This window comes from Massilia sp. 9I, from assembly GCF_902506415.1.
Taxonomy (GTDB): domain Bacteria; phylum Pseudomonadota; class Gammaproteobacteria; order Burkholderiales; family Burkholderiaceae_D; genus Telluria.
Genome location: NZ_LR733275.1, coordinates 3,882,902 through 3,996,962, shown reverse-complemented (window position 1 = coordinate 3,996,962; position 114,061 = coordinate 3,882,902). Strand labels below are relative to the sequence as shown.

At 65.6% G+C, this 114,061-nt stretch carries 104 protein-coding genes, 1 tRNA gene and 1 riboswitch (2 of these 106 cut by a window edge); of the genes, 42 read left to right on the top strand and 63 right to left on the bottom strand.

From position 1 onward, the window contains the following. The 3 genes in view from GV068_RS17890 to garD are tightly spaced (at most 18 nt apart) and all read right to left on the bottom strand, a layout consistent with a single transcriptional unit that may run on beyond the window. Nucleotides 1-254: the 5' end (the start) of an aldose 1-epimerase gene (locus GV068_RS17890; RefSeq protein WP_159700777.1), read on the bottom strand. Its footprint begins 628 nt before the window's first position; only the first 254 of its 882 coding nucleotides appear in the window; the start codon lies at nt 252-254; the stop codon falls past the left edge of the window. Nucleotides 255-264: 10 nt separating this feature from the next. Then, nucleotides 265-1,098: an NAD(P)-dependent oxidoreductase gene (locus GV068_RS17885; protein WP_159700774.1), complete on the bottom strand. Its 834-nt coding sequence runs from the start codon at nt 1,096-1,098 to the stop codon at nt 265-267. Between the two features lie 18 nt (nt 1,099-1,116). Then, a complete protein-coding gene (gene garD / locus GV068_RS17880) occupies nt 1,117-2,658 on the bottom strand; it encodes a galactarate dehydratase (RefSeq protein ID WP_159700771.1) in 1,542 nt (513 codons plus the stop codon). A gap of 154 nt (nt 2,659-2,812) precedes the next feature. Between garD and GV068_RS17875 the strand changes: the two genes are divergently transcribed. The 3 genes from GV068_RS17875 (at nt 2,813) to GV068_RS17865 (ending at nt 8,610) form a co-directional block, all read left to right on the top strand. Further along, complete coding sequence (locus GV068_RS17875; protein WP_159700768.1) at nt 2,813-4,225, top strand: glycoside hydrolase family 105 protein; 1,413 nt, start codon at nt 2,813-2,815, stop codon at nt 4,223-4,225. Between the two features lie 10 nt (nt 4,226-4,235). Then, a complete protein-coding gene (locus GV068_RS17870; protein ID WP_159700764.1) occupies nt 4,236-5,438 on the top strand; it encodes a DUF4861 family protein in 1,203 nt (400 codons plus the stop codon). Nucleotides 5,439-5,688: 250 nt separating this feature from the next. Continuing rightward, complete coding sequence (locus GV068_RS17865; RefSeq protein WP_159700761.1) at nt 5,689-8,610, top strand: TonB-dependent receptor; 2,922 nt, start codon at nt 5,689-5,691, stop codon at nt 8,608-8,610. Between the two features lie 268 nt (nt 8,611-8,878). On the opposite strand, the gene GV068_RS17860 is transcribed toward GV068_RS17865, so the two are convergent. The 11 genes from GV068_RS17860 to GV068_RS17810 all read right to left on the bottom strand — a co-directional run bounded on the left by GV068_RS17860 (nt 8,879) and on the right by GV068_RS17810 (nt 20,196). Further along, nucleotides 8,879-9,562: an OmpW family protein gene (locus GV068_RS17860; RefSeq protein ID WP_159700758.1), complete on the bottom strand. Its 684-nt coding sequence runs from the start codon at nt 9,560-9,562 to the stop codon at nt 8,879-8,881. A 58-nt stretch (nt 9,563-9,620) separates the two neighbouring features. After that, the gene (locus GV068_RS17855; RefSeq protein WP_159700755.1) at nt 9,621-10,988 is read right to left on the bottom strand and encodes an SGNH/GDSL hydrolase family protein; all 1,368 of its coding nucleotides are present in this window, start codon (nt 10,986-10,988) and stop codon (nt 9,621-9,623) included. A 241-nt stretch (nt 10,989-11,229) separates the two neighbouring features. After that, nucleotides 11,230-12,261: an L-threonylcarbamoyladenylate synthase gene (locus GV068_RS17850; RefSeq protein ID WP_159700752.1), complete on the bottom strand. Its 1,032-nt coding sequence runs from the start codon at nt 12,259-12,261 to the stop codon at nt 11,230-11,232. A 2-nt stretch (nt 12,262-12,263) separates the two neighbouring features. Next, a complete protein-coding gene (locus GV068_RS17845) occupies nt 12,264-13,448 on the bottom strand; it encodes a 5-(carboxyamino)imidazole ribonucleotide synthase (RefSeq protein ID WP_159700749.1) in 1,185 nt (394 codons plus the stop codon). A 5-nt stretch (nt 13,449-13,453) separates the two neighbouring features. Further along, nucleotides 13,454-13,951 carry a 5-(carboxyamino)imidazole ribonucleotide mutase gene (purE, locus tag GV068_RS17840; RefSeq protein WP_159700746.1) on the bottom strand — a complete coding sequence of 166 codons (498 nt, stop codon included), beginning with the start codon at nt 13,949-13,951 and terminating at the stop codon, nt 13,454-13,456. 4 nt (nt 13,952-13,955) lie between these two features. Beyond that, the gene (locus tag GV068_RS17835) at nt 13,956-14,852 is read right to left on the bottom strand and encodes a phosphoribosylaminoimidazolesuccinocarboxamide synthase (RefSeq protein ID WP_159700743.1); all 897 of its coding nucleotides are present in this window, start codon (nt 14,850-14,852) and stop codon (nt 13,956-13,958) included. A gap of 365 nt (nt 14,853-15,217) precedes the next feature. Next, nucleotides 15,218-16,282 (bottom strand): class II fructose-bisphosphate aldolase, encoded by a 1,065-nt coding sequence (fba, locus tag GV068_RS17830; protein ID WP_159700740.1) that lies wholly within the window; start codon nt 16,280-16,282, stop codon nt 15,218-15,220. A gap of 19 nt (nt 16,283-16,301) precedes the next feature. Beyond that, nucleotides 16,302-17,762 (bottom strand): pyruvate kinase, encoded by a 1,461-nt coding sequence (pyk, locus tag GV068_RS17825; RefSeq protein WP_159705196.1) that lies wholly within the window; start codon nt 17,760-17,762, stop codon nt 16,302-16,304. An 81-nt stretch (nt 17,763-17,843) separates the two neighbouring features. Then, nucleotides 17,844-19,049: a phosphoglycerate kinase gene (locus tag GV068_RS17820; RefSeq protein WP_229464300.1), complete on the bottom strand. Its 1,206-nt coding sequence runs from the start codon at nt 19,047-19,049 to the stop codon at nt 17,844-17,846. A 51-nt stretch (nt 19,050-19,100) separates the two neighbouring features. Next, entirely contained in the window at nt 19,101-19,436 is a 336-nt protein-coding gene (locus GV068_RS17815; protein ID WP_159700737.1) for an AzlD domain-containing protein, read from the bottom strand. Further along, entirely contained in the window at nt 19,429-20,196 is a 768-nt protein-coding gene (locus tag GV068_RS17810; protein ID WP_373888418.1) for an AzlC family ABC transporter permease, read from the bottom strand. Before GV068_RS17810 ends, GV068_RS17815 begins: the two co-directional genes overlap by 8 nt. 234 nt (nt 20,197-20,430) lie before the next feature. On the opposite strand from GV068_RS17810, the gene GV068_RS17805 reads away from it, so the two are divergent. The 3 genes from GV068_RS17805 to GV068_RS17795 are packed head-to-tail and all read left to right on the top strand — an operon-like array spanning nt 20,431 to nt 22,237. Then, nucleotides 20,431-20,625 carry a zinc-finger domain-containing protein gene (locus tag GV068_RS17805; protein WP_159700734.1) on the top strand — a complete coding sequence of 65 codons (195 nt, stop codon included), beginning with the start codon at nt 20,431-20,433 and terminating at the stop codon, nt 20,623-20,625. A 33-nt stretch (nt 20,626-20,658) separates the two neighbouring features. Next, a complete protein-coding gene (locus GV068_RS17800; protein WP_159700731.1) occupies nt 20,659-21,645 on the top strand; it encodes a YheT family hydrolase in 987 nt (328 codons plus the stop codon). Nucleotides 21,646-21,649: 4 nt separating this feature from the next. Continuing rightward, on the top strand, nt 21,650-22,237 hold the full coding sequence (locus GV068_RS17795; protein ID WP_159700728.1) for a DUF2946 family protein: 588 nt from the start codon (nt 21,650-21,652) through the stop codon (nt 22,235-22,237). On the opposite strand, the gene GV068_RS17790 is transcribed toward GV068_RS17795, so the two are convergent. Continuing rightward, nucleotides 22,213-23,829, bottom strand: coding sequence for a M48 family metalloprotease (locus tag GV068_RS17790; RefSeq protein ID WP_229464298.1), 1,617 nt, complete (start codon nt 23,827-23,829; stop codon nt 22,213-22,215). The two genes, GV068_RS17795 and GV068_RS17790, sit on opposite strands and share 25 nt — an antisense overlap. A 125-nt stretch (nt 23,830-23,954) precedes the next feature. On the opposite strand from GV068_RS17790, the gene moaC reads away from it, so the two are divergent. The 3 genes from moaC (at nt 23,955) to GV068_RS17775 (ending at nt 27,683) form a co-directional block, all read left to right on the top strand. Then, complete coding sequence (moaC, locus tag GV068_RS17785) at nt 23,955-24,488, top strand: cyclic pyranopterin monophosphate synthase MoaC (protein ID WP_159700723.1); 534 nt, start codon at nt 23,955-23,957, stop codon at nt 24,486-24,488. 201 nt (nt 24,489-24,689) lie between these two features. Further along, nucleotides 24,690-25,403 (top strand): flagellar brake protein, encoded by a 714-nt coding sequence (locus GV068_RS17780; RefSeq protein ID WP_159700721.1) that lies wholly within the window; start codon nt 24,690-24,692, stop codon nt 25,401-25,403. 207 nt (nt 25,404-25,610) lie between these two features. After that, complete coding sequence (locus tag GV068_RS17775) at nt 25,611-27,683, top strand: S9 family peptidase (protein ID WP_159700719.1); 2,073 nt, start codon at nt 25,611-25,613, stop codon at nt 27,681-27,683. A 55-nt stretch (nt 27,684-27,738) separates the two neighbouring features. Here the strand turns inward: GV068_RS17775 and GV068_RS17770 are convergent, their stop codons facing one another. The 6 genes from GV068_RS17770 to recA all read right to left on the bottom strand — a co-directional run bounded on the left by GV068_RS17770 (nt 27,739) and on the right by recA (nt 33,380). Next, nucleotides 27,739-28,200: a pilin gene (locus GV068_RS17770; protein WP_159700717.1), complete on the bottom strand. Its 462-nt coding sequence runs from the start codon at nt 28,198-28,200 to the stop codon at nt 27,739-27,741. Nucleotides 28,201-28,530: 330 nt separating this feature from the next. Beyond that, nucleotides 28,531-29,412, bottom strand: coding sequence for a succinate--CoA ligase subunit alpha (gene sucD / locus GV068_RS17765; RefSeq protein WP_159700715.1), 882 nt, complete (start codon nt 29,410-29,412; stop codon nt 28,531-28,533). A 17-nt stretch (nt 29,413-29,429) separates the two neighbouring features. Continuing rightward, nucleotides 29,430-30,599, bottom strand: a complete 1,170-nt coding sequence (sucC, locus tag GV068_RS17760; protein ID WP_159700713.1) for an ADP-forming succinate--CoA ligase subunit beta — start codon at nt 30,597-30,599, stop codon at nt 29,430-29,432. A gap of 71 nt (nt 30,600-30,670) precedes the next feature. Further along, nucleotides 30,671-31,240 carry a DUF2889 domain-containing protein gene (locus tag GV068_RS17755; protein ID WP_159700711.1) on the bottom strand — a complete coding sequence of 190 codons (570 nt, stop codon included), beginning with the start codon at nt 31,238-31,240 and terminating at the stop codon, nt 30,671-30,673. A 594-nt stretch (nt 31,241-31,834) separates the two neighbouring features. Then, a complete protein-coding gene (gene recX, locus GV068_RS17750) occupies nt 31,835-32,293 on the bottom strand; it encodes a recombination regulator RecX (RefSeq protein WP_159700708.1) in 459 nt (152 codons plus the stop codon). 7 nt (nt 32,294-32,300) lie between these two features. Further along, nucleotides 32,301-33,380, bottom strand: a complete 1,080-nt coding sequence (gene recA, locus GV068_RS17745) for a recombinase RecA (protein WP_159700706.1) — start codon at nt 33,378-33,380, stop codon at nt 32,301-32,303. A 247-nt stretch (nt 33,381-33,627) separates the two neighbouring features. On the opposite strand from recA, the gene GV068_RS17740 reads away from it, so the two are divergent. The 9 genes from GV068_RS17740 (at nt 33,628) to GV068_RS17700 (ending at nt 48,756) form a co-directional block, all read left to right on the top strand. After that, nucleotides 33,628-34,329, top strand: a complete 702-nt coding sequence (locus GV068_RS17740) for a response regulator transcription factor (protein ID WP_159700704.1) — start codon at nt 33,628-33,630, stop codon at nt 34,327-34,329. Beyond that, entirely contained in the window at nt 34,326-35,888 is a 1,563-nt protein-coding gene (locus tag GV068_RS17735) for a sensor histidine kinase (protein WP_229464296.1), read from the top strand. Before GV068_RS17740 ends, GV068_RS17735 begins: the two co-directional genes overlap by 4 nt. After that, nucleotides 35,878-36,168 (top strand): DUF4212 domain-containing protein, encoded by a 291-nt coding sequence (locus GV068_RS17730; RefSeq protein WP_159700702.1) that lies wholly within the window; start codon nt 35,878-35,880, stop codon nt 36,166-36,168. Before GV068_RS17735 ends, GV068_RS17730 begins: the two co-directional genes overlap by 11 nt. Next, complete coding sequence (locus GV068_RS17725) at nt 36,165-38,225, top strand: sodium:solute symporter family protein (protein WP_159700701.1); 2,061 nt, start codon at nt 36,165-36,167, stop codon at nt 38,223-38,225. Before GV068_RS17730 ends, GV068_RS17725 begins: the two co-directional genes overlap by 4 nt. A gap of 132 nt (nt 38,226-38,357) precedes the next feature. Continuing rightward, nucleotides 38,358-40,382 (top strand): S9 family peptidase, encoded by a 2,025-nt coding sequence (locus GV068_RS17720; RefSeq protein WP_159700699.1) that lies wholly within the window; start codon nt 38,358-38,360, stop codon nt 40,380-40,382. 12 nt (nt 40,383-40,394) lie between these two features. Continuing rightward, nucleotides 40,395-42,422, top strand: coding sequence for an alpha/beta fold hydrolase (locus GV068_RS17715; protein ID WP_159700697.1), 2,028 nt, complete (start codon nt 40,395-40,397; stop codon nt 42,420-42,422). 110 nt (nt 42,423-42,532) lie between these two features. After that, nucleotides 42,533-44,557 carry a S9 family peptidase gene (locus GV068_RS17710; protein ID WP_159700695.1) on the top strand — a complete coding sequence of 675 codons (2,025 nt, stop codon included), beginning with the start codon at nt 42,533-42,535 and terminating at the stop codon, nt 44,555-44,557. 107 nt (nt 44,558-44,664) lie between these two features. After that, nucleotides 44,665-46,704, top strand: coding sequence for a S9 family peptidase (locus tag GV068_RS17705; RefSeq protein WP_159700693.1), 2,040 nt, complete (start codon nt 44,665-44,667; stop codon nt 46,702-46,704). A 36-nt stretch (nt 46,705-46,740) separates the two neighbouring features. Beyond that, on the top strand, nt 46,741-48,756 hold the full coding sequence (locus GV068_RS17700) for an alpha/beta fold hydrolase (RefSeq protein ID WP_159700691.1): 2,016 nt from the start codon (nt 46,741-46,743) through the stop codon (nt 48,754-48,756). Nucleotides 48,757-48,806: 50 nt separating this feature from the next. On the opposite strand, the gene purM is transcribed toward GV068_RS17700, so the two are convergent. Further along, entirely contained in the window at nt 48,807-49,850 is a 1,044-nt protein-coding gene (gene purM, locus GV068_RS17695; RefSeq protein WP_159700689.1) for a phosphoribosylformylglycinamidine cyclo-ligase, read from the bottom strand. Nucleotides 49,851-49,999: 149 nt separating this feature from the next. On the opposite strand from purM, the gene GV068_RS17690 reads away from it, so the two are divergent. The 8 genes from GV068_RS17690 (at nt 50,000) to thpR (ending at nt 56,129) form a co-directional block, all read left to right on the top strand. Continuing rightward, entirely contained in the window at nt 50,000-51,097 is a 1,098-nt protein-coding gene (locus GV068_RS17690; RefSeq protein ID WP_159700687.1) for an AI-2E family transporter, read from the top strand. Nucleotides 51,098-51,128: 31 nt separating this feature from the next. Beyond that, nucleotides 51,129-51,812 carry a DnaA regulatory inactivator Hda gene (hda, locus tag GV068_RS17685; protein WP_159700685.1) on the top strand — a complete coding sequence of 228 codons (684 nt, stop codon included), beginning with the start codon at nt 51,129-51,131 and terminating at the stop codon, nt 51,810-51,812. After that, nucleotides 51,809-52,483 (top strand): HAD family phosphatase, encoded by a 675-nt coding sequence (locus tag GV068_RS17680; protein WP_159700683.1) that lies wholly within the window; start codon nt 51,809-51,811, stop codon nt 52,481-52,483. Before hda ends, GV068_RS17680 begins: the two co-directional genes overlap by 4 nt. Continuing rightward, entirely contained in the window at nt 52,476-53,867 is a 1,392-nt protein-coding gene (pcnB, locus tag GV068_RS17675) for a polynucleotide adenylyltransferase PcnB (protein ID WP_159700681.1), read from the top strand. The genes GV068_RS17680 and pcnB overlap by 8 nt, the downstream gene beginning before the upstream one ends. Beyond that, nucleotides 53,864-54,337, top strand: a complete 474-nt coding sequence (folK, locus tag GV068_RS17670; protein WP_159700679.1) for a 2-amino-4-hydroxy-6-hydroxymethyldihydropteridine diphosphokinase — start codon at nt 53,864-53,866, stop codon at nt 54,335-54,337. Before pcnB ends, folK begins: the two co-directional genes overlap by 4 nt. Nucleotide 54,338: 1 nt before the next feature. After that, nucleotides 54,339-54,686, top strand: coding sequence for a DMT family protein (locus tag GV068_RS17665; protein ID WP_159700677.1), 348 nt, complete (start codon nt 54,339-54,341; stop codon nt 54,684-54,686). 73 nt (nt 54,687-54,759) lie between these two features. After that, nucleotides 54,760-55,608: a 3-methyl-2-oxobutanoate hydroxymethyltransferase gene (gene panB, locus GV068_RS17660; RefSeq protein WP_159700675.1), complete on the top strand. Its 849-nt coding sequence runs from the start codon at nt 54,760-54,762 to the stop codon at nt 55,606-55,608. Between the two features lie 11 nt (nt 55,609-55,619). Next, nucleotides 55,620-56,129: an RNA 2',3'-cyclic phosphodiesterase gene (thpR, locus tag GV068_RS17655; protein ID WP_159700673.1), complete on the top strand. Its 510-nt coding sequence runs from the start codon at nt 55,620-55,622 to the stop codon at nt 56,127-56,129. Nucleotides 56,130-56,135: 6 nt separating this feature from the next. On the opposite strand, the gene GV068_RS17650 is transcribed toward thpR, so the two are convergent. Genes GV068_RS17650 through GV068_RS17630 form a run of 5 tightly spaced genes read right to left on the bottom strand, consistent with a single transcriptional unit; the run spans nt 56,136 to nt 59,815 of the window. After that, on the bottom strand, nt 56,136-56,645 hold the full coding sequence (locus tag GV068_RS17650) for a dihydrofolate reductase family protein (protein WP_201303307.1): 510 nt from the start codon (nt 56,643-56,645) through the stop codon (nt 56,136-56,138). 44 nt (nt 56,646-56,689) lie between these two features. Further along, entirely contained in the window at nt 56,690-56,956 is a 267-nt protein-coding gene (locus GV068_RS17645) for a hypothetical protein (protein WP_159700668.1), read from the bottom strand. Nucleotides 56,957-57,002: 46 nt separating this feature from the next. Beyond that, nucleotides 57,003-57,839 (bottom strand): transporter substrate-binding domain-containing protein, encoded by an 837-nt coding sequence (locus GV068_RS17640; RefSeq protein WP_229464294.1) that lies wholly within the window; start codon nt 57,837-57,839, stop codon nt 57,003-57,005. Between the two features lie 54 nt (nt 57,840-57,893). Beyond that, a complete protein-coding gene (locus tag GV068_RS17635) occupies nt 57,894-59,042 on the bottom strand; it encodes an MFS transporter (RefSeq protein ID WP_159700664.1) in 1,149 nt (382 codons plus the stop codon). Beyond that, the gene (locus GV068_RS17630) at nt 59,039-59,815 is read right to left on the bottom strand and encodes a DeoR/GlpR family DNA-binding transcription regulator (protein ID WP_159700661.1); all 777 of its coding nucleotides are present in this window, start codon (nt 59,813-59,815) and stop codon (nt 59,039-59,041) included. The genes GV068_RS17635 and GV068_RS17630 overlap by 4 nt, the downstream gene beginning before the upstream one ends. Nucleotides 59,816-59,995: 180 nt before the next feature. Here GV068_RS17630 and GV068_RS17625 point away from each other — a divergent pair, with 180 nt between their 5' ends. The 4 genes from GV068_RS17625 to arr all read left to right on the top strand — a co-directional run bounded on the left by GV068_RS17625 (nt 59,996) and on the right by arr (nt 64,051). Beyond that, the gene (locus GV068_RS17625; RefSeq protein WP_159700658.1) at nt 59,996-61,630 is read left to right on the top strand and encodes a response regulator; all 1,635 of its coding nucleotides are present in this window, start codon (nt 59,996-59,998) and stop codon (nt 61,628-61,630) included. A gap of 96 nt (nt 61,631-61,726) precedes the next feature. After that, a complete protein-coding gene (locus GV068_RS17620) occupies nt 61,727-62,806 on the top strand; it encodes a sensor histidine kinase (RefSeq protein WP_229464292.1) in 1,080 nt (359 codons plus the stop codon). Continuing rightward, a complete protein-coding gene (locus tag GV068_RS17615; protein WP_159700655.1) occupies nt 62,803-63,543 on the top strand; it encodes a LytTR family DNA-binding domain-containing protein in 741 nt (246 codons plus the stop codon). Before GV068_RS17620 ends, GV068_RS17615 begins: the two co-directional genes overlap by 4 nt. Before the next feature lie 79 nt (nt 63,544-63,622). After that, nucleotides 63,623-64,051, top strand: coding sequence for an NAD(+)--rifampin ADP-ribosyltransferase (gene arr, locus GV068_RS17610; protein ID WP_159700652.1), 429 nt, complete (start codon nt 63,623-63,625; stop codon nt 64,049-64,051). Between the two features lie 12 nt (nt 64,052-64,063). Here the strand turns inward: arr and GV068_RS17605 are convergent, their stop codons facing one another. The 4 genes from GV068_RS17605 to GV068_RS17590 are packed head-to-tail and all read right to left on the bottom strand — an operon-like array spanning nt 64,064 to nt 70,540. Continuing rightward, nucleotides 64,064-66,394: a response regulator gene (locus GV068_RS17605; RefSeq protein WP_159700649.1), complete on the bottom strand. Its 2,331-nt coding sequence runs from the start codon at nt 66,392-66,394 to the stop codon at nt 64,064-64,066. Beyond that, nucleotides 66,387-67,874: an ATP-binding protein gene (locus tag GV068_RS17600; RefSeq protein WP_159700646.1), complete on the bottom strand. Its 1,488-nt coding sequence runs from the start codon at nt 67,872-67,874 to the stop codon at nt 66,387-66,389. The genes GV068_RS17605 and GV068_RS17600 overlap by 8 nt, the downstream gene beginning before the upstream one ends. A 10-nt stretch (nt 67,875-67,884) precedes the next feature. Then, a complete protein-coding gene (locus GV068_RS17595) occupies nt 67,885-68,373 on the bottom strand; it encodes a response regulator (RefSeq protein ID WP_229464290.1) in 489 nt (162 codons plus the stop codon). Between the two features lie 16 nt (nt 68,374-68,389). Further along, nucleotides 68,390-70,540, bottom strand: a complete 2,151-nt coding sequence (locus GV068_RS17590) for a CHASE3 domain-containing protein (RefSeq protein WP_159700643.1) — start codon at nt 70,538-70,540, stop codon at nt 68,390-68,392. Between the two features lie 256 nt (nt 70,541-70,796). Here GV068_RS17590 and GV068_RS17585 point away from each other — a divergent pair, with 256 nt between their 5' ends. Then, complete coding sequence (locus GV068_RS17585) at nt 70,797-72,257, top strand: sodium:solute symporter family protein (RefSeq protein WP_159700640.1); 1,461 nt, start codon at nt 70,797-70,799, stop codon at nt 72,255-72,257. A 152-nt stretch (nt 72,258-72,409) separates the two neighbouring features. On the opposite strand, the gene GV068_RS17580 is transcribed toward GV068_RS17585, so the two are convergent. The 13 genes from GV068_RS17580 to GV068_RS17520 all read right to left on the bottom strand — a co-directional run bounded on the left by GV068_RS17580 (nt 72,410) and on the right by GV068_RS17520 (nt 87,448). Next, nucleotides 72,410-73,852 (bottom strand): aspartate aminotransferase family protein, encoded by a 1,443-nt coding sequence (locus tag GV068_RS17580; protein ID WP_159700637.1) that lies wholly within the window; start codon nt 73,850-73,852, stop codon nt 72,410-72,412. A gap of 26 nt (nt 73,853-73,878) precedes the next feature. Then, the gene (locus tag GV068_RS17575; RefSeq protein WP_159700634.1) at nt 73,879-75,249 is read right to left on the bottom strand and encodes a glutamine synthetase family protein; all 1,371 of its coding nucleotides are present in this window, start codon (nt 75,247-75,249) and stop codon (nt 73,879-73,881) included. A 133-nt stretch (nt 75,250-75,382) separates the two neighbouring features. After that, complete coding sequence (locus GV068_RS17570) at nt 75,383-76,153, bottom strand: gamma-glutamyl-gamma-aminobutyrate hydrolase family protein (protein WP_159700631.1); 771 nt, start codon at nt 76,151-76,153, stop codon at nt 75,383-75,385. A gap of 284 nt (nt 76,154-76,437) precedes the next feature. Next, nucleotides 76,438-76,806 (bottom strand): nucleotide pyrophosphohydrolase, encoded by a 369-nt coding sequence (locus tag GV068_RS17565; RefSeq protein WP_159700628.1) that lies wholly within the window; start codon nt 76,804-76,806, stop codon nt 76,438-76,440. Then, nucleotides 76,784-77,479: a carbonate dehydratase gene (gene can, locus GV068_RS17560; RefSeq protein ID WP_159700625.1), complete on the bottom strand. Its 696-nt coding sequence runs from the start codon at nt 77,477-77,479 to the stop codon at nt 76,784-76,786. Before can ends, GV068_RS17565 begins: the two co-directional genes overlap by 23 nt. 99 nt (nt 77,480-77,578) lie before the next feature. Next, nucleotides 77,579-78,703 (bottom strand): molecular chaperone DnaJ, encoded by a 1,125-nt coding sequence (gene dnaJ, locus GV068_RS17555; protein WP_159700622.1) that lies wholly within the window; start codon nt 78,701-78,703, stop codon nt 77,579-77,581. A gap of 125 nt (nt 78,704-78,828) precedes the next feature. Further along, nucleotides 78,829-80,775, bottom strand: coding sequence for a molecular chaperone DnaK (gene dnaK / locus GV068_RS17550; RefSeq protein WP_159700619.1), 1,947 nt, complete (start codon nt 80,773-80,775; stop codon nt 78,829-78,831). A gap of 104 nt (nt 80,776-80,879) precedes the next feature. Continuing rightward, on the bottom strand, nt 80,880-81,479 hold the full coding sequence (grpE, locus tag GV068_RS17545) for a nucleotide exchange factor GrpE (protein ID WP_159700616.1): 600 nt from the start codon (nt 81,477-81,479) through the stop codon (nt 80,880-80,882). Between the two features lie 387 nt (nt 81,480-81,866). Further along, the gene (gene hemH, locus GV068_RS17540; protein WP_159700613.1) at nt 81,867-82,982 is read right to left on the bottom strand and encodes a ferrochelatase; all 1,116 of its coding nucleotides are present in this window, start codon (nt 82,980-82,982) and stop codon (nt 81,867-81,869) included. Between the two features lie 80 nt (nt 82,983-83,062). Next, entirely contained in the window at nt 83,063-83,491 is a 429-nt protein-coding gene (locus tag GV068_RS17535; RefSeq protein WP_159700610.1) for an organic hydroperoxide resistance protein, read from the bottom strand. A 300-nt stretch (nt 83,492-83,791) separates the two neighbouring features. Next, nucleotides 83,792-85,456 (bottom strand): DNA repair protein RecN, encoded by a 1,665-nt coding sequence (recN, locus tag GV068_RS17530; protein ID WP_159700607.1) that lies wholly within the window; start codon nt 85,454-85,456, stop codon nt 83,792-83,794. A 50-nt stretch (nt 85,457-85,506) separates the two neighbouring features. Then, on the bottom strand, nt 85,507-86,409 hold the full coding sequence (locus tag GV068_RS17525; protein ID WP_159700604.1) for an NAD kinase: 903 nt from the start codon (nt 86,407-86,409) through the stop codon (nt 85,507-85,509). Between the two features lie 133 nt (nt 86,410-86,542). After that, nucleotides 86,543-87,448: a DUF3667 domain-containing protein gene (locus tag GV068_RS17520; protein ID WP_229464287.1), complete on the bottom strand. Its 906-nt coding sequence runs from the start codon at nt 87,446-87,448 to the stop codon at nt 86,543-86,545. Between the two features lie 142 nt (nt 87,449-87,590). Between GV068_RS17520 and GV068_RS17515 the strand changes: the two genes are divergently transcribed. The 4 genes from GV068_RS17515 to ribB all read left to right on the top strand — a co-directional run bounded on the left by GV068_RS17515 (nt 87,591) and on the right by ribB (nt 89,825). Beyond that, entirely contained in the window at nt 87,591-87,911 is a 321-nt protein-coding gene (locus GV068_RS17515; protein ID WP_159700601.1) for a hypothetical protein, read from the top strand. Between the two features lie 11 nt (nt 87,912-87,922). Further along, nucleotides 87,923-88,354, top strand: coding sequence for an OsmC family protein (locus GV068_RS17510; protein WP_159700598.1), 432 nt, complete (start codon nt 87,923-87,925; stop codon nt 88,352-88,354). A 97-nt stretch (nt 88,355-88,451) separates the two neighbouring features. Beyond that, nucleotides 88,452-88,865, top strand: a complete 414-nt coding sequence (gene gloA, locus GV068_RS17505; RefSeq protein WP_159700595.1) for a lactoylglutathione lyase — start codon at nt 88,452-88,454, stop codon at nt 88,863-88,865. A gap of 72 nt (nt 88,866-88,937) precedes the next feature. Then, nucleotides 88,938-89,080, top strand: a riboswitch (FMN riboswitch). Between the two features lie 100 nt (nt 89,081-89,180). Next, complete coding sequence (gene ribB / locus GV068_RS17500) at nt 89,181-89,825, top strand: 3,4-dihydroxy-2-butanone-4-phosphate synthase (protein WP_159700592.1); 645 nt, start codon at nt 89,181-89,183, stop codon at nt 89,823-89,825. Between the two features lie 36 nt (nt 89,826-89,861). On the opposite strand, the gene glf is transcribed toward ribB, so the two are convergent. The 6 genes from glf to GV068_RS17470 all read right to left on the bottom strand — a co-directional run bounded on the left by glf (nt 89,862) and on the right by GV068_RS17470 (nt 95,471). After that, nucleotides 89,862-91,016, bottom strand: coding sequence for a UDP-galactopyranose mutase (gene glf, locus GV068_RS17495; RefSeq protein WP_159700589.1), 1,155 nt, complete (start codon nt 91,014-91,016; stop codon nt 89,862-89,864). A 256-nt stretch (nt 91,017-91,272) separates the two neighbouring features. Further along, nucleotides 91,273-92,634 (bottom strand): TolC family outer membrane protein, encoded by a 1,362-nt coding sequence (locus tag GV068_RS17490; protein WP_159700586.1) that lies wholly within the window; start codon nt 92,632-92,634, stop codon nt 91,273-91,275. A 39-nt stretch (nt 92,635-92,673) separates the two neighbouring features. Continuing rightward, nucleotides 92,674-92,997, bottom strand: coding sequence for a rhodanese-like domain-containing protein (locus tag GV068_RS17485; RefSeq protein ID WP_159700583.1), 324 nt, complete (start codon nt 92,995-92,997; stop codon nt 92,674-92,676). Nucleotides 92,998-93,004: 7 nt separating this feature from the next. Continuing rightward, on the bottom strand, nt 93,005-93,658 hold the full coding sequence (locus GV068_RS17480; protein ID WP_159700580.1) for a protein-L-isoaspartate O-methyltransferase: 654 nt from the start codon (nt 93,656-93,658) through the stop codon (nt 93,005-93,007). Nucleotides 93,659-93,820: 162 nt separating this feature from the next. After that, nucleotides 93,821-94,465, bottom strand: coding sequence for a TetR/AcrR family transcriptional regulator (locus tag GV068_RS17475; RefSeq protein ID WP_159700577.1), 645 nt, complete (start codon nt 94,463-94,465; stop codon nt 93,821-93,823). Between the two features lie 115 nt (nt 94,466-94,580). After that, a complete protein-coding gene (locus GV068_RS17470) occupies nt 94,581-95,471 on the bottom strand; it encodes an SDR family oxidoreductase (protein WP_159700574.1) in 891 nt (296 codons plus the stop codon). Nucleotides 95,472-95,592: 121 nt separating this feature from the next. Between GV068_RS17470 and GV068_RS17465 the strand changes: the two genes are divergently transcribed. Further along, on the top strand, nt 95,593-95,847 hold the full coding sequence (locus GV068_RS17465; RefSeq protein ID WP_159700571.1) for a YkgJ family cysteine cluster protein: 255 nt from the start codon (nt 95,593-95,595) through the stop codon (nt 95,845-95,847). Here GV068_RS17465 and GV068_RS17460 read toward each other — a convergent pair. Continuing rightward, complete coding sequence (locus GV068_RS17460; RefSeq protein WP_159700568.1) at nt 95,844-96,053, bottom strand: hypothetical protein; 210 nt, start codon at nt 96,051-96,053, stop codon at nt 95,844-95,846. The two genes, GV068_RS17465 and GV068_RS17460, sit on opposite strands and share 4 nt — an antisense overlap. A gap of 205 nt (nt 96,054-96,258) precedes the next feature. Here GV068_RS17460 and GV068_RS17455 point away from each other — a divergent pair, with 205 nt between their 5' ends. Further along, nucleotides 96,259-96,876, top strand: coding sequence for a PEP-CTERM sorting domain-containing protein (locus GV068_RS17455; protein WP_159700565.1), 618 nt, complete (start codon nt 96,259-96,261; stop codon nt 96,874-96,876). Nucleotides 96,877-96,929: 53 nt separating this feature from the next. Here GV068_RS17455 and GV068_RS17450 read toward each other — a convergent pair whose 3' ends face one another. Then, nucleotides 96,930-97,340: a hypothetical protein gene (locus GV068_RS17450; protein WP_159700562.1), complete on the bottom strand. Its 411-nt coding sequence runs from the start codon at nt 97,338-97,340 to the stop codon at nt 96,930-96,932. A 231-nt stretch (nt 97,341-97,571) separates the two neighbouring features. On the opposite strand from GV068_RS17450, the gene GV068_RS17445 reads away from it, so the two are divergent. The 3 genes from GV068_RS17445 to GV068_RS17435 are packed head-to-tail and all read left to right on the top strand — an operon-like array spanning nt 97,572 to nt 101,601. Further along, nucleotides 97,572-98,405, top strand: a complete 834-nt coding sequence (locus tag GV068_RS17445) for an undecaprenyl-diphosphate phosphatase (RefSeq protein WP_159700559.1) — start codon at nt 97,572-97,574, stop codon at nt 98,403-98,405. A 36-nt stretch (nt 98,406-98,441) separates the two neighbouring features. Further along, nucleotides 98,442-100,265: a DNA helicase RecQ gene (gene recQ / locus GV068_RS17440; RefSeq protein ID WP_159700556.1), complete on the top strand. Its 1,824-nt coding sequence runs from the start codon at nt 98,442-98,444 to the stop codon at nt 100,263-100,265. Between the two features lie 37 nt (nt 100,266-100,302). Then, on the top strand, nt 100,303-101,601 hold the full coding sequence (locus GV068_RS17435; RefSeq protein ID WP_159700553.1) for a sugar MFS transporter: 1,299 nt from the start codon (nt 100,303-100,305) through the stop codon (nt 101,599-101,601). Nucleotides 101,602-101,629: 28 nt separating this feature from the next. On the opposite strand, the gene trmB is transcribed toward GV068_RS17435, so the two are convergent. Then, nucleotides 101,630-102,310: a tRNA (guanosine(46)-N7)-methyltransferase TrmB gene (gene trmB / locus GV068_RS17430; RefSeq protein ID WP_159705175.1), complete on the bottom strand. Its 681-nt coding sequence runs from the start codon at nt 102,308-102,310 to the stop codon at nt 101,630-101,632. A 158-nt stretch (nt 102,311-102,468) separates the two neighbouring features. Between trmB and GV068_RS17425 the strand changes: the two genes are divergently transcribed. Then, the gene (locus GV068_RS17425) at nt 102,469-103,584 is read left to right on the top strand and encodes a succinylglutamate desuccinylase/aspartoacylase family protein (RefSeq protein WP_159700550.1); all 1,116 of its coding nucleotides are present in this window, start codon (nt 102,469-102,471) and stop codon (nt 103,582-103,584) included. Here the strand turns inward: GV068_RS17425 and GV068_RS17420 are convergent. From GV068_RS17420 to GV068_RS17410, 3 genes are read right to left on the bottom strand one after another with little or no spacing between them, the layout of a single operon-like run. Then, nucleotides 103,574-104,200, bottom strand: coding sequence for a DUF6064 family protein (locus tag GV068_RS17420; protein WP_159700547.1), 627 nt, complete (start codon nt 104,198-104,200; stop codon nt 103,574-103,576). The two genes, GV068_RS17425 and GV068_RS17420, sit on opposite strands and share 11 nt — an antisense overlap. Further along, the gene (locus GV068_RS17415; RefSeq protein ID WP_159700544.1) at nt 104,197-105,108 is read right to left on the bottom strand and encodes an aldo/keto reductase; all 912 of its coding nucleotides are present in this window, start codon (nt 105,106-105,108) and stop codon (nt 104,197-104,199) included. The genes GV068_RS17420 and GV068_RS17415 overlap by 4 nt, the downstream gene beginning before the upstream one ends. 51 nt (nt 105,109-105,159) lie before the next feature. Continuing rightward, nucleotides 105,160-105,681, bottom strand: a complete 522-nt coding sequence (locus GV068_RS17410) for an SgcJ/EcaC family oxidoreductase (protein WP_159700541.1) — start codon at nt 105,679-105,681, stop codon at nt 105,160-105,162. Nucleotides 105,682-105,851: 170 nt separating this feature from the next. On the opposite strand from GV068_RS17410, the gene GV068_RS17405 reads away from it, so the two are divergent. Continuing rightward, nucleotides 105,852-106,649, top strand: coding sequence for a LytTR family DNA-binding domain-containing protein (locus GV068_RS17405; protein WP_159700538.1), 798 nt, complete (start codon nt 105,852-105,854; stop codon nt 106,647-106,649). A gap of 4 nt (nt 106,650-106,653) precedes the next feature. On the opposite strand, the gene GV068_RS17400 is transcribed toward GV068_RS17405, so the two are convergent. The 7 genes from GV068_RS17400 to GV068_RS17370 all read right to left on the bottom strand — a co-directional run. Continuing rightward, nucleotides 106,654-106,727 (bottom strand) — tRNA-Gly (locus GV068_RS17400). 52 nt (nt 106,728-106,779) lie between these two features. Next, a complete protein-coding gene (locus GV068_RS17395; protein WP_159700535.1) occupies nt 106,780-107,520 on the bottom strand; it encodes a PEP-CTERM sorting domain-containing protein in 741 nt (246 codons plus the stop codon). A gap of 160 nt (nt 107,521-107,680) precedes the next feature. Further along, the gene (locus GV068_RS17390; protein WP_159700532.1) at nt 107,681-108,703 is read right to left on the bottom strand and encodes a TraB/GumN family protein; all 1,023 of its coding nucleotides are present in this window, start codon (nt 108,701-108,703) and stop codon (nt 107,681-107,683) included. 83 nt (nt 108,704-108,786) lie between these two features. Beyond that, nucleotides 108,787-110,832, bottom strand: coding sequence for a methyl-accepting chemotaxis protein (locus GV068_RS17385; protein WP_229464284.1), 2,046 nt, complete (start codon nt 110,830-110,832; stop codon nt 108,787-108,789). 17 nt (nt 110,833-110,849) lie between these two features. Next, a complete protein-coding gene (locus GV068_RS17380) occupies nt 110,850-111,635 on the bottom strand; it encodes a TorF family putative porin (protein ID WP_159700529.1) in 786 nt (261 codons plus the stop codon). A 167-nt stretch (nt 111,636-111,802) separates the two neighbouring features. Then, the gene (locus GV068_RS17375; RefSeq protein WP_159700526.1) at nt 111,803-113,320 is read right to left on the bottom strand and encodes a UdgX family uracil-DNA binding protein; all 1,518 of its coding nucleotides are present in this window, start codon (nt 113,318-113,320) and stop codon (nt 111,803-111,805) included. Continuing rightward, nucleotides 113,317-114,061: the 3' portion of a putative DNA modification/repair radical SAM protein gene (locus tag GV068_RS17370; protein WP_159700523.1), read on the bottom strand. Its footprint extends 485 nt past the window's final position; only the last 745 of its 1,230 coding nucleotides appear in the window; its start codon lies beyond the right edge, outside the window; it ends in the stop codon at nt 113,317-113,319. The genes GV068_RS17375 and GV068_RS17370 overlap by 4 nt, the downstream gene beginning before the upstream one ends.

The following is a 114,061-nucleotide window of genomic DNA, read 5'->3' as shown; positions in this document are numbered from 1 at the left end:
GGGTGCGGCACGTGGCGCACGCCCTCGAAGGCAAAGCCCGAAGGCGCCATCCGGTTCGACCAGGGCAGCAGGGGGAAGCAGGCCAGTTGGCCGGGAAGCGGCGTGCCGTCGAACTCAGGCGGCAGGCCGCGCAGGAGCTGCTGGGGCTGAGCGTCGCCGCTGCCCAGCCAGTCGAGCCGTGCCAGTCCGCCTCCGATCTGTGGAACGATTTCCGCCAGCAGGCGCTCGTTACGCAGGGTAAGACGTTCCAGCACCGGCATGTGCTCAGTATTGCGGGCCGTCGAGCAGGAACTTGCCGCCCTGGTAGGTCGTGGTGACGTCGTCCTTGTCCGGGAACTCGGCGGAGTCCGGGAACAGGTGCGCGAACTTGGACGAGCTGTCCTTCGGCTTGTAGCCCAGGTGCGAGGCCAGGCGGTTGTCCCACCAGACGCTGTCGTTGTCCGACACGCCGTAGACGATGGTGTGGCCGACGCGTGGGGCGAACAGCGAACAGCGCAGCATCTCGGTCAGGTCGTCGTACGAGAAATAGGTGCTCATCATGCGCTTGTTGGCCGGCTCCGGGAAGCTCGAACCGATGCGAATGCAGACGGTCTCGATGCCGAAGCGGTCGTAGTAGTAGCGCGCGATCTGCTCGCCGAAGACCTTCGACAGGCCGTAGTAGCTGTCCGGGCGGGTCGGCGAGTTCGCATCCAGCACCGTGTTGACGTGGTGGTAGCCGATGGCATGGTTCGAGCTGGCGAAGATCACGCGCTTGGTGCCGGCTTTGTGCAGCGCCTCGTACAGGTTGGCCACGCCGAGGATGTTGGCCTGCATGATCGGCTCGAACGGCTTCTCGGTCGAGATGCCGCCGAAGTGCAGCACCGCGTCCACGCCTTCCAACAGTTTCAGGACGGCTTCCTTGTCGGCCAGGTCGCACTGGACGATTTCCTCGCCCTCGCGCGCTTCGCCCATGTCGGCCACGTCGGACAGGCGCACGACCTCGGCCCAGGGCTTGATACGGTCACGCAGCACCTTGCCGAGGCCGCCGGCGGCGCCGGTCAGCAGGATGCGTTTGAAGGGTTTGCCCTGAGGTACAGCTTTACTACCGGCTTCGGTCATTACAACACTCCTAATTCGTCAGGTCACCGGCGCAGGATTGAACAGCGCCAGCGCATTATGCAGTTTCCAGTGTTCGGCCCAGGTCTTGCGCCCGCTGGCCACGTCGAGGATCAGGCGGAACAGCTCCCAGCCCACATCCTCAATAGTAGCCTCTCCGCTGGCGATGCGCCCGGCATTCACGTCCATCAGGTCGTGCCAGCGGTTCGCCAGTTCGGTGCGGGTAGCAACCTTGATGACCGGGACCGCGGCCAGGCCGTAGGGGGTGCCGCGGCCGGTGGTGAAGATGTGCACGTTCATCCCGGCGGCCATCTGCAGGGTGCCGCAGATGAAATCGCTGGCCGGGGTGGCGGCGTAGATCAGGCCTTTCTGCTGCAGCTTCTCGCCCGGCGACAGCACGCCGGTAATCGCCGTGGTGCCCGACTTGACGATCGAACCCATGGCCTTTTCCACGATGTTCGACAGGCCGCCCTTCTTGTTGCCGGGCGTGGTGTTGGCGCTGCGGTCGACGCCGCCGCGCACCAGGTAATCGTCGTACCACTGCATCTCGCGCACCATCGCCGCCGCCACTTCCGGCGTCGCGGCGCGCGCGGTCAGCTGGTCGATACCGTCGCGCACTTCGGTAATCTCGGAGAACATCACGGCGCCGCCGGCACGCACGATCAGGTCGGTGGCGAAGCCGACCGCCGGATTGGCGGTCACGCCCGAGAAGGCGTCGCTGCCGCCGCACTGCACGCCGACCACCAGGTCGGAGGCCGGGCAGGTGACGCGCTGGCGCGCGTTCAGTTCCTGCAGATGCCTTTCGGCGGTCTGCATCAGGTTGTCGATCATCGACATGAAGCCGACGTGCTGCTGGTCCTGCAGGGTCACGACCGAAGGCTCGCCGTTACCGATCGGGATCGCCCCGGCCGGGAACAGGCGCGCCGGCGGCAGCTTCTCGCAGCCCAGGCTCACCACCATCACGCTGTCGCCGAAGTTCGGGTTGCGCGAGAGGTTGCGGATGGTCTTGATCGGGATGTCGGCGCCCGGCGCGTCGATCGCGACGCCGCAGCCGTACACGTGTTCCAGCGCCACCACGTCTTCGACGTTCGGGTAGCGCGGCAGCAGCTCTTCCTTGATGCGCTTGACCGCATAGTCGATCACGCCCGAGACGCACTGCACGGTGCTGGTGATCGCCATGATGTTGCGGGTGCCGACCGAGCCGTCCTTGTTGCGGTAACCTTCGAAGGTATAGCCTTCAAGCAGAGGGCCGGCCTGCACTGCGTGGGTACCGATCGGCAGGTCTTCCAGCGAGCGCGCGGCGGGCATGCGCAGCACGCGCTCCGAGACCCAGCTGCCGCGCGGGATCGCGCCGTTGGCATAGCCGATCGTCACGCCGTAGCGGATCACGGGGTCACCGTCGGCGAGGTCGACCAGGTTCACCTTGTGGCCCTGCGGGACGCCTTCGAGCAGGGTCAGACCGTCCGGAAAGACGGTCCCCGCAGGCAGTCCGCCGTCGTTGACGACGATCGCGACGTTGTCGCTGGCCTGCATGCGGATGGTGCGCGGAACTTGGGTGCTCATGGTGTGGTGCCTTGTCGGTAGGTTCTTTTTCAGTATGCCATACAAATTCAAGCAGTGGCTAGTCCACCTTGTAGTTTTGGTCCGACCAAATTAGAATGGCCTGACCAAAAAAGTGATCATGTAGTAGTAAACACACAACGCCGACTGGAGACACATGAAGACGACCTTGCTGGCAGCCACCGTTGCCACCCTTTTGGGCTGCGCCCTCGCCTGCGGTCCCGCCCTCGCCCAGGGTGGCCAATACCGCAATACCGACAACAAGAACCTCAAGGATGCGGCGGAAGGCACCTACCCGGTGCCTTACAAGATGCCGGTAGCAGCCGAGGTGAATGCCCAGCTGAAGTCGATCCGCGCCTATATGGACGAAGCGACGCCGACCCGGATCATCAGCAAGAAGACCGGCGACCAGATCACCGACCTCAAGACGCCGAATGCCGACGCGATCTTCGAACCCAGTGCCGGCGACTACGGCATCCAGGTCTATGAAATGGGCGTGGTCCATTCGGGCCTCCTGAAAGCGGCGGAAGCCACCGGCGACCAGGGCTTCACGGCGATGACCCAGCGCCACTTCAACTTCTTCAACCAGACCCTCCCCTACTTCCGCGCCCAGGAACAGAAGTTCAAACTGGAGCGCAACAACAGCTTCTCGCGCTTCCTGGATCCGCGCTCGCTGGATGATTCCGGCTCGATGTGCGCCGCCCTGATCCGCGCGCGCCTGGCCAAGGTCGGCCCGGACCTGAAGCCCATGATCGACACCTGCAGCGACTGGGTCGTCAACAAGCAGTTCCGTTTAGAGGACGGCACCATGGCGCGCAAGCGTCCGCAGGAAGTCTCGCTGTGGGCCGACGACATGTACATGAGCATCCCGGCGCTGGCCGAGATGGGCCGCCTGACGGGCGAGCGCAAGTACTTCGACGACGCGGTCAACAATGTGATGGGCATGACCACCCGCATGTTCAACAAGGACCTGGGCCTGTACACCCACGGCTGGCACGCCAATCACCCGGACGCACCGCGCTTCTACTGGGCGCGCGCCAACGGCTGGGCGGTGCTGGCGATGTCGGACCTGCTCGACGTGCTGCCGAAGGACCATCCGGGTTACCCGAAGGTGCTGAACCAGCTGCGCGCCTCGATCAAGGGCATCGCCGAACTGCAGTCGGGCACCGGCCTGTGGCACCAGATGCTGGACCGGAACGACTCCTATCTCGAGACCTCTGCCAGCGCCATCTTCACCTATGTGATCGCGCACGCCGTGAACCAGGGCTGGGTCAGCCCGACCACCTACGGCTCGATCGCGCAGGCCGGCTGGGCGGGCCTGTCGACCCGCATCACCGCCAAGGGTGAAGTCGAGGGCACCTGCGTCGGCACCACCCTGGCCGGCGACATGGTCTATTACTACAACCGCCCGACCAGCGTGCACGCGCTGCACGGCTACGGTCCGATGCTGCTGGCCGGCGCCGAGATCATCAAGCTGATCAAGAATCCGGCGTTCGAGGTACAGTACAAGGTCCGCACGTATCACTTCATGCCCAAGGGCGGCAAGACCGACTACCGCGAACATCACTGAGGCGACTTACATGAAACGATTGATCTTAGCTGCAGCTCTGACTGCATCGCTGAACGCTTGGGCCGCAGAGAAGCTGGCCATCACCGTCCAGCACGACCTGTCCATCGCCCGTCCTTCCGAGACGATCACGATCCCCTGGAGCGACGTCAATGCCGCCCTGCCGGGCGCCCTGATCCAGAAGATCGCGGTCAAGGATGGCAAGGGCAATGTGCTGCCCTACCAGGTGACCAACGTCGCGCCCCTGTCCAAGGACCCGAAGGGCGTCGGCGTCGCCTACGGCGAACTGCTGTTCCAGCACAGCTTCGCCCCGGGCGAAAAGAGCGCCAGCTTCACGGTCGAGAAGATCGACACCGTGGCGCCGGTGTTCCCGACCAAGGCCTTTGCCCGCTACGTGCCTGAGCGGCTCGACGACTTCGGCTGGGAGAACGACAAGATCGCCCACCGTACCTACGGCCCGGCGCTGGCAGCGCCGTCGCCGGCCGGCGCGAACAAGGAAGTGCTGGTCACCAGTGGCCTGGACCTGTGGTTCAAGCGCGTGCCCTATCCGATCGTCGACCGCTGGTACAACAAGGGCCATGACCATTACCACAAGGACGAGGGTGAGGGCATGGACATGTACAACGTCGGCAAGTCGCGCGGCGCCGGCGGCACCGGCGTCTGGGACGGCAAGCAGCTCTACACCGGCGTGAACTACGCCTCGTGGAAGGTACTGGCCAACGGCCCGGTGCGCGCGATCTTCGAGCTGCATTACGCCGCCTGGGACGCCGCCGGAAAACAGGTCAGCGAGATCAAGCGCTTCACCGTGGACGCCGGCCAGCAGCTGGACCGCATCGACTCCACCTTCCAGTACGAAGGCGCCGAGCCGATTACCGTGGCGCTTGGCCTGAACAAGAACCCGAGCGACAAGAACCAGGAGCCGTCGATCACGGTCAAGCGCGAAGGTCCGGTGCTGCTGCAATGGGTCGAGCAGAAGAGCAACGACGCCTTCGGCACCGCGGTCGTGGTTCCAGGCGCGGAAGGCTTCACCCAGGACCAGCTCAATGAGCTGATCCTGGCCAAGGCCAGCTCCGGCAAACCGCTGCGCTACTACGCCGGCGGCGCCTGGAGCCGCGCCGGCGAGATCACCTCGCTCGCGCAGTGGCAGAAGTACACGCAGGACGTTGCTGCCCGCGCCGGCAATCCGGTGCGCGTGACGCTCGCCCGCCAGCAGTAAGCCAGCCCTGGCTGCAAGCCGCGGCGCTCTTCACGGGGCCCCGCGGCTTTTTCATGCGCTCTACAGCACGCGCACTCCCCTTGCAATATCCCCTTTGGGTGAGGTCGGACCACTTTCTGTATTTATTTGAATTGGACTGACCAAAACGCCAAAAGTTGTCATAAAATCCGGAAACCGGCCTGACCAGATAAATACGCCGATGCGGTGGGCGCCTAGACGCGCACGCCAGGATAAAACGCATGGAGACAGCATGAAACAACACACGCAACGTGCAGCCTTACGTCAACTCACCCTGTGCCTGCTCGGCACCGCTACCGTATCGACGCTGTCGATCGGCGCCGCATTCGCGCAGAGCACCGACGCTTCCCAACCGATCCAGACGGTCCAGGTGACCGGCCTGCGCGCCTCGCTCGAAAGCGCGCTGAACGCCAAGCGCCAGGACAACGGCATCGTCGACGTCATCAAGTCCGAAGACATGGGCAAGTTCCCGGACACGAACCTGGCCGAATCGCTGCAGCGCGTGCCGGGCGTGGTGATCGATCGCGACGCCGGCGAGGGCCGCAACATCACGGTGCGCGGCCTGGGCCAGGACTTCACCCGCGTGCGCATCAACGGCATCGAAGGCCTCGCCACCACCGGCGGCACCGACAGCTCGGGCGGCACCAACCGCGGCCGTGGCTTCGACTTCAACGTGTTCGCTTCCGAGCTGTTCAGCTCCCTCACGGTGCGCAAGAGCTCCTCGGCCGACGTCGACGAAGGCTCGCTCGGCGCCACCGTCGACCTGCAGACCCTGCGTCCCTTCGACCTGAAAGGCTTCAACGCCACCATCGCGGCCAAGGCCAAGTACAACGACGGTTCCGAGAAGGTCGACCCGCGCGTCGCCTTCATGCTGTCGAATACCTTCATGGACCGCACCCTGGGCGTGCTGATCTCGGGCGCGTTCTCGAAACGCCGCGTGTTGGAAGACGGTTTCAGCACCGTGCGCTGGGATAACGGCCCCTCCTCGGGCGGCTGGTGCGCGCCGCAGGGTGTGACCGCCAACCCCTCGAATTCGACCGCCACCACCTGCGGCCCGGCGGCCCAGGGCGTGCCGCGCCTGCCCGCATCGGCAGCGGCCACCGAGGCCTACAACCTGGCCAGCAATCCGGCCAACTTTCACCCGCGCCTGCCGCGCTACGGCCGCCTGACCCACGACCAGGACCGCCTCGGCCTGACCGCATCGGTGCAATGGCGCCCGCAACGCGGCACCCTCTTGACCTTCGACATGCTGTACTCGAAGCTGGATGCGACGCGCCAGGAGGACTTCCTGGAAGCGATCTCCTTCAGCCGCAGCGCGACCCAGGGCGGCAAGCCGCAGATCAGCGTGGTGGAAGCCCAGTACGCACCAAACGGCGCCCTCCTGTACGGCAAGTACAACGGCGTCGACATCCGCTCGGAATCGCGTTTCGACGAACTGACCACCACCTTCACCCAGCCGACCCTGACCCTGGAGCACAAGTTCAACGACAGCTGGAGCATGAGCGCCAAGGTCGGCCGCGCCAACTCGAAGTTCCGCAACCCGGTGCAGACCACGGTCACGCTCGACGCGCTGAACGTCAACGGCTACACGCTCGACTTCCGCCAGGACGCGCGCTCCGCGATCATCGGCTACCCCTTCGATCCGATGGCGGCCAACGGGCCGCTCGGCATCATCGGCGTCCCGCAGGTGACCAGCGGCACCCAGCCGACCACGGTGGCCAACACCACCACCAGCGAGATCCGCATCCGTCCGCAGGGCGCGACCAACGTCAACGACGTGGCCCAGTTCGACCTGGCCTGGGAAGCCACCGACAACCTGACTTTCAAGGGTGGCGTCAACAAGAAGAAGTACGAGTCGGACACGTATGAATTCCGCCGCGTGAACCAGAACGACACGATCTTCGCGCCGCCTTCCGGCAGCGCGGGCCTGACCACGACCCTGACCGGCTTCGGCCAGGGCAACGTGAGCGGCTGGCTGATCCCGAACCTGAGCGCCATCGCCGCGGCCTACGACATCTACTGCAACTGCATCAAGGCCGGTCCGGCCGGCGGTCCCGGCGACTTCACCCTGTCCTCGATCACCAACGGCAACGCGCGCGGCAACAACCGCACCGTCACCGAACGCGACGACGGCTTCTACCTGATGGGCGAGTTCAAGTACGACCTGTGGAACATCCCGGTGCGCGGCAACTTCGGCGCGCGTTACGTGAAAACCGAACTGGAAGCGATCGGTTACCAGGCGGCCGGCGGCGGCACCGCGGTGAAGGTCAACCACGAGTACAAGGACACCCTGCCCTCGTTTAACATCGCGGCCAACCTGACGCGCGACTTCATTGTCCGCTTCGGCGCAGCCAAGGTGATGACCCGTCCGCAGCTGGGCTTCCTGTCGCCGGGCGGCACCATCGCCACCACCGGCACCCTGACCATCACCACCGGCAACCCGCTCCTGAAGCCGTTCCGCGCCAAGACCTTCGACTCGAGCTTCGAGTACTACTTCGGCAAGAACGCCTTCGTGGGCCTGGGCCTGTTCCAGAAGAACATCGACACCTACATCCAGTCGCTGCGCACCAACGTGCCCTTCCGCGAGACCGGCCTGCCGCTGTCGCTGCTGCCGTCGAACTTCAATGGCGAAGAGGTGTTCCAGGTGACCGCGCCGATCAACACCGATGGCGGCAAGCTGAAAGGCTTCGAGCTGAACTACCAGCAGCCGTTCACCTTCCTGCCGGGCTGGGGCAAGAACTTCGGCACCCTGCTGAACTACACCAAGGTCAGCTCGAAGATCGAGTACGCGGTTTCGCCGACCAGCAACGAGCGCATCGTCGACGACCTGCTGAACCTGTCGCCGAAGTCGTGGAACGCCACCGTGTACTACGACGACGGCAAGTTCAGCGCACGCGTCTCGGGCGCCAAGCGTTCCTCGTTCATCACCCGCGTGCCGGGCCAGAACAACAACGACGTCGAAGGCAAGAACGAAACCTTCAACGTGGACGTGTCGATCTCGTACAAGTGGAACGACAAGCTCGAGTTCACCCTGGAAGGCGTCAACCTGACCAACGAGCCGAACGACCAGTTCATCAGCCGCGCACGCAACAGCGTGGTGGTGAACAACGTCACCGGCCGCGAGTTCTTGGCGGGCCTGCGCTACAAGTTCTGATCCGTATCTCCTGCAGTGGTTTTCAGCCCGCGCTTGCGCGGGCTTTTTTCATGGCGCCAGGATTCGTAGGGTGGGCGGCTACACCCTGGTGCTTGAGGGGCGCGTTACCAAACGCCGCCCACGCGGCGATAGTTGGCTACGGGATCATCCGGCCCGAGATCGGAGCCGATACCTGTCACCGGGTGGGCGGACAAGCCACCCTACGACAATCCGCCGGCCATGAAAAAGGCCCGCACTAGGCGGGCCTTTTGACAGCGTGATTCGCTGCTTAGAACTTGTAGCCAACTGCCAGGATCACGGCCACCGGATCCAGCTTCATGTGCTGCGTCTGGCCGGTCGAGAATTGCACGTCGGTGCGCAGGCGGGCCTTGTTGACGGTCACGTCGGCGAACCACTTCTCGTTGAAGTTCACGATCGTGCCGAGCTGGACGGTGTAGGTGAACTTGTTGTCGATGCTGAAGGTGGTCGGCACGCCGCGGCCCGGGTTGGTGACGGCGGTCATGCGGGCCGATCCACGTTCCTTCATGAAGTAGGCATAGGTTGCACCGATGCCGACGAATGGGCGGAAGGTCGCGTTCGGCGCGCCGAAGCGGTATTGCGCAAACAGCGTTGCCGGCAAGGCTTCCACGGTGCCCAGCTGGCCGGTGCCGGCGATGGCGCCAGCGCCGTAGAGCTTGTGCTTGTACGGCGTACCCAGGGCGGTTTCCAGCGTGATGTTGTCGGTCAGACCGTAGTTGAGGATCAGCACCGGCTGGGTGTCACGGCCGACGTCCGCCTTGGTGCCCGGCAGGGCCGGCGCGCTGATGTCGCCACTCTCGACTTTCGGGGTCAGCTGGTTGACGCCGAGCGCGGCGGTGAACTGGCCGGCCGACTGGGCCGATGCGGTCGATGCGCATGCCAGTGCGGCAGCCACACCCAGCACTTTGACGACGCTATTGAATCGTACTTTCATTTTTTCTCCTGATTTTTTTATGAGGACCTGCCCTCTTCAGGACAGGTCCGCCGCATGCTTACAGCCAGCCTTTGACAGCCATTTCCTTGAGCACGTAGCGCGCCACCAGGTTGTTCTCGAACGGGGTCGGGTGGATCTCGTCGGCGAACATGTAATGGCTGACGTCACCGGCCACCGTGTTGTTGTTGGTGCAGATCAGGGAAGTGGTGCCCAGTGCGTTCGGGCCGCAGGCTGGGGTGCTGGTGTTGGTCAGGCCGTACGGCGCCGGGTTCTTCACCTGGTCATTGCTGACGGTGTAAAGGTCGACGTACAGGATGCGGTCGTCGGTGCCGAGGCCGGCCTTCAGCTGGGTGTTGAAGGCATTGACCATGGCGGCGGTCAGCTGCTGGACTTCGGCGGTCTTCGACTTGGCGGCCGGGGTGCTGGCCACGTCCGGCAGGTTGGCGACGACGACGTACTTGGCGCCCTTGCCGACGATTTCGTTCTTCACCAGGGTCGCCATCTGCGCGCCCGCGGTGCCCAGGTCCTGGACCAGCTTCGGACCGTTGGCGGTCAGGTAGTCCGCACCAGCCTTGTTGCCGGCGGCGGTAGCGTCGGTCTGGGCCTTGGTGACCATCGGGCCGTACACGCTTGCCTGGGCCACGGCGGCGTTACCCGGCTGGCGCGCGGCGGCGCCGACTGCTGCGGCGACGATGGTTTGCGAAGTATTGCCCGGACGTGCGCTTTCAGCAGCGATGGCCGCGCCGATCGCCTGTGCGGCGGTCTGCGGGTTGGTGGCGCCGGCGGCCAGCTGGGTGGTCAACGAAGTGGCGAAGGCCTGATTGCCAGCGGCAGTGCCGGCGGCGGTTGCCGAGGTCTGCAGGATGGTCAGCGACATCAGGACGTCGTTACCGCCCGACAGGACGGTGACCAGTTCGGTGCCGCTGAACTTGTTACCAGTGCGCGACAGATGGTTGGCGACCTGCGTCACCAGCGGCACCGTCATTTCGCCGATCGGCGAGCCGGTGGCGGCATTGCCCGGGCCGATCGGGTTGGTCACGCGCGAACCGCCCTGGGCGTAGTTGAAGCAGTTCAGGTTGTTCACGACGGGAACCGAGAAGCCCTGGGCGGCATTGCCCTGCAGGCCGGTCTGGGCGGCGCACGGCGCCGGCAGCTTCAGTTCGGCGGCCAGGAAATCGACCCAGATCTTGCCGTTCAGCTCGGGATTCTTGGAAGTGGCATCACCGTTGATGGTGAACTTGCCGCCGCCAGCCTGCTTGACCGCGCCGACGGCATAGGTGCCGACGTCGGACAGGCTGTCGCCGAAGGAGACTTGCTGGGTGAACGTGAGTTTTTGCGTTTGATCGCCGCCGGCCGGGCTGGTGCCGCCGCATGCCGTCAGCACCGCTGCCGTCAGCAGGGCAAACGCGAGTTTGGTTTGACGCATTGTGTCTCCTAAGATGGTTTTTTTGAAACGAACGGGCGTGCTATTCGCTTCTCAATAATATGCCAGTGTTCAACTTGCTTGTATAGGGAAATGCTTGCCGATACGTCAGTTTTTGGTGACAAGTGGCAAACATCACGGGAGGGCGATTATAGCCCCGCCCGCGGATGAGCACGAAGCGCTTTTTGAAGGGTGTGGTTTTGAAGAGCGCCCGTACGTACGGGCGTTCTTTCTGACGAGGCCATCAGGCCTGCGGGGTCTGGTTCAGCAGTCCGTGGACGATGCCGGTGGAGCCGTGGGCGGCGCGGCGCAGGCGGTCGTTGACGCCCAGCCAGTCCCCGCCCTGCGGCGGCGCCTCGACCAGGATCACGTCGGCGCCGTGGCCGTCCATCGCGCGCAGCGCCGCGTACAGGGCGTGGGCGAAGCCATCCGGGGTGGCCGGCAGGCGCAGGGCCGCGTGGGTCTGCGGCATGTCGGAGTAATGGATGAGCGCGACCTTGCGACCGGCGGCTGCCAGTTCGGACAGGGTTTGGCGCAGCTGGGCGCTGTCCTGCATCGCTACCGGGGTATGGGGTGCGTAATGCGACTCGAGCGTGCCGGAGGCGCGCGGCGCGGCAGCGTCCGGCGCGCTGGGCACCCGGTCGATCACCGCGGCGATCGCATCGGCACTGATGTGACCGGGGCGCAGCAGCACCGGACCGTGCGTGGCCAGGCGCGACAGGTCGACGATGGTCGATTCGATGCCGACCTGGGAGGCCCCGCCGTCCAGCACCATGGCAACCGCGCCGTCCTGCCCGAACTCGTCGCGCACGTGCTGGGCCAGGGTCGGGCTGACCGCGCCGAACTTGTTGGCCGACGGCGCCGCGACGCCGCCCTTGCCACCTTTAAAAGCGCGCAGCAGCGCGATCGCCACCGGGTGCGAAGGGCAGCGCAGGCCGACCGTGTCCTGGCCGCCGCTGACGGCATCCGGAATGTTCGCTGCGCGCTTGAGGATCATCGTCAGTGGGCCGGGCCAGAAGGCGTCGGCCAGCGCATGCGCCTCAGCCGGGATCTCGGCGGCCCAGTAGTCGAGCGGCGCATCCGGCGCCAGGTGCACGATCACCGGATGGTCCTGCGGGCGGCCCTTGGCGGCGTAGATGGCCGCGACGGCGGCCGGGTTCTCGGCATCCGCGCCGAGGCCGTACACCGTCTCGGTCGGGAAGGCGACCAGCGCGCCGGTTTCCAGCGCGCGTGCGGCAGCATCAATCGCGGCCTGGTCGAAGTTCTGCTGTTCCATCCTTACTCCGGAATCCCGAGGATGGCGCAGGCCTCGCGCAGGCTTTGCTGTGCTTCGGCCAGGGTCGGCGCAACGAAGGTCACGTGGCCCATCTTGCGCGCACGGCGCGGATCGTCCTTGCCGTACAGGTGCAGGTTGGCGCCGGGTAGCGCCAGCACACGGTCCCAGGCGGGTTCGCGGGGGTTGTCGCTGTCGCCCTCGAACCAGACATCGCCCAGGATGTTGAGCATGACGGCCGGCGAATGCTGGCGCACCTCGCCCAGCGGCAGGCGCGCCATCGCGCGCACCTGCTGCGCGAACTGGCTGGTGATGCAGGCGTCGATGGTGTAGTGGCCGCTGTTGTGCGGACGCGGCGCCATCTCGTTGACCACCAGGGTGCCGTCAGCAAGCACGAAGAACTCGATGCACAGCACGCCCACGTAGCCCAGCTGGGCGACGATCGCGCGCGCCGCATCCTGGGCCTGTTTGGCGCAGGCGGCGGACACGTTCGGTCCCGGCACGGTGGTGGTGAACAGGATGCCGTCGCGGTGCACGTTCTCGGCGATCGGGTAGACCACGGATGCACCGTCATGGCCACGCGCAGTCAGGACCGACACCTCGTAGGCCAGCGGCAGCATCTTCTCGAGCAGGCAGGTCACGCCGTTCATGGCGTCGAAGGCGGCGCGCACGTCCTCGCGGGTGCGCACGCGCACCTGGCCCTTGCCGTCGTAACCCATGCGCACGGTCTTCAGGATGCCCGGTAGCAGGTCGTCATCGATGGCGTCGATGTCGGCGTGCGAAGCGATGGTCTTGTGCGGCGCCGGCATCACGCCGGACGTCGGCGCGCATTCAACGAAGAAGCGTTTCTCCGCGATGCGATCCTGGGCGATCGACACGCAGGAAGCGCTTGGTGCGACAAACGTACGCTCGCCGAGCCAGGCCATGCTGTCGGCGGGGACGTTCTCGAATTCGGTGGTGATGGCGACGCATTGCTGCGCCAGTTCGGCCAGGCCTTCGGGATCGGTATAGGCCTTCGAAATCAGGCGCTCGGCGACCTGGCCCGCTGGACTGACCTTGCTCGGCTCGAGCACGGCCACCTGGTAGCCCATGGCCTGGGCGGCATGCGCGAACATGCGGCCGAGCTGACCGCCGCCCATCACGCCGAGTACGGCGGAAGGAGTGGCGGTAGGAAGAAACGATTCACTCATTTCGATCAAACTGGAAGGGTCATGGCCTGGGCGGCCGCGGTCTGCTCGAGGCGGAAGGCTTGCAGCTTCTCGGCCAGCGCATCGTCCGTGGCAGCCAGGATCGCCACGGCGGTCAGGGCCGCGTTGGCGGCGCCGGCTTCGCCGATGGCGAAGGTCGACACCGGCACGCCCTTCGGCATCTGCACGATCGACAGCAGCGAGTCTTCGCCGCGCAGGTACTTCGACGGCACCGGCACGCCCAGCACCGGCACGATGGTCTTGGCGGCCACCATGCCCGGCAGGTGGGCGGCGCCCCCTGCCCCGGCAATGATCGCGCGCAGGCCGCGGCTACGGGCGGTTTCGGCGTAAGTGAACATCTCGTCCGGCATGCGGTGCGCCGAAATCACCTGCGCTTCGAAAGGCACGCCGAACTGCTTGAGGATGTCCACGGCATTTTTCATCACGTCCCAGTCCGAGGACGAGCCCATGATGACGCCAACCAGAGGTTTTGCTTGCTCGGTCATCTGCTTAGGCCTTCAGCTTTTCGCCGGTGAGGCGTTCGATGGCTTCGAAATACTTGGCCTGGGTTTTCTCGATCACTTCCTGCGGCAGGGCCGGGGCTGGAGCGGTCTTGCCCCAGTCGGTCAGGGTTTCGAGGTAGTCGCGCACGAACTGCTTATCAAAAGAAGGCGGCGACATGCCCGGCGCGTACGAATCGGCCGGCCAGAAGCGCGAGGAATCGGCGGTGAGTACTTCGTCCATCAGGTGCAGCACGCCATTGTCGTCCAGGCCGAACTCGAACTTGGTGTCGGCGATGATGATGCCGCGCGTCGCGGCGTATTCAGCGGCGGCGGTGTAGAGCTGGATGCTGATGTCGCGCATCTTGGCGGCGAGTTCCTTGCCGATGCGCTGCTCCATCTCTTCGAACGAGATGTTCTCGTCGTGTTCGCCGATGTCGGCTTTCGCGGCCGGGGTGAACAGCGGCTGCGGCAGCTTGTCCGCCTGGCGCAGGCCTGCCGGCAGTTGGATGCCGCAGATGGCGCCGCCTTCCTGATAATCCTTCCAGCCCGAACCGATGATGTAGCCGCGCACGACGGCTTCGACCAGGATCGGCTTCAGGCGCTTGGCGACGACGGCGCGGCCGCGCACCTGCTCTACTTCATCCGGCGCAACGACCGATTCCGGCGCCACGCCGGTCAGGTGGTTCGGCACGATGTGGCCGAGCTTCTCGAACCAGAAGTCGCTCATCTGGTTCAGCACCATGCCCTTGCCGGGGATCGGTTCGTTCATGACCACGTCGAAGGCCGACAGGCGGTCGGTGGTGACGATCAGGATCTTGTCGTCGCCGACAGCGTAGTTGTCGCGCACCTTGCCGTGACCGAGCAATGGCAGGGACTTGATGGTGGATTTGTAGAGGCTGTTCATAGATGGGATATCAGGGAAACGGGACCGGATTCGGGGCCGGTCGAGTGGATCAGGGCTGGGGGGTGGCCTGGGCCGGTGCGTAATTTTACGTCAATTCCGCGAAGACCACCGCAGTAAGCTCCGTCGCTCCCGCGAAGGCGGGAGCCCAATTTAGTGTGACCACCGACTTCGAATGCACTTGCTACGACACCCAGAACCGTCGCACTGGCGCAGGCCGGTGCCAAGTTTCGCTGCGTTATGGCGAGTTCAAACGTAGTGGTGTGCGGGCAAAATTGGATCCCGGCCTACGCCGGGATGACCTTGGTAAAAGCTGAGGTAATGCCGGCTGCGCGAATCCTGCTGCGCAGCCATGCATCAAGACTTCATTACTGCACGATCTGCGCCAGCTCACCCGCCTTGTAGCGCTCGGCCATCTTCTCCAGCGGCACCGGCTTGATCTTGGCGGCCTGCCCTTCGCAGCCGAAGGACAGGAAGCGCGCCTTGCAGACTTCCATCGCGGCTTCGCGGGCCGGCTTCAGGTAGTCGCGCGGGTCGAACTTCGACGGGTTCTGGAACATGTACTTGCGGATCGCAGCGGTCATGGCCAGACGGATGTCGGTGTCGATGTTGATCTTGCGGACGCCGTGCTTGATGCCTTCCTGGATCTCTTCGACCGGCACGCCGTAAGTCTCTTTCATGTCGCCGCCGAATTCGCGGATGATGGCCAGCAGTTCCTGCGGCACCGACGAGGAGCCGTGCATCACCAGGTGGGTGTTCGGGATGCGGGCGTGGATTTCCTTGATGCGGTCGATCGCCAGGATGTCGCCGGTCGGCTTGCGGGTGAACTTGTAGGCGCCGTGCGAGGTGCCGATCGCGATCGCCAGCGCGTCGCACTGGGTTTTGGCGACGAAGTCGGCGGCTTGCGCGACGTCGGTCAGCAGCTGCTCGCGGGTCATGGTGCCGTCGGCGCCGTGGCCGTCTTCCTTGTCGCCCTTCATGGTTTCCAGCGAACCGAGCACGCCCAGTTCGGCTTCCACCGTCACGCCGATCGAGTGCGCGAACTTGACGACTTCGCGCGACACTTCGACGTTGTATTCATACGAAGCGACCGACTTGCCGTCGGCTTCCAGCGAACCGTCCATCATCACCGAGCTGAAGCCCGAACGGATCGCGGCCATGCAGACCGCCGGCGACTGGCCGTGGTCCTGGTGCATGACGACCGGGATGTGCGGGTAGGCTTCGACGGCGGCGTCGATCAGGTGACGCAGGAAAGCTTCGCCTGCGTACTTGCGGGCGCCGGCCGAGGCTTGCATGATCACCGGCGCGTTGACCGCGTCGGCGGCGGCCATGATGGCCTGCACCTGTTCCAGGTTGTTGACGTTAAATGCCGGCAAGCCGTAGCCGTTTTCGGCGGCATGGTCCAGCAGTTGGCGCAGCGATACGAGTGCCATGGTTGATTACTCCAAACAATTAAGAAACTATTTCGTCCAGCTCGCCCACGCGCACGATCTTGAGCGCATTGGTGCCGCCGGCCTGGCCCATCGGCGAGCCCCAGGTGACCACGATCATGTCGCCCTTGCGCACCATGCCTTCGTTGATCAGGACTTCTTCGGCCCGGCGCAGCACCGCGTGGCTGCCACCTTCCTGCAGGAGGTGGAATGCTCGCACGTTCCGGTACAGCGACGCCTTGCGCTGCGTCGTCTGCAGCGGGGTCAGGGCGAAGATCGGGGTGTCGATCGAGTGGCGGCTCATCCACAGTGCGGTCGAGCCCGATTCGGTCAGCGCCACGATCGCCTTCACCTTCAGGTGGTGCGCCGTGAACAGGGTGCCGTAGGCAATCGACTGGTCGATGCGGGTGAACTGGACATTCAGGAAATCTGCGTCCTGCTTGTTGTATTCGGATTGTTCTGCCTCGAGGCAGATCGCGGCCATCATCTCGACGGTTTCGACCGGGTACTTGCCCGATGCGGTTTCGGCTGAGGTCATCACGGCGTCGGTACCGTCCAACACGGCGTTCGCCACGTCCGACACTTCAGCGCGGGTCGGCACGGCGTTGACGATCATCGACTCCATCATCTGGGTTGCGGTGATCGCCAGCTTGTTCGAGGCACGCGCCATCTTGATCATGCGCTTCTGCAGCGCCGGCACCGCCGCGTTGCCCACCTCGACCGCCAGGTCGCCGCGGGCGACCATGATGCCGTCCGACGCATCGAGGATTTCCTGCAGCACGGGGATGGCTTCGGCGCGCTCGATCTTGGCGATCATCATCGGCTTGTGGCCGTAGGCTTCGCCGGCGATGTTGGCCAGCTGGCGCGCCATTTCCATGTCGGTGGCATTTTTCGGGAAGGAGATCGCCAGGTAGTCGGCCTGGAAGCTCATCGCGGTCTTGATGTCTTCCATGTCCTTCGAGGTCAGGGCCGGCGCGGTCAGGCCGCCGCCCTGGCGGTTGATGCCCTTGTTGTTCGACAGCTCGCCGCCGACCTTGACGGTGGTGCAGATTTCCTGGCCCACGACCTTGTCGACGATCAGCACGATCAGGCCGTCGTTCAGCAGCAGCTTGTCGCCCGGCCTGACGTCGCGCGGCAGTGCCTTGTAGTCGAGGCCGACGCGTTCCTGGTTGCCCAGCTCGCCGTTCTCGCCCCAGCGCGCGTCCAGGATGAACTTGTCGCCGTTGTTCAGAAAAATCTTGCCCTCTTCGAACTTGCCGACGCGGATCTTCGGACCCTGCATGTCGGCCATGATCGCCACTTCGACGCCGCATTCGGCGGCGGCGCGGCGCACCAGGGTGGCGCGGTCGATGTGATCCTGTGCCTTACCGTGCGAGAAGTTCAGGCGCACGACGTCGACGCCGGCCTTGATCATTTTGACGAGGATGTCGAAGTCGGTCGATGCCGGACCGATGGTGGCAACGATCTTGGTGGCGTTGTACAGAGGGCGCGCAGCTTGCATGGGTTGGCTTTCCTAGATTCTGAAAAGAGAAGCGCAGCCCCGGGGCTGCGCTGGTACTGTCATTTACTTGGCGTTACGCTGGAGCAGGATCTCGACTGCCGGCAGGGTCTTCCCTTCGAGGAATTCGAGGAAGGCGCCGCCGCCGGTCGAGATATAGCCGATCTGGTCGCCGATGTCGTACTTGGCGATCGCGGCCAGGGTGTCGCCGCCGCCGGCGATCGAGAAGCCTTGCGACTTGGCGATGGCCATGGCCAGGGTCTTGGTGCCTTCGGCGAACTGGTCGAACTCGAACACGCCGACCGGGCCGTTCCAGACGATGGTGCCGGCCTTGGCGACCTGCTCCGCCAGCATGGCGGCGGTCTTCGGGCCGATGTCCAGGATCATGTCGTCGTCCGCCACGTCCGCAACAATCTTCACGGTGGCGGCGGCGTTCGGACTGAATTCCTTGGCGCAGACCACGTCCACGGGAATCGGCACTTGCGCGCCGCGCGCGGCCATCATGTCGATGATCTGCTTGGCTTCGCCGACCAGGTCGTTCTCGACCAGCGACTTGCCAATGTTCAGGCCGACGGCCTTCATGAAGGTATTGGCGATGCCGCCGCCGACGATCAGGTTGTCGACCTTGCCGGCCAGGCTCTGCAGGATGGTCAGCTTGCTCGACACCTTCGAGCCGGCCACGATGGCCAGCAGCGGACGGGTCGGCTGGCCCAGGGCCTTGCCCAGGGCATCCAGTTCGGCGGCGAGCAGCGGGCCGGCCACGGCCACTGGCGCGTATTTCGCGATACCGTGGGTGGTGGCTTCGGCGCGGTGCGCGGTGCCGAAGGCGTCGTTGACGTAGACGTCGCACAGCTTGGCCATCTTCTCGGCCAGCTCGTCGGAATTCTTCTTTTCGCCCTTGTTGACGCGGCAGTTTTCCAGCAGCACAACCTGGCCCGGCGCGACATCCACGCCATCGACCCAGTTCTGCTTCAGTTCCACCGCTTGGCCGAGCAACTCGGACAGGCGCTTGGCGACCGGCGCCAGGCTGTCTTCCGGCTTGAACTCGCCCTCGGTCGGGCGGCCCAGGTGCGAGGTGACCATCACGGCGGCGCCGGCTTTCAGGGCAGCCTGGATCGCCGGCACGGAGGCGCGGATACGGGTGTCTTCGGTGATATTGCCAGCGTCATCCTGCGGTACGTTCAGGTCGGCGCGGATGAATACGCGCTTGTTCTTCAGCGCGTCGCGGTCGATCAGGTCTTGCAAACGGGTGAAACTGAGAACGTCGTCCATTGGCTAGTCAACAATGAAATAGTGAAAAAACGTCATTGTACATTAGGGCGCTTATGGAAAAACGTGTAACACGCGCAACAGTGTGAATACCACCATGCCGAAAATAATGGTCATCAGCATGCTGCGGCGCCACAGGTAAAACGCCAGCGCGGCGATGCCCGCCAGGAGCTTCGGATTGGCGATGGTCAGTTGCACCTGACCTTCCGAACCGACCAGCAAATCCGGCCCGATGATGGCCGCCAGCGCGCAGGCCGGCGCGTAGCGCAGCATTTCCTGCACGCGCGGCGGAATGCTGACGCGGTGGCCGATCAGCCAGAAGGAGCTGCGGGTGGCGGCGGTGGCCACGCACAGCACGGCGATGACCGCCCAGATTTCCCAGTCAGACATTGTTCGCCTTTCGTTTTGCCAGGGACTCTTCGACAAACATCGAAGTGACCATACCCACCACGACGGCAAGCAGCAGACCGAGCTTGTACGGCAGCCCGTAAGCCAGCACGGAAATCGCGCCCGCGACCACCACGCCGCACAGGGCGGCATTGTTGATGATCAGCGGGACGGTGATGCACAGGATGGCCAGGGTGCCGGCGAAACCCAGTCCCCATTCGGTCGGGATCGCGCTGCCCAGGAAGATGCCGACGAGCGAACCGATCTGCCAGGCAAACCAGTTCGGGTACATCAGGCCCTTCAGGTAGGACAGCTTGCCGGCGACGCGCTCGGCGCTTGGATAACGCTGCAGGAACATGGCGACGGTCAAGTCGCCGGAAATATAGCCGAGCAGGAAGCGCTGCTTCCAGGGCAGGTGGGCGAAGTGCGGCCCCAGCAGTGCCGAGAAGATCACGAAGCGCAGGTTGACGACCAGTGCGGTGGCGAAGATGACCCAGATCGGCGCGGCCGCGGCGATCAGGGGAAGCGAAGCGAGTTGGGCGGAGCCGGCGAAGACCAGCAGGGTCATGCCGACCGCCTGCCATACCGTGAGGCCCGTCTTGACCATGGCGATGCCGACCACCAGTCCCCAGGCGCCGATACCGAACAGGGTCGGCAGGCCGGTCTTGAAGCCTTCGCGCCAGGCAGCGGGGTCGTGGGCTTCGGCAGATTCCATCGGGGTAGCGCTAGCGTATTTCTGGCCCGGCGGCGCGGCCGGGTTCATGTGGTTATCCTGCAACGGCCATGCTGGGCGGGTGCGGCAAAGGGATCGAAACAGTCGGACATGAAGCGCATCTACAGTGCGGCGCCGGGCTGGCAGTGAGGTACTGCAGGGCGTCCCGGGCTCGATTATGGTCAATTTATTACTCAGCTTGCATTCTACCGATCATTTCGGTATGCCGGGTGAATCCGGTAGAATCGTGTTTTTGCCAAAATTGTCCTTGACGGAGAAAATTAAATGACTCAAAACACGATGCCCGTGGTGGAACTCGAGGCCAAAGACCTGCCGGCGCACTGCCCGAATCCGGCAATGCCGCTGTGGTCCTCGCACCCGCGCGTCTTCCTCGATTTCGACCACCACGGCGATGCCAAATGCCCGTACTGCGGCACCCAGTACCGCCTGGCCCCTGGCGTCGAGCTCAAGCACCACTGATTTTCCGGTGCGGCACCCGCCGCACCCATCCAGATGCACTACCGTGCGCCCGCGTGGCTGCCTGGCGGCCACCTCCAGACCATCTATCCGGCGATCTGCATCCCTAAGCCGCCCGTCGCCTACCGGCGCGAGCGCTGGACCAGCGAGGATGGCGACTTCATCGATGTCGATTTCGTCGACGGCCAGCCGGGCAAGCCGCTGGTCGTGCTGTTCCACGGCCTGGAAGGCTCCTCCGACAGCCATTACGCGCGCTCGCTGATGGCGGCGCTGCGCGAGCGCGGCTGGTCCGGCGCGGTGCCGCATTTCCGCGGCTGTTCCGGCGAAGCCAACTTGATGCCGCGCTTTTATCACTCCGGCGATGCGGGGGAAGTCGACTGGATCGTGCGCAAGCTGCATGCGCGTGCGCCTGGTGCCCTGCTAGTGGCGGGCGTCTCGCTGGGTGGAAATGCGCTGCTGCGCTGGCTGGGAGAATCGGGCCACGGCGCCGAGTTCGTGCAGGCCGCCTGCGCGATCTCCGCCCCGCTCGACCTGGCGCGCGGCGGCGAAGCGCTCTCCTCCGGCCTGAACCTGCTGTACACCCGCATGTTCCTGCAGACCCTGAAGCCCAAGGCGCTGGCCAAGCTGGAACGCTATCCCGGCCTGTTCGACCGCGCCACTTTGCTCCGCGCACGCGACCTCTACGCGTTCGACAACGTGGTGACCGCGCCGCTGCACGGCTACAAGGACACCGACGACTACTGGCACCGCGCCAGCGCCCGCCACGTGCTGCACGAGATCACGGTGCCGACCCTGGTCCTGAATGCCCGCAACGATCCCTTCCTGCCGGGGCAGCATTTGCCCCAGTCCGCCTCGCAGGCGGTGACGCTGGAGTATCCTGAGGAAGGTGGCCACGTCGGCTTCGCCGTGGGGCCCTTCCCCGGGCGCATTGACTGGCTGCCGCGGCGCATCCTGCACTTCTTCGACGGTGCGCTTTCTTCCGCAAGCCGCGCGCCCGGCGCGCACCAACCATGCGAAGCTTGAGACTATGGACGACATCGTAAAACAGGCAATGGCCAAGTGGCCGAACGTACCGCACTGCTACGGCTGGCTGGCCCTGGATGCACGCGGCAACTGGCGCATGCGCGACGAGGCGGCCCAGCGCGCCAACGCCCCCGGCGACAAGCTCGCGAATGCAGCGCTGGTCGGCTTCATCAACCGCAATTACGCGCAGGACGACAAGGGCCGCTGGTTCTTCCAGAACGGTCCGCAGCGCGTGTACGTGAACCTGGAAGCGACGCCCTACATCGCCCGCACCGATCCGGCGCAGGGCTTCGTGCTGCAGACCGGGCAGGCGCTGGACCAGGTGGAAGGGGTGTTCATGACCGACGCCGGCGCGCTGATCCTGCAGGCGGGCGACATCGTGGCCCAGCTCGACGACCGCGACGTGGCGCAGGTGCTGGCGCGCATGGAACTCGAGGGCCGGCCTGCTTCGGTCGAAGCGATCATGGCCTGGCTGGAAGACGATACCGAGGAGCTGGCGCTGGTGATCGGCGAGCGCCGCGTGAACGTGGAACGGCTGTCGGCGGAGGCGCTGACGCGCCGCTTCGGCTACGTGCAGACGCCGGGCACCTGACATCGGCCGGGGCGTGCCCGCGGCGCTAACCGGTCCTTGTCCTTCTCGTCGCCCTTCTCGCCGCGCTCTTCCCGCTCGGCCTTCTGGCGCGCCCGCAGCTCGCGCTCGCGCGCATCGATGACGGCCTGGTCGTAGAAGGACACATCCCCCGCCTTGCGCGCCAGGTCGAGCTGGGCCACCGCCGCCGGCAGCGCACCCGCCACCACGTAGGATTCGGCCAGCGCCATGTGCTGCAGCGCGATCTTGCCCTGCTTCGAATACGCGCGCGCCAGCATGTCGTGCAGCTTGGCGTCGTCGCGGTACATCTGGGTCTGCTCGCGCAGGTAGCGGGTCGCGTCGTCGTGCTTGCCGGCCGCCAGCAGCGCCTCGCCGTACTGGTGCGCGATCGCGCGCGACAGCGGGAAGCGCTGGCGCGCCGCATCCGCCTCTTTGACCGCCTGTTCGGCCACCGCCGCCGATTGTCCCGGCGCCAGCTTGATCTCGATGGACAGCCCGGCGAACATGGTCGCGCCGTCTCCCGCATGCGATTCCGCAGACAGCACGCCTTCCTTCGGCTTGACAGTGGCGCGCGCTTTGTCGAGCCAGCTCTGCGCCTCCGCCACGTTCCCCTGGCGCAGCGCCAGCACGGCCAGGCCGTACTGCGCGCCGGCCTGCAGCTGGCGGTGCGGATCCTTCAGCTGGGTTTCCAGCGCATTCTTGATGTCGCGGCGGCCGGTGACGCTCTCGTCCTGCAGCACGCGGGCGCGCGCACGCACCAGCTGGAAGTCGAGGTTGTCGACCCGCGACTTCTTCGGGATCTCGCGGATGCGCGCCTGCATGTCGACCAGGCGCTCGGCCGTCAGCGGGTGGCTGCTCAGGTGGGCCAGCTGGGCCGGGATGTCGCCCGACAGCTTGGTCGCGGTCTGCAGGCGCTTGAAGAAGCCCGCCATGCCGGTGACGTCGTAGCCGCCGGCGCCCATGATCTGGAAGCCGACGCGATCGGCCTCGCGCTCGGCGTCGCGGCTGAAGTCGAGCTGGCGCTGCACGGCCAGGCCTTGGCCGCCCATCAGCACGCCCATCGCGGCATCGGGACTGGCCTTGGACGCCAGCGCCGCCAGGATCATCGCGGCCAGAGGCAGCAGCACGTCCTGCTTCTGCTGCCCCAGCGCGCGCGCGATGTGGCGCTGCGACACGTGGCCGATCTCGTGCGCCATCACGCCCGCCAGTTCCGATTCGTTCTGCGCCGCGACGATCAGGCCCGTGTGCGCCGCGATGAAGCCGCCCGGCAGCGCGAACGCGTTCAGGTTCGGGTCGCGCATCGCGAAGAAGGAGAAATCGGTATTGGTCTCGCCACGCGTGCCCGGGACGGCCGCCACCAGGGCGTTGCCGAGGTTGTTCAGGTACTCGATGATCGGTTCGTCGTCGAGGTAGGCCGGATCGCGCCGGACGTCGCGCATGATCTCCTCGCCGAGCTTGCGTTCGACGATGGGCGACAAGTCCTGCCGCGCCGTGTCGCCGAGGGTCGGCAGGCGCGTATTGTCGGGCTTCTGGAGTGGCTCGGCGGGAGCGGCAATGGCGAAAGCGGCCGCCGTGCACAGGGCAATGGCGGACAACGCAGGGCGCCAGCGGCGCGCCGATGCTGGGCGGTGAGCGGATTTCACAATGCTATGATAACCCCATCCGCAGCCATCTTGCTGCCCAGCGAAACACTTTGTTCCACAAGCTTGTAGACCTTGCAATGAGCCCATCGAATCCGAACCCCGAGCACCTGACCCACTTCGACGCCACCGGCCAGGCCCACATGGTCGACGTCGGCGCCAAGCAGGACACCCACCGCATCGCCGTCGCAGCCGGCACCATCCGGATGAAGCCGGAGACGCTGGCGCTGATCCAGTCGGGTAATGCCAAGAAGGGGGATGTAATCGGGATCGCCCGCATCGCCGCCATCATGGCCTCGAAGCGCACCAGCGACCTGGTGCCGCTGTGCCACCCGCTGCCGATCACGCGCGTGGCGGTGGATTTCGAGGTGGATGCAGCGGCCAGCAGCGTGCATTGCCGGGCACAGGTCGAGACCATCGGCAAGACCGGGGTCGAGATGGAAGCGCTCACCAGCGTGCAGGTGGGCCTGCTGACCATCTACGACATGTGCAAGGCGGTCGATCGCGGGATGGTGATGACCAATGTGCGGGTGCTGGAGAAGCACGGCGGCAAGAGCGGGGATTGGACGGCCGACATCGACGTTGCGTACGACGACTCACGCAAAAATGGATAGTCAGGCCGCAGGTGCTGACATTTTAGATATGCGGCACGTAGGTCGCGTGAACCCTGCATGCGATAGTCTTTGAGCGTTTTCACTAGACCAAATCTCCCCAATATTCACCGCAATAATCAGGTGAAGCCGCGCACCTTGTAAGCTGATATGATGCCGCCTCCGCATGTCGCCACCGACCCGCCAGGCCCAGCACCACATCACATGACTACCGAACAAGCGCGCGAACTCAAACCCCAGGAATTCGAGTTCGAGACCATGAACTTGCAGGTGGGCGTACGCCTGCAGGTGATGACCCATCGCCACCTGAAACCCGCCCAGTATTTCTCGACCCTGATCGGCTTCGTGAAGGACGAGTACCTCATCATCAAGATCCCGACCGAGAACGGTGCGCCGATCGCGATGACGGAGGGCGATCCGCTGACGATTCGGGTGTTCTCGGGAGTGAACGTGTGCTCGTTCGCGTGTTCGGTCGAGCGCGTGTTCGCGCGTCCGCTCAATTACGTGCACCTGTCCTTCCCCACTGCGATCCAGGGCACCAGCCTGCGCGGTGCGATGCGGGTCAAGGCCGAGATCCCAGCGCAGGCTTCCAAGGTGGGCGGCAATGGCGCGCAGGTCGCCTGTAAGTTGACCAACGTCTCGGTGACAGGTGCGCGCATCGAAACCCAGTATCCGCTGCCGGCCGACAGCGAAGTCGTGACGCTGGCGTTTACGCTGGCGACGCCGCCCACCAATGAGGAATTGCCGGTGGAGACCCTGGCCGCGGTGCGCAACATGACGGTAGCGCGGCCAGCGCCGGACAAGCCGGACGTGTACAGCTATGGCGTCCAGTTCGTCGACCTGGATCCCGTGCATTACACGCTACTACAGAACATGACTTACGAGGCACTCCTGGCGGACCGGCTCAAGATCGTCTAGGCCTGTCCCATTGCCTTAGCCGCCCCGGGGCGTGTAGGTAATCCGGTAGAAGCGCGGTTCGACCGGCTACTTCCATAAGCGGTCAGATTCACAATGGCGAAGTCTCGCCAATACTCACCGTCCTGCCCATTGTTTTTGCGCGTGGTAAATTGCTGGCCTGCGTAGACGGCGCCCTGCCGCCTGCCGTGATGACAACAAGGATGGAGCATGAATTTTCGTTTGCTGACCCTGGCGCCGATCGCTGCGGCCGCCCTGGCCGCCACCGGCGCCATGGCCGCGCCGCGCGGCTTTACCGTCGAAGACCTGGTGAACATGGAACGGGTGGGCAGCCCGGCCGTGTCGCCTGACACGAGCCGCGTCGTCTACACCGTGCGCAGCACGGATTTGAGTAAGAACCGCGGCCACACCGAACTCTGGATGGTCGACCTGCGCGCCGCCAAGCCGGTGCCGCAGCGCCTGACCGAGCACGCTTCGAGCAGCACCGAACCGGAATGGTCGGCCTCCGGCGACGCCGTGTATTTCCTATCGACCCGCTCGGGCTCGTCGCAGGTGTGGCGTTTGCCGCTTGCCGGCGGCAAGGCAGGCGAGCCGGTCAAGGTCACCGACCTGCCGCTGGACGTCGAGAGCTTCCGCGTCTCGCCGCTGGGCGACCGCGTGGCGATGAGCGTGTCGGTGTTCCGCGACTGCGCCGACCTCGCCTGCACCAAGCAGCGCCTTGATGCCAAGGAAAAGGACAAGGCCAGTGGCAAGCTGTACAACCGCCTGTTCGTGCGCCACTGGGATACCTGGAACGACGGCCGCAACAACGTGCTGTTCTCGGCGCCGCTCGACGCGAGCGGCAAGACAAGCAGCCCGCCGGTCAGCCTGTCTGGCACGCTGGACGGCGACGTGCCGTCGAAGCCCTTCGGAGACCGCGAGGAATTCCGCTTCAGCCCGGACGGCAAGAGCATCGTGTTTGCGGCCCGCATCGCCGGCAAGACCGAAGCCTGGTCGACCAACTTCGACCTGTACACCGTCCCGGCCGCCGGCGGCGCACCGCGCAACCTGACGGCCGACAATCCGGCCTGGGACACCAAGGGTGTGTACTCGCCGGATGGCCGCACCCTCGCCTACCTGGCGATGGCGCGTCCGGGCTTCGAGGCCGACCGCTACCAGGTGATGCTGATGGACGTGGCCAGCGGCCAGAAGCGCAAGCTGGCGGCCGACTGGGACCGCTCGGTGGGCAGCCTGCAGTGGCGCGCCGACGGCAAGGCCTTGATCGTCGATGCCGAGGACGTGGGCCAGCATCGCCTGTTCTCCATTGATACGGGCAGCGGAAAGATTACAGCGCTGACTGACAAGGGCGCGATCGGCGCTTTCGATGTGCGCGGCGATACGGTCGCCTATACCCAGGCAAACCTGGCGTCCGGCGCGCAGCTGTTCGCCATGAAGCTGGGAGCCCAAGCTGCCCAGCTGACGAACCTGAACGCCGAACGCCTGGCCGACGTGCGCTGGGGCGAGTACGAGCAGTTCAGCTTCAAGGGCGCGAATGGCGACACCGTCTATGGCCACGTGATGAAGCCCTGGAATGCCGAGCCGGGCAAGAAGTACCCGATCGCCTTCCTGGTGCACGGGGGCCCGCAAGGCAGCTTCGGTAATGGCTGGAGCTACCGCTGGAATCCGCAGGTGTACGCGGGCTCCGGCTACGCCACCGTGTTCATCGACTTCCACGGCTCGACCGGCTACGGACAGAAGTTTACCGATTCGATCAGCGGCGACTGGGGCGGCAAGCCGCTCGAGGACCTCAAGAAGGGCCTGGATGCGGCGGTGAAGAAGTACCCATGGCTGGACCGCGAGCGCAGCTGCGCGCTGGGCGCGTCCTACGGCGGCTACATGATGAACTGGATCGCGGGGAACTGGAACGACGGCTTCCGCTGCCTGGTGAACCACGACGGCGTGTTCGACAGCCGCGGCATGGCCTACTCGACCGAGGAGCAGTGGTTCACGGACTGGGAAAACGGTGGCGCCTATTTCGCGGTGCCGAACAACCACGAGCGCTTCAATCCGGTCCACCACGTGAACAAGTGGAAGACGCCGATGCTGGTGGTCCAGGGCGACCTCGACTTCCGCATCCCGACGGCGCAGGCCCTGTCGACCTTTACCGCGCTGCAGCGCAAGGGCATCGACAGCCAGCTACTCGTGTTCCCGGACGAGAACCACTGGGTGCTCAAGCCGGCGAACTCGGTGCAGTGGCACCACACGGTGATGAACTGGCTGGATCGCCACCTGAAGCAGAAGTAAGGACGTAAACGAAGAAAGCCGCCCGAGGGCGGCTTTCTTGTTACTGCATCAAGAATTACGGGTTGTTCTTGAGGATCAGTTCCGATGCTGCAGCGTGGCCGACGGTGGTGGTGTTAGCCCAGGCCACGGTAGACTCGTTGACAGTCGGGGTCATGGTGATGGTTTCGCCGTCGACGTCGGTACCGATGCCGCTAGCCAAGGTAATGGTGATCACGCCAGCATCGACTGCTGCTTCCGAGATCTCTTTGGTTGCGGTGAAGGCAGGGATACCGGAACCATCGGTGCCGGTGGTGCAGTTGGTCAGCACGCCGCCGTTTTCTTGAGCGCAGACGCCGACTGCGGTCTTGAGCGAAGCAACCGAACCCAGGGCGGCGCCGATCTTGGCTTTCACGGTGTAGTTCTGGTAAGCCGGGATTGCGACAGCTGCCAGGATACCGATAATGGCGACGACGATCATCAGTTCGATCAGGGTGAAGCCGCCTTCAGCTTTTTTGGTTTGCATTTGTTTGAAGTTCATTTTCATCTCTCCAGGGTGTGATTCAGGGGTTGTTGGGTTACTGCTTCTTGCCACGCTTTCTTATATGCAAGCGGTGTGCCAGCCCGAAAAATACTGATTTTATTAGTGCCGAGCTAACAAAACGGCGTGCCAACGCAAGTTTTGGCTTGATGAGTGACAAAATTTGTCACCTGAGCCCAGCAATTTTTGTCACTTGGACAGTTTGCGTAACGCAATTTGTCATGTCTTGGAGAAATACTGTCGTGCCAGCCCATGCGTGGCACCTGGCACGGACGAAAAAAAAGCGGGGAGCCTGAGCTCCCCGCTTTCACTGACCGTGAAGTCCGTGGATTACAGCATCGCTTTCAGCAGGCGAGCCATTTCCGACGGGTTCTTGGTGACTTTGATACCGCAGGCTTCCATGATTTCCAGCTTGGCTTGCGCGGTGTCGGCGCCGCCCGAGATCAGCGCGCCGGCGTGGCCCATGCGCTTGCCCGGAGGCGCGGTGACGCCAGCGATGAAGCCGACGACCGGCTTCTTCATGTTGTCCTTGATCCACTGAGCAGCGTTCGCCTCGTCCGGGCCGCCGATCTCGCCGATCATGATGACCGCGTCGGTGTCAGGATCGTCGTTGAACATGCGCATCACGTCGATGTGCTTCAGACCGTTGATCGGGTCGCCGCCGATACCGACTGCCGACGACTGGCCCAGGCCCAGGGCGGTCAGCTGGCCGACTGCTTCATAGGTCAGGGTGCCCGAACGCGACACGACGCCAATACGGCCCTTGCGGTGGATGTGACCCGGCATGATGCCGATCTTGATTTCGTCCGGGGTGATCAGACCTGGGCAGTTCGGGCCCAGCAGCAGGGTCTTCGAACCGGCCTTCGCCATGCGGTCCTTGACTTCCATCATGTCACGGACCGGGATGCCTTCGGTGATGCAGATTGCCAGGTCGAGCTCGGCTTCGACGGCTTCCCAGATCGCGGCGGCAGCGCCTGCCGGCGGAACGTAGATCACCGAGACGGTGGCGCCGGTTTCCGACTTGGCTTCCTTGACGGATGCGTAGATCGGGATGCCTTCGAAATCTTCACCAGCTTTCTTCGGGTTCACACCTGCCACGAAGGCTTCACGGCCGTTCGCGTAGTCGCGGCACATGCGGGTGTGGAACTGGCCGGTCTTGCCGGTGATACCTTGGGTGATGACTTTGGTGTCTTTGTTAATCAGAATCGACATGTTATTTCCTTTGCGAATTAGGCTTGGCCAGCAGCAGCGGCGACGACCGACTTCGCTGCGTCTTCCATCGTGTCTGCGGCGATGATTGGCAGGCCCGAATCGGCCAGCATCTTCTTGCCCAGGTCTTCGTTGGTGCCCTTCATGCGGACGACCAGCGGCACCTTCAGCGAGACGGCCTTGGATGCGGTGATCACGCCTTCGGCGATCACGTCGCAGCGCATGATGCCGCCGAAGATGTTGACCAGGATGGCTTTCAGGCCAGGGTTCTTCAGCATGATCTTGAATGCTTCGGTGACCTTCTCGGCAGTTGCGCCGCCGCCCACGTCCAGGAAGTTGGCCGGCTCGCCGCCGAACAGCTTGATGGTGTCCATGGTGGCCATGGCCAGGCCGGCGCCGTTCACCAGGCAGCCGATGTTGCCGTCGAGCGAGATGTAGGCCAGATCGAATTTCGAGGCTTCGACTTCAGCCGGATCTTCTTCGTCCAGGTCGCGGTAGGCGACGATTTCCGGGTGACGGAACAGGGCGTTCGGGTCGAAGTTGAACTTGGCGTCCAGGGCGATGACCTTGCCGTCGCCAGTCACGATCAGCGGATTGATTTCGGCCAGCGAGCAGTCGGTTTCCCAGTAGGCTTTGTACAGGCCTTGCAGGTTGGCGCGGGCTGCGGCGATCGAGCCTTCCGGCACGCCGATCTTGCGGGCGACGTCGTCGGCTTGCTCATTGGTCAGGCCGATCGACGGTTCGATCACGACGTTGTGGATCTTTTCCGGGTTGCTGTGCGCGACTTCTTCGATGTCCATGCCGCCTTCCGACGAGGCCATCAGCACGATCTTCTGGGTGACGCGGTCGGTGACCAGCGAAACGTACAGTTCTTGCTTGATGTCGGCGCCTTCTTCGATCAGCAGGCGGCGGACTTTCTGGCCTTCCGGGCTGGTCTGGTGGGTGATCAGCTGCATGCCCATGATCTGGTCGGCGTATTCCTTGACCTGTTCCAGCGACTTGGCAACCTTGACGCCGCCGCCTTTACCACGGCCACCGGCGTGGATCTGCGCCTTGACGACCCAGACCGGGCCGCCCAGCTCTTCAGCGGCCTTGACCGCCTCTTCCACGTTCATGCACGGAATGCCGCGCGGAACGGTCACTCCGAACTTTCGGAGGATCTCTTTGCCTTGATACTCATGGATTTTCATGCTGGCTTCCCTTCTTCTATTACTGAATTAGAAATACGGTTGAAATTACAAAAAATGACAAACATCGAATCCTAACCCGACACGGCTTTGATGGACCAGCGGGGATAGTAGGTGGCCACGGCCGGTCCGTCGCTGCGCAGCGCATGGCAACGGTCGAGCTCGAAGGGCCGTTCGGCCGCGCCTTTGTTAGCGTCGGCGTCGCCACGTTCGTCGAAGACGTCGTCGGCAAAGGCCTGCAGCGCTGCGGTGGGCAGCACCTGGGCCAATTCGGTCAAGTGGGTGCAGCCGAGCACGCCGGTGAGGCGGTCTTTCAGGTGCAGCCGGAAATGGTTCATGAGCGAGAGGCCGACCAGCTTTTTGTAGGCTGGGACTATCGTCTCGCAGAAACCGGGATACGGAACGGCATCGGACGCAGCTTCCGCATCCACGATGGTCAGGTTGCGGTCGATGGTGACACGCAGTTTGAGGTCGTGCACCGGCTGGCCGCCCGGGCGAATGCCGGAGCCGAGCTCGATATCACGGGTTTTGACGTCGCGGATACTGGCGTCCAGATCCCACAGGCCATCGTCGCGCGCATAGGCTTCGACGGTGATGGCGCGCGTATGCCGGAGCGAGCGCGATACGGGAGGAGACAGGGGCATAAAAACCAATGCCGCTTGCGCGGCGGTTAGTGGTGCAGCCAGTGTGCTTCATGCACGTTGACGTAGCTTCTACGACAACAACCGCTCATGCGGCGCTGCTTAAACCGTGAAAGTTTAGCACAGGGAGTTCTGGGTTGCACTGCAACAGAGAGGTTTTTGCCTTACGGAAACTACATTAGTAAATTTTTTTGCCGAGTGAACAATGTTGCAGGTGGCTGGACGGGTTTCGGTGGCGGCCGGACCAATTGATGAGCTATTTTCGGGTGCAGGTGCAAGGGGTCGTCGCGTGGGCGGCGCAGATCTTGTTGGGTGATCGACGTTTTGGGATAAGCCCGGGGCCGCCCAGGCCACCCTACGAGCAGCAGCGGCTTTGTTGGAGGGGTAAACGGACAAGCGCCAGCGTGCAGCGCCATCGTCCGTTGAGGAATATGCCGGAGGCATATCGGAGATGACGCTCCACGCTGGCGCCGGAGCGATGCTTCTATATAGAAGCAGGGAATATTGGGGTGATATAGCAGGCCTGCGGCCAAGCCTGGCATATCGTCGGAGCAGCCTGGGGCCAGGCCGGCTCGTCGATGCAGCAGGCGTGGCCTGCTACAGCTCGTCGTCGTCGGGAGCGCCCTGCATGGCGATCCGCGCAGCGCGTTGGGAGAAACCACGCTGCAGCAGGAAGCGCATCTGCTTGGCACGCTCGGCCGCATCGGCGGCGACGGTACCGAACTTGCGTTGCCACACTTCGGAGGCACGCGCCATTTCGCTGTCGGCAAGCGAGGCTTTGATGTCGTCCAACGCTTCGCCTTTGATGCCGTGGCTTTGCAGCTCGGCCATCACGCGGCTATTACCGAAACGGCCCGCCTTCCTGTTGATCAGGGATTCGGCAAACCGTTCCTGCGACAGCCAGTTGTTCTTTTCAAGGAAATCCAGGAGGGCTTCCACGTCATCGCCCTCCTCGGCATAACGGGCCAGCTTGCGGCCCAGCTCGAGCCGGCTGTGTTCGCGCATCGACAGGAATCGAAGCGCGCGTCCTTTCAGGCTGAGCTGGGGTGCGGGCATGTGCTACTTACTCGCCAACTGCTTTCAGCGCCTTGCCGCTGTCTTCGACAGCCGCCAGCACCGGCGGCAGTTCGCGCACGCCCAGGGCCACACGGACCTTGTTCTCGATTTCGCGTGCCAGTGCCGGACGGTCTTTCAGGAACTGACGGGCGTTGTCCTTACCCTGGCCGATACGCTCACCGTTGTAGCTATACCAGGAGCCCGACTTCTCGACGACCTTGTTGTCGGCGCCCAGGTCCAGGATTTCGCCTTCGCGCGAGGTGCCTTCTCCGTACAGGATGTCGAAGTGGGCTTCCTTGAACGGCGGCGCAATCTTGTTCTTGACGACCTTGACCTTGGTTTCGTTACCGATCACTTCGTCACCCGACTTGATCGAGCCGGTACGGCGGATGTCCAGGCGCACGGAAGCGTAGAACTTCAGCGCGTTACCGCCGGTGGTGGTTTCCGGGCTGCCGAACATGACACCGATCTTCATACGGATCTGGTTGATGAAGATGACCAGGGTGTTGGTGCGGTTGATCGAGCCGGTCAGCTTGCGCAGCGCCTGGGACATCAGGCGTGCCTGCAGGCCCGGCAGCGAGTCGCCCATGTCGCCTTCGATCTCGGCGCGCGGGGTCAGTGCCGCCACCGAGTCGATGACCACGAGGTCGACCGAACCCGAACGCACCAGGGCGTCGGTGATTTCCAGGGCCTGCTCGCCGGTGTCCGGCTGCGAGATCAGCAGCTCGTCCAGCTTGATGCCCAGCTTCTGCGCATAGGTCACGTCGAGCGCGTGCTCGGCGTCGATGAAGGCGCAAGTGCCGCCCAGCTTCTGCATCTGGGCGATGGTCTGCAGCGTCAGGGTGGTTTTACCCGACGATTCCGGACCGTAGATCTCGACGATACGGCCGCGCGGCAGGCCACCGACGCCCAGCGCGATGTCCAGGCCCAGCGAGCCAGTGGAAACAGTCTGCACTTCCTCGACCGGCATGTTGGCATCCATGCGCATGACCGAGCCCTTGCCGAACTGCTTCTCAATTTGCGCCAGGGCGGCTGCCAGCGCCTTGCCCTTTTCAGCGGCGTTTACTGCGGTTTTTTTGTCGTCCATGGTGTACTTTCAGCTGTGGAGTAGGCAAGGTAGGGTCGCTACCGCGCAAATCAAGGTCTTCGTCGAAAAAATACTGTACAGACATCCAGTTGTTTAATCAGCGAAATCAAGGCACTACTGTATATAACTCCAGTAGTTTGTGCAAGCGAAAAAATCGCGGTGTTGTATGCTGCAAGACTCGCTTTGTTGCGGTAAATCAAACACAATGAGGCCTGTTTAGGGTTTAACGAAATACCAAGGTGGTCCCATGCGAATTCTGCTCGCCGAAGATGATAGCGTACTTGCCGATGGCCTAACGCGTTCCCTGCGCCAGTCCGGCTATGCCATCGATTGCGTCAAGAACGGCCAGGACGCCGATACGGCCCTGTCCACCCAGGAGTTCGACCTTCTGATCCTCGACCTCGGCCTGCCCAAGCTGTCCGGGCTGGAAGTGCTGCGCCGCCTGCGCGCCCGCTCCTCGCTGCTGCCGGTGCTGATCCTGACCGCCGCCGATTCGGTCGAGCAGCGCGTCGAGGGCCTCGACCTCGGCGCCGACGATTACATGGCCAAGCCCTTCGCGCTGTCCGAGCTGGAAGCGCGCGTGCGCGCCCTCACCCGCCGCGGCGCGGGCGGCGGCCCGGCCGTGGTGCGCCACGGCCCGCTGGTGTACGACCAGGTCGGCCGCAGCGCCTACATCAACGACCAGATGCTCGACCTGTCGGCGCGCGAGCTGGGCCTGCTGGAGGTGCTGCTGGCGCGCACCGGGCGCCTGGTTTCGAAGGAACAGCTGGTCGACCACCTGTGCGAATGGGGCGAGGAAGTCTCGAACAACGCCATCGAGGTCTACGTGCACCGGCTGCGCAAGAAGATCGAAGTCGGCGGCGTGCGCATTGCCACCGTGCGCGGCCTCGGCTACTGCCTCGAGAAATTCTCGGACGCCCCGCGCGCCCCCGCCCCCGAGAACAAGTGAACGAGCGCGAAGCCGGGCGCGCGGATCCGCCGCCATCCGCGGCGGACGGGCCCTTCCAGCCCGTGGGGCCGGCGCCCTACGTGCCGCCCAACCCCGAGCCCGACGAGAACATCCGGCACTCGCTGTTCGGCGAGATCCTCGACTGGATGCTGGCCCCGCTGCTGCTGCTGTGGCCGATGAGCATCGCGATCACCTACCTGGTCGCGAAGTCGATCGCCAACCAGCCCTTCGACGACGCGCTGGAAGACCGCGTGACCGTGCTGTCGCAGCAGATCCGCACGGTCGCCGGCCAGCCCGCGGTGCAGCTGCCGGGCAGCGCGCGCGACGTGCTGCGCGCCGACGACGTCGACAGCGTCTACTTCCAGATCAGCGGCCCGGACGGCGCCCACCTCGACGGCGACCGCGACCTGCCGCGCCCGAAGAACAACAACGCCGACGAGCGCGCCCGCAGCGGCGCGGTGGTGTTCCGCAACGACAGCATCCACGGCACCCCGGTGCGGGTCGCCTATTCCTGGGTCAGCCTGGATCCGCTGCGCGCGCGCGACGGCGGTCCGCCCGCCGGCCTGGCCCTGGTGCAGGTGGCCGAGACCCTGGACAAGCGCGCCCACCTGGCCAACGAGATCATCAAGGGCGTGATCCTGCCCCAGTTCATCATCCTGCCGGTGATCCTGGCCCTGGTCTGGTTCGCCCTGTCGCGCGGCCTGTCGCCGCTGGCCGAGCTGCAGGAGCGCATCCGCGCCCGTCCCCAGGACGACCTGTCGCCGATCGATCCGCGCCAGGTGCCGGAAGAGATCTCGCCGCTGGTCGGCTCCTTCAACGACATGCTCGAGCGCCTGGCGCAAACCGTCGAGATGCAGAAGCGCTTCATCGCCGACGCCGCGCACCAGATGAAGACGCCGCTGGCCGGCATGCGCATGCAGTCCGAGCTGGCGCTGCGCCAGGTCGATCCGGACGAGATCCACCGCTCGCTCGAGCAGCTGGCCAAGAGTTCGGAATCGGCCACGCGCCTGGTCAACCAGCTGCTGGCCCTGGCGCGCGCCGAGAACCAGCCGCACACCGGCCTCGCTTTCGAGGAGATTGACCTGGCCCAGCTGGCGCGCAGCACCGTGCAGGACTGGGTGCAGGCGTCGTTCGCGCACCAGATCGACCTCGGTTTCGAGCCGCCCGAAGATCTGCTGCTCATTGCCGGCAACGCCCTGATGCTGCGCGAACTGCTGTCGAACCTGATCGACAACGCGCTGCGCTACACGCCGCAGGGCGGCAGCGTCACGGTGCGGGTGCGGCGCGACGGCGAGCACGCCCTGCTGGAAGTCGAGGACACCGGTCCCGGCATCGCCCCGAGCGAGCGCGCCCACGTGTTCGAGCGCTTCTACCGCATCCTCGGCAGCAACGTGCAGGGCAGCGGCCTGGGGCTGGCGATCGTGCGCGAGATCGCGCAGCAGCACGGCGCCGAAATCGACATCTTCAACAACCCGCGCAGCCACTCGAACAAGTATCCGGGCAGCCTGTTCCGCCTGACCTTCCCGCCTCCCCTTCGCGAGTCCGACGATGCAGAATGAATCCCAGCCGATCGTCCCCGGCCTAGAGGCCGCGTGCCAGGCCCACTGGCGGGCCACCCGCCGCCTGACCGCGGTCCTGATGGTGCTGTGGCTGTGCACCGGCTTCGGCACCGTGTACTTCGCGCGCGAGCTGTCGCACTTCACCGTGTTCGGCTGGCCGCTCTCCTTCTACATGGCGGCCCAGGGCGCCTCGCTGGTATCGCTCGCGATCATCGCCTTCTACGCCTGGCGCATGCGGCGCATCGACCGGCGGTACGGCGCCACTGGAGAAAAGGCATGAGCGCGAAAAAACAGCCCTACTTCCGCAAGCTGTCGCGCTACTACCTCTGGTACACCGGCTGCTTCGCCCTGTTCCTGGTGTCGCTCGCCCTGCTCGAGCAGGAAGGCATGCCGCGCCTGTGGATCGGCTACATCTTCATGTTCGCGACCATCGCGCTGTACGCCACCATCGGCGTGGTGGCGCGCACCTCGAACGTCACCGAATACTACGTGGCCGGGCGGCGCGTGCCGGCCCTGTTCAACGGCATGGCCACCGCCGCCGACTGGATCTCGGCGGCCAGCTTCATCAGCCTGGCCGGCGGCCTGTACCTGTATGGTTTCGACGGTCTGGCCTACATCATGGGCTGGACCGGCGGCTTCGTGCTGGTGGCCCTGCTGATTGCGCCCTACCTGCGCAAGTTCGGCCAGTACACCATTCCCGACTTCCTGGCGGCGCGCTACGGCGGCGGCGCGGGCGGGCGCGGCGGCCCGGTGCGCGCCCTCGCCGTGGCCGCCACCATCCTGGTCTCCTTCACCTACGTGGTGGCGCAGATCTACGCCGTCGGCCTGATCGCCTCGCGCTTCACCGGGGTCGACTTCTCGGTCGGGATCTTCCTCGGCCTGGCGTCCATTCTCGTTTGCTCGTTCCTGGGCGGGATGCGCGGCATTACCTGGACCCAGGTGGCGCAGTACATCATCCTGCTGGTCGCCTTCCTGATTCCAACCATCTGGCTGGCGGCCAAGCATGCCGACAACCCGGTGCCGCAGGTGGCCTACGGTTCGCTGCTGCCCAAGCTGGCCGCGCGTGAGCACCAGCTCCAGAACGACCCGCGCGAGGAGCAGGTGCGGGCCGAGTTCCGCCGCCGCGCCGAGCAATACAGCGTGCGCCTGGCGGCCCTGCCGGCGTCCTGGGAAGCGGGCAAGCTGGAGGCCCAGCGCCAGCTGGCGGCGGTACGCTCGCGCAATGCCTCGCTGGTCGAGGTGCGCCAGGCCGAGCGCGCGCTCGCCACCTATCCCGGCTCGCCGGACGAGGCGCGTGCGCTATGGCTGGAAAAGCGCGACGCCAACCTGGCACGCGCCCGGCCGCCGGTGCCGCACACGGTGCCCTTCCCCGGCGCCACCGAAGCGGAATCGGACAAGCGCCGCAACAACTTCCTGGCCGTGGTGTTCTGCCTGATGTTCGGCACCGCCGCCCTGCCCCACATCCTGATGCGCGCCTACACCACGCCTTCGGTGGGCGAAACCCGGGTGTCGGTGTTCTGGACCCTGTTCTTCATCCTCCTGATCTACCTGACCATTCCGGCGCTGGCGGTGCTGGCCAAGTACGACATCTATACCTCGCTGGTGGGCAGCGATTTTTCTTCGCTGCCGACCTGGATCTCGTACTGGGCCAATGTCGACAAGGTCAATCCCCTGCTCAGCATCGCCGACATCAACGGCGACGGCGTGGTGCAGCTGGCCGAGATCGCGATCGACGCCGACGTGCTGGTGCTGGCCACGCCGGAGATCGCCGGCCTGCCCTACGTGATCTCGGGCCTGGTGGCGGCCGGCGGCCTGGCGGCGGCCCTGTCCACCGCCGACGGCCTGCTGCTGGCGATCTCGAATGCGCTGTCGCACGACGTCTACTACAAGATGGTCGACCCCGGCGCCTCGACCCAGAAGCGGGTGACGATCTCCAAGCTCCTGCTGCTGGCGGTGGCCTTCATCGCGGCCTATGCCGCCTCGCAGAAACCGGCCGACATCCTGTCGCTGGTCGGCGCGGCGTTTTCTCTCGCTGGTTCTACTCTCTTTCCGGTGCTGGTGCTGGGCGTGTTCTGGAAGCGCGCCAACCATACGGGAGCGATCACCGGCATGGTGGCCGGCTTCCTGGTCTGCCTGTGGTACATGCTGCGCGCCAGCCCGACCCTGGGCGGCAGCCTGGACCAGTCATGGCTCGGCATCCAGCCGCTCGCCGCCGGCGTGTTCGGGGTGCCTGCCGGGCTGCTGGCGACAGTGCTGGGGAGCCTGGCAAGCAGCCCGCCGAGCCGCGCCAGCCTGGGCATGGCCGACTACATCCGCGCGCCGGAAGACGAGGCCTGAGGCGGGCGCGCTACAAGGCTTATGCCGGCTGCATGACATCGGCATGGGAGGGTGTCCTTCCCTGGATCGGGCTGTTATTGTTGCGCTGCCGGGCCCAGCCCGCGACACAAAATACAACCTGAGCCGAGACCCATGAATACCGTCTTTTTACGCGCGGCCTTCGCCGCCGCACTCGCCTGCGCCCTGCCCGTCCACGCCCAGGCGCCTGCGGCCACCCAGGCCGCACGCCCGCCGATCGCCAGCTTCTTCGCCAACTCCGCCTTCGGCGGCGCTAGCCTGTCGCCGGACGCCCGCTTCCTGGCCGTGCGCTCCGGCGCACCTGGCAAGCGCGACTTCCTGGCGGTCGTCAACCTGGCGGACAACAGCGCCAAGGTAGTCGCCTCCTATGACGACGCCGACATCGGCGACTTCCGCTGGATCAGCAACGAGCGCCTGGTCTTCAACACCCGCGAAAAGGGCGTCGGCGTCGGCAATATGCGCTATGCGCCGGGCCTGTACGCCGTCAACCGCGACGGCGAAAAGTTCGTGGAGCTGGCCGACCGTGTCGGCGCCGTTCATACCACCGGCACGCGCGTGGTGCGCAAGATCCTGCCCTGGCATACCTACCTGCTGGGCCAGGCGGGGCCGCGCAACTCCGACACCATCTACGTCCAGAGCTACAACTTCGACACCGCCGGCGAAGTGCGCAGCGTCGACCTGCTGCGCCTGAATACCCTGACCGGCTTCACCCAGTCGGTGCCGCGTCCCGGCAACGTCACCAGCTGGATGCTCGACCACCAGGGCGAACCGCGCCTGGCATCGAGCTTCGACAAGGACACGGTCACGCTGCACTACCGCGATCCGGCTAGCGGCGCCTGGCGCGTTCTGGCCAGTTACCCCGCCTACGGTGACGGCAGCAAGGCGCTCGAACCGCTTGGCTTCGCGCCGGATGGCAAGCTGTATGTGCTGGCGAGGAGCAGCGGGCGCGATACCACCGCCCTGCACGTGTTCGACGTCGCCAGCGGAAAGATCGATCCGCAGCCGCTGGTGCTGACCGCCGGCTTCGACTTCGACGGCAGCCTGGTGACCAACCGCGACAAGGTGCTGGGCATCCGCTTCACCACCGATGCCGAGTCGAACGAATGGTTCGACCCGGGCATGAAGGCGGTGCAGGCGTCGATCGACAAGCTGCTGCCGGCCACCATCAACCTGATCACGGTGCCGGCGCAAAGCGATTCGCCCTGGGTGCTGGTCAGGTCCTATTCGGACACCATTCCCGGCACCTGGTCGCTGTACAACATCCAGAGCAAGGCGATCAACAAGATCGCCGACGTGCGTCCGAACATCAACCCGGCGCAGATGGGGCGCCAGCAGTTCGTGCGCTACAAGGCGCGCGACGGCCTCGAGATCCCGGCCCTCCTGACCCTGCCGGCGGGCGGCGCCAAACAGAAGCTGCCGATGGTGGTGCTGGTCCATGGCGGTCCCTTCGTGCGCGGCGGGTCCTGGGGCTGGAGCCGCGACACGCAGTTCCTGGCTTCGCGCGGCTACGCCGTGCTGGAGCCGGAATTCCGCGGCAGCACCGGCTTCGGCACCAAACACTTCAAGGCCGGCTTCAAGCAGTGGGGCCTGGCCATGCAGGACGACCTCGCGGACGGCGTGCGCTGGGCAGTCGACAAGGGCATCGCCGACGGCGCGCGCGTGTGCATCGCGGGCGCCAGCTACGGCGGCTACGCCACCCTGATGGGCCTCGTGAAGCACCCGGACCTGTACAAGTGCGGCATCAACTGGGTCGGCGTCACCGACATCAACCTGCTCTACAACGGCGGCTGGAGCTTCACCAACGACACCTCGGACGAGTACAAGGCCTACGGCATGCCGGAGATGATCGGCGACCCCGTCAAGGACGCGGCCCAGTTCAAGGCCACCTCGCCGATCGAGCAGGCCGCGCGCATCACCCAGCCGGTGCTGCTGGCCTACGGCGGCGCCGACCGCCGTGTGCCGGTCAACCACGGCACCAAATTCCGCGACGCGCTGCAGAAGACCAACCGCAACGTCGAGTGGGTCGAGTATCCGGAAGAAGGCCATGGCTGGTCGCTGGAGAAGAACAACATCGACTTCTGGAGCCGGGTCGAACGCTTCCTCGACCGCCACATCGGCGCCGGCGCGACGCAACCATAGGACGCCACGAACATGACTGCACTCTCTTCCTTCTGCGCGCGCGCCCTGCTCGCGTGCACCCTGGGCAGCACCCTCGCCCTTCATGCCGGCGCCGCCATGGCCGAAGCGGCGCTGCCGCCGGTCGAGCTGTTCTTCTCGAACCCCGTGCTGGCCGGCGCCGAACTCTCGCCCAGCGGGCGCTACCTGGCCGCCCTGTCGGGCGCACCCGGCCGGCGCGACATGCTGATCGTGATCGACCTGCAGGAAAACAAGGCCACCCCGGTAGCCGGCTACAACGACGCCGACGTCCTCCAGTTCCAGTGGGTGAACGATGGGCGCCTGCTGTTCAGCGTCGCCGACAAGCAGGTCGGCCCGGGCGGGAACTACCTGGCGAGCGGCCTGTACGCAGTGAACCGCGACGGCGGCGGCCTGCGCCAGCTGGCCCTGCGCCGCGGCAACTTCGTGGCCGAGGCCGGATCGCAGGTCGTGCAGACCATGCTGCCCTGGCATACCTTCATGCTGAGCCAGCGCGGCGCCCAGAATTCCGACGAGGTCTACGTGGTGAGCAGCGATCCGCGCCAGGACGAGAAGCTCTTCACCACCAACCTGCTGCGTCTGAACACCGTGACCGGACGGACCCAGACCGTCGCGCGCCCCGGCCCGGTCGACAGCTGGCTGCTGGACAATGCCGGCGAGCCGCGCCTGGCGCTGAACGCGGCCGGCGGCAAGAGCACCATTCATTACCGCGACCCGGCCAGCGGCGCCTGGCGCCAGGTCGCGCAATTCTCGACCTACGCCGGCAGCAAGGAGGGCTTCACCCCGCTCGGCTTCGGCGCCGACGGCAAGCTCTTCGTGCGCACCCATGCCGGCAGGGACGCGGCGGCCCTGCACACCCTCGACCTGGCCACCGGCAAGATCAGCCCGGAGGGTGTGGTGGTGATGCCGGGCTACGACTTCGATGGCGGCTTGATCAGCCGGCGCGGCAAGCTGCTGGGCGCGTCGATCGAGACCGACGCCCCGGGCAGCGTCTGGTTCGACAAGGACATGGCGGCGATCCAGCAGGCGGTCGACAAGCTGCTGCCGAATGCCGCCAACCTGATCTCGGTGGCCGCGAACCCCGAGGCGCCCTGGGTGCTGGTGCGCTCGCTGTCCGACGTGCGCCCGCTGGCCTACTACCTGTACAGCCCTGCCAGCGGCAAGCTGAACCCGGTCGGCAGCAGCCGCGAAGGCATCGATCCAGCCAGGATGGGACGCCAGGACCCGGTGCGCTACAAGGCGCGCGACGGACGCGACATCCCGGCCCTGCTCACGGTGCCGGCCGGCGGCGGCAAGAACCTGCCGCTGGTGGTGCTGGTGCACGGCGGTCCCTATGTGCGCGGCAACCACTGGGGCTGGAGCAGCGATACCCAGTTCCTGGCTTCGCGCGGCTACGCCGTGCTGGAGCCGGACTTCCGCGGCAGCCGCGGCTACGGCAGCGCGCACTACCAGGCCGGCTGGAAGCAGTGGGGCCTGGCCATGCAGGACGATATCGCCGACGGCGCGCGCTGGGCCATCGCCCAGGGCATCGCCGATCCGAAGCGCATCTGCATCGCCGGCGCCAGCTACGGCGGCTACGCCGCCCTGATGGGCCTCGTGAAGGATCCCGGCCTGTACAAGTGCGGCATCAACTGGGTCGGCGTCACCGACATCAGCCTCCTGTTCAACGGCCACTGGAGCTTCGAGTCCGACATGACCGAAGACTGGAAGATCCACGGCATGCCCCTGATGATCGGCGACCCGGTAAAGGATGCCGAGCAGTTCAAGGCCACCTCCCCGATCGAGCAGGCCGCGAAGATCACCCAGCCGCTGCTGCTGGCCTACGGCGCCATCGACCGCCGCGTACCGCTCTACCACGGCAACAAGTTCCGCGACGCGGTGGCGGCCCACAACAAGCAGGTCGAGTGGGTGGTGTACCAGGACGAGGGCCATGGCTGGAGAAAGCCGCAGAACCGCTTCGACTTCTGGAAGCGGGTGGAAGCCTTCCTGGGGCGGCATATCGGAGCGGGCGCCGCACCGCGCTAAGGGAGCGCCATGCATGGCGCATAATCGTGCGCACGGTAGGAGGCGACCATACGAAAGCGGCGTCCGGTTTGCTACGCTCGGCAGGAAGCCGCTTCGTTGAAAGGATGCCCATGACCGCCTTCTCCCGCCTGTGCCTGCGCAGCGTCCTCGCCGTGCTCCTCGGACTCGCCGCCATCCTGCCGGCCGCCGGCCAGGCCACCCTGCCGCCGGTCGAGCTGTTCTTCTCCAACCCGCTGCTGGACGACGCCGCGCTTTCGCCCAGCGGACGCTACCTGGCGGCCATCTCGGGCGCGCCCGGCCGGCGCGACGCGCTGGTCGTGGTCGACCTGGTGGAGAACAAGGCGAAGGCGGTGGCCGGCTACGCGGAAGTCGACGTGCTCGAGTTCCAGTGGGTGAACGACAATCGCCTGATGTTCAACGTCAGCGACAAGCAGGTCGGCCCGGGCGGCGACCAGCTGGCCAGCGGTCTCTACGCCGTCGACCGCGACGGCGGCAACCTGCGCCAGCTGGCCAGCCGCCGCGGCGTCGAATTCGTCAGCGAGGGCGGCTCGCGGCTCGACCGCCGGATCCAGCCCTGGCACACCTTCATGCTCGACCAGCCCGGCGCCCAGAATTCGAATGCGGTGTACGTGCGCAGCCTCGACCTCGACGACTACGGCGTGGTCCGCACCGTCAACCTGCTGCGCCTGGACACCGTTACCGGACAGGCCCAGACCGTCCAGCGCCCTGGACCGGTGGACAGCTGGCTGCTCGACAACGCCGGCGAACCGCGCCTCACCCTGCGCTCCGAAGGCGGCAAGACGCGCATGCACTACCGCGACCCGACCACCGGCAAGTGGCGCCAGATCGCCGAATTCGCTACCTACACCGGCAGCCGGGGCGCGTTCTCGCCGGTCGGCTTCGGCAATGACGGCAAGCTGTTCGTGCGCACCAACGCCGGCAAGGACACCACGTCGCTTTACAGCTTCAACCTCGCCACCGGCCAGCTCGATACCGACCCGGTGGTGGTCACCGAGGGCTACGACTTCACCGGCGGCCTGGTCACGCGCCCGGGCAAGCTGCTCGGCGTGATCCTGGAGACCGATGCGCCGGGCAGCGTCTGGTTCGACAAGGAGATGCAGGCCACCCAGGCCGCCGTCGACAAGCTGCTGCCGGGCACGGTCAACCTGATCTCGGTGGCGGCGCGCGCCGACGCGCCCTGGGTTCTGGTGCGCTCCTTCTCCGACACGCGCCCGCTTGCCTACAACCTGTATAACCCGAGCACTGGAAAGCTGAACCCGATCGGCAGCAGCCGCGAAGGCATCGACCCGGGCAAGATGGGACGCCAGGACCCGGTGCGCTTCAAGGCGCGCGACGGGCGCGAGATCCCGGCCCTGCTGACGCTCCCGGCGGGCGGCGCCGGCAAGAACCTGCCGCTGGTGGTGCTGGTGCACGGCGGTCCGTATGTGCGCGGCAACCACTGGGGCTGGGACGGCGAAAGCCAGTTCCTGGCCTCGCGCGGCTACGCGGTGCTGGAGCCGGACTACCGCGGCAGCCGCGGCTACGGCACCGCGCACTACCGGGCCGGCTGGAAGCAGTGGGGCCTGGCCATGCAGGACGACCTCGCCGACGGTGCGCGCTGGGCTGTTGCCCAGGGCATCGCCGATGCGAAGCGTATCTGCATCGCCGGCGCCAGCTATGGCGGCTACGCTGCGCTGATGGGCCTCGTCAAGGATCCCGGCCTGTACAAGTGCGGCATCAACTGGGTCGGCGTCACCGACATCAACCTGCTGTACGACGGCCACTGGAGCTTCAACAACGACCTGGATGAGGACTACAAACTGTACGGCATGCCGGTGCTGATCGGGGACCAGGTCAAGGACGCGGCCCAGCTCAAGGCCACGTCCCCGATCGAACAGGCCGCGAAGATCACCCAGCCGCTGCTGCTGGCCTACGGCGCGGTCGACCGCCGCGTGCCGCTCTACCACGGCAACAAGTTCCGCGACGCGGTGGCGGCCCACAACAAGCAGGTCGAGTGGGTGGTATACCAGGACGAGGGTCACGGCTGGACCCAGCCGCAAACGCGCTTCGATTTCTGGACGCGCGTCGAGCGCTTCCTGGCAAAGCACATCGGCAGCGGCGCGGTGCAGAAGTAGGGCGCGATGCCGCCGGCATAATCGCTTCCGCCGGGGGCAATGTATGTATAAATGGCATGTAAATACTGCTATTCTGGCAAGTCCCCAACTCGTCCAGGAAGCGCTTCATGCCCGCCCTGCCGTCGTTCGCGCGCTGCGCGCTGCTGGTGCTCGCTCCCCTCCTGCTGCCCCTGGCCCCGGCCGCCGCGCAATCGCCGCCGCCGCCGCTGCCGGTCGAAGCCTTCTTCGCCAATCCGCCGCTGGAGCAGGTGCGCCTGTCGCCCTCGGGGCGCTACCTGGCGGCGCTGTCGGCGGCGCCGGGACGGCGCGACGTGCTGGCCGTGGTCGACCTGGCGACCGACAGCATCAAGATCGTGGCCGGCTATGCCGGCTTCGACGTCGTGCAGTTCCAGTGGGTGAACGACGAGCGCCTGATGTACAGCGTCGGCGACACCCGCGTCGGCCCCGGCGGCCAGTACGAGGCCAGCGGCCTGTTCGCGGTCAACCGCGACGGTTCGAAGGGGCGCCAGCTGGCGGCGCGCCATGCCGACGAGGGCATCGTCGCCACCACCGGAAGCCGCCTGGAAGCCAAGCTGCTGCCCTGGAATACCTTCATGCTCGGCCAGCGCGGCGCCGAGAATTCGGACCATGCCTATGTCGCCAGCGTCGAGTATGCGCGCGGCGAAGTGCAGTCCATCGACCTGCTGCTCCTGAACACCGCCACCGGACAGTTCAAGACCGTGCCGCGTCCGGCGCTGGTCAAGCACTGGCTGCTCGATAACGCCGGCGAACCGCGCCTGGCCGTGGCCGCCGACGGCAACCAGCGCACCCTGCACTACCGCGATCCCGCCAGCGGCGAATGGCGCAAGATCGCCACCCACACGCGCTACGTCGCCGACGGCGACACCTTCTGGCCGGTCGGCTTTGGCAGCGACGGCACCCTGTACGTCGAAGCCTCGGCCGGCAAGGACACCACCGCCCTGTACCCGTTCGACTTCGCCACCGGCAAGCCCGGCAAGCAATCGATCATCGAGGCGCGCGGCTACGATTTCGACGGCGCTCTGGTAAGCCATCGCGGCAAGCTGCTCGGCGCCACCCTGCGCACCGACGCCAACGGCAATGTCTGGCTCGACCCGGCGATGGCGGCGCTACAGAAGAAGATCGACCAGCTCCTGCCGGGCAAGGTCAACATGCTGTCGGTACCGTCCCAGGCGGATTCGCCCTGGGTGCTGGTCCGCTCGTTCTCGGACGCGGCGCCGACCAGCTTCATCCTGTACAACAAGCAGACCGGGGCGCTCAACCGGGTCGGCAACACCCACCCGGCGATCGATCCCGCGCGCATGGGGCGCCAGCGCCCGGTGCGCTACAAGGCGCGCGACGGGCGCGAGATCCCGGGCCTCCTGACCATGCCGGCCGGCGGCGCCACCAGGAACCTGCCGCTGGTGGTGCTCGTGCATGGCGGCCCTTACATGCGCGGCAGCACCTGGGGCTTCGATCCCGAGACCCAGTTCCTCGCCTCGCGCGGCTACGCGGTGCTGGAACCGGAATTTCGCGGCACCACCGGCTATGGCTCGGCGCATTTCGAGGCCGGCTGGAAGCAGTGGGGCCTGGCCATGCAGGACGACATCGCCGACGGCGTGCAATGGGCGGTCGCGCAAGGCATCGCCGCGCCCGAGCGCGTCTGCATCGCGGGCGCCAGCTACGGCGGCTATGCGGCCCTGATGGGACTGGTGAACGACGGCAGGCTGTACCGGTGCGCGGTGAGCTGGGTCGGCGTCACCGACATCAACCTGCTCTACAACGGGCGCTGGAATTTCGATTCCGGCACGGGCGACGATTTCAAGGCCTACGGGATGCCGGTCCTGATCGGCGACCAGGTCAAGGATGCGGCCCAGCTCAAGGCCACCTCGCCGATCTATCAGGCGGCGCGGATCGACAAGCCGCTGCTGCTGGCCTATGGCGGCGCCGACCGCCGCGTGCCGCTCTTCCACGGCGAGCTGTTCCGCGATGCGGTGAAGAAGCACAACCAGCAGGTGGAATGGGTGGTGTATCCGGAAGAAGGCCATGGCTGGAGCCAGCCGGCGACGCGCTACGACTTCTGGACCCGCGTCGAGAAATTCCTGGACAAGCATATCGGCAGCGCCGCCCCAAGCCGGGCCGCCCCATGACGACTGCCTTCCCCGACCAATTTGCTACCTGAGACCATGAGCATTCCTTTTTTCTGCGCACGCGCGCTGCTAGCCTGCGCCGCCCTCGCTTCCGTATGCCTGGACGCCGCCGCCCAGGCAGCGCCGGCGCCGCTGGTGCCGATCGAGCACTTCTTCTCGGCGCCGGCGCTCGACCGCGCCCGCCTGTCGCCCAAGGGACGCTACGTGGCGGCGATCTTCAGCACGCCCGGCCAGCGCGACATGCTGGCGGTGATCGACCTGCAGACCAACGCGGTCAGCCGCGCCGCATCCTACAAGGACGCCGATATCCTCGACTTCGCCTGGGTGAACGAAGAGCGGCTGCTGTTCAACGTCACCGACAAGAGCGTGGGGCCGGCCAAACAGGATGCCGCCTACGGCCTGTATGCGGTCAACCGCGACGGCAGCGAGATGCGCCAGCTGGCCGAGCGCCGCGGCGAAGCGATCGGGATCGAATCGCACATCAAGAGCCGCACCCTTCCCTGGCACACCTTCATCATGTCGCAGCGCGGCGCCCAGGATTCCGAGTACGTCTACGTCGAGAGCATCACCTGGGACCTGAAGGACAAGTTCAAGTCGGTCGAGCTGCTGCGCCTGAACACCCTGACCGGCCAGGCCAGCAGCGTCCAGCGCCCCGGCAACGTGACGGCCTGGCTGCTCGACAACGCGGGCGCGCCGCGGGTGGCGCTCACCTACGAGAAGGACACCAGCACGGTGCACTACCTCGACCCGGTCACCTCCAGTTGGCGTCCGATCGCCTCCTACCACCGCTTCAAGGGCGGGCGCGAGGCCATCGAACCGGTCGGTTTCGGGCCGGACGGCACCCTGTACGTCAGCGCGGCCGGCGGCAAGGACACCACCTCGCTGCACACCTTCGACCTGCGCACCGGGAAGATCAGCGCCGAACCCGTCATCGAGACCCCGGGCTACGACTTCGACGGCAGCCTGCTGAGCCGGCGCGGCAAGCTGCTGGGCGCTACCCTGACCACCGACGCCCTCGCCAACGTCTGGTTCGACCCGGAGATGGCGGCGCTGCAGAAGAAGATCGACGCACTCGCGCCGGGCACGGTCAACCTGGTCTCGGTCGCCGCCGGCGCGGACGGGCCCTGGGTCCTGGTGAGCTCTTATTCCGACACCCATCCGGTCAGCTACAACGTCTACAGCCTACGCGACGGCACCTTGAAACGCCTAATGGAACGGCGCCCGGGCATCGACCCCAAGCGCATGGCGCGCCAGGAACCGGTGCGCTACAAGGCGCGCGACGGGCGCGAAATCCCGGCCCTGCTCACCACCCCGGCGGGCGCCGGCAAGAACCTGCCGCTGGTGGTGCTGGTGCATGGCGGTCCCTACGTGCGTGGCAACCGCTGGGGCTGGGATCCGGACAACCAGTTCCTGGCCTCGCGCGGCTACGTCGTGCTGGAGCCGGAATTCCGCGGCAGCACCGGCTTCGGCCATGCGCACTTCGCGGCCGGCCTCAAACAGTGGGGCCGCGCGATGCAGGACGATATCGCGGACGGCGCGCGCTGGGCCATCGCCCAGGGCATCGCCGACCCGAAGCGCATCTGCATCGCGGGCGCCAGCTACGGCGGCTATGCCGCGCTGATGGGCCTGGCCAAGGATCCCGAGCTGTTCCGCTGCGGCGTGAGCTGGGCCGGCCTCACCGACCTGAACCTGCTGTACAACGGCCAGTGGGCCTTCAGCGACCTGTCGGAAGACTACAAGGCCTACGGCATGCCGGACCTGATCGGCGACCCGGTCAAGGATGCCGACCAGCTGAAGGCGAATTCGCCCATCACCCACGCCGCCAAAATCACCCAGCCGCTCCTGATGGCCTATGGCGCGGCCGACCGCCGGGTGCCGCTGGTGCACGGACGGAGCTTGCGCGATGCGGTGGCGGGCCACAACAAGGGACTCGAATGGGTGGTGTACCAGGACGAGGAACACGGCTGGTCGCAGCCGAAGACCAAGATCGATTTCTGGGGCCGGGTGGAGAAGTTCCTGGCGAAGCAGCTGGGCGGCGCGTCGACGCCCTAGGCAAAACAAAACGGGCGCCAGAGCGCCCGTTTTCGTATTGGCAGCCGAGATTACTGCACGACGGTCTGCGCTTGGCCTTCTTCGCGCGCGCGGATCTCGCCGATGCGGTACACGGTCTCGCCGGCCGCCTGCAGCTGCGCCATCGCGGCGTCCGCGTTTTCCTTTGCCACGATCACGGTCATGCCGATGCCGCAGTTGAACACACGGTGCATTTCGGCGTCGGCGACGCCGCCATGCTGCTGCAGCCACTGGAACAGCGGCGGCAGGGTCCAGGACTTGGCGTCGAGGACGGCGGTGAGATTGTCGGCCAGCACGCGCGGGATGTTCTCGACCAGGCCACCGCCGGTGATGTGCACCATGCCCTTCACTTCCATCGACTGCATCAGGGCCAGCAGCGGCTTGACGTAGATGCGGGTCGGCGCCATCAGGACGTCCGCCAGCTTGCGGCCGTGGAAGTCGGCTTCCAGGTCCGGCTTGGCGACCGAGATGATCTTGCGCACCAGCGAGTAGCCGTTCGAGTGGATGCCCGACGATGCCAGGCCCAGCACCACGTCGCCCGGCACGATCTTGCTGCCGTCGATGATCTGCGATTTTTCCACCGCGCCGACGGCGAAGCCGGCCAGGTCGTATTCGCCGTCCGGGTACATGCCCGGCATCTCGGCGGTTTCGCCGCCCAGCAGGGCGCAGCCCGACTGTTCGCAGCCTTGGGCGATGCCGGCCACGACGCTGGTCGCGGTGGCCACGTCCAGCTTGCCGCAGGCGAAGTAATCGAGGAAGAACAGCGGCTCGGCGCCCTGCACCAGGATGTCGTTGACGCTCATGGCGACCAGGTCGATGCCGACCGTGTCGTGACGGTTCAGCTCGAAAGCGAGCTTGAGCTTGGTGCCGACGCCGTCGGTGCCTGACACCAGGACCGGTTCCTTGAACTTCTTGCTGATCTCGAACAGCCCGCCGAAACCGCCAATGCCGCCGAGGACGCCTTCGCGCATGGTGCGCTTGGCGAGGGGCTTGATCGCTTCGACCAGGGCGTCGCCTGCGTCGATGTCGACACCGGCGTCGCGGTAGGAGAGGGAAACATTAGATGGTTGGCTCATGGTATTTGGCAGCGGAGGCGGTAAAATAGAAGGCGGCAGACCCAAACCTGGTCAATCCGCTATTTTAGCAAAACAGCCCCGCCCAACCCGATTTCAGGCCATATTGGCCGCATTCGTTGGCAAAACCGCCAAGACTAACAAGAATATTCATGCCATTTTTCCTGAGCCCGGAGCAAAAACAATCCGCATTCTGGTTGGCACTCTGGCTCGCAGTGGCGCTGCTGCTCTACACCCTCGGTCCGATCCTCTCCCCCTTCATCGCGGCCGCCATCCTGGCTTACATGCTCAATGGCGCGGTCGACTGGCTGGCCAGGCCGCGGCTGAACAAGAAGGGCAAGCGCCGGGGCGGGATGCCGCGCGTGCTTGCAGTCTCCTTGGTGCTGACGGCCTTCTGCACCGCCGTGGTGGCCCTGTTCCTGACCGTGGTGCCGGTGCTGCGCGCCGAAATCCCCCTGCTGCAGGCCAAGATCCCCGCCTTCTTCACCTGGCTCGACACCTATGTCTCGCCCTGGCTGGCCGGCTACGGCATCCACGTGAAACTCGACAGCGCCGGCCTGCGCGAGCTGCTGCAGCAGCAGGTCGCGGCCAGCGGCGACGATTTGTGGACTTCGGTGCTGGCCAAGGTGCGCGTCGGCGGCAGCGCCGTGCTGGGCTGGATCGCGACGCTGACCCTGGTGCCGGTGGTGCTGTTCTACCTGCTGCTCGACTGGCACCACCTGCTGGCGCGTATCGCCGGCGCCATCCCGCGCCGCTACGTCGCCAAGGTCGGCGACATGGCGGTCGAGGCGGACGGGCTGCTGGCCCAGTACCTGCGCGGCCAGCTCTTGGTGATGATCGCGCTGGCCGTGTACTACTCGGTGGCGCTGGCCATCCTCGGACTGGACGTGGCGCTGCCGGTGGGCGTGCTGACCGGCCTGCTCGGCTTCGTGCCCTACCTGGGCTTTGGCCTGGGCATGCTGCTGGCCCTGGTCGCGGCCCTGCTGCAGTTCCCCGGCTGGGTGGGCCTGGCCTGGGTGGTGGCGATCTACACCGTGGGCCAGCTGATCGAAAGCTTCATCCTGACGCCGCGCCTGGTGGGCGAGCGCATCGGCCTGCATCCGCTGGCCGTGATCTTCGCCCTGATGGCCTTCGGCGAACTGTTCGGCTTCGCCGGCGTGCTGCTGGCCCTGCCCGCGTCGGCCGTGCTGATGGTCGGCTTCCGCCACGTGCGTGCCCACTATCTGCGCAGCAGCTTTTATAATGCCTGACGTATGATTTTTCCGACATGATCCCGACGCCATGAAACAGCTGGTGCTCGATTTAGGCGCCGAACCGGCGCACAGCCTCGACACCTTCCAGGTGGGCGAGAATGCCGAACTGGCGCACCTGATGCACCAGTTCGCGCAGCGTGCTTCGCGCGAGCATTACGCCTACCTGTGGGGCGACACCGGCGCCGGCAAGACCCATTTGCTGCAGGCCCTGGCCGCCAGCCCCGGCTCGCGCTACATCCCCTTCGATGCACCGGCAGATCAGTTCATCCACACCGATGACGTGACGCTGTACCTGCTGGACGACTGCGACCGCCTGTCGCCGCAGCGCCAGATCGACGCCTTCGCCCTGTTCAACCAGATCCGCGAGCACGGCGCCTACATGGTCAGCACCGGCCCGGTGCCGCCGGGCGTGCTGCAGGTGCGCGAAGACCTGCGCACGCGCATGGGCTGGGGCCTGGTCTACCAGATCAAGGGCCTGTCCGACGACGAGAAGATCGCGGCGCTGACCCAGGCCGCGGAAGCGCGTGGTTTGACGCTGTCGGCCAGCGTGTTACCCTATTTGTTGTCTCACTTCAAACGCGACATGCGCTCGCTGGCGACCATGCTGGACGCCCTCGACCAGTATTCGCTCGAGACCCAGCGCCCCGTCACCCTGCCCCTGCTGCGTGATTTGTTGCTGCAAGAAAACCAGCAGTCGGAAACCAAAGAATGAAAAACCTTGCGCTGTTCGACCTCGACCACACCCTGCTGCCGATCGATTCCGATTACGAATGGGGTGAGTTCCTGGTCCGCATAGGCGCGGTGGACGAAGCCTCCTTCCGCCGCCGCAACGACGAGTTCTTCGCCCAGTACCAGGCGGGCGTGCTCGACCCGGTCGAGTACCTCGAGTTCGCCCTCGGCACCCTGGCGCGCTTCCCGCGCGCCGAGCTGGATGCCATCTACGCCCGCTACATGCTCGAGGTGATCGAACCGGCGATCCGGCCGCGCGCGCTGGCGCTGGTGCGCCAGCACCAGGAAGCCGGCGACCTGGTGGCGATTATCACTGCCACCAACTACCACATCACGGCGCCGATCGCGGCCCGCTTCGGCGTCGAGCACCACATCGGCGCCATGCCGGAGTACGACGCGGACGGGAAACTGACCGGCAAACTGCTCGGCACCCCGACCTCGGGCCCGGGCAAGATCACCCACATGCACGCCTGGCTGGAACGTCTCGGCACCCGCTTCGACGCGTTCGAGCGCTGCCACTTCTACAGCGACTCGCACAACGACCTGCCGCTGCTGTCGATCGTCAGCCACCCGGTCGCCACCAACCCGAGCGCCAAGCTCGCCGCCCACGCGCAGGCGCAGGGTTGGCCAACTCTTCATTTATTCAATGATTAAGAAATTCATCCGCAAGATCCTCGGCGTGAAAGACGACGGCCGCGACCCGACCCAACCAGTCATCCTCGGACCGGAAGAGCACAAGATCGACCCGCGCAACGTGTCGCGCAACGCGATCACGGTGACGCAAACCCTGCAGGAAGCCGGCTTCCAGGCCTTTGTCGTCGGCGGCGCCGTGCGCGACCTGCTGCTGGGCGTGAAGCCGAAGGACTTCGACATCGCCACCGACGCCACGCCCGAGCAGGTCAAGCGCCTGTTCCGGCGCGCCTTCATCATCGGGCGCCGCTTCCAGATCGTGCACGTGATGTTCGGCCAGGACCTGCTGGAGGTGACCACCTTCCGCGGCAACGGCAGCGACAACGCGCCCAAGGACGAGCATGGCCGGGTCCTGCGCGACAATAACTTCGGTCCCCAGCACGAGGACGCGGCGCGGCGCGACTTCACCATCAACGCGATGTACTACGATCCGGCCACCCAGACCGTGCTGGACTACCACGGGGGCATCGAGGACATCCGCGCCAAGTTACTGCGCATCATCGGCGTGCCGGAAGCGCGCTACCGCGAAGACCCGGTGCGCATGCTGCGCGTGGTGCGCTTCGCGGCGAAACTCGGCTTCACCATCGAGCCGACCACGCGCGCGCCGATTCCCGTGATGGCGCCGCTGATCGACAACGTGCCGGCGGCGCGCGTGTTCGACGAGATGCTGAAACTCCTGCTGTCCGGCCACGCGCTGGCCTGTTTGAAAGAGCTGCGCTCGGCCGGCCTGCACCACGGTTTGCTGCCGCTGCTGGACGTGGTACTGGAACAGCCGATCGGCATGAAGTTCGTGACCCTGGCGCTGGAATCGACGGACGGGCGCGTCAAGGCCGGCAAGGGCGTCTCGCCGGGCTTCCTGTTCGCCTCGCTCCTGTGGCACCAGGTGCTGGAAAAGTGGAACGCCTACCGCGCCGCCGGCGAAGCGCCGATTCCGGCACTGCACCTGGCGGCCGACGACGTGCTGGAGACCCAGACCGAGAACCTGGCCCTGCAGCGCCGCATCGCCACCGACATGCGCGACATCTGGGCCATGCAGCCCCGCTTTGAGCGCCGCACCGGCAAGGCGCCGTTCAAGCTGCTCGAACACCCGCGCTTCCGCGCCGGCTACGACTTCCTGCTGCTGCGCTGCGAATCGGGCGAGCTGCCGGGCGAGGTCGGCGAATGGTGGACCGCGTTCTATGCGGCCGAAGGCGGCGAACGCGAAGCCCTGCTGGCCGCAGCCAATGCGCGTCCGCGCAACGGCGAAGCGGGCACCTCGCAGAAGCGCAAGCGTCCGCCGCGCCGCGGTCCGCGCCGCTCCGGCGGCGAAGGCGCAGCGCCGCAAGCCCAGGGCGGCGGCGAGGAATGATCGCCTACGTCGGCATCGGCGCCAACCTCGGCGACGCGCAAGCCAATGTGCTCGATGCGCTGCGCCGGCTGGCCCTGCTCGACGGTTCGACAATCATCGAAACGTCCGGCCTGTACCGCACCGCGCCGGTCGACTCGAGCGGCCCCGACTACATCAATGCCGTGGCCTGCATCGACACCAGCTTCGATCCGCATGAACTGCTGCAGGCGCTGCAGGACATCGAGCAGGCCCACGGCCGTGAGCGGCCCTACCGCAACGCGCCGCGCACGCTCGACCTCGACCTGCTGCTGTACGGCGACCAGCGCATCGACACCGAGACGCTTACGGTGCCGCATCCGCGCATGCACGAGCGCGGCTTCGTGCTGGCGCCGCTGGCCGAGATTGCGCCCGACCTCGTGATCCCGGGCCTCGGCGCGATCCACGACTACCTGCCGCTGGTAGCCAGCCAGGCCGTCGAGAAAGTCTTCTGATATGGGCCTGCCCATCTGGTTCCAGACCGCCGGCCTGCTGGTGCTGTCGAACATTTTCATGACCTTCGCGTGGTACGGCCACCTGAAGAACCTCAACAACCGCGCCTGGTACATCGCGGCCCTGATCAGCTGGGGCATCGCCCTGTTCGAGTACCTGCTGCAGGTGCCTGCCAACCGCATCGGCCATACCCAGTTCAGCCTCGCGCAACTGAAGATCATGCAGGAAGCGATCACGCTCTCGGTCTTCGTGCCCTTCGCCATGCTCTACATGGACCAGCCTTTCAAGCTCGATTACGTCTGGGCGGCGCTGTGCCTGGTCGGGGCGGTGTATTTTATCTTCCGATCTTAAGACGTTCCCCTGCGCGTTTGCCCGTGGCGGATTACACTACGCGTTTTCCGAACGATCGTTTTAAAGGATTCCCATGAGCGCTTATCTGCAGGGCCAGGACCCAGCCGCCAACGACGCACCGAAACCGGTGCGCAAGGCCGTGACCGCGCCCTCGCTGCTGGCCATGCGCGCGGCAGGCGACAAGATCACCATGCTGACCGCCTACGACGCCAGCTTCGCCTCGCTGATGGACCGCTGCGGCGTGGAAGTGCTGCTGATCGGCGATTCGCTGGGCATGGTCTGCGCCGGCTACGATTCGACCCTGCCGGTGACGGTGGCGGACGTCGCCTACCACACCGCCTCGGTCGCGCGCGGCAACAAGCTCGCGCTGGTCCTGGCCGACATGCCCTTCGGCAGCTACACGACCCCGGTCGAGGCTTACAACAATGCCGTGACCCTGATGCGCGCCGGCGCCCAGATGGTCAAGATCGAAGGCGGCGCATGGCTTGCCGAAACCGTGCGCTTCCTGGTCGAGCGCGGCATCCCGGTGTGCGCCCACATCGGCCTGACCCCGCAGTTCGTGCACGCCTTCGGCGGCTTCAAGGTGCAGGGCAAGACCGACGCCGCGGCCGAACAGCTCAAGGCCGACGCTTTGGCCCTGCAGGCGGCCGGCGCCTCGCTGGTGGTGCTGGAAGCCATTCCCGCCGCACTGGGCAAGGAAGTCACCGAGCTGCTGACCATCCCCACGATCGGCATCGGCGCGGGTCCCGACTGCTCCGGCCAGGTACTGGTGATGCACGACCTGCTGGGCGTCTTCCCGGGCCGCAAGGCGCGCTTCGTGCGCAACTTCATGGAAGGCCAGACCAGCATCGACGCCGCCGTGACCAGCTACGTGGCGGCGGTGAAGGACGGCAGCTTCCCGGCGCCGGAACACTGCTTCTGATTGGCGCCGCCATGGACGGGCAAGCCGACACAACCCGCCTGTTCCTGGCCCTCTGGCCCGATCCCGCGCTGCGCCACCAGTTAAAGGAGTGGCGCGACGCCTGGGGCTGGGCGAAAGGCGCCGCGCCGGTCCAGACGGACAAGCTGCACGTCACCCTGCACTTCCTCGGCGCCCTGCCGAGCGAACGCCTGCCCGAACTGCTGGACGGCTTCGCAGTGCCCTTCGAACTCTTCCACCTCGAGCTCACGCATGCAGCCCTGTGGCACAACGGGATTGCGGTGCTCGAACCCGACGCCACCCCGCCTGCCCTCGCCGCCCTGCATGGACGGCTGTCGGATGCGCTGCTGGCGCTCGGCCTGCAGCCGGAAGCGCGCCGCTACCGTCCGCACGTGACGATGGCGCGCCGCGCCGGCGGCTCCACCCTTCCTGTCGACGGGAAGCCGGTGCTGTGGGAGGTGCGCGGCTATGCGCTGGTGGAGTCGAAGAACGGCGTCTATGCCGTCCTGCGCGAGTACGCTTGAGGCGATTCAGACCGGCACGTAGCGCAGCCTGATCACGTCATCGTCGATCCGGTCGTGCGCCAGCAGGCGCAGGGGCGGGCGCGGGCCGGCGAAATACGGCGTACCGCTGCCAAGCACCACGGGGTGCAGGTAGATGCGGTATTCGTCGATCAGGCCGAGTTCCGTGAGGCTGCGCGCCAGGTCCGGGCCGGCCACTTCGATCTCGCCTTCGACCTCATGCTTTATTTGGCGAATCGCGTCCCCGAGATCGCCTTCGAGGAGCGTGGCCCTGGGGCCCAGCGACGGCATGCCGCGCGACGCCACCCACTTCGATTGCCTGCGCCAGGCCGCCGCGAACGCTTGCCGGTCCGCGTCCCATTCGGGATGCTCGTCATCCCAGTAACGCATCATCTCGTAAATCTTGCGGCCGTAGATGCTGCCGGCCTGCTGCTCCGCCTCGTCGATGAAATGGCGGAACAGCCTGGGGCTGGGCCCGAAGGACATGTGGTCGACGTAGCCGTCGAGGGACTGGTTCATTCCGAATACAAGTCTGGCCATGCCTTCGCTCCCCCGTTGATCGCTTACGCGGACAAGCCTTTTTGCAGCAGCTCGGCGACCAGTTCGTTCAGATCGACGCCGCGTTCCTTGCTCAATTCCTGCAGCTGCTTGACCAGGTCGCCGTTGAGCTTGACGGCGAAGGGCACCAGTCCCAGCGCGCGGTCACGCTCGCGCTGCTCGCGCCGGTCGAGTGTGGCGCCCTTGGCGGCCGCGCCGAAGCCCGCGTTCTGCGCACCCATCTGGTTCTTCAGTCTTTCGGCGTCCTTCTTTGCCAGGTCAGTTCGTTTCATCGTGTTCCCCTATGTTGAAGAACCGGATTCTACCTGTTGCGCTTCATTAGGGCGCACTGCCCACCGCCTGCAATTCGTGCTTGCCGTAGGCGGGACTGATGCGCGCCTGCTCCACCGCGTCCCACAGACGCGCGGCCAGCTGCGGCTGGCGCGCGGCGAAATCGTGCGACAGCACCAGGTAATAGGCCTGGTCGAGCAGCGGCAGCGGCAGCACCTCGAGCCGGCTGGCATAAGGTCCGCGCATCAGCTGGGCGGTCGTGCGGCCGCCCAGCTGATGCGCCGGCCAGGCGTCCGGCCACGAGCTTTTGCGCCAGCTCGTCGGAGCGCTGGCTGCCCTCGTCGATTGCGACGCCATGCGCGCGCAGGAAGTGTCCGACCGAGTAGCCGAGCTGGAAGCCGATCCTTCCGTCCAGATTGCGGAACGTCTTGCCGTCCCAATCGAGCCGACTGCCGCGGGGACGCACCAGCACATAGGAGTCCATGTGCATGCGCTTGGCGGTGTCGGCCTGGGGATTGGGGCGCCGGCGGCGACGCCCGGATAGGCCCCCAGCGCCATGCGCTCGCGGCTGAAACTCACCGAGAAGGCGCCGTCGACCTGGTTGGCCTTTAGCTGTTCGAGGCAGCGCTTCCACGGCATGCTCTGGTAGTCGAAGCTGACGCCGGTGCGGCGCGCGACCTCCGCCAGCAGCTCGAAATTCAGGCCGTCGAGATGCAGGGTGCGCCAGGGACGCACTTCCTGGCGCTCGAAGCACAGGGTGATGCGTTCGCTAGGTACGGCCTGCGCCGGAAGCTGTATCGATATGCAGCAGGCAGCCAGCACAGGAAGAAGAACGCGGCGCATGGACGAGGAGGCACGGTTGATCGAACCGCTCAAGTATGCCACCGGAGCTTTCCGAGCAACAGGGAATGTCGGCGTTTGACCGGAAAACAACGAGGCCTATTCCTGACGTTTGATGATCCCCGCGCTCATCGCGATGACGAGCCCGGACAGCGACAGCATCCCGAGCGCCACCATGACGCTGGCCTGCGAGGCGATATAGCCCAGCACCGGCGGCGCCAGCAGCAGGCCGCCGTAGCCCAGGGTCGCCACCGCCGCCACGCCGGCGCCCGCGCTCATGCCGGGGATGCGCGAGGCAGCGCCAAACAGCAGCGGCACCACGTTGGCCGCGCCGATGCCGATCAGGGCGAAGCCGGCCGCCGACAGCAGGAAGTGGGTGCTCAGCACCGCGGTGGCCAGGCCGGCGAACATCGCCAGCCCGCCCAGCACCATCACGCGCAGCGCGCCGAAGCGCAGGATCAGGCGGTCGCCCGCGAAGCGGCAGACCGCCATCGCAACCGAGAAGGCGGAATAAGCCAGGGCCGCTTTCGCCGGCTCGGCGCCGGTGCGTTCCTGCATCAGGAGGGCGCTCCAGTCCACCAGCGCGCCTTCCACCGCGAAGCACAGCAGCGCCAGCAGGCCCAGGCTCAATGCCGCGCCGCGCGGCAGCTGGAAGTGGCTGCCCGCTTCGTGGGTGGGTGCGAAGGCCATCACGCGCGGCGCGGCCACCGCCAGCACGATCGCAGTCAGGATGCCCATGGCGAGTGCGCCCTGCCCGTCGCCCCAGCCCTGCTGGAGGATCACGCCGCCCAGCGCCGCGCCAAGCAGGCCGCCCAGGCTGAAGAAGCCGTGGAAGGAGGACATGGTCGGCACGCCGCGCGCGGTCTCGACCTCGCTGGCGTTGGCGTTCATCGCCACGTCCAGCGCGCCGTTGCTGACGCCGAAGGCGAAGGCGGCGGCGAACAGCAGGTGCAGCTCGCTGACGTTCATGATCAGCGCCAGCATCTGCGCAAACAGGAAGCCTGACCACAGGGTCATGCGGCGCGTGCCCCAGCGCGCGGTGAAGCCGCCCATCAGCGGCATCGCCAGCAGGGCGCCGGCGGCGATGGTGAGCAGCACCATGCTGAGCGTGGCGGTATCGATGCCGGCGCGCGCCTGCACCACCGGTATGTGCGCGGCCCACAGGCCGATGCCGGCGCCGTTGAGCAGGAAGACGGTGGAGATCGACCAGCGGGCGGCCGCGAGGGAGTGCTTGTGCGGGTGATTCATGTACGGGCCTTTGCGGCAATGCGGAGATCGAGGCCAGGGTGGGCCTGGCGCAGGCTGGCGATGCTGTCCTCGGGCGCGTCGGCCTCGAGCACCAGATGATCGAGTTCGGCCAGGCGCCCGAAAGCGAACGGCGCACCGTCGACGAGGCGCTCGTTCAGCACGGCGGCCGCGCGGCGCGTGCTGCCCGCGACCATGGCGGCCTTGATCGTGGCTTCCTCGGCGTCCGATGCGGCCAGGCCGCGTTTGGCGTCCAGCGCGCAGAGACCGACGATGCACAGGTCGGCGCGCAACTGCTGCAGTTCGGCCAGGGTCCAGGCCCCGAGCACGGCCCCCATGGCGGCATGGTAGGTCCCGCCCAGCAGCACGATGCGGGTGCGGCGGAAGTCGCCCAGCGCCAGCGCCACCTGCGGGCTGTTGGTGATGATGGTGGCGGCCTGGCCGTCTTCCAGCAGGCGCGCCAGCGCCAGGTTGGTCGAACCGGCATCGATCAACACCGTGTCGCCGGGACGGATGCACTCGCGCAGGCTGTGAGCCAGCGCGGCCTTGCGCGCGAGGTCGCGTTCGACCCGCTCGCCGAAGCTGGCCTCGCGCGTGCGCCGCACCGCGCCGCCGTGCACGCGGCGCAGCAGGCCGGCGGCGTCGAGATCGCGCAGGTCGCGCCGGATGGTGTCTTCCGACGTGTCCAGGCGCTGGGCCAGCTCGGCCGCCAGCACCCGACCCTCGCGTTCGACAGCGTCGATGATCGATTGCCGCCTCTCCTCCGCTAACTGCATGTTTTCTCCTGTTGATGACGCCTGACTGTATACAAACCCGCAAAAACACGCAAGTTAACGCATAAAACGGCAAAGCCATGCATATGGAGTGCTGTCACGCATACAACAACTAACCACTAAGAACGTATCCGCCCTCACAAGAAGTTGTTACACTTCATAAACTTAAGTAAGAGAAACATCATGGACAAGTCCGCCTCCATCCTCATCGTCGACGACTATCTCCTGATCCGCACCCACGTGCGCCAGGTGCTGGCGGAACTCGGCTTCCTGAACGTGTTCCAGGCCGATAACGGCAAGACCGCGCAGGACCTCATGCGCAAGCAGCAGGTCGACATCGTGGTCGGCGACTGGGGCATGCCGGTGATGAGCGGGATCGACCTGCTCAAGTGGATGCGGACCGACCATCGCTACGCCAACACGCCCTTCATGATGCTGACCGCGGAAGCCAATCCGCAGTCGGTGCGCACTGCGCTGCAGGCCGGCGTCAACGCGTACATGATCAAGCCCTTCACGGTGCACAGCTTCGCCTGCAAGTTCATGAGCATGCTGGGCGTACAGCTGGAAACCGCGCCGAGCCCGTTCGCGCGCCAGAATCCGCCGGCGCCGGTGCCCAAGCCCATGTCGGCTGCTCCGGCTGCAGCGCCCGCTCCAAGCGCTGCGCCAGCCGCGCCGATGCCGCCTGCCGCTCCTGCCCTGCTGCCCGAATCGAACGTGATCGGCCTGGATGCGCCGATCGGCGAGCGGGTGAAGAAATCGACGGTGCTGATCGTGGACGACATCCCGACCAACATCGAAGTGCTGGCCGGCGTGCTGAAGGACGAGTATTCGATCAAGGTCGCGATCAGCGGCAAGAAGGCGCTCGAGATCGCGGACGCCTTCCACATCGACCTGATCCTGCTCGACATCATGATGCCGGTCATGGACGGCTTCGAGACCTGCCGCCATCTGAAAGCCAATCCGAAGACCGCGCACATCCCGATCATCTTCCTGTCGGCGCGCGACGGCACCGAGGACGTGGTGGCCGGCCTGCGCCTGGGCGCGGTGGACTACGTGTCCAAGCCGGCCGACCCGACCATCCTGAAAGCGCGCCTGTCGGCGCACCTGCTGCTGGCCACCGCCATGCAGGACGTCAAGCGCCAGAACGAACTGCTGATCGAGAACGCGCGCCTGCGCGAAGACGTCGAGCGCATGACGCGCCACGACCTGAAAAGCCCGATCGCGGTGGCGCTGCACGGCAGCCAGGCGCTGCTTTGCAGCCCGCTCACGCCGAACCAGCGCGAGCAGGCCCACATGATCGAGACCGCGGCCGAGAACGCGCTGGAAATGATCAACCGCACCCTCGACGTCTACAAGATGGAGCAGGGCAGCTACCAGCCGGCGCTGCAGATGTTCGACCTGGGCGAGATGCTGGGCAAGGTCTGCCAGCAGGTTCGCCTCACCTTCGACAGCAGCGACATCACGGTCAGCTTCGATCCGCCGCAGGACGTGATGTGCCTGGGCGAGCCGCTGCTGTGCTATTCGCTCTTCAACAACGTGCTCAAGAACGCGATCGAGGCCTCGCCGCCGGGCGGGCGCGTCACGGTGAACATCGCGCCGGGCTACGGCAACCTGCACGTCATGATCGACAATGCCGGCGAAGTGCCGCCGGCGGCGCGCGAGCGCTTCTTCGAGAAGTACGCGCCGTCGGACAAGATCGGCGGCAACGGCCTCGGCACCTATTCGATCCGCCTGATGGCCGAGGTGCAGGGCGGCAGCGTGAGCATGGACACGGGCCATGGCCGCACGCGCCTGACCATCACCCTGCCCTGCCCTTGACCGGGCCGGCGCCGCGTTCCCGCATTTCGGATCCCGGATCCCGCAATTCGTGACATGGCGCCGCCACCCGGCCCCCTGGCGGGAGATACTCGGGACATGACGACGACAGCATCCACACCGACCCGGCTCAGCCTGATGTGGCGGGTCTACATTGCCATCTGGGTGACCTATGGGGTCTTCCTCTCCTTTGCCGACCAGCTGGACCGGGTGGCCGACGGCCGCTTCGACGGGCCGCGCTGGCTGCTGACCTTTACCAGCCTGGTCCCATCCGCCGTCCTGCTGGCGCTGGCCTGGCCCCTGACCGGCCTGCTGGAACGGCGCGGCTACCGCGTCTACGCCATCATCGGCATCCACTGCGCCACCGCCTTCGGCTTCGCGCTGGTGTCGCAGGTGCCGTTCTGGGTGATGTTCAGCAGCGGCAAGCCGGTCAGCTGGTACGTCTGGCCGCTGCTCTACCACGTCATGACCTACCTGCTCGGCGTGGGCGTGTTCCACCTGGTGCGCGCGAGCCAGGCCGCGCACCGCCAGGCGCTGGCCATGAAGGAAGCGCAGAACCTGGTGATCGCCTCGGAGCTGAGCGCCCTGCGCAACAAGCTCAATCCGCACTTCCTGTTCAACACCCTGCACTCGATCATCGCCCTCACCCAGCGCAACCCGGCCGCCGCCGAAACCGCGCTGTTCCAGTTCTCGGACATGCTGCGCTACGTGCTCGATACGGAGCGCGGCGGCAGCGACCGCGTGACGCTCGACGCCGAACTCGATTTCGTGCGCGACTACCTGGAGCTGGAGCAGCTGCGCCTGGGCGAGCGTCTGCACGTCGAGTGGGACCTCGACGAAGACGCCGGCGACCATGCGCTGCCGGCGCTGTCGCTGCAGCCGCTGGTCGAGAACAGCATCAAGCACGCCTTCAACCCGCACACCCGGCCCGGCATCCTGCAGATCCGCACCCGCCGCGACGCCGCGACCGGCGCGCTGTCCATGACCGTACGCGACACCGGCCCCGGCGCCGATCCGGCGGCGATCGCCAGTGCGCCTGGCCTTGGCCTGCGCACCATCGAACGGCGCCTGCAGCTGGACTACGGCAGCCGCGCGGCCATCCGCGTGCAGAGCGCGCCGGGCGCCGGCTTCAGCGTGTCGGTCACCATTCCGGCAGCCCGTGAGGAAACCACCGCATGAACATGAAGACCGCCTTCTTCGCGGAAGACGAACCGCTGGCGCGCGACGTGCTGCGCGACGCCATCTATGCCCATCCGGCGCTGCGCCTAGTGGGCGAAGCGGCGGACGGCGCCAGCGCCCTGGCCCAGATCGAACGCCTGCGGCCCGACGTGGTGTTCATGGACATTCAGATGCCCGAGATGACCGGCCTGGAAGTGCTGCGCCGGCTCGACTACCTGCCGCACATCGTGTTCACCACGGCCTACGACCAGTACGCCGTGACCGCCTTCGAACTGAACGCCGTGGACTATCTGCTGAAACCCTTCACGCAGGCGCGCTTCGCGGCCGCCGTGGCGCGCCTGCTGGAGGGGCCGGTGCATGGCCGCGAGTCGCTCGACGGCGTACTTAGCCAGGCCAGCAGCGCACCGGCGCGGCTGGAGCGCATCCTGGTGCGCGACCGCGGCCGCATCTTCCCGCTCGCCACCAGCGAGATCGAGTACATGAAGGCCGACTCGAAGTACACGGTGATCGTCGCGCGCGGGCAGAACTTCCTGGTCCGGATCGGCATCTCGGACCTCGAGGCCCAGTTGGATCCGGCGCGCTTCGTGCGCATCCACCGCTCGGCCCTGGTCAACCTGGACTTCGTGGAATCGATGCGCGCGGACGACCAGTCGCAGCTGCAGATCCACATGCGCGACGGGACCGTGCTGGGCGCGAACCGGGATGCGTCGAAAGTATTGCGTGACATGGCGATCTAGGCAGGCACCGGTGATGGCTGTTCGTCGAGTACGACGAACAGCTGAAACGATCAGCACAATCTTGGAAGAACAGGACACCATGACCGACAAGACACCCCTTCCCATCGACGCCAGTTCGGCGCCGCTCTACCACGGCACGCGGGCCGACCTGAAGCCGGGAGATCTCATCATTCCCGGCTACACCTCGAACTTCGGCGAACGCAGGAAGGCGAACCACGTCTACATGAGCGCGACGCTCGAAGCAGCGACCTGGGGTGCGGAACTGGCCACCGGCGATGGCCCCGGCAGGATCTATATCGTGGAGCCGCTCGGTCCGATCTTCGACGATCCCAACCTGACCGACAAGAAGTTCCCGGGCAATCCGACCAAATCCTACCGCTCGCGCGAGCCGCTGCGAGTCGTGGGCGAAGTGAAGGACTGGGTCGGACACCCGCCCGAACAGCTGCAGGCCATGCGCGATGGCCTGGCGCGGCTGCGCGAGCAAGGCCTGGACGTGATCGACGACTGATCGAGCGCGCGACTAGCTGCCCATGTGCCGGCCGAGGGCGCCGACGATCTCCTGCGGGCTGACCGGCTTGACGAGGTGCTCGTCGAATCCCGCCTCGACGGTAGCGCTGCGGTCGTGCTGCTGTCCCCATCCCGTGACGGCGATCAGCGCAGCCTTCCTGCCCCACTCCTGCGCCCGCACCCAGCGCGCCACCTCGAGCCCATTGGCGTGCGGCATGCCGATGTCCAGCACCAGCGCGTCGGGCCGCCACTGGTCCGCCATCCGGATGGCCTCGCGGCCGTCATAGGCCACCTGGACCGCGTACCCCTCCATGCGCAGCACGTCGGCCAGCAGGTCCGCCGCATCGATGTTGTCGTCGGCGACGAGCAGCCGCGCCTGTGCGCCGGAGGCGGGGACCAGGCGCGCGTCGTCCTGTTCCGCCATGGCGCCGGCGGCCATGCACGGCAGCTCCATCCGGATCGTCGTGCCGCGCTCGGCGCCTTCGCTGAGCGCCTCTACCCTTCCGCCATGCAGCTCGACCAGCTTGCGCACGACCGCCAGGCCGATGCCCAGGCCTTCCGGTCCGCCGCTGACCTTCGACTGCCCCTGGGAGAACATCTCGAACACCGATTCGAGCTGGTCTTGCGCGATCCCGGCGCCGTTGTCGGCGATCGTGACGACCGCCCATTCCCCCTCGATGGCGGCGCGCACCGCGATCGCGCCCGGCCCCGGGGTGAACTTGGCCGCGTTGTTCAGCAGGTTGCTGACGATCTGGGTCAGGCGCACCTCGTCGCCCTCCACGATCACCGGCAAGGCCGGCAGGTCGAAGCGGATATCGTGTCCGAGCGACTCGATCAGCGCGCGCGTGCTTTCGTAGGCCAGCTCGATGGTGCGCCGCAGGTCGACCGGGCGCCTGTCGAGCTCGATGCGGTTGAGCGTGATGCGGCTCAGGTCGAGCAGGTCGTCGAGCAGGCGGCCCATGTGGCGGGTCTGGCGCGCGATCACGTCGCGCGCCCTGCCGATGGCCGCGGGCGAGCCGACCTGGCGCAACATCTCGACCGAATAGCCGATGGCCGCCATCGGGTTGCGCAGTTCATGCGCCAGCACCGACAGGAACTCGGTCTTCTGCCGGTTCGCCTTTTCCAGTTCATGCTGCACGCCCTTGAGCGCGCTGATGTCCACGATCGCCGCGACCACCCCGCGGACCCGCGCCTGCGCGTCGAAAAGGGGCGCCGCATTGACCAGGATGGTGAGCGTGCGGCCGTCGTTGAACTGCACATCGAGCTCGTCGCCGCGCACCGCCTCCCCACGCCGCGCCGCCACCCGCATGGGCCAGTCCTCCGGTTCGATGGCTTGGCCGGCGCGCAGGTAGCGATAAGGCCGTTCCTGCGTGCCGACCCGGTCGTAGCCGGCGCCGTGGTCGATGCCGAGCAGCGCGGAGAACGCCGGCGTGATCTCGATGTGCCGCGCCTCCGGATCGCGGCTGATGGCGATGCCGACCGGCAGCACGTCGAGGATGGTCTGCAGCTCTTCCTGCTGCTTGCGCTGCGCCTCCTTGGCCATGAGCTCGGCCGTCACGTCGCGCAGGGTGCCGATGACCAGCGCCGCCCGGCTGCCATCGTGCTGCAGCAGCTTGGCGCTGCCTGCGATCCAGCGCAGCTCGCCGTCCGCGCCGAGCACCCTGAACTCGGCGGTCACGCGGCTGGTCCCGTCCAGCACCGTGCGCCACAAGGCCTGCAAGCCGGCCAGGTCCTCGGGGTGCACCTGGGCCAGCGCCTCGGCTGGGGCGGCATGCACGAAACCGGGCGGATGGCCGAACATCGGACCGGCGTCGTCGGAGCAGGACAGCTGCCCACTGGCGAGATCCACCTGCCAGGTGGCCATGCCGGCCGACTGCAGTGCGACTTCGAGCCGCGCCTTCGCCAGCGATTCGCGGGCGACCGATGCCTGCAGCCTGGCGCGGTTGTTCACCCGCTCGAAGCAGGCCAGCACGGCGAAGGGCACGCGCGGATAATGCTTGGGCGTCTTGGTGATGTAGTCGTCCAACCCCTCTTTCATGGCATCGACCGCCACTTCCTCGTTGCCGCTGCCGGTGAACATGATGACCGGCGCCGAGGGGTAGCGGCCCTTGATCTCGCGTAGCACCTCGGTGCCGATCGTCCAGCGCAGGCGGTAATCGGTCACCGCGACGTCGAAGCCGCCCGCCTCCAGCGCTTCGCTCAGGCCGGCGGCGTCGCTGATGTGGCGCACCTCGACGGCCTCGATGCGCAGCCTGAGCTCGCGCTCGACCAGGGCGCGGTCATCGGGGTTGTCGTCGATGAGCAGGACGCGCAAGGGGTTGGAAGGGGAGATGGATTCAGGCACCGGGCAACTCGATCCAGAAAGTCGATCCGATGCCCGGCGCCGACTCCACGCCGACGCTGCCCTGCATGCGCTCGACGCCCTTCTTGACGATCGCCAGCCCGATACCGGTACCCGGATATTCTTCTTCGCCATGGAGGCGCTCGAACACGTCGAACACGCGCTCGCGCGCCTCGTCCGCCATGCCGATGCCGTTGTCCTGCACTTCGAGCCGGACCTGACGGCCATGGGCCTGCGCTACGACCAGTACTGCAGCATGCGTTTCCGGCCTTACGAACTTGACGGCATTGCCGAGCAGGTTCGCCAGTGCCTGCACCAGCACCGGCCGGTGTGCCTTCACCATCAAATCCTCGGGCACGTCGATCTGGATGTCGGCCGCGCGATAAGCCGGCTCGTTTTGCAGGACCGACTGCGCATCCTGCACCACCTCGCGCAAGGACAGGCTGTCGGACCTGATTTCATCACGCGACAGGCGCGCAAATTCGAGCAGGTCCGAGACCATCAGGTCGATGCGGCGGGCAATGGCATTGATGCGGTCGACGTATTGCTCGAAATTGCTGAAGTCGCGCGCCACCAGGTCCTGGCTCAACGCGGCTGCGTAGCCCTGGATGGTGCGCAGCGGCTCGCGCAGGTCGTGCGAGACCGAGAACCCGAAGGTCTCGAGCGCCTCGTTGGCCTCCTGCAGCTGGCGGGTGCGCTCCATGATGCGCTGTTCGAGCTCGGCGTTCAGGCGATGGATCTCGGCGCCGGCGCGGCGCAGCGACGTCGCGTCTTCCACGATGCCGTCGATGGCGTCATGGCCGTTGACCTTCACGCGCACCAGCTTGACGACGTAGAAGCGCCCGGCTTCGTCGGTGGCGCCGAGTTCGGCCTGCAGCTCGGCGCTGTCGGATACCGCCTGCAGCTGCGGCAGGCGGCTCGTCACCTGGTCCAGCAGCGGATGGCGCAGCGATTCCGGGGCACTGGGATCGCCGCCCAGCATGGTCCAGAAAGCACGGTTGGCTTCTTCCAGCCTGCCCTCGAGCGACATGCGGAACACACCGAGCTGGATATTCTCGAGCAAGGCAGCCAGGCGGGTCTCGGACCGGATGGCACGGGCCCGGATTTCGTTGCGGCTGAGGCAGGTGTGCACGGCCACCGGCAGGCGCGCGTAGTGGCGCGGGCTCTTGATGACATAGTCGTCCAGGCCCAGTTTCATTGCCTCGACGGCGATCTCCTGGGTGCCGGTGGCGGTGAACATGATGACCGGCAGTTGCGGGTCGAAGCCCTTGACCTGCTTGAGGATGTCCAGTCCCGTGATCCAGCGCATCTGGAAATCGGTGATCACGATGTCGACCCGCAGCCCGGCCTGGAGCACCCGCTCCCAGCCGGCACGGTCGCCCACTTCCTCGATCACGCAGTCGGGCAGGTTGCGCTCGAGCTCGCGCCGCGCCAGCGCACGGTCATCCGGGTTATCGTCGAGCAGCAGTATGTCCAATGTCATCGTTCGCGTATCAGTAAGATGCGCCTGCCGCAGCGGGCGGCGCGGTCAGATTGTTCCTGAACCAGTACAGGTCGAGCACGCTGAGGAGCTGGACCAGGCCGTTGAAGGCCACCGGCTTTTGCAGGTAGGAGTTGGCGCCCAGAGTATAGGCCTTCTGGATGTCCTCGTCCTCGCCTGAAGAGGTCAGCACGACCACGGGCGTCGCATCCAGGCCGCGCTGGCTGCGCGCCCAGCGCAGGACCTCGAGGCCGGAGCGCTTGGGCAGCTTCAGGTCGAGCAGCACCAGGTCCGGCAGCGGATGGCGCTCGCGGTCGCCGTACTGCGCGCCGCCGTCCAGGTAGGCCACGGCCTCGTCGCCGTCCGCCACGACCTGCAGGGACACCGGCAGGGCGGCCTTCTTGACCGCGCGCCGCACCAGCAGCACGTCGTCCGGATTGTCCTCCACCAGCAGGATCACCGGCAGTCCGGCTGCGTCGTCCTCGTCGCTCATGCTTTCCATCGCTTTGTCCTTTGTCTCAGTCGGCAGCCTGCATGGCCAGCTCGAAGGTGGTGCCGCCGCCCTCGCGGTTGCGGATCCGCACGGTCCCGTCCATGCGCTCGAGGCCTTTCTTCACGATCGCCAGGCCGATGCCGGTGCCCGGGTAGCGCTCGTGGCCGTGGAGGCGCTCGAACACCCCGAACACGTGTTCGCGGTGTTCGGGCGCGATGCCGATGCCATTATCGCTGATCAGGAGGCGCACTGTCCGGCCATCGCGCGATCCGGAGATCGCGATGCGCGGCGTCACGCCCTGGTCCACGAACTTGATGGCGTTCGTCAGGAGGTTGGCGACGATCTGCACCAGGATGGTCGCATTGCCCTGCACCGCCGGCAAGGGCCAGGCGAGGTCGAAGCGGGCCCCGCTTTCTGCAATCTGGGCCTCGAGGTCGCGCAGGACGGTCCTGACGACGGTGCCGAGGTCGACCCGTTCGAGGCGCAGCTCGGCGCGCGACAGGCGGCTGTAGGCCAGCAGGTCCGTGATCAACCGGTCCATGCGCACCACGGCCGCCACGATGCGCTCGGCGAACATCCTGCCGTCCGCCGACATGCGTTCGCCTTCGTCCTCGAGCAGGGCGGTGGAGAAGCCCTCGACGTTGCGCAGCGGCGCGCGCAGGTCGTGCGCCACCGTGTGGGCAAAGGCGCGCAGCTCGGCATTCGCCTCGGCGATCCGGGCGGTCCGCTCCTCGACCCGCTGCTCGAGCAACTGGTTGGCTTCGATTAGCTTGCGCTGGGCGGCCTTGATTTGCGTGACTTCCAGCAGGGCGACGACGACGCCTTCCAGCCCTGCCCCGTCGAGGACCGGATAGAAGCTGGCGAGCCAGTCGCGCTGCCGCACGGAATCGCGGTCCATGTTGCTGCTGAACTCGATGCCACTGACCTGGCGGCGGTCGCGTACGAGCTGCTCCAGCACTGCGCGAATCTGTTCGCCCAGCGGCGCCGGCAGCGCGCTCGTCAGCGCCATACCGACCATGTCGCGCTTGGGCCGGCTCCCCAGTTCGGCCAGCGCGTCGTTCAGCTCGGCCAGGCGCAGGTTCGGGTCCAGCAGGCCGAGCCCGACCGGGACGGCGCGGTAGATGGTCTCGATCTGGGCCAGCCTGCGCCCCAGCGCCAGCTCCGATTCCTTGCGTGCGTGGATGTCTTCGGTCAGGCCATACCAGGCAACGATGGCGCCCGATGCGTCACGCCGCGGCGCGGCGCGCGAGCGCATCCAGCGCACCTGGCCGCCGGCGGCATGAATGCGGAACTCGAAATCGAAGGGCTCGCCGCTGGCGACCGACTGCGCCCACGCCTGCAGCATCGCCGGACGGTCGTCGGGAAGCACCGCGCTCGACCAGCCGGACCCCGGAACGGCCTCGCGAGCCTGTCCCGTGAGCGATACCCAGCGGTCTGAGAATGTCTCGATGGCGCCGGCCGCCGAAGCGCGCCAGGGTATCTGCGGGTTGAGTTCGATCGTGTACCGGTAATTGGCTTCCGATTCGGACAAGGCCTGCGCCCGGGCCAGCAGGCGCGCCGCGTCGCGCGAGGACAGCACCCACAGCATGACCACAAGCGCGATCCCCGTCCCGGCGGTGGTGGCAAAGGCGGCGATCAGTTCGCGGCGTCCTTCTTCAACCCGTGCCTGGCGCTCGCGCAGCAGGTGCTGCTCCTCGGCGCGGATCGACGTCGCAAGCGCAAGAATACGTTCCTTGAGCTGCCGGCCCGACTCCAGGGTCGCGAGAGTGGGCGGGCGCCCTGCCTGCTTTTCCTGCACGACGCGCTCGAGCAGGTCGAAGCGCGCGCGCAGCGCATCCTCGAAATCGCGTAGCGCGGCCTGCTGCCGGGGGTTATCCCGGGTCAGGGCGCGGACTTCCGCAACCTGGGGTAGCACGGCATCGCGCGCTTGCTGGTAGTTCGCCAGGAAGCCCGGGCTGCCGGTGAGCAGGAAGCCGCGCTGGGCCGCTTCCGCGTCGCTCGTGTGGGCGATGGTGGACTGGACGTTTTCCAGCACCTCGCGGGTGTGAACCACCCACCGGAAGGAGCCGGATTGGGTGCGAATGCCCTCAGCCAGTACTGCCAGCGCCGCCGCCAGCACGACCAGGCTGAGAATGGTGGCGATGGTGACTGGAGGGCGCAGCGTGAATTTCTTCATAAAAACGTGCTGCCGCATTCCATTGGTAAATGGCATGCGATGGCGGAATCCTGATCGGGCAAGCATACACGAGGGCCAGGGGAGGCGCTTCACGGAAGGAGTCATGCGCTTAGCGCACCTGGCTCAGGCCCATTTCTTTCCTAGAAGAGCAACACTTGAAGCCAAATCCTAGCAAAGTTGAGCCAACCGCCGGATTCTGCCTTTATAATCGCGAATTTTCCGCCCAACAATTTTCCGCGCCCGGAGCATCCACCGCATGAACACCACTTTGATCGTTTTCGTCGCGCTTTACCTGCTCGGCACGCTCGGGCTCGGGATGTGGGCGGGTACCCGGATCAAGAATACCAGCGACTTCGCCGTGGCCGGCCGCAGCCTGCCGCTGATCATGGTCATCACGACCACCTTCGCCACCTGGTTCGGCGCCGAGACCGTGATGGGCGTGCCGGCCAAGTTCGTGCAGGGCGGCCTGAACGCCATCATCGAGGATCCGTTCGGCGCGGGCATGTGCCTGATCCTGGTCGGCGTGTTCTTCGCCTCCAAGCTGTATAAACTGAACCTGCTTACCATCGGCGACTACTACCGCCAGCGCTACGGCAAGGGCATCGAGGTGTTCTGCTCGGTGGCGATTATCCTGAGCTACCTGGGCTGGGTGGCGGCGCAGATCACCGCGCTGGGCCTGGTGTTCACGGTGCTGACCAACGGCGCGCTGGCGCCGGCCACCGGCATGGTCATCGGCACCCTGGCGGTGCTGATCTACGTGGTGGTGGGCGGCTTCCTGGCGGTGGCGATCACCGACTTCATCCAGATGATCGTGCTGGTGGTCGGCATGGCCATCATCGCCGTCTTCGCGTCCGACCTGGCCGGCGGCGCCGACAAGGTGCTGGCGATGGCCCATCAGGCCAAGCTGTGGCGCGTGCTGCCCGAGCCGAGCTTCACCGACATCATGTTCTTCATCGCCGCCGCCATCACCATGATGTTCGGCTCGATCCCGCAGCAGGACGTGTTCCAGCGCGTGATGTCGGCCAAGGACGCCCCGACCGCGCGCACCGGCGCCGTGATCGGCGGCGCCAGCTACATCCTGTTCGCCTTCGTGCCGATGTTCATCGTGGCCGCGGCCGTGGTCGTGATGGGCGAGTCCGCCATGTCGATGGCCATGCACGACTACCAGCGCCTGCTGCCGACCTTCATCATGACCAAGATGCCGCTGGTGATGCAGATCCTGTTCTTCGGCGCGCTGCTGTCGGCCATCAAGAGCACCTCTTCGGCCACCCTGCTGGCGCCGTCGACCAGCTTTGTCGAAAACATCCTCAAGAACCTGCGCCCCGGCATGAGCGACAAGCAGCAGCTGTTCGCGATGCGCGTGACCATCGTGATCTTCGCCACGCTGGTGCTGCAGTACGCGATCTTCATGGAAGGCACCTCGATCTACGAACTGGTGTCGAGCGCCTATCAGGTCACGCTGGTGGGCGCCTTCGTGCCGCTGGTGATGGGCCTGTACTGGAAGCGCGCGACCACGCAGGGCGCCATCCTGTCGATCGGCGCCGGCATCCTGGTGTGGCTGCTGTTCTTCCCGCAGATCACCAGCTGGGGCGAGCACTTCCCGGGTCAGCTGGCCGGGCTGGTGGCGGCCTTCATCGGCATGTTCGTGGGCTCGCTGGCGCCGCAGGTGTTCAAGAATGGCGGCGAGCCGACCAAGCATATTGTGGCGAGTGCTTGAGCTGACACTGGTCATGCAAAATTGGATCCCGGCCTTCGCCGGGATGACGGCTTTAAGGCTAACGGAAGAAACGCGTTAGCGATGTTTTATGCGTTAGCTTAAAAACGTCGTCCCGGCGAAGGCCGGGACCCAAGTTGCAAGCAAACCGCGAGCTACTCCATCCACCCGTTCCCCACCACCTCCTCCAGCGTCAGATCCAGGCAATGCCCGATCCGCTCCACCATCTCGTCGATCTGCCCTTTGGTAATCGACAGCGGCGGCGCCACGATCATCCGGTCCCCCACGGCGCGCATGATGACGCCGTTGTCGAACATGTGCTTGCGGCAGACCATCCCCACCGCGTGCGCCGGCGGGAAGGCCTCGCATTCATGCACCGTCGCCCCCTTGCGCCGCACCAGGTTCAGCCCAGCCGTCATGCCGCAGGTCTCGGCATGCCCCACCAGCGGATGCATCGCCAGCGAGGCGAAGCGCGACTTCAGGTGCGGCCCGGTCTCCAGCGCCACTCGCTCCACCAGGCGCTCGGCTTCGATGATGCGCAGGTTTTCCAGCGCCGCCGCGCATGCCGACGGGTGGCCGGAATAGGTGAAGCCGTGGTTGAAGTCGCCGCCCTTCTCGATCAGCATGTGCGCCACGCGTGAGCCCACCAGCACGCCGCCCAGCGGCACGTAGCCCGAGGTGACGCCCTTGGCGAAGGCGATCAGGTCGGGCTGGAAGCCCATCAGCTCGCAGCCGAACCAGGTGCCTAGGCGGCCGAAGCCGCAGATCACTTCGTCCGATATCAGCAGGATGTCGTACTTGTCGCAGATGCGCTGGATCTCCGGCCAGTAGGTAGCGGGCGGGATGATCACGCCGCCCGCGCCCTGCACCGGTTCGCCGATGAAGGCGGCCACGCGCTCCGGCCCCACTTCCAGGATCTTCGCTTCCAGCCAGCCGGCCGCTTCCAGGCCGAAGGCCGCTTCGCTCATGCCGTGCCCGTGCTCGGCGTAGTTCGGCTGGCCGATATGGACGATGCCGGGAATCGGCAGCCCGCCCTGCGCGTGCATGCCCGCCATCCCGCCCAGCGAAGCCCCGGCCATGGTAGAGCCGTGGTAGGCGTTGCGGCGGCTGATGATGGTTTCGCGCCCCGGACGGCCGGCCAGCTGCCAGTAGCGCCGCACCATGCGCACGATGGTGTCGTTCGCTTCCGAACCGCTGCCGGTGAAGAACACGTGCTGCATGTTGGGTGGCGCGAGCCGCGCCAGCAGCGCCGCCAGTTTCACCGCCGGCACGTTGGTGGTGTTGAAGAAGCTGTTATAGAAAGGCAGCTGCAGCATCTGGGCGTGCACCGCGTCGGCGATGCTGGCGCGCCCGTAGCCGGCGTTTACGCACCACAGGCCGGCCATGCCGTCGATGATCTTGTTGCCGTCGGAATCCCACAGGTAGACGTCGTCGGCGCGCACGATCACGCGCGCGCCGCGCTCGCGCAGCGCGGCGTGGTCGGTGAACGGATGCAGGTAGTGCGCGCTGTCCAGGCGCTGCAGGGCCTGGGTGTCAAAAGTCTCTTGCGTCTCGGGCGCAGTCACGCGCAGCGAGGCCACCATCGAGTTGGTTGTCATGATTGGCTCCCATTATCAAGAACCAATCAGACGTGCAGCAGCAGGTGCTCCCGCTCCCACGGACTGATGACGCGCATGAACTCCTGATGCTCGAGGTCCTTTACTGCAGAGTACACGTCGATGAAACGCTCGCCAAGCACGTCGCGCAAACGGTCTTCCCGGCGCAACAGGGTGATCGCTTCGGACAGGCCTTGCGGCAGCTCGACCGGCATGTCGTAGGCGCTGACCTCGACCATCCGGCTCGGCTCGACGGCGTCGAGCATGCCCAGGTAGCCGCAGGCCAGCGTAACCGCCAGCGCCAGGTAGGGATTGGCGTCGGCGCCGATCACGCGGTTCTCCACGCGCCGGTCCTGCGCCCCCGACACCGGCACCCGGAAGCCGACGGTGCGGTTGTCCATGCCCCACTGCAGGTTGATCGGCGCGGCCGAGTGGCGCACGATGCGGCGGTAGGAATTCACATAAGGAGCGATGATCGCCATGGCCGACGGCATGTAGCGCTGCAGGCCGCCGATGTAGTGGCGGAAGGCGTTCGATGGCGTGCCGTCGGGATTGCTGAAGATGTTGCGGCCGGTTTCCTTGTCGACCACGCTCTGGTGCACGTGCATCGCCGAGCCGGGCTCGTCGGCCATGGGCTTGGCCATGAAGGTGGCGTACATCTCGTGCTTGAGCGCGGCTTCGCGCAGGGTGCGCTTGAAGTAGAAGACCTTGTCGGCCAGGCCGAGCGGATCGCCGTGCAGGAAGTTGATCTCCATCTGGCCGGCGCCGATCTCGTGGATCAGGGTGTCGACGTCGAGGTTCATCATCTCGCAGTAATCGTAGATGTCCTCGAACAGCGGGTCGAATTCGTTGACGGCGTCGATGCTGTAGACCTGGCGGCTGGTCTCGGCACGGCCGCTGCGGCCCACCGGCGAGCTGAGCGGCAAGTTGGGATCGATGTTCTTGGCCGTGAGGTAGAACTCGAGTTCCGGCGCCACCACCGGCTTCCAGCCGCGCTCTTCGTACAGCTTGAGCACGCGGCGCAGCACGCTGCGCGGCGCATAGTCGACCAGCTTGCCGTCGGCGAAATAGCAGTCGTGGATGACCTGGGCGGTGGGGTCGACCGCCCACGGCACCATGGTGATGGTGGTTGGGTCCGCCTTCAGGATCATGTCGCGGTCGGTGGCCGCGATGGCGCGGTTATAGGATTCGTCGCGCTCGGGGGTGTTGCCGGTGACGGTCATGCCCAGCACCACTTCGGGGATGCGCATGCCGCGGTCGTCGGTGAATTTTACGCGGGGGAGGATTTTTCCACGGGCCACGCCAGTCAAGTCGGGGACCAGGCATTCGATTTCAGTGACCCGTTTCGCGTTGAGCCACTCCTCCATGTCGGTATAAGAAAAATTGTCGCGGATTGCCATGATTGCCTCACTGTCTGTTTCGAAGTTCGTGCGCACGAACGGCCAGCGCCGGGTGCGCGGTTACACATCAGGCAGGGAAGCTATGGGACGGCGCTGTTCGCCCAGAAAAAGGCGTCCGCCACGGCATACAAGCTCATGCACTGCTCCGTTGCAGGGATTGTTTCTGCGCCTGGTATTCACGGCAGGCATTGCCGAAGGCCCCGAACATCTTCATCGAGTAGGGGTTGTGCTGGATGCGCCACTCGGGGTGCCACTGCACCGCCAGGGTGAAGCCGGGCGCGGTGGAGACCGAGAAGGCTTCGACCAATCCGTCCTCCGCTACAGCTTCGACCGACATGCCCGGCGCGAGTTCGTTGATGCCCTGGCCGTGCAGCGAGTTCACCGGGATTTCCGACTGGCCCAGCATGCGCTCCAGGCAGCCGCCGGGCGTGATGAAGACGTTGTGGGCGTCGCCATACTGCTCGTCCATGCCGAGCTCGGGATTTTCGCGGTGGTCGAACTTGCCGGCCACGGTCTGCACCGCCTGGTGCAGGCTGCCGCCCAGGGCCACGTTCATTTCCTGGAAGCCGCGGCAGATCGCGATGATCGGGATGCCGCGCTTGACCGCTTCGCGGATCAGGGGCAGCGTGGTCCGGTCGCGCGCCGGGTCCTGCGGCAGCGACGGATCGAGCACTTCCTCGGAGTAGTAGCTGGGGTGCACGTTCGAGGCCGAACCGGTCAGCATGATGCCGTCGCACAGGGCGAGCATGGTTTCCAGGTCGAGCGCTTCGCCCAGCGAGGGCAGGATCATTGGCGCGCAATCGGCGCCAAGCACGACGGCGTCGACGTACTTGTACTGGGCGGCGTGATACGGGTGTTCGCCGAAATCACGCGTGCATGCGGGGACGATGACGATGGGGCGCATGGTCTCTACCTTGTCGTGAAGCGCACGAAACCATGATACGGGCATTCTGGTTCGGGCGCGAGTGGCCATTGATCCAGATCACGCGCCGATCAGGGCGGCGCGGCGGAGAGCGTGTGGCTTCCTGCTGATCTGTCAGGGAAGAGAGCTCGCCCACGGGCAGCTCTCAAACCTCATGACAAAATCTTAACGGTAACTCGAGGAGCATGCCAACACGGTAGGCGCTCGACACGGAGTGAAAGAATATTTCATAAAAGCAAGTTAAATGAAATATTCTTTCAGGAGGGTTATTTCTTGTACTCGTAGTACTTGCGCGCGTCGCCTCGCACCTGCTCGGCCGGATACTTTTCCCGGTTGAGCACCATCTTTTCCTGCACCGCCGCGAACAGGTCAACGTCGAGCTTGTCGGCCAGGCGTACCAGGTACACCAGCACGTCGGCCATCTCGTGGCGCACCTGGACCTGCTTGTCCGGCCCCAGCTCGTCAAGGCGGCCGTGCTGCAGCCACTGGAAATGCTCCAGCAGCTCGGCCGCTTCCACGCTCAGGGCCGAGGCCAGGTTCTTCGGCGTGTGGAACTGGTCCCAGTCGCGCTCGTCCACGAAGCTGCGGACGAGATCGCGCAGCTGGATGAGATCACTGTCCGCGGCGTTCGTCACGGACCTGGTCGCCGTCGAGGTAGCCGCTCAGCACGCGCTCGAGCTTCGGTGCGATCTCTTCGAAGCTGCTGACGGTGATGCCGAGGTCGCGCAGCAGGCCGTCGTGCACGCCGTAGACCCAGCTGTGGATGGTCAGCGGCTGGCCGCGTTCCCAGGCGTCGCGCACGATGGTGGTCTGGGCCACGTTGATCACCTGCTCGGCCACGTTCAGCTCGACCAGGCGGTTGACGGCCTGGCGGCCGATCACGTTGCCGAGGTACTTGCCGTGCTTGTCGCGTACGTCGCGCACGTGACCGAGCCAATTGTCGGCCAGGCCGACGCGGGTGCCGGTGAGCGCGGCGCCCACGCCGGAGCAGCCGTAGTGGCCGCAGATAATGATGTGCTTGACCTTCAGCACGTCGATCGCGAACTGCAGCACGCTCAAGGCATTCAGGTCCGAGTGCACGATCACGTTGGCGATGTTGCGATGGACGAAGAGCTCGCCCGGCGCCATGCCCAGCAGCTCGTTGGCCGGCACGCGGCTGTCCGAGCAGCCGATCCACAGGTATTCCGGCGCCTGCTGTTCCGACAGCGCCTTGAAGAAATTCGGGTCCTCGGCCACCATCGAAGCGGCCCATTTGCGGTTGCGTGCGAAGAGGTCTTCGGCGCTCACGCCCGTGGTCTTGTTTTCCAATTGTTCTCCTGACTGATGCGTGCTGAATAGACGAAAGTATACCAGCCAGACGAAAAAAAACCGCCGGGGCCTTCGCCGCCGGCGGTTTACTATGGTCGCTTACTCGAAGAAGTCCTTGACCTTGTCCATCCAGCCCTTGCTCTGCGGGCTGTGCTTGGCCCCGCCTTCGCTGGTCGAACGCTCGAACTCGCGCAGCAGGTCCTTCTGCTTGTCGGTGAGCTTGACCGGGGTCTCGACCACCACGTGGCAGAACAGGTCGCCGGTGTAGCCCGAGCGCACGCCCTTGACGCCCTTGCCCTTGAGGCGGAAGGTCTTGCCGGTCTGGGTGCCTTCGGGCACCGTGAACGACACCTTGCCGGTGAGCGTAGGCACCTCGATCTCGCCGCCCAGGGCAGCCTTGGCGAAGGAGATCGGCATTTCGCAGTGCAGGTCGTCGCCTTCGCGCTGGAACACCGGGTGCGGCTTGATGTGGATTTCCACGTACAGGTCGCCCGACGGTCCGCCGTTGGTGCCCGGCTCGCCGTTGCCGGTCGAGCGGATGCGCATGCCGTTGTCGATACCGGCCGGGATCTTCACTTCCAGCGTCTTGTTGCGCTTGATGCGTCCGGCGCCGCCGCAGGCCGCGCAGGGTTCCGGGATGATCTTGCCGCTGCCATGGCACTTCGGGCAGGTCTGCTGGATGCTGAAGAAGCCCTGCTGCATGCGCACCTGGCCGTGGCCCGAGCAGGTGGTGCAGGTGACCGGCTGGGTGCCCGGCTTGGCGCCGCTGCCGTGGCAGGTGTCGCACTTGTCCCAGCTCGGCACGCGGATGGTGGTCTCGTAGCCGTGCGCCGCCTGCTCCAGGGTGATCTCGAGGTTGTAGCGCAGGTCGGCGCCGCGGTAGACCTGGGGTCCGCCGCCGCCGCGGCCGCGGCCGCCGCCGAAGATGTCGCCGAAGATGTCGCCGAAGGCGTCGCCGAAACCGCCCGCGCCGAAGCCGCCTCCGCCGCCCATGTTCGGGTCGACGCCGGCGTGACCGTAGCGGTCATAGGCCTCGCGCTTCTCCGGATTGGTCAGCATCTCGTAGGCTTCCTTGACCTCCTTGAACTTCTCTTCCGCTTCCTTGTTGTCAGGGTTGCGGTCAGGGTGGTATTTCATCGCAAGCTTGCGATAGGCCTTCTTGATGTCGTCTTCCGACGCATTCTTCGCGACCCCGAGGATCTCGTAAAAATCACGCTTTGCCATTGGCGGCACCTTGCTTATTGATCAGGTAAAACGGTGGTTGCAAAAAAACCGAGCCGGGTAACCTGGTGGTCGCAGCGGCTCGGTGGTTCCCGCAGGGACGGCCCTAGGGCCGCCCCCGCAGGGGATTACTTCGCGTCTTTCACTTCTTTGAAGTCGGCGTCGACCACGTCGTCCTGCTGCGGCTGCTCGCCACCCTGGCCGCCGGCCTGCTGGCCACCGGCTGCACCGGCAGCGCCTGCCTGCTGCGCCTGCATGTCGGCGTACATCTTCTCGCCCAGCTTCTGCGAGGCGCTCGACAGCGCAGCGGTCTTGGCGTCGATGTCGGCCTTGTCGCCGCTCTTGATCGCGCCTTCCAGGTCGGCGATTGCCGCCTCGATGGCCGATTTCTCGCCGGCTTCCAGCTTGTCGCCGTATTCGGTCAGGGACTTCTTGGTCGCGTGCACCAGCGCGTCGCCCTGGTTGCGGGCTTCGGCCAGTTCCTTGACCTTCTTGTCCTCTTCCGCGTTCAGCTCGGCGTCCTTCACCATCTTCTGGATTTCTTCTTCCGACAGGCCCGAGTTGGCTTTGATGGTGATCTTGTTTTCCTTGCCGGTGGCCTTGTCCTTGGCGCCCACGTGCAGGATGCCGTTGGCGTCGATGTCGAAGGTCACTTCGATCTGCGGCGTGCCGCGCGCTGCCGGCGGGATGCCTTCCAGGTTGAACTCACCCAGGCCTTTATTGCCCGCTGCGATTTCACGCTCGCCCTGGTAGACCTTGATGGTCACGGCCGGCTGGTTGTCGTCGGCGGTCGAGAACACCTGCGAGAACTTGGTCGGGATCGTGGTGTTCTTGTGGATCATCTTGGTCATCACGCCGCCCAGGGTTTCGATACCCAGCGACAGCGGGGTCACGTCCAGCAGCAGCAGGTCCTTGCGCTCGCCCGACAGGACCGAGCCCTGGATCGCGGCGCCGACAGCAACGGCTTCGTCCGGGTTGACGTCCTTGCGCGGATCCTTGCCGAAGAACTCCTTGACCTTTTCCTGCACCTTCGGCATACGGGTCATACCGCCGACCAGGATGATGTCGTCGATGTCCGAGACCTTCACGCCCGCATCCTTGATCGCGGTGCGGCACGGTTCGATGGTCTTCGAAATGAGTTCCTCGACCAGCGATTCCAGCTTGGCGCGGGTCATCTTCAGGTTCAGGTGGACCGGCGCGCCGTTCGCCATGGCGATGTACGGCTCGTTGATCTCGGTCTGCTGCGAGGACGACAGTTCGATCTTGGCGCGCTCGGCCGATGCCTTGATGCGCTGCAGGGCGATCGCGTCCTTCGACAGGTCGAGGCCGTTGATCTTCTTGAATTCGTCGATGATGTAGTCGATGATGCGCTGGTCGAAGTCTTCGCCGCCCAGGAAGGTGTCGCCGTTGGTCGACAGCACTTCGAACTGCTTCTCGCCATCGACGTCGGCGATCTCGATGATCGACACGTCGAAGGTGCCGCCGCCGAGGTCATACACGGCGATCTTGCGGTCACCCTTGTCGGTCTTGTCCAGGCCGAATGCCAGCGCGGCCGCGGTCGGCTCGTTGATGATGCGCTTGACGTCCAGGCCCGCGATGCGGCCGGCGTCCTTGGTCGCCTGGCGCTGCGAGTCGTTGAAGTAGGCCGGCACGGTGATGACGGCTTCGGTCACTTCTTCGCCGAGGTAGTCTTCGGCGGTCTTCTTCATCTTGCGCAGGACTTCAGCCGAGATCTGCGGCGGCGCCAGCTTCTTGTCGCGCACGCCGACCCAGGCGTCGCCGTTGTCGGCGCCGAGGATCTGGTACGGCATCAGCGAGATGTCTTTCTGGACTTCTTTTTCCTGGAACTTGCGGCCGATCAGGCGCTTGACCGCGAACAGGGTGTTCTTCGGGTTGGTGACGGCCTGGCGCTTGGCCGGGGCGCCGACGAGGATCTCGCCGTCTTCCTGGTAAGCGATGATCGACGGCGTGGTGCGCGCGCCTTCCGCGTTTTCGATGACCTTAGGCTGGCCATTTTCCATGATCGCGACGCAGGAGTTGGTCGTACCCAGGTCGATACCGATGATCTTGCCCATTTTGTTTTCCTTTTAAATGCTGTAGTTTCGGATGGATTCAATATTGGGAATTACTGCGTGCTTTCAAGGGCATACCTCAACAAGGCGCAGCGTCCAGCTCCTGCTTACTTCGGCGCTGCAGCCGTCACGATGGCCGGGCGCAGCAGGCGGTCGGCGATCGTGTAGCCCTTTTGCAGCACGGTGACCACGGTATTGGCCTCCTGCTCGGACGGCACCACGGCGACGGCCTGGTGCTTGTTCGGGTCCAGCTTCTCGCCCGCCGCCGGCATGACTTCCAGCAGGCGGTTCTTTTCGAACGCGGCGCTGAGCTGCTTGAGCGTCATTTCGACGCCTTCGCGCATCGCTTCGACGGTCTGGGTTTCGACCTTGAGCGCCATTTCGAGGCTGTCGCGCACCGGCACCATGGCCTCGGCGAAGCTTTCGATGGCGAATTTATGGGCCTTGGTCACGTCTTCCTGGGCGCGGCGGCGGATGTTTTCCGCGTCGGCTTTCGCGCGCATGAAGGCATCGTGCATCTCGGCCAGCTTGGCTTCGGTTGCGCTCAGCTGGGCTTCGAGGTCCGACTGGACCGACGACGCTTCGGCCGCCGGCGGCACGCCGGCCTGGCCGGCGCTGGCCTGGGCAGCCTCGTTGGCGGCGGCAGCGGTAGCAGCATCGGCGCCGTTCGCCTGCTGGGACAGCTCTTGGTTTTCTTGGTCTTGCATCGAAAAAACTCCTAGAATCAAGGACTTGGCTGAATTGGTAACGTATCCTGCCGTACTCACAGGCCCCTACATGGGGCGATGTCCTACATTTTCAAGGGGCATTTCCAGGTCGCCCCATGAAAAAGTAGAAATCATTTGTTACAAGATTTACGGTTTCCCTGAATCATTTCCTAGCGAAAAGTCTTAATCTTCCTGTCAAGCTTGTGGCAGGGGCCGCAATCGTCAGGACGGGAATCATGAGACTTCAACTGATCAGTGGCGCCATCGTGCTATACACCCTCGCGGTGCTGGCTTGGCTGAGCTACGTCGGGATCGGCGCGGCGCCCTGGCATTGACGGGCAACCGCCTATTTTAACAGCTTGGCAAGGCGCCGCTTCAGGCGCCGAGCTAGGCGACGTTCTGCGCGCCCAGCTGGGTGGCGTGCTGCGCCCCCACCTGCACGTCGCGCTTCTGCGCCGCACGCTGGGCCGGGGTCAGGATGGTCGGCCAGCCGATCAGGTGCTGTTCGGCGATCTCGGCCATGCCGGTGATCCAGGCCGGCGCCGTGTTCAGGCAGGGAATATAGTGGTATTCCTTGCCGCCGGCGGCTTCGAAGTCCTGCCGCACTTCCATATTGATCTCTTCAAGGGTTTCCAGGCAGTCGCTGGTGAAGCCGGGACAGATCACGTCGATGCGCTCCAGGCCCTGGCGCGCCAGTTCCTGCACGGTCGGCGCGGTGTAAGGCTGGAGCCACTCGGCCTTGCCGAAGCGCGACTGGAAGGTGACGATGTACTCGTCGGCGCCCATCCCCAGGGCGACGGCCAGCAGGCGCGCCGTTTTCTGGCATTCGCAGAAATACGGGTCGCCCAGCATCAGGGTGCGCTTGGGCGTGCCGTGGAAGCTCATCACCAGCTTCTGGCCGCGGCCGTGCGCTTCCCAGTAGGACTCGACCTGCTCGCGCAGCGCCTCGATATAGCCTTCGTGGTCGTGGTAATGGCGCACCAGGCGCAGTTCGGGGATATTGCGCACGCGCGCATAGTGCGCGTAGACGGCGTCCCAGACCGAGGCGGTGGTGGTACCGGAATACTGTGGATACGCCGGCAGCACCACGATGCGCTGGCAGTGCTGCTCCTGCAGCGCGTCCAGCACCTCGGGCAGCGAGGGCGAGCCGTAGCGCATCGCCATCACCACCTTCACGCCTTCGTGGCCGCGCTCGGCGAGCGTCTTTTCCAGCAGCGCGGCCTGCTTGCGGGTGTTCACCTTCAGGGGCGAGCCGTCTTTGGTCCAGATCATGCGGTACTTGGCCGCCGACTTCCCTGAGCGGAAAGGCAGGATGAACAGGTTCAGAATGAACCACCAGATCCGGGCCGGGATTTCGACCACGCGCGGATCGGAAAGGAACTGCTTCAGGTAGCGGCGGACGGCCTTGCGGGTGGGTTCGTCCGGCGTGCCGAGGTTGACCAGCACGATGGCGCTGGAAGGCACGGTGCCGTGGCTGAAAGGCGGTTCTTTTCTGAAGGGCATGTGTGAAGAGAGTTGACCGGGGGATCGCCATTATAAGTGGCGCCCCCGTGCTTTACGTGTCTACGGCAAACAACAGCGGGTCAGGTTTCGGTATGCAGGCGCACGTCGATGTTGTTGCGGGTAGCGTTCGAATAGGGGCAAACGATGTGGGCCTTGTCGACCAGCTCCTTGAGCTGGGCCGGGTCCATGCCGGGCGCCTTGATGGTGAGGTCGACCTCGATGCCGAAGCCGGTCGGGATCTGGCCGATGCCGACGTCGCCGGTTACGGTCAGGTCCTGCGGCAGTTGCACCTTCGACTGGCCGGCCACGAACTTGAGGGCGCCCAGGAAGCAGGCCGAGTAGCCGGCCGCGAACAGCTGCTCGGGATTGGTGCCGGGACCGCCACCGCCGCCAAGCTCTTTGGGGGTGCTCAGCTTCAGGTCAAGCACGTTGTCGGAACTTTTCGAGGTGCCTTCACGGCCGCCCTGCGAGGTGGCCTGGGCACGGTACAGCACTTTGTCGATGCTCATTCGAACTCCCTTCTGTGAGTGGTGGACGGGTCCGCGGGTGCGGAAGCGTTTATCACTTTGCCACAGAATGATGAAAGGAGGATGACGGTTGGGGGTGCATGGCGCGGCCAGCGTCGAAGAGCGATTATTTCATCCACCAGCCTAAAAACCGTCATCCCGGCGAAGGCCGGGATCCAATTTTGCGTGCAAGCCCGCGCAGCCGCCTGAGTCCGACCGCATGCAAGGCGACACGCAAACAAACTTGGGCCCCGGCCTCCGCCGGGGCGACGTACGAAGGCAGCAGGCCGAGCGCTTACGCCATCACGACGCCAGCAACTCCCTTGCATGCTTGCGCGTGGTCTCCGTAATCTCGATCCCACCCAGCATGCGCGCCACTTCCTCCACCCGCGCCCGGGTGTCGAGCACATCGATGCGCGACACGGTGCGACCTTCATTGGTGGTGCCCTTGGCCACCTGGAAGTGCTGGTTGGCCTGGCTCGCCACCTGCGGCAGGTGGGTCACGCACAGCACCTGGCGCGCCTGGCCGAGGCGCTTGAGCAGGCGCCCCACCACTTCGGCCACGCCGCCGCCGATACCGGTGTCGACCTCGTCGAAGATCAGGGTCGGCGTGATGGTGGCGCTGGCGGTGATCACGGCGATCGCCAGCGAGATGCGCGCCAGTTCGCCGCCCGAGGCGACCTTGGCCAGCGGCCGCGCTGCCACGCCGGTGTGACCTGCCACCAGGAATTCGACCTGCTCCAGCCCGTGCGAGCCCGGTTCGCCGGCGGTCAGCGCCACCTCGAAGCGGCCCCCGCTCATGCTCAGGTCCTGCATCGCGCCCGTCACGGCCGAGCCCAGCATCGCTGCGGCCGCTTCGCGCCGGTGCGAGACGCGCTGCGCCACTTCCATGTAGGCGTCCTTGGCCTTCTCTTCCTGCTTGCGCAGGCCGTCGATGTCGCTGGCGTCAGCCAGCTGCTGCAGCCGGGTCTTGAGCGCGGCGTGTTCTTCGTGCAGCTCTTCCGGCGTGGTGTGGTACTTGCGCGCCGCGCTGTGCAGCGCTTCCATGCGCGCGTCCACCTCGCGCAGGCGGCCCGGATCGAGTTCGACCTTGTCGATGTAGTTGTTCAGCGCGTACACCGCTTCCTGCAGCTGAATGCGGGCCGGCTCCATGCAGTCGAGCACTTCCTGCAGCTGCGCGTCGACATCGACCAGCTTGCCCAGCTTCGCGTTCAGCGAGGACAGCTGCGACAGGATCGGATGGTCGGCTTCGGAAATGGCCTGCAGCGCTTCCTGCGCGCCTTCCAGCAGGCTGGCCGCGTGCGACAGGCGGCTGTGCTCGTTGCTGATCTCGGCCCACTCGCCCGCCTTCGGTGCCAGCTTGTCGAGCTCGCTCACCTGCCATTCCAGGCGTTCACGCTCGAGCAGCACGTTGCGCGCATCGTTTTCGAATTCCTCGCGCTGGCGCACCAGGGCGCGCCAGGACTTCCAGGCCGCGGCGGTGGCGTGCACGTCTTCCTGGGCGCTGGAGTCGCGCACCGCGCTCTGGTTGTCGAGCAGGGCGCGCTGGGCGTCGAGCTTGAGCAGCGACTGGTGCGCATGCTGGCCGTGGATGTCGACCAGCATGTCGCCCAGCTCGCGCAGCTGCGCGGCGGTGGCGGTGATGCCGTTGATCCAGGCCTTGGAACGGCCGGCGTTGTCGATCACGCGGCGCATCAGGGCCACGCCTTCGTCATTCGGGAATTCGTTTTCCAGCAGCCACGAGGAGGCGGGCGAGGTCAGCGCGAATTCGGCGGTGATGTCGGCCTTGGCCGCGCCTTCGCGCACCATGCTGGCGTCGCCGCGGCCGCCCAGCGCCAGTTGCAGCGCATCGATCAGGATCGACTTGCCGGCGCCGGTCTCGCCGGTGAACACCGTGAAGCCATGCGAAAACTCGAGTTCGATGGCGTCGACAATGACGAAATCACGGATGGTAAGTGTGCGCAGCATGAAAAATCGGGTCTCCTGTTATTACCTTGTTCTTGCCTGATGGTGCGGCGTTACGTCAGCTTGCCTTCGTTGGTCGGGTACTCGTTCCAGTGCAGCTTTTCGCGCAGCGTATGGTAATAGCTCCAGCCGCGCGGATGCAGGAAAGTGATCGTGTGCGGCGAGCGCGAGATGACGATGCGGTCGCCCAGCTGCAGGCTGGTGAAGGTCTGCATGTCGAAGTTGACGCTGATGTCGCGCCCCGCCACGAGTTCCACCACGATCTCGCTCGATTCGGGCACCACGATCGGCCGGTTCGACAGCGCGTGCGGCGCGATCGGCACCAGCACGACGCCCTGCACGCGCGGATGCAGCAGCGGTCCGCCGGCCGACAGCGCGTAGGCGGTCGAGCCGGTCGGCGTGGAGACGATCAGGCCGTCCGCGCGCTGGTTGTACATGAATTCGCCGTCCACGGTGAGCTTGAGCTCGACCATGCCGGCGCCGGTGCCGCGCGCCACCACCACGTCGTTGAAGGCGACGCTGCAGAAGATCTCTTCGTTCTCGCGTACCACGCGCGCCTGCAGCAGGGTGCGTTCTTCCTTGCGCGCCTGGCCCTGCAGGATCTCGTGCAGGGCCGGGACCATGCGGTCGAGCGGAATGTCGGTGATGAAGCCCAGGCGACCCGAGTTGATGCCGATGAGCGGAATCTCGTACTTGGCCAGCTGGCGCGCGATGCCGAGCATGGTGCCGTCGCCGCCCATCACCACCGCATAGCTGGCCTGCTCGCCGATCTCGGCCACGCTCATGGCGTCGACGCCGGCGATATTCAGGTAGGCCGCGGTATCGGCTTCGAACACCACGCGGTAGCCCGCCCCGGCCAGGAATTCCGTGAGCTGCCTGGCTGGCTCCTCGATGCCGGGGGTGTTTTGCCGCACCACGAGCGCGATGATTTGTTGCTGTTCAGGCGACACTGACATGGTCTGGAGCGGTTGGGTAAGGACTTGCGAGATTAACCGATTATCCCTGCGGCTGCCACTTCAGCCCCTGCGCACGCCCGGATATCACTGTACGAATAAACAGTATAACGGGCGGCGCAGGCTTCCGGCAAGATCAGGTCATCAGCGCCACACCGAACACCGCGCTGACCGCCAGGGTCATGCTCAGGAGATGCAGTGTCATCAGGGCGATCCAGCGCAGGGCGGTGATCTTCCGGCTCCCTCCGTAGACACGCCGCATGGCGGTCGGCAGGTAGAAGGTCAGCCAGGTGAGAAAGACGAAGCGCACGAAGTCCCAGCTTGGGGGTGTCAACATAAACAGGCTCAGCATCAGGAATGCGAAGGCATTGCTGTGCAGGGCAAACAGGAAATGTTCACCGTAACGGCGTCCCGAACCCAGATACAGCAGCTTCAGGTACATCGCGAAGACCGGCATCATGAAGAAGATCGCATACGGCGTGTAGCTGAAGAAGGCGCGCTTCACCGCCTGGCGCCGCTCCTCGGGAGGCCGATCGAAGAAGGTCTCGACACCATGGCCAAGCCTGGGATCGACGCCCCTGGCCTGGGCAATGGCGCCGGTCTTGAATTCCTTGAAGGAGGCCATCTCGTCGTCGTCATACAGCGGCGACGTTGCGCCCGGCGCGCTCACTGGCGGCCGTGCCTGCGGACTGTCGCCGGCGCCGAAGTCGGCGATTTCCACCCCGCTCAACTTGATCAAGGCAAAGAAGATGATGCTAAAGCTGAGATACAGGCGCAGCGGCTCGACATAGCGCACGCGCCGGCCTTCGATGTACTCGCGGGTCAGCAACCCGGGCTTCGTGACCAGCAGCTTGAGCGAACGCCACAGTTTTCCTTCGATGGCGACGTAGTGCGAGAGGAACTCGTGCAGGAACTCGCGCGCGCTCGGCACATGCAGGTGGGTCGCCTGGCCGCATTGGTGGCAGTAGTTGCCGCTGGTGGTGGCGTCGCAGTTCTTGCAGCTGCTGGTGTGCTGGCGATGTTCGATGGCGTCGGTGGTCACGGTAGATCCGGCTGAGTCGTCCAGCCGTCATGTTAGCGGTTCAATTGCAAAAAAGCATCACGCATTTACACATCTTCAATTGCGCGACTGTCAAAGCGCCCCACGGTTACGATTCAGTCAACTGGAACAGAAGGAGGCCATCATGGTGACCGAAACCAAAGACCGCTTCGTGAACACGAAAGCACCGATCGAAAACGACGGCGTCAAGCGCCAGCCGCACGAGCGCGACGAGAGCCCGGACGGGCAGGACCAGGCGCCGCGCGGCGTGATCAAGCAGGCGGCCGAAGACATGGCGCAGGGCCTGCAGAACACCGACTGCTATGGCACCAATCCTGACGGCCTGGAAAAAGCAGTCGATCCAGCGCAGGGTGCCACCGGCCAGGCCAAACCGCAGCCGGACGCCCACCGCTCGATGCGCCGCCACGATACGACCAATGACGCATCCGACAAGAACAACCTGTAAAGAGGAAAGCAATGACAATCAAACGTAACGGCAGCGCCGTCTGGAGCGGCGGCCTGAAGGACGGCAAGGGCGCCGTGTCGACCGGGAGCGGCGTGCTGAAGGATTCCCAGTACGGCTTCAACACCCGCTTCGAGGACGGCCCGGGCACCAACCCGGAAGAACTGATCGGCGCGGCCCACGCGGGCTGCTTCACGATGGCCCTGTCAGGCCAGCTCGGCCAGGCCGGCCTGACCGCCCAGGAGCTGCGCACCACCGCCACCGTCTCGATGGAAAAGGTGGAAGGCGGCTTCTCGATCACCGCGGTGCACCTCGACCTGGTGGCCAAGATCCCCGGCGCCAGCCAGGAAGCCTTCGACAAGGCAGCCACCACGGCCAAGGAAAACTGCCCGGTGTCGAAACTGCTCAACGCGGACATCACGCTGACTTCGCGCCTGGAAAACTGAACGCGTATGGACGCCTCCGCGAATGGGCGGCGTCCGGCACGAATCGCGGCCACCGCATAAAATGGCCGCTTTCCGTTTCCCCAGAAGGACATCCACAATGCGCTTCCTGCACACCATGCTCCGGGTCGGCGACCTGCAGCGCTCCATCGATTTCTACACCAATGTGCTCGGCATGAAACTGCTGCGCACCAGCGACAATCCCGAATACAAGTACAAGCTCGCCTTCCTCGGCTACGGCAGCAATCCCGAGCACGCCGAACTCGAGCTGACCTACAACTATGGCGTCGACAGCTACGACATGGGCACCGCCTACGGCCACATCGCCCTCTCGACCGAAGACATCTACGCTACCTGCGAGCAGGTGCGCAAGCTCGGCGGCAACATCACCCGCGAACCGGGCCCGGTCAAGGGCGGCACCACCGTGATCGCCTTCATCACCGATCCGGACGGCTACAAGGTCGAACTCATCGAACGCAAGGACAATGCCGCCGGCGCCGGCCTGAGCAGCTAAAGCTCCCTCCCCGGCAAGCTCTGCCGGGCGCTGCTACAATCGCCTGGCCTGGATCGCCAGGCAAACAACCAAATACGTCTTCGGGGCGGGGTGAAATTCCCCACCGGCGGTATGGCCTGAAATGGGCCGAGCCCGCGAGCGCCTGTGCAAGCAGGGTCAGCAGATCTGGTGAGATGCCAGGGCCGACGGTATAGTCCGGATGAAAGAAGATGTGCGCTATCACGCGCTTGCCTATCCACGTCCGTGGCCGGGCGAGCGCGCGTTTTCGCTTTGCCCTGATGCGTTTTTCGCCAACTACTGCGAGGAGCGTTTCATATGTTAGTCACCACCACCCACTCCCTCACCAGCACCGACCTGGAAGGCCGCATCGATGCCGCCCTGGAAGCCACGCGTCTGGGAATTCCCGTCATCCTGCTCGACGACTTCGACCGCGAGAACGAAGCCGACCTGATCGTCGCCGCCGAGAAGCTGAGCGTCGAAACCATGGCCTTGATGATCCGCGAATGCAGCGGCATCGTGTGCCTCTGCCTGTCCGCCGACAAGGTGCGCACACTGGAGCTGCCGCCGATGGCCGCGGAGAACGCCAGCCGCTACGGCACGCCCTTCACCGTGTCGATCGAAGCGCGCCATGGCATCAGCACCGGCGTCTCGGCAGCCGACCGCGTCACCACCGTCCGCGCCGCGACCGCAGCGGATGCCAAGCCGGACGACCTGGTGAGTCCGGGCCACATGTTCCCGCTGCGCGCGACGCCGGGCGGCGTGCTGGCGCGCGCCGGCCATACCGAAGGTTCGGTCGACCTGGCCATCATGGCCGGGCTGCAGCCGGCGGCCGTGCTGTGCGAGTTGATGAATCCCGACGGGACGATGATGCGCGGCGATCAGATCGAGCAGTTCGCCGCACTGCATGGCTTCCCGATCCTGACGATCGCGGAAATGATCGAGTGGCGCAAGCGCCACTGATCGGACGGTGGGCGGAGAACCCGCCCACCTTGTCGCTTACGCCAGCGGATCGATCACGAAAGCCGGCATGCGCTCGTTGCCCTTGGCGCATTCCAGGAACTTGTCGGCGGTGTCCAGTGCTTCGTTGATGGTCACGTCCATGTCCAGGTAGCGGTAGGTGCCGAGGCGGCCGACGAAAGTCACGTTCGGCTCCTCGCGCGCCACGGTCACGTAGCGTTCCAGCTGCTGCTTGTCGCGCGCCTGGCGGATCGGGTAGTACGGGATGTCCTTCTCTTCGCACTGGCGGCTGTATTCCTTGTACATCAAGGTCTTCTCGTGCTTTTCCCACGGCGAGAAGTGCTTGTGCTCGGTGATGCGGGTATATGGCTGGCTGTCGTCGCAGTAGTTGATGACGGCATTGCCCTGGTAGTCGCCGGTGTCGCGGAACACTTCGAAGTCGAGCGTGCGGTACGGCAGGCGGCCTTCGGAATGCTTGAACCAGGCGTCGATCGGGCCGCTGTAGAACACGTGGGCGTAGTCGCCCTTGTTGGCCGGGTCGAACTTGGTGTTCAGGTGCAGGGTGATGCCCGGCACGTCCATGATCTTCTCGACCAGGTCGGTGTAGCCGTTTTCCGGCATGCCCTGGTACTTGTGCGCGAAGTAGTTGTCGTCGTAGTTGAAACGCACCGGCAGGCGCTTGAGGATGCTGGCCGGCAGTTCGGTCGGCTGCATGCCCCACTGCTTGACGGTATAGGTCTTGAAGAAGGCTTCGTACAGTTCCTTGCCGACGAAGCGCAGCGCCTGGTCCTCGAAGGTGACCGGGTTCTCGATCGACTTGTCGCCGAGCGATGCCAGGAATTCCTGGGCTTCGGCCGGACGGAAGGTCTTGCCGAAGAACTGGTTGATGGTGAGCAGGTTGATCGGCAGCGTGTAGACGCTGTTGTTGGTGATCGCCTTGACGCGGTTCACATAGGGCATGAAGCGGCTGTAGCGGTTCACGTACTCCCAGACGCGCTCGATGTCGGTGTGGAAGATGTGCGGACCGTAGATGTGCACCATCACGCCGGTTTCGGCATCGCGCTCGGAATGGCAGTTACCCGCGATGTGCGGGCGCGATTCGAAGATCTCGACCTGGTAGCCAGCTTCTGCCAGCTGGCGAGCAATGACGGCCCCGGAAAAACCGGCGCCGACAATCGCGATGTTCTTTTGCATGTTCGTTTTTTCCTTAGGGATGAGAATTCTGACCTTGCCACCGGTAGCAGGCGGGCTCTTCCGCACTGCAGCATAAGTGGCATTAACATTGTCAGTTTATCAGCTTTGCAAAAAAACTCCCCTGCACGACACTTGTCGTGCGCCAACTTTTATAGCGTAGAATCAATGAGTTAGCGCAGCCCAAAATGCAAAAAGCCCGGACCGCAAAGTCCGGGCTTTTTAACATTGTCGCTGGCAGGCCAGGCCTGCGCGGCGATTACTTTTCGAGCAGGTTATTCACCGCCGCCAGGTCCGACTCGCGCAGCGAGCCTGCGGCAGCCTTCAGGCGCAGGCCGTTCAGGATGGTGTCGTAACGCGCACGCGACAGGTCGGTGCGGGTCGAGTACAACTGGCGCTGCGCGTTCAGCACGTCGATGTTGATGCGCACGCCCACCTGGTAACCCAGCTTGTTCGATTCCAGCGCCGACTGGCTCGACACTTCGGCCGCTTCCAGCGCCTTGACCTGGGCCATGCCGCTGTTCACGCCAAGGTAGGCCTGGCGCGCCTGCAGCGCGGCCTGGCGGCGGGTTGCTTCCAGGTCGTTGCGCGCCTTGTCTTCCAGCGCGATGGTTTCGCGCACGCGGCTGGTGACGCCGAAGCCGTTGAAGATCGGCACGCTGAACTGGACGCCGATGCCGGTATTCTTGTTCACGCCGGAGACGTTGTTCACGCGGCCGCTGGTGTCCGAACGCGAGGTGCTGGCGACCAGGTCCAGGGTCGGGTAGTGGCCGGCGCGGGTCTTGGAGATCTCGCGCTTGGCGACTTCGACCGCCAGCTGCTGCACGGTCACGCCATAGTTCTGGCTCTCGGCTGCCGATACCCATGGGTCGGGATTAGCCGGCGACGGCGCGGTCAGGGTGATGCCGGGTTTCAGCGGCGCCAGGCCAGCCGGCGCGGTGCCGATGATGGCCTGCAGCGCGTTGCGCTTGTTGTCCAGGTCATTCACGGCGGCGAATTCCTGCGCGATCACCAGGTCGTAGGCCGCCTGCGCTTCGTGGGTGTCGGTGATGGTCTGGGTACCCACTTCGAAGTTGCGCTTGGCCGACGCCAGCTGCTCGGTCACGGCGGTCTTCTGGGCGCGGGTCGATTCCAGCTTGTCCTGGGCCGCCAGCACGTCGAAGTAAGCCTGCGCCACGCGGGTGATCAGGTCTTGCTGGGCCTGGGCGAACTGGGCTTCCGAGATGGACTGCTGCAGCTTGCTCTGCTGATAGGTTTCCCAGCGGTCCCAGCGGAACAGCGGCTGGGTCAGGCCGATCGTGTACTCGGTGGTGCGTTCGTTGGCGCCCGAACCGAGCACGCGGGTCTGCACGCCGCTGGCGTTGGTGACCAGCTCGCCCTCGTTCCAGGGCGAACCGTCACGGTCGTTCTTGACGCTGCTGCCGGTGATACCGACGGTTGGGAGAAGTCCTGCACGCCCCTGCGTGATCCGTTCCCGGCCCGCCGCTGCCGACGCACGCGCGCTCGCATAGGTCGCGTCGTTGGCCAGTGCCTGCTGGTACACCTGGATCAAGTCGGCCGCGCTGGCATTGAGCGAAAAGAGAGCGCTGGCAACCAGCACGGCAAGAAGGGGTTTCTGCATCACATTCTCCACAGGAGTCATCAAAGTTTTGGAATCAGGTCAGTACTTCGGCATCGAAGGATCGACCTGCACGGCCCAGGCGTGTATTCCGCCCGTCAAATTCGTTACGTTCTCAAACCCGTTACGTTCCAGGAAGCTCGCCACCTGCATGCTGCGCGCTCCGTGGTGGCAGATGCACACGATTTCCCGGTCATCCGGCAGTTCCCCGGCGCGGATCGGCACCAGGTGCATCGGGATCTGGGTCGAGCCTGCGATATGGCAGGTCTCGAATTCCCAGTTCTCGCGCACGTCCAGCAGGAGCGGCTGCTCGGCCGACTGGTCGGCCAGCCGGGCCGCCAGCTCCGGTGCGGTCATATGCTGCATCGCGGCCTCAGAACTGGAAGCGCGATGGTGCTTGCGCGCCCGTCAGCGGCTTGACATTGGTCTCGAACACCTTGACCGTGTCATAGCCCGTTTCCGAGGTACGGGTGACGATGTTGAAGCTCATCGCCGGCGCATCGCCCAGGATCACGCCCAGGCGGCCGCCTACTTTCACCGACTGCAGCAGGCCTTCCGGCAGCATCGGCAGTGCGCCCGAGACCAGGATTACGTCGTAAGGCGCACCCTTGTCCCAGCCGGCAGCGCCATTGCCCTGCTCGACCGTCACGTTGGTGACGCCGGCCTTGGCCAGGTTCTGCTCGGCCTGTGCCTTGGTCTCCGGCAGGAGTTCCACGGTGGTCACGTGGCGCGCCTTGTGCGCCAGCAGTGCCGCCATGTAGCCCGAACCGGTACCGATTTCGAGGACGTTCTCATGCTTCTTGACCGCCAGTTCCTGCACGATGCGTGCTTCGACTTTCGGGTTGAACATCGCTTCACCATTCGGCAGCGGGATCTCGACGTCCGCAAAGGCCAGGTTCTGGTACGCGGCCGGCACGAAGCCTTCGCGCTTGACCACGTGCAGCAGGTCCAGCACGTCCTGGTCGAGCACGTTCCACGGACGGATCTGCTGTTCGATCATGTTGAAGCGGGCTTGTTCGATATTCATCTGAGTTCTCGGTGGAAAAATAAATAATCCGATATTTTATCGTTGAACGGCCTCAGGACGCACATCTTAGCGATGGGCTGCCTGAGACAGGGGAAATTGCGACAGTCTGCAGTTTAGAGGGGTTGAACGCCGAAAAAACGGCGCGTTGGCGCAAAAGACAGCTCAGGCCGAACGCGGCAGCAGGCCGTTCAGGGTCAGTTCGAGCAGATTCTCGAGGAAGACCTGGGGTTGCAGTTCGCTGCAGTCGCAGGGAGCGACGGCTGAGTGCTTCCACACGTTGAGCATCATCATCGGGGCGATCAGCACCTGGGTCATCTGCTCGATGTCGAAGGGGCGGAATTCAGCGCGCTTGACGCCGCGCTCGAGGATGCTGGAAATCATGCGCACGGTGCGGCTCATGACTTCTTCCCGGTAGAACTTCGCCAGGTCAGGGAAGTTCACGGCTTCAGCAAGCATCAGCTTACCCAGGCCGGATGCCTTGCTCTGGCCAATCTGGCGCGACCAGTTCATGACGACGTCGCGCAGCAGGTCGGCGCTGTGGCCATGAAATTCGGCAACGGACAATTCGGCCTTGCCGAGGAAAGGCAAAATGCTTTCGCGCACGACCGCTTTGAACAGTTCTTCCTTGTTCGTGTAATACAGATAGAGGGTGCCCTTGGACACGCCGGCACGGCGCGCGACGTCTTCCAGCCGGGTGGCAGCGAAGCCACGCTCGACGAACAGTTCAATGGCGGCAGCAAGGAGCTCCTGCGGACGGGCATCCTTCCGGCGTTCCCACCGCGGCTTGCTGTCGAGTGGACATTCCATGTTTCTGCCTAGAAACTAGCTGAAGAACCATAGAATATAGACGGGGTGGTCAGACCAGTCAAGCAATCCTTGCACAGCGAAACTGTCAATATAAACAGGTATTTACGCTATTTCCTCAGCTTATACCCGGTCCGTAAATACGTCCATTGGCGCGTGAGGCGTACAGGGCGCCGTCGGGATTGCGGGGAGGAATGTCCTGCTGCTGGCGCGGCACCTGGAACACCGCCAGCCGGTCGGCCAGGCCGGGCGCGAACTTCTCCAGCATCACGTCGAGCTCGGCCATGACGCCGACCCGCACCGTCCGCATCGGCACCACGGCGGCATGCAGGATGGCCGCCGCCACCTCGTGCGGGTCGATCCGGGGCGACGGCAGCTTCGGTTCGCGGTCCATGTAGTTGCGCGCATGCTGGGGCAGCGGCGTGTCGACGGCGGTCGGCTCGATCAGGGTGATCGATACCGGCGCCCCATCCACCTGCTCCACTTCGATGCGCAGCGCATCGGTAAAGCCTTTTACCGCGTGCTTGCTGGCCGAGTACATGCCCTGCATCGGGATCGCCACTTCGGAAGCCTCGCTGCCGAGGTTGATCAGGGCCCCGCCCTGGCGCGTGAGAATAGGCAGCGCCACCAGCGAGCCATGCACCATGCCCCAGAAATTGATGTCGAACAGGCGCCGGCTGTCTTCCTCGGACACCTGGTCCAGGCGCCCGTAGATGGTGCCGCCGGCATTGTTGATCCAGGTGTCGATACGGCCGAAATGCGTGAGCGCAGCCTGGGCCACGCGTTCGACGTCGGCGCGCTGGGACACGTCGGCCACCACGGCGACGGCCTCGAAGCCGTCCTCGACCAGTCCCTGCACCACGGCCTCCAGCACGTCCGCCCCGCGCGCCGCCAGCACCAGCTTCGCCCCCAGCTTCGCCGCTTCCTGGGCGGTGGCAAGGCCGATGCCGCTCGATGCGCCGGTGATCACGACAACCTGGCGATTCAGGGGTTTGAGGGGACTGGGCATGGGGCCTCCTGCTGACGATGTGCGATGGATGCAACGTAGCAGGAAAACGATGGGCGACGCGCCCGCTTCAGGCGCAGCAAGGGTATACTTCCGCCCTTCTTTCCCGTTCTACTTTCCCCAAATGCAGTGCAGAGACAAGTGCGGCGCCTGCTGCACGGCCCCGTCGATCACCAGTCCCATCCCCGGCATGCCCGACGGGAAGCCGGCCGGCGTGCGCTGCGTGCAGCTGGGCGAGGACGAGCGCTGCCGCATCTTCGGACGTCCGGAGCGTCCGGCCGTCTGCGGCGGGCTGCAGCCCTCGTCCGAGATGTGTGGGTCCAGCCGCCAACAGGCAATGCTCTGGCTGGACCAACTGGAACGCGCGACGGCGCCCTAGTCCTCGGTCTCGTCCTGGCTGGCGCCGGGCACGAGCAGCGTGAAGCGCTTCTTCTTCTTTTTCACGACGACCGCCTGCTCCTGGGCCGGCTTGGTGGCCGGCAGCGGGCCGACTGGCAGCGGGAAGCCGAGAAAGGCCATCACGAAGAAGATCGGCAGCAGGGCGTAGAACAGCGGCCGTTTCCAGTTGAGCTTTTGTTTGAGCATGGCACCCACATAGTGCTGAGCTGGCAACAAAACAAGCCGTCAGGCTTACCCGCGCCGGATGAAATGTGCCTTGTCGGGGAAATTTACATTTCCAAAAGACAACTCTGTTATGTCTTTGATTAACCTGAAGTTATCTTGAAGGCATAAATGTTGCTACCCAGAGCGTACTGCCCCAGAGCAGTGTCCAACGACTAGGGAGAAAGCAATGAAGAACGTTCTGAAAGCCGCCTTCGCCGGCCTGCTGCTGACCGCGACGGTATCCGGCGCCAATGCCGCCGTGGTACAGCTGGGCACGGTCAGCAAGACCTACGGCACCGGCCAAGGCCCCGCCAGCACCGGTTCCGGCTCCTGCGATACCCTGAACAGCAATTCCGTGACGGTGCGCGACGGCGGCAGCTGCACGCAGCGCTTCTACGACGTGTTTGATTTTTCCTCGCTCAACTACACCAGCCTCGACCACCTGACACTGACGCTGTCGTTCAACAGCACCAACAACTTCCTAGAAGACTGGCGGGTACGCTTCGCCCAGTCGACGACCGTGGCCAGCAGCAACCTGATGGCCATGTCGAAAGTGGGCGCCGCCGGGACCACCCAGGAGTTCACCTTCAACGCCGCTAATGGCGGCAGCGTGTTCAACACGATCGCCGCCAACGAGAAGATGTATCTGTGGTTTGCGGAAGAAGGACTTGGCGCGCACAACTTCAATCTGCTCTCCGCCAAGCTCGACGTGTACGGCACCGCGGTGCCGGAACCGGCCAGCATGGCCCTGTTCGGCGTAGCGCTGGGCGCACTGGGACTGGCGCGCCGCCGCAGGCAGCACTGAGCGGCGCCCCAAATGAAAAGCGAAGCCCGGGGGCTTCGCTTTTTTTTGCTGGATCAGGCGGCTGCGGAGTCGCCTCTCGCCTGGTGCACGCGCTGGAACAGCCCGCCGAGGGTCAGGCCTTCGTAGGAGATATCGTCGAGCATCAGCCCGTACTTGTCACGCAGCGCCCGCGCCAGCCGCTCCAGCTCCGCCGCATCCGGCAGCCAGCGCGTCGGGTTGATCGCGCGGTAGATGCCCAGCACTTCGTCATCAGGACGGAAATGCAGCTGCTCGCTTTCGCGGAAAGAGAAGGCGGACACGAAGACAGACAGGAAGTCGCGGATCTCGCGCCGCGAAGCACCAGGGAATGTGCTGCGCCAGGCCCGGCCCTGGCAGGGTCGGTAACGCAAGGCGTTGGGGCTTTGCCAACCGTGGAATGCCGCCCAGGCGAGCGCAGCAAGGATGAGGACAACAAAAATGCTCATGCGGTTGAGTCAGGAATACTCATGCGAATGAGTGTAGCACGCGTTTGCGCGAACGGCGCACGACAGAATTTCGTGGGCATGCCGATGGGATAACCCTGCGGCAACGCCCGCGCGGTACAATCTTGGACCGGACACGGCGGGCGACGTCGCCTGTTGTGATCATGTTAAGCTTCGACCCCGTCGTCTTTCCCAACACGATCCTTTCCCAGCCGAATTCATCGTTACGCATACATGGACATTCTTCTCGCCATCAAGGCGATCATCATGGGCCTGGTCGAGGGCTTTACCGAGTTCCTCCCGATTTCCTCCACCGGCCACCTGATCCTGGCGGGCAGCCTGCTGAATTTTACCGGCGAGAAGGTCAAGGTCTTCGAGATCGCCATCCAGGCCGGCGCCATGCTGGCCGTGATCTGGGAATACCGCCAGCGCATCGCACGTGTGCTGTCCGGCCTCGGTTCCGATCCGAAGCAGCAGAAGTTCGTGCTCAACCTGATCATCGCCTTCCTGCCGGCGGCCGTGCTTGGCTTCCTGTTCAACAAGGCGATCAAGGCGGAACTGTTCGCGCCGGTGCCGGTCGCGACCGCCTTCATCGTCGGCGGCCTCATCATTCTGTGGGTGGAACGCCGCCATACCGGCAAGGATCGCGTGGCGCGCGTTGACAGCGTGGACGAGATGAGCAGCATCGATGCGCTGAAGGTGGGCATCGCCCAGGCGTTCGCCCTGATCCCGGGTACCAGCCGCTCGGGCGCGACCATCATCGGCGGCATGCTGTTCGGCCTGTCGCGCAAGGCGGCTACCGAATTCTCCTTCTTCCTGGCGATTCCGACCCTGCTCGCGGCCACCGTGTACTCGGTGGTCAAGGAGCGCCACCTGCTGTCGATGGCCGACCTGCCGATGTTCGGCCTGGGCGGCCTGGCGGCCTTCGCCTCGGCCTTCCTGTGCGTGCGCTGGCTCCTGCGCTACATCAGCACGCACGACTTCACGATCTTCGCCTGGTACCGTATCGTATTCGGTATCGTCGTACTCGTGACCGCGCACTTCAACCTGGTGACCTGGGCGGAATAAGCTAACACCAGGCAAAACCCTAGAAACAGCTTCAGCATGACTTCCGATATCGGCGCGCGCGCCCTCCACGTCCTCGAGACGGTCTTCGGCTATCCCGCCTTCCGCGGGCAGCAGGCCGAGATCGTCGAGCACGTGGCCAGCGGCGGCGACGCACTCGTCCTGATGCCCACCGGCGGCGGCAAGTCGCTGTGCTACCAGATCCCGGCGCTGCTGCGCGACGGGGTGGGCGTGGTCGTCTCGCCCCTGATCGCCCTGATGCAGGACCAGGTCGACGCGCTGGAAGAAGTCGGCGTGCGCGCCGCCTTCCTCAACTCGACCCAGAGTTTCGAGGAAACCCTGCGCATCGAGCGCCTGGTGCGCAGCGGCGAGATCGACCTGGTCTACGTCGCGCCCGAGCGCCTGCTGACCCAGCGCTGCCTGGAACTGTTCGACGCTTCGCCAATTTCCCTGTTCGCGATCGACGAAGCGCACTGCGTGTCCCAGTGGGGCCACGACTTCCGTCCCGAATACATCCGGCTGTCGGTGCTGCACGAGCGCTACCCGACCATCCCGCGCATCGCCCTCACCGCGACCGCCGACCAGCAGACCCGCGAAGAAATCGCGCACCGCCTGCAGCTCGACGATGCACGCAAGTTCGTCTCGTCCTTCGACCGCCCGAACATCCGCTATTCCATCGTCGAGAAGACCACCGGCCGCAAGCAGCTGCTCGATTTCATCAGCAGCGAGCATCCGCAGGATTCCGGCATCGTCTACTGCCTGTCGCGGAAAAAAGTCGAGGAGACCGCCGACTTCCTGAACGAGCACGGCATCAAGGCCCTGCCCTACCACGCGGGCATGGAGTACAGCGTGCGCGCGGCCAACCAGTCGCGTTTCCTGCGCGAAGACAACATCACGATGGTCGCGACCATCGCCTTCGGCATGGGCATCGACAAGCCGGACGTGCGCTACGTCTGCCACCTCGACCTGCCCAAGAGCCTGGAGGGCTACTACCAGGAGACCGGACGCGCCGGCCGCGACGGCTTGCCGGCCAGCGCCTGGATGGCCTACGGCCTGCAGGACGTGGTACTGCAGCGCCGGATGATCGACGAATCCGAGGCCGACGAGACCTTCAAGCGCGTGCTGTCGATGAAGCTCGACGCCATGCTCGGCCTGTGCGAAACCTTGTCGTGCCGGCGCATGCGCCTGCTGGATTACTTCGGCGAGCGCTCCGGCCCCTGCGGCAACTGCGACACCTGCCTGATCCCGCCGATCCAGGTCGACGGCACGGTGCCGATGCAAAAGCTGCTGTCGGCCATCTACCGGGTCGACCAGCGCTTCGCCGCCGGCCACGTGATCGACGTGCTGCGCGGCGCGCAGACGGAGCGCATCAGCCAGTGGCACCACGACAAACTCACCGTCTACGGCGTCGGCGCCGACCGCTCCGAGCAGGAATGGCGCGCCATCGTACGCCAGGCGATCGCGCTCGGCTTCGTCACCGTCGACCACGACGCCTTCAGTTCGCTCAAGCTGACCGACGCCGCGCGCCCGGTGCTCAAGGGCGAGCAGAAGGTGCAGCTGCGCCAGTACCAGAAACCGGTCAAGGCCAAACGGCCGTCTTCCTCGCGCAGCAGCGGCTACGAGGAACTGGAACTGTCGCGCTCCGAGCAGCAGATCTTCGAGCGCCTGCGCACCTGGCGCATGGGCACCGCGCGCGAGCACGGGGTGCCGGCCTATGTCGTGTTCCAGGATGCGACCCTGCGCGAAATCGCCAAGGTCAAACCGGGCTCGCTGGACGCGTTGCGCGGCGTCTCCGGCGTGGGCGAGAAGAAGCTGGTCTCCTACGGCGACGAAATTGTCGCCATCATCAACGAGATGATGTAGTGTCTAGGGTTAAGTCTGTTCAACCCTGAGACACCACATGGCCATCCCCACTCCCACCAGCACCACCGCAGCACCCAGTAAGGACGGCGCAGAAGCTGTCGTCCCGCAAAATGCCGCCAGCCTGCAAACCTTCGTCTTTGCGCTGTTCTTCGTCTTCGGCGGCATCACCAGCCTGAACGACGTCATCATCCCCAAACTGAAGGACCTGTTCACGCTCAGCTATGCCCAGGCGATGCTGGTGCAGTCGGCATTCTTCGCCGCCTACTTCTTCGTCTCGATCCCGGCAGCAAGCATCGTCCAGCGCATCGGCTATATGCGCTCGGCCGTGGTGGGCCTGCTGACGATGGCGGCAGGCTGCCTGCTGTTCATCCCGGCCTCCTACTCGGGCGTGTTCGTCACCTTCCTGCTGGCCCTGTTTGTGCTGGCCTCGGGCATCACCATCGTGCAGGTGGTGGCCAATCCCCTGATCTCGATGCTGGGCAAGCCGCAGACGGCGTCCAGCCGCCTGACCTTCGCTCAGGCCTTCAATTCGCTCGGCACCACCGTGTTCCCTTACGTGGGCGCGATCCTGATTCTCGGTTCGCTGGCGACGGTCGACGTGTCCACCTTGAGCGGCGCGGCGCTCGACGCCTACCGCCAGGAAGAAACCCGGGTCGTGGTGAACACCTACATCGGCCTGGCGATCGCGCTGGCGCTGCTGGGCGGCGCGGTGTGGATGAACCGCCGCAAGCTGGTGGAAACGGCGGCGCCGTCGGAGAACATCCTGCACGCCTTCGACCTGCTCAAGCAGCCGCGCTTCGCGCTTGGCGCGCTGTGCATCTTCCTGTACGTCGGCGCCGAGGTGGCGATCGGCTCGATCATCGTCAACTACCTGATGGAGTCGAGCGTGCTGGGGATGGGTGCGGAAGAAGCGGGCAAGCACGTGCCGCTGTACTGGGGCGGCGCGATGGTGGGCCGCTTCATCGGCGCGGCGCTGCTGCGCCTGTTCTCGCCGGGTAAGGTGCTCGCCTGTGCGGCGGCAGTGACGATCGCGCTGCTGCTGGTGTCCGCCAACACCACCGGCGCGGTCTCCGGCTGGTCGCTGCTGGCCATCGGCCTGTTCAACTCGATCATGTTCCCGACCATCTTCACGCTCGCCTGCGAAGGCCTGGGCAAGCGCGCGGCGGAAGGCTCGGGCGTGATCTGCGTCGCGATCGTCGGCGGCGCCGTGGTGCCGCTCATCACCGGCTTCGCGGCCGATGCCGCCGGCCTCAAGATGTCGCTGATCGTGCCGGCGCTGTGCTACGCCGTGATCGTGTATTTCGGCCTGTACGCGCGCCGTTCGCACAAGGCATAAAAAAAGCGCGCCGTGTGGCGCGCCTGCTTTACTTCTTGGTGAACACCAGGTCCCAGACCCCGTGGCCCAGTTTCAGGCCACGGTTCTCGAACTTGGTCAGCGGCCGGTATGCCGGCTGCGGCGCGTAGCCTTCGGCCGTGTTCTGCAGCTGTGGCTCGTTGCCGAGCACTTCCAGCATCTGCACTGCGTAGTCTTCCCAGTCGGTGGCGCAGTGGAGGTAGCCGCCCGGCGCCAGCTTGTCGCACAGGACCTTCACGAACGGGCTCTGGATCAGGCGGCGCTTGTTGTGGCGCGCCTTGTGCCACGGGTCCGGGAAGAACACGTGCACGCCGGCCAGCGAACCGTCCGCGATCATGTGGTTCAGCACCTCGACCACGTCGTGCTGGATCAGGCGCAGGTTCTCGATGCCCTGCTCGCCGATCTGCTTGAGCAGGCTGCCCACGCCCGGCGTGTGCACTTCGACGCCGATGAAATCCTTCTCCGGCATCAGGCGCGCGATGTGCGCGGTGGTGTCGCCCATGCCGAAACCGATTTCCAGGACGACCGGCGCCCTGCGCCCAAAAGCCTGCTCCAGGTCGAGGGTCTCCTTCTTGTACTCGACCAGATACTTGGGACCGAGCTCCTCGAGCGCGCGCGCCTGGGCGGTCGACAGCCGCCCGGCCCGCGTGACGAAGCTGCGGATGCGGTGTTCGGTCGGATCGTACAGCATGGAACGCGCCGGGCCGTTGGTAGGCTTTTCTTCAGACATGGGGATGGTAGTGAGGGAAAAACGGCTGTCATTATAGCCCAGGCAGGGCGTGCGAAGCCGGGCGGCGGATTCGCGCATAATCGTGTTTTCGCCACTGCCGCGTACCGGAGCCTCTTCCCATGCATTCCTTGAAACACCCGATTGCCGTCGACGAGAACGTCGCCACCGCCCAGCTGACCTCATTCCACTATGGCAGCCCGGGCAGCGGCAAGAAGGTCTACATCCAGGCCGCCGTCCACGCCGACGAGGTGCCGGCCATGCTGGTGGCGCACGTGCTGCGCCAGGAGCTGGAGCGCCTGGATGCGGAAGGCCGCGTCAAGGGCGAAGTCATCCTGGTGCCGGCGGCCAACCCGATCGGGCTTTCCCAGGTCGTGCACGGCACGCCGTTCGGCCGCTACGACCTCAAGTCCGGCACCAACTTCAACCGCGCCTACAAGCACGTCGCCGACGAGCTGAAAAAGTCGCTCGAGGGCCGGCTCGGCAGCGACATCGATGCCAACGTCGCCCTGATCCGGGAAGAAGCGCGCCGCCACGTCGCCACCTGGGAACCCAAGGACGACACCGAGACGCTCAAGAAAACCCTGCTGTCGCTGGCGATCGACGCCGACATCGTGCTCGACCTGCACTGCGATAACGAGGCGCTGATGCACATGTACACCGGCACCCCGCTGGTCGAGACCGTGGCGCCGCTGACCGCCCTGCTGGGCGCGCGCGTGCTGCTGGTGGCCAAGGCCTCCGGTGGCGAAGCGTTCGATGAAGCCTGCAGCCGCCTGTGGTGGGACCTGGCGGACCATTTCGAAGGCGCCGCCATCCCGCCGGCCTGCGCCGCCGTCACGGTCGAGCTGCGCGGCGAGAACGACGTGCGCTACGACTACGCGCGGCTGGATGCCGCCGCCCTGCTGCAATACCTAGGCCATTCGGGCGTGCTCGACATCCCTCTCGAGCCGCTGCCGGAAACGCCATGCCGCGCCACGCCGCTGAACGCGGTCGAGCCGCTGTCGGCGCCGCATGCGGGCGTGCTGGTGTTCCACAAGCGCCTGGGCGAGCTGGTCGAAGCGGGCGAGCCGGTGGCGGACATCGTCAACCCGGTCAGCGGCCAGGTGACGACCCTGTCGGCCGAACACCCCGGGCTGCTGTTCGCTAGCACCGCGCACCGCCACCTGCTGCGCGGCATGCACGTCTGCAAAATCGCCGGCACCGAATCCTTCCGCTCGGGCGACCTGCTCAGCGCCTGAACCGCCATCCCAGCGCCAGCAGGGCCAGGACTGCGGGAAGCCAGGCCTGGGCGGCGTGCAGCTCGTGCTGGGTCGCGCTGCTGGCGCCACACCACAGCAAGGGAATCACCCACAGCGGCCACCGCGCGCGCCAGGCTAGCAAGGCGGCCAGCGTGGCCACGGCGGTGGGATCGGGTGCGAAGCCGAACATCTCGGCCTGCTCCAGGGCGCGGCCGTTCAGCGGCGCCAGCGCAGGATAAGCCAGCGCCACGACGAGCAGTACCAGCGCCACATGTCCGCGATGGTCAACCGGCGCCTGTGGCCGCTGCGCCATCCAGGCCAGCAGGGCCGCCTGCAGGAAGAAGCCGGCCGCGAAATACGGCGCACCGGTGTTGATGTCGGCGTAGCGCTGCAGGTGATAGGCCCAGCCCGTCCACGCCCAGGCTACGGCGAGCAGGGCGAAACCGATCCGCGCGCCGCCCGCGCGCCGCATGCAGACCAGCAGCGCGATGCCCGCGGCGAACGCCAGCAGGTGCAGCGGCCACCACTCGCGGTTCATCAGTGCGAACTGGCGATAGTAGGTCCGCGCCGAGAACATCAGGAAGTCCGACAGCGAATACGTCCACCACTCGCTCATGCCAGCCTTTCGACGTCCTGGGCGATGCGGCGGCGCAGCGCTTCGTCCGGCAGCGCTCCGGTGGACGCCAGCATGTTCTCGCGCACGTGGGCGACGCTGGAGGTGGCGGGGATCGCGCAGGTCACAGCCGGGTGCGCGACGATGAACTTGAGCAGGGCCTGGGCCCAGCTGGTACAGCCGATCTCCGCGGCCCAGCCGGGCAGGCGCTTGCCCTGCAAGGCCTGGGTCAGGTCGCCCTGGCGGAACGGCCGGTTGACGATCACGCCGATGCGCCGCTCGCGCGCCAGCGGCAGGATGCGCTGCTCCACCTCGCGGTCGAGCGGGTTGTACGAGACCTGCACGAAGTCGATCGGCTGGCTGGCCATGATTTTCTCGATCTCGCCATGGCGCCGCCCTTCGGAAGTGGTGATGCCGACGTAGCGCAGCCGGCCTTCGCGCTTCATCCGCAGCAGCATGGGCAAGTGGGCTTCCCAGGCGAGCAGGTTGTGCACCTGCAGCAGGTCGAAGCGGGGAATCCTCCACAGGCGGCGCGAGGTCTCGGCCTGGGCCGGGCCCTGGGCGCCTTCGCCGATCCACACCTTGTCGGCCGAGAACAGCTGCGCCGGCTTGAGTTTCGCGACGGCTTCGCCGATCACGTCCTGGGCCGAGCCATACATCGGCGACGAATCGATGAGTCGTCCACCACTCGCAAAGAACTGGCGCATCACAGCCGCACACTCGGCGCGCGCGGCGGCATCGCGGCCGACGTTGAAGGTGATCCAACTGCCCAGCCCTACCAGCGGCAACTGCTCGCCGGATGAAGGGATGGCGCGGGTGAGCAGCGCCGGGCGGCCCTGGGCATGGGCAAAAGCCGGCAGGGCCAGCAAGGACGCGAGCAGGCGGCGGCGCGATCGGGAAACAAGGGACATGCGGGCGCTCCTTGTCGGTGGTCGGACAGGGAGCGAGCATACCGCGCTCGCTTATCCGTTGGCGCGCGGCGCCGCGCCCAGAGGCGTCGCGCGCACCGCGACGAATTCCCAGCCACCCGCTTTTGGGCGCACCAGCGCGAAGGTAAAGAACTCGCGCACCACGCGCTTGCCCTGCGCGCCGTCCGGCACCTCGATCGACACCGCGCTGTCGATGGCCAGCAGGTCGCCAACGGTCTCGATGCGCTTGACGACGGTGCGGTGGGTCATCCCTTCCGGCAGGCTGGCGAAGGACTTGGTGAAGTGGGCCAGGATCTCGGCCTGGCCCTTGAGCCGGATCGGGCTGCCGATGGTCGTGGTGGCGTCCGGCGCATACAGCGCAGTCATGCCGGCCGCGTCGCGCCGGTTCCAGACCTCGTCGCTGCGGTCGGCAAGGGCGCTCATGGTTGCGGCGAGCTGGCTCGATACGGTGGACGTCGCGATTGGCTGGGACGCGCCGTCCGCCGCGCCGGCGCCCAGGGAGACGGCGGACAGCAGGACGATGGCACAGGTATGCATGGTGAAAAGGCGTTTCATGGATTCTCCAGTTGATCGATGGGAAGCGCGAGACCAAGGCCTCGGCAGGCCAGGTGCTTGCGGTTAGAATGGCCACTGTATTGACCACGCCAGCAGCCGGCCAGCGTGGTTTCGCCGATCGACATCCCTTTTTCGCCAGTCGCCTACCCATGCAGTTCACGAAGCGTGAAATGAATCCGTCCCTGCTGCTCACGCAGTTGGCGAGCGTTTTGGGCCTGGCGCTGTGCTTCGCGGTGCTCGGCCCCTTTGGCACCTACACCGACCTGAGCGTGCCGGTGCGCTATGCCTACTGGATCGGGCTGGTGCTGGTCGGCTACCTGAACATCCTGCTGGCAGCGCATGCCGTGACGGCCGTGCGGTCCGGCCTGCGCCATCGCTGGGTCTTGACGACGGTGACGCTGGTATCGAGCGTGCCGACCACGCTGGCGGTGGCCTGGGTCGAGTCGCTGACGCGCGCACATCCGCTGCCCTTGTCGGTGTTCCCGAGCCTGTTCGGCACCGTGGCGCTGGTCCAGCTGGTGATGTTCCTGTTTTTGACGCGGCTGCAGCCTTCGCTGTCCGCCCTGCTGCTACGGCGCGTGCCTGCGGACACGGTCGCGACCTTGCCGGAAACGCCGGCGCCCGCCGCTAACGCGAGCCCGCTTGCGCCCTTCTTCAGGCGCCTTCCGGCACACCTGGGACAAGACCTGCTCGCGCTCGGCGCCGAGGACCACTACCTGCGCGTCGTGACGGCATCAGGATCAGACCTGATCCTGATGCGCCTGTCCGATGCGCTGGACGAGCTCGGCAATGCGGCAGGCATGCAGGTGCACCGGAGCTGGTGGGTGGCGCATGGCGCAGGCGAAGCGCTGCGGCGTGATGGCGGACGGACGGTGGTGGTACTGAGGAATGGAGGGGAAGTGCCGGTCAGCCGGACTTACCTGGCTGCCGTGCGCGACAAGCTGGCCTTGTCGGCGGCGGCGTCCTGAAGACTGGAGCGGGTGAAGGGAATCGAACCCTCGTCGTAAGCTTGGGAAGCTTCTGCTCTACCATTGAGCTACACCCGCGTGCCCCGCATTCTACGCGGGTCCACGCATGCTTGACAACTTAAGCGATGACTCAGGCCTGCTGCTTGCGGCGGCGTGCAGCAGCCAGGCCGGCGGCGCCGAGACCCAGCAGCGCGAACACACCCGGTTCCGGCACATCGGCTTGCAGGTTGCGAACTTGCACATTGATGGCGCTGCGGCCCAGTTCGTCGCCTTGGCCGTTATAGGCGATTAGGGCAAAGCTGTACTGGCCGCTCGCGTTCGGGTCGAAGGCGCCCGGTGGCGGCGTTACGAAGAACGAAGGCACGGCCAGGTAGCCGAACAGCAGGTTCTGGGAATCCTGCTTGACATCCGCTGCAGAACCGCCGGCGCCAAACGGGAAGATCGCGCTGAGGTTCAGGACGCCCAGTTGCGCCTCGTCGGTATCCATGCCGGTATCGAAGTCGTACAGCAGCTTGAAGCTCAGGCCGCTATCGGCGATCGAGTCTTGGTCGACCTTGATGTAATAGCCCACGTTCCAGGTCGAACCCTGCAGACCGGAAGGCGAACTGGTGGTGCCCAGGTTCGCGAAGAAGGTACCGGAACCATCGTTGCCCAGATTCGGACCGCTGAAACGCTGGTGCGCCGTCAGGCCCAGGGTGAATCCTTCGCGCACCGTGATGGCCGAAGGGTTGTTCGGAATGCCCGAGCCGCCATAGGTGGCCTGCGGCAGCGGTCCAAAGGTCGAATAATCCGGGACCACAGGTGCGGCGGCGGCGAATGCCGAGACGCCGGCCAGCAGCAGGCTCATGCCCAAACGCGATACGATTTTCATGGAATTCCCAAAAGTAAATTTTGTGGAGATTCAAGCAACTAACATGCCAGAAATTTATCGTAAGAAATTAAACTTTAGAAACAAAGGTTTAGCTGACGCCATCTATTCGGCGTCGCAGCAACCCGGCGCTGCTGTAAAGTTTTTCGACACCGGATCAACGTCACTCGGGCTGCTCGACCTTATAGCCTTTCGCCGCCAGCGCCGCCACCAGGCCCTTCGGATCGAGGATGTCCTTCATGCTCAGCATCGCGAAGGTCGAGCCATTCCTCGCCAGCGCCGCTTCGGCGTTGCCAAGCCATAGGGCGCGCAGCTTTCCTTCGGCCCCCTGGAAGGCGGGATGCTCGCGCAGGACCGCGCTGTTGCGGATCACGTTGCTGCAGCTCTCCTGGTGATCGACGAAGTCGAGCTTGCGGATGCCCTCGATGTCGCCCTTGGCCCAGGCATTGGCGCGCAGCCGCATCGCATCGATGTCGGTTTCCAGGCGCGCCAGGGTGGCGGAGAAGCAGGCCAGGTCGTCGAGCGGCGACTTCTTGAATTCCTTGATCACCTCGCGCGGATTGTCGACCTTCAGCTCGAGGGTCGTGCGGGTTACCTTGAGCTTCTTCTGGTCGACGATCTTCTCGACCTGCTTGCGCACGTCGGTGCTCGAGGTCAGGCCCGCCTTGTTCATCGCGGCGCCGAACAGGCGGTTGGCCACGATGATCGGCCGCTCGCGTTCGTCGCCCTTGGGCAGATACTTTTCCTTGAGCGGCAGCCAGCGCGCGTAGACCTCGGGCGGCAGCACGTCGCGCAGGGTGGCGCCGTCCGGGTTCTTGTTGACGCCGATGAGCGAAGGCAGCGCCAGCGCGGTCTGGAAGTAGGACAGTTCGAGCTTGCTCATCGGCGGCGGCAGGTATTCCTGCGAGCGGCCAATGACGGCGTCGACTTCGTGCGAGCGCCAGTCCATCTTGACCGGCAGCGGCGAATAGGTGCCGAAGATCCACAGCACGTGGCCGTCCTTGCTCACCTTCCACATGCCGGGGCCGGGCTTCTGGCCGACCACCAGGATCTGTTCGGGCGCGCCAGGCGCGCTGTCGGTGGAAGCGGAGGCCGCCGCCGGCGGCGCGCCCGCATCGATGGTCTGGGCTGAAGCAGGCCCTGCGCACAAGGCCAGGCACAGCGGAAGGATCGCAAGTTTGAACATCAGGACACCCTTGTTGTTGGTTGTCCGTCAAGCTTAGCTCTGCAATATGAGCCCCGACTTAAGCGTCCGGGCCCGGCGCAATTTCATGCCGTCCGCATGGCCAGCAATGCCGGCGTCGAAGCCGTCACGCCGCGGCGTGCCGGCACCGAAGCGCCGCCGTCGCCATCGAGCTTGAACGCGCCCACCAGCTCGACCAGGGTCGCGGCCTGCTGCTGCAGGCTTTCCGCGGCGGCCGCCGCTTCCTCGACCAGGGCCGCGTTCTGCTGGGTCACGCCGTCCATCTGCACGATGGCCTGGTTGACCTGGCCGATGCCGCTGCTCTGCTCCGCGCTGGCGGCGCTGATCTCGGCCACGATGTCGCTCACGCGGCGCACACTGGCCACGACTTCGTCCATCGTCTTGCCGGCGTCCTCGACCAGCATGGTGCCCATGCTGACCTTGTCGACCGAGTCGCCGATCAGGACCTTGATCTCCTTGGCGGCGGCAGCGCTGCGCTGCGCCAGGTTGCGCACCTCGGTGGCCACCACCGCGAAGCCGCGGCCCTGCTCGCCGGCACGCGCCGCTTCCACCGCGGCGTTCAGCGCCAGGATGTTGGTCTGGAAGGCGATGCCGTCGATGACGCCGATGATGTCCACCACCTTCTTCGACGCGTCGCTGATCGATGCCATGGTGTCGACCACCTGGGCCACCACCTCGCCGCCGCGCACGGCGGTCTCGCTGGCCGACCCGGCCAGCTGGTTGGCCTGGCGCGCGTTGTCCGCGTTCTGCTTGACGGTGCTGTTCAGCTCTTCCATCGACGCGGCAGTTTCCTCCAGCGCGCCGGCCTGCTGTTCGGTACGCACCGACAGGTCGGCGTTACCCTGGCGGATTTCGCTTGAGGCGGTGGCGACCGCGTCCGAGCTGGTGCGCACCTGCAGCAGCACGTCCTGGATCTTGGCGATGAAGCCGTTGAAGCCGCGTGCGATCTGTGCCAGTTCGTCGTTGCCGCGCACCGCCAGGCGGGCGCCGAGGTCGGCATTGCCCGAGGACAGATCGGTCATGGTCGCGGCCAGCACGCGCAGCGGACGGGTCAGGCGGCGCTGCACGGTGACCATCACCATCACCGCCAGAGCGGCGCACAGCACCGAAACCAGGGCCGCGTAGCCGGCCAGCTCGCGCGCTGGCGCGGTCGCCACGCTGCGCGGGAAGGCCAGCGAGATCGCCCAGGGCGCGATGTCCTTGTTGATCTGGAGCGGCTGCAGCACGTGCACCACGTCCTGGTCGTCGATGTACTCGTAGGCCTTGCCCTGCTTGACCGCTTCGAGCGCGGCGGGCGGCAGGTCGTCCGCCTTCTTGCCGTTGAGGGCGTGGTTCTTGTTGCTGGCGTACAGGCCGCGGTTCGAGATCAGGGCCAGCGTGCCCTGGTCGATGACGTGCATCTCGCGCAGCATCATGCCGAGTGTGGACAGCGGGAAGTCGCCGGTGACCGATCCCTTGAACTGGCCGTCCACCATGATCGGCGCTGCCAGCGAGGCGATCGCGACGTCCTTGCCGTTGATCGGGTACAGGTAGGGCTCGGTGAAGTGCGAGCGGCCGGTGGCCTTCGGCACGTCGTACCAGTCGTTGCCGCCCGGGGTGGTGACGAAGACGATGGGCTCGACCTTGATCTTGCCGTCCGCGCCGCGGTTCCAGTAAGGCATGTAGCGGCCGGTGGCGTCGTACATGGGCTGCTGGCCGGCGAATTCCGCGTCCCGGCCGTCCAGCGCCTGCGGCTCGTAAGCTGCCGAGCTGCCGATCAAGTCTTCCGAACCCGCCAGGGCGGCGCGCACGACCGCGCCGACCTGCTCGCGGCTCAAGGCCTGGCCGGCGCCCTGCGTCGCCGCCAGCGAGCTGGCCACGCTCTGGATGGTGGACAGGTTGGCCGCGATCCGGCTCTTGAGCAGGGCCGATGCTTCCAGCGTCAGCGTACGCGCTTCGCGCATCGCGGCCTCCTCGGCGCTCTCGCTGTTCTTGACGGCGATGAAGGCCGAGGTCACGCCCATGCTGGCGATCACCAGCACGGTGGCGGTGACGCAGATCTTGGCGCTCAGGGACAGGGAAAAACGGCGCGCGCCATGCTGTGCATCGCTTGCCTTTGCTTGCTTGTTCATGGTTTCTCTCTCGGTTCTCAGAAGCTGCGGGCGACGCTCACGGCGAACGTGCCCTTGGCGGGATTGGATATCGCCGGCTGTCCGTCGGCGCGCGGCACGCCCGTGGTGTAGCGGTCGTAAGCGTCGGTGGCGCCCCAGGCGCGGGTGTAGGCAGCGGCGATGCTCCAGCCGCCGTCGAAGGTTTTGGTAGCGCCCGCCTTGGCGTCGCGCCAGTCCCAGGCCGCATTGCCGGCGCCGGCGACGCGGCCGTCGCCCAGATGCAGGTTGAGCGTGTAGCCGCCGCCCAGTTCATGGTTGACGCCGAGGTCCAGGTAGCCGGTGTCGCGTGCATCCGTGATGCCGAAGAAGTCGCGCGACACGGTGCGGTAGTACCTCAGGTACAAGGACTGGAAGCTCAGGCCGGGCACCAGTTCGGTGTAGTCGTAGCGGGTGTTGGTGGCCTGGATGCGGGCGCCCGGATAGCGGTAGTGCACCAGCGAGAGGCTGTAGCCGAGCGGCCCGAGCGTGCCGGCGTAGCCGCCGTACAGGTCCCATTCGACGCGGCCGCCCTCGATGAAGCGATCGCTCACGGTCGAGGTCCAGGTGCCGAAGGACCAGCCACTCGGGTGGGTCACGTCAAGGCCGGCCTGCAGCGCGGGCCGGCCCCAGGTCTGGCGCATACCGCGCGACACGTACTGCGAGGTGAACGAGAGGGTGGGCGTCAGGGACAGCGCGCCCGGGGCGGCCTTGCTGTCCTCGGCGTGGAGGGCTGGCGCGGCAGCCAGCAGGCAAACCGGCAGCAGCCGGGAAATCAGGGAATTCATGGTGGTCTCGTCGAAATCCGGCGGAGACTCAAGCCTTCCCCACCGCTCAGCAATTAATGCCGTACGGAAATTCTAAGAGAAGAATGTGAATATTCACAAAATTGTGAAGACTTCGATAAGACAATTTTTACCATCGTGCGTCGTCGGCGCAACAAACGGCAAATCCATCAAATTTCGTCGGGCTCCGGTACATCGGGCCGGTCCAGGAGTTCGTGCGCCAGCTTCAATCCCTTGACCATGACGGAGAAGGCTTCGTGCTTGGACGCTTCGTCCGGCACCCGCAGCACGTAGGAGGGGTGGTAGATCGTCACCACCCAGCAGCCGTCCACGCGCACCGGCTTCCCGAGGAAGTCCTTGAGCGTGACGGTGCCCTTGCGCATGACGGACTTCAGCGCGGTGGAGCCCATGGCGACGATCACCTTCGGCTTGACCGCCGCCAGTTCCTTCTCCAGCCAGTAATGGCAAGCCTCGACCTCGCGCTGGGCCGGGGTCTTGTGGATGCGGCGCTTGCCTTTCGGCTCCCACTTGAAGTGCTTGACGGCGTTGGTGAGGTAGATGGCCTTGCGGTCGACCTCGGCTTCTGCGAACACGCGGTCGAGCAGCTTGCCGGCCGGGCCGACGAAGGGCTTGCCGCCCAGGTCTTCCTGGTCGCCCGGCTGCTCGCCCACGATCATGATCGGCGAACGTTTCGAGCCCTCGCCGCCCACGGCCTGGGTGGCGTACTGCCACAGGTCGCAGCGCCGGCATTCGTCCAGCTTGGAGGGCTGCTCGCGGTCCGGCTGCGCCGCTTCGGCGCTGATCGGGATGGTCGCACCGCTGCGCCGGCCGACCGCCTGTACCTGTCCGATCTTGCGCGCTCCGAGTTCGGCCTGGCTCACCAGGGAAGGCACGATCGCGCCTTCGGGCAGGTTCTTCCAGAAGCGCGAGGGGATGTGGCTCTGCATCAGCTGGGCGTTGACGCGAGCCGGGTTGAAGATGCTGCGGTAGTAGGTGAGCCAGAGCGCTTCGCCCTGGTCGTCAAGATCGGCGGCGCTCGACATCAGGGGGCCGGTGTTGTGCAAGGTGGCGCCATCCCACAGCACGCTGGCGTCGGGCGTGGCGATCATCCAGCTCACCTTGCCCATGCGGGCCACGAAGTGCTGGGCAACCTGCGGCAGCACGTCATGGCGCGGCTCGAACCAGGCGACGAAGCGCGGCGGACCGGCGTGTTCCGGGCGCTCGCGGAATCGGATGTAGGCATGCATGTCGTGCTCCTCGCGGCGCACCGCCTTGACCATGCCATGCAGGCGCGCGCCGTCCGGGTCGGCGGGCGACTGCACATCGTGCTCGCCCTGCGTCCAGCGCCACAGCACGCGGTAGAGAAAAGCCCAGCGGTCCGGGGCCCGGAAGCAGGCGGCCTGCTGCAGCATCTCCAGCAGGGATCGCGGCAGGCGCGGCGCAGCTGGCAGCTTTGGTTTCGGCGACTGCGCGGTATCTAATGGGATGCCCGCATTATCGTCCGGCCGCTCGGCGGCAGGCGCACCCGAGAACAGGTCGCCGCCTTCCAGGCTGCCCCAGTTCGCCGCTTCCGGCGGCACGCCCGCAGTCAAGAGCTCGCGCGCCGCCTCGCGCCATTCGGCGAAGTCGTTCACCACCAGCGCCCGGCCGCCGGTGACAGCGATGCCCAGGGTGGTGGCAGGCTTCATGCGGCCTGCAGTTCCGGCCACAGGTTCATCTGCTCGGGCGCGTCGGCCAGGTGGCGCCTGAGGAGGTGGGAACTGGCCGCGCCTTGCGCCGGCTTGTAGTCGGCCGTGACGATGAAAGGCGCCAGTTTTTTCATGCTGCAGCGCAGGCGCGACAGGTCTTCCCAGCGGATGCGGCGGATGCGGCGCAGCTCCACGATGCGCTTGGCGTTGCGGATCCCGATGCCAGGCACACGCGCGATCATGGTCTCGTCAGCGCGGTTCAGGTCCATCGGGAAGTGCTCGCGGTTGCTGAGGGCCCAGCCCAGCTTGGGGTCGACGTCGAGCGCCAGGTTGCCCGACTGCGGCATCAGTTCGCCCGCCGTGAAGCCGTAGCCGCGCAGCAGGAAGTCGGCCTGGTACAGGCGGTGCTCGCGCAGCAGCGGCGGGGGCGCGGCCGGCACGCTCTTGGGACTTTGCGGGATCGGGCTGAAGGCCGAGTAGTACACGCGCTTGAGCTTGTAGCTGCCGTAGAGCGTCTCGGCGGTATTCAGGATGGTGTGGTCGTCGCTGGCGTCGGCGCCGACGATCATCTGGGTGCTCTGCCCTGCCGGCGCGAAGTTCGGCGCCTTCGGTTCTTCGGCCTTTTCGTCCAGCTTGCGGCGGATCGAGCCCATCGCCAGCTTGATGGTGTGGACGTTCTTCTCGGGCGCGAGGCGGGTCACGCTGTCGTGGGTCGGCAGCTCGATGTTGACGGACAGGCGG

Coding starts and splice junctions, on each gene's coding strand:
- GV068_RS17460 (WP_159700568.1), bottom strand. CDS start 96,053: ATGCTCAAACAAAAGCTCAACTGGAAACGGCCGCTGTTCTACGCCCTG.
- gloA (WP_159700595.1), top strand. CDS start 88,452: ATGCGCTTCCTGCACACCATGCTCCGGGTCGGCGACCTGCAGCGCTCC.
- GV068_RS17590 (WP_159700643.1), bottom strand. CDS start 70,540: ATGAAGAAATTCACGCTGCGCCCTCCAGTCACCATCGCCACCATTCTC.
- GV068_RS17875 (WP_159700768.1), top strand. CDS start 2,813: ATGAAGACGACCTTGCTGGCAGCCACCGTTGCCACCCTTTTGGGCTGC.
- moaC (WP_159700723.1), top strand. CDS start 23,955: ATGAGCCCATCGAATCCGAACCCCGAGCACCTGACCCACTTCGACGCC.
- GV068_RS17615 (WP_159700655.1), top strand. CDS start 62,803: ATGAACATGAAGACCGCCTTCTTCGCGGAAGACGAACCGCTGGCGCGC.
- GV068_RS17715 (WP_159700697.1), top strand. CDS start 40,395: ATGACTGCACTCTCTTCCTTCTGCGCGCGCGCCCTGCTCGCGTGCACC.
- arr (WP_159700652.1), top strand. CDS start 63,623: ATGACCGACAAGACACCCCTTCCCATCGACGCCAGTTCGGCGCCGCTC.
- GV068_RS17865 (WP_159700761.1), top strand. CDS start 5,689: ATGAAACAACACACGCAACGTGCAGCCTTACGTCAACTCACCCTGTGC.
- ribB (WP_159700592.1), top strand. CDS start 89,181: ATGTTAGTCACCACCACCCACTCCCTCACCAGCACCGACCTGGAAGGC.
- purM (WP_159700689.1), bottom strand. CDS start 49,850: ATGAGCCAACCATCTAATGTTTCCCTCTCCTACCGCGACGCCGGTGTC.
- GV068_RS17445 (WP_159700559.1), top strand. CDS start 97,572: ATGGACATTCTTCTCGCCATCAAGGCGATCATCATGGGCCTGGTCGAG.
- GV068_RS17805 (WP_159700734.1), top strand. CDS start 20,431: ATGACTCAAAACACGATGCCCGTGGTGGAACTCGAGGCCAAAGACCTG.
- GV068_RS17575 (WP_159700634.1), bottom strand. CDS start 75,249: ATGGCAATCCGCGACAATTTTTCTTATACCGACATGGAGGAGTGGCTC.
- GV068_RS17475 (WP_159700577.1), bottom strand. CDS start 94,465: ATGGAATGTCCACTCGACAGCAAGCCGCGGTGGGAACGCCGGAAGGAT.
- dnaK (WP_159700619.1), bottom strand. CDS start 80,775: ATGGGCAAGATCATCGGTATCGACCTGGGTACGACCAACTCCTGCGTC.
- GV068_RS17720 (WP_159700699.1), top strand. CDS start 38,358: ATGAATACCGTCTTTTTACGCGCGGCCTTCGCCGCCGCACTCGCCTGC.
- GV068_RS17420 (WP_159700547.1), bottom strand. CDS start 104,200: ATGAGCGAGTGGTGGACGTATTCGCTGTCGGACTTCCTGATGTTCTCG.
- GV068_RS17820 (WP_229464300.1), bottom strand. CDS start 19,049: ATGGACGACGTTCTCAGTTTCACCCGTTTGCAAGACCTGATCGACCGC.
- recX (WP_159700708.1), bottom strand. CDS start 32,293: ATGCCCGCACCCCAGCTCAGCCTGAAAGGACGCGCGCTTCGATTCCTG.
- GV068_RS17755 (WP_159700711.1), bottom strand. CDS start 31,240: ATGCCCCTGTCTCCTCCCGTATCGCGCTCGCTCCGGCATACGCGCGCC.
- GV068_RS17780 (WP_159700721.1), top strand. CDS start 24,690: ATGACTACCGAACAAGCGCGCGAACTCAAACCCCAGGAATTCGAGTTC.
- fba (WP_159700740.1), bottom strand. CDS start 16,282: ATGGCACTCGTATCGCTGCGCCAACTGCTGGACCATGCCGCCGAAAAC.
- GV068_RS17580 (WP_159700637.1), bottom strand. CDS start 73,852: ATGACAACCAACTCGATGGTGGCCTCGCTGCGCGTGACTGCGCCCGAG.
- sucD (WP_159700715.1), bottom strand. CDS start 29,412: ATGTCGATTCTGATTAACAAAGACACCAAAGTCATCACCCAAGGTATC.
- GV068_RS17385 (WP_229464284.1), bottom strand. CDS start 110,832: ATGAACAAGCAAGCAAAGGCAAGCGATGCACAGCATGGCGCGCGCCGT.
- dnaJ (WP_159700622.1), bottom strand. CDS start 78,703: ATGGCAAAGCGTGATTTTTACGAGATCCTCGGGGTCGCGAAGAATGCG.
- GV068_RS17860 (WP_159700758.1), bottom strand. CDS start 9,562: ATGAAAGTACGATTCAATAGCGTCGTCAAAGTGCTGGGTGTGGCTGCC.
- recA (WP_159700706.1), bottom strand. CDS start 33,380: ATGGACGACAAAAAAACCGCAGTAAACGCCGCTGAAAAGGGCAAGGCG.
- pcnB (WP_159700681.1), top strand. CDS start 52,476: ATGATTAAGAAATTCATCCGCAAGATCCTCGGCGTGAAAGACGACGGC.
- GV068_RS17435 (WP_159700553.1), top strand. CDS start 100,303: ATGGCCATCCCCACTCCCACCAGCACCACCGCAGCACCCAGTAAGGAC.
- GV068_RS17710 (WP_159700695.1), top strand. CDS start 42,533: ATGACCGCCTTCTCCCGCCTGTGCCTGCGCAGCGTCCTCGCCGTGCTC.
- GV068_RS17885 (WP_159700774.1), bottom strand. CDS start 1,098: ATGACCGAAGCCGGTAGTAAAGCTGTACCTCAGGGCAAACCCTTCAAA.
- GV068_RS17480 (WP_159700580.1), bottom strand. CDS start 93,658: ATGAATATCGAACAAGCCCGCTTCAACATGATCGAACAGCAGATCCGT.
- GV068_RS17380 (WP_159700529.1), bottom strand. CDS start 111,635: ATGAATTCCCTGATTTCCCGGCTGCTGCCGGTTTGCCTGCTGGCTGCC.
- GV068_RS17465 (WP_159700571.1), top strand. CDS start 95,593: ATGCAGTGCAGAGACAAGTGCGGCGCCTGCTGCACGGCCCCGTCGATC.
- GV068_RS17510 (WP_159700598.1), top strand. CDS start 87,923: ATGACAATCAAACGTAACGGCAGCGCCGTCTGGAGCGGCGGCCTGAAG.
- GV068_RS17415 (WP_159700544.1), bottom strand. CDS start 105,108: ATGTCCCTTGTTTCCCGATCGCGCCGCCGCCTGCTCGCGTCCTTGCTG.
- GV068_RS17770 (WP_159700717.1), bottom strand. CDS start 28,200: ATGAACTTCAAACAAATGCAAACCAAAAAAGCTGAAGGCGGCTTCACC.
- GV068_RS17645 (WP_159700668.1), bottom strand. CDS start 56,956: ATGAAACGAACTGACCTGGCAAAGAAGGACGCCGAAAGACTGAAGAAC.
- hemH (WP_159700613.1), bottom strand. CDS start 82,982: ATGCCCTTCAGAAAAGAACCGCCTTTCAGCCACGGCACCGTGCCTTCC.
- thpR (WP_159700673.1), top strand. CDS start 55,620: ATGGACGGGCAAGCCGACACAACCCGCCTGTTCCTGGCCCTCTGGCCC.
- GV068_RS17775 (WP_159700719.1), top strand. CDS start 25,611: ATGAATTTTCGTTTGCTGACCCTGGCGCCGATCGCTGCGGCCGCCCTG.
- GV068_RS17455 (WP_159700565.1), top strand. CDS start 96,259: ATGAAGAACGTTCTGAAAGCCGCCTTCGCCGGCCTGCTGCTGACCGCG.
- GV068_RS17485 (WP_159700583.1), bottom strand. CDS start 92,997: ATGCAGCATATGACCGCACCGGAGCTGGCGGCCCGGCTGGCCGACCAG.
- GV068_RS17850 (WP_159700752.1), bottom strand. CDS start 12,261: ATGGAACAGCAGAACTTCGACCAGGCCGCGATTGATGCTGCCGCACGC.
- garD (WP_159700771.1), bottom strand. CDS start 2,658: ATGAGCACCCAAGTTCCGCGCACCATCCGCATGCAGGCCAGCGACAAC.
- GV068_RS17535 (WP_159700610.1), bottom strand. CDS start 83,491: ATGAGCATCGACAAAGTGCTGTACCGTGCCCAGGCCACCTCGCAGGGC.
- recQ (WP_159700556.1), top strand. CDS start 98,442: ATGACTTCCGATATCGGCGCGCGCGCCCTCCACGTCCTCGAGACGGTC.
- sucC (WP_159700713.1), bottom strand. CDS start 30,599: ATGAAAATCCATGAGTATCAAGGCAAAGAGATCCTCCGAAAGTTCGGA.
- GV068_RS17870 (WP_159700764.1), top strand. CDS start 4,236: ATGAAACGATTGATCTTAGCTGCAGCTCTGACTGCATCGCTGAACGCT.
- GV068_RS17595 (WP_229464290.1), bottom strand. CDS start 68,373: ATGGAAAGCATGAGCGACGAGGACGACGCAGCCGGACTGCCGGTGATC.
- GV068_RS17845 (WP_159700749.1), bottom strand. CDS start 13,448: ATGAGTGAATCGTTTCTTCCTACCGCCACTCCTTCCGCCGTACTCGGC.
- panB (WP_159700675.1), top strand. CDS start 54,760: ATGAGCGCTTATCTGCAGGGCCAGGACCCAGCCGCCAACGACGCACCG.
- GV068_RS17690 (WP_159700687.1), top strand. CDS start 50,000: ATGCCATTTTTCCTGAGCCCGGAGCAAAAACAATCCGCATTCTGGTTG.
- GV068_RS17835 (WP_159700743.1), bottom strand. CDS start 14,852: ATGAACAGCCTCTACAAATCCACCATCAAGTCCCTGCCATTGCTCGGT.
- GV068_RS17740 (WP_159700704.1), top strand. CDS start 33,628: ATGCGAATTCTGCTCGCCGAAGATGATAGCGTACTTGCCGATGGCCTA.
- trmB (WP_159705175.1), bottom strand. CDS start 102,310: ATGCTGTACGATCCGACCGAACACCGCATCCGCAGCTTCGTCACGCGG.
- GV068_RS17425 (WP_159700550.1), top strand. CDS start 102,469: ATGCATTCCTTGAAACACCCGATTGCCGTCGACGAGAACGTCGCCACC.
- recN (WP_159700607.1), bottom strand. CDS start 85,456: ATGCTGCGCACACTTACCATCCGTGATTTCGTCATTGTCGACGCCATC.
- GV068_RS17375 (WP_159700526.1), bottom strand. CDS start 113,320: ATGAAGCCTGCCACCACCCTGGGCATCGCTGTCACCGGCGGCCGGGCG.
- GV068_RS17390 (WP_159700532.1), bottom strand. CDS start 108,703: ATGTTCAAACTTGCGATCCTTCCGCTGTGCCTGGCCTTGTGCGCAGGG.
- GV068_RS17730 (WP_159700702.1), top strand. CDS start 35,878: ATGCAGAATGAATCCCAGCCGATCGTCCCCGGCCTAGAGGCCGCGTGC.
- GV068_RS17410 (WP_159700541.1), bottom strand. CDS start 105,681: ATGAAACGCCTTTTCACCATGCATACCTGTGCCATCGTCCTGCTGTCC.
- GV068_RS17570 (WP_159700631.1), bottom strand. CDS start 76,153: ATGCGCCCCATCGTCATCGTCCCCGCATGCACGCGTGATTTCGGCGAA.
- GV068_RS17680 (WP_159700683.1), top strand. CDS start 51,809: ATGAAAAACCTTGCGCTGTTCGACCTCGACCACACCCTGCTGCCGATC.
- grpE (WP_159700616.1), bottom strand. CDS start 81,479: ATGCAAGACCAAGAAAACCAAGAGCTGTCCCAGCAGGCGAACGGCGCC.
- GV068_RS17855 (WP_159700755.1), bottom strand. CDS start 10,988: ATGCGTCAAACCAAACTCGCGTTTGCCCTGCTGACGGCAGCGGTGCTG.
- GV068_RS17795 (WP_159700728.1), top strand. CDS start 21,650: ATGGACGACATCGTAAAACAGGCAATGGCCAAGTGGCCGAACGTACCG.
- GV068_RS17620 (WP_229464292.1), top strand. CDS start 61,727: ATGACGACGACAGCATCCACACCGACCCGGCTCAGCCTGATGTGGCGG.
- GV068_RS17490 (WP_159700586.1), bottom strand. CDS start 92,634: ATGCAGAAACCCCTTCTTGCCGTGCTGGTTGCCAGCGCTCTCTTTTCG.
- GV068_RS17810 (WP_373888418.1), bottom strand. CDS start 20,196: ATGAACCCGGCCGCGCCGCCGGGCCAGAAATACGCTAGCGCTACCCCG.
- GV068_RS17625 (WP_159700658.1), top strand. CDS start 59,996: ATGGACAAGTCCGCCTCCATCCTCATCGTCGACGACTATCTCCTGATC.
- GV068_RS17665 (WP_159700677.1), top strand. CDS start 54,339: ATGGGCCTGCCCATCTGGTTCCAGACCGCCGGCCTGCTGGTGCTGTCG.
- GV068_RS17600 (WP_159700646.1), bottom strand. CDS start 67,874: ATGACATTGGACATACTGCTGCTCGACGATAACCCGGATGACCGTGCG.
- glf (WP_159700589.1), bottom strand. CDS start 91,016: ATGCAAAAGAACATCGCGATTGTCGGCGCCGGTTTTTCCGGGGCCGTC.
- GV068_RS17515 (WP_159700601.1), top strand. CDS start 87,591: ATGGTGACCGAAACCAAAGACCGCTTCGTGAACACGAAAGCACCGATC.
- GV068_RS17800 (WP_159700731.1), top strand. CDS start 20,659: ATGCACTACCGTGCGCCCGCGTGGCTGCCTGGCGGCCACCTCCAGACC.
- folK (WP_159700679.1), top strand. CDS start 53,864: ATGATCGCCTACGTCGGCATCGGCGCCAACCTCGGCGACGCGCAAGCC.
- GV068_RS17395 (WP_159700535.1), bottom strand. CDS start 107,520: ATGAAAATCGTATCGCGTTTGGGCATGAGCCTGCTGCTGGCCGGCGTC.
- GV068_RS17585 (WP_159700640.1), top strand. CDS start 70,797: ATGAACACCACTTTGATCGTTTTCGTCGCGCTTTACCTGCTCGGCACG.
- GV068_RS17405 (WP_159700538.1), top strand. CDS start 105,852: ATGAATCCGTCCCTGCTGCTCACGCAGTTGGCGAGCGTTTTGGGCCTG.
- hda (WP_159700685.1), top strand. CDS start 51,129: ATGAAACAGCTGGTGCTCGATTTAGGCGCCGAACCGGCGCACAGCCTC.
- GV068_RS17700 (WP_159700691.1), top strand. CDS start 46,741: ATGAGCATTCCTTTTTTCTGCGCACGCGCGCTGCTAGCCTGCGCCGCC.
- GV068_RS17630 (WP_159700661.1), bottom strand. CDS start 59,815: ATGCAGTTAGCGGAGGAGAGGCGGCAATCGATCATCGACGCTGTCGAA.
- GV068_RS17725 (WP_159700701.1), top strand. CDS start 36,165: ATGAGCGCGAAAAAACAGCCCTACTTCCGCAAGCTGTCGCGCTACTAC.
- GV068_RS17470 (WP_159700574.1), bottom strand. CDS start 95,471: ATGCCCAGTCCCCTCAAACCCCTGAATCGCCAGGTTGTCGTGATCACC.
- GV068_RS17525 (WP_159700604.1), bottom strand. CDS start 86,409: ATGTCAGTGTCGCCTGAACAGCAACAAATCATCGCGCTCGTGGTGCGG.
- GV068_RS17650 (WP_201303307.1), bottom strand. CDS start 56,645: ATGAACCAGTCCCTCGACGGCTACGTCGACCACATGTCCTTCGGGCCC.
- GV068_RS17635 (WP_159700664.1), bottom strand. CDS start 59,042: ATGAATCACCCGCACAAGCACTCCCTCGCGGCCGCCCGCTGGTCGATC.
- GV068_RS17705 (WP_159700693.1), top strand. CDS start 44,665: ATGCCCGCCCTGCCGTCGTTCGCGCGCTGCGCGCTGCTGGTGCTCGCT.
- GV068_RS17450 (WP_159700562.1), bottom strand. CDS start 97,340: ATGAGCATTTTTGTTGTCCTCATCCTTGCTGCGCTCGCCTGGGCGGCA.
- purE (WP_159700746.1), bottom strand. CDS start 13,951: ATGACCGAGCAAGCAAAACCTCTGGTTGGCGTCATCATGGGCTCGTCC.
- GV068_RS17815 (WP_159700737.1), bottom strand. CDS start 19,436: ATGTCTGACTGGGAAATCTGGGCGGTCATCGCCGTGCTGTGCGTGGCC.